Origin of the sequence: Bradyrhizobium sp. R2.2-H (genome assembly GCF_004346455.1) — a bacterium.
GTDB classification, from domain to species: domain Bacteria; phylum Pseudomonadota; class Alphaproteobacteria; order Rhizobiales; family Xanthobacteraceae; genus Bradyrhizobium; species Bradyrhizobium diversitatis.
Genome location: NZ_SMBR01000002.1, coordinates 55,991 through 165,340, shown reverse-complemented (window position 1 = coordinate 165,340; position 109,350 = coordinate 55,991). Strand labels below are relative to the sequence as shown.

119 protein-coding genes and 1 tRNA gene (2 of these 120 only partly in view) are annotated in these 109,350 nt (G+C 64.2%); 27 read left to right on the top strand and 93 right to left on the bottom strand.

Going from position 1 to position 109,350, the window contains the following annotated elements:
* Positions 1–503 carry the final stretch of an ABC transporter substrate-binding protein gene (locus EDE08_RS04940; protein ID WP_131867731.1) on the top strand. Its footprint begins 709 nt before the window's first position, so only the last 503 of its 1,212 coding nucleotides appear in the window; the start codon falls outside the window, past its left edge; it ends in the stop codon at positions 501–503.
* Positions 504–607: 104 nt separating this feature from the next.
* Here EDE08_RS04940 and EDE08_RS04935 read toward each other — a convergent pair whose 3' ends face one another.
* Positions 608–1,450, bottom strand: a complete 843-nt coding sequence (locus EDE08_RS04935) for a hypothetical protein (protein ID WP_131867729.1) — start codon at positions 1,448–1,450, stop codon at positions 608–610.
* A gap of 213 nt (positions 1,451–1,663) precedes the next feature.
* Here EDE08_RS04935 and EDE08_RS04930 point away from each other — a divergent pair, with 213 nt between their 5' ends.
* From EDE08_RS04930 to EDE08_RS04915, 4 genes are read left to right on the top strand one after another with little or no spacing between them, the layout of a single operon-like run.
* Positions 1,664–2,551 (top strand): IclR family transcriptional regulator, encoded by an 888-nt coding sequence (locus tag EDE08_RS04930; protein WP_131867727.1) that lies wholly within the window; start codon positions 1,664–1,666, stop codon positions 2,549–2,551.
* Between the two features lies 1 nt (position 2,552).
* Positions 2,553–3,749, top strand: a complete 1,197-nt coding sequence (locus EDE08_RS04925) for a CaiB/BaiF CoA transferase family protein (RefSeq protein WP_131867725.1) — start codon at positions 2,553–2,555, stop codon at positions 3,747–3,749.
* Between the two features lie 57 nt (positions 3,750–3,806).
* Positions 3,807–4,793, top strand: a complete 987-nt coding sequence (locus EDE08_RS04920) for a Bug family tripartite tricarboxylate transporter substrate binding protein (protein ID WP_131867723.1) — start codon at positions 3,807–3,809, stop codon at positions 4,791–4,793.
* A gap of 20 nt (positions 4,794–4,813) precedes the next feature.
* Positions 4,814–6,037, top strand: coding sequence for an ABC transporter substrate-binding protein (locus EDE08_RS04915; protein WP_131867721.1), 1,224 nt, complete (start codon positions 4,814–4,816; stop codon positions 6,035–6,037).
* Positions 6,038–6,159: 122 nt separating this feature from the next.
* On the opposite strand, the gene EDE08_RS04910 is transcribed toward EDE08_RS04915, so the two are convergent.
* Entirely contained in the window at positions 6,160–6,657 is a 498-nt protein-coding gene (locus EDE08_RS04910) for a ferritin-like domain-containing protein (protein ID WP_131867719.1), read from the bottom strand.
* A 208-nt stretch (positions 6,658–6,865) separates the two neighbouring features.
* Between EDE08_RS04910 and EDE08_RS38810 the strand changes: the two genes are divergently transcribed.
* A complete protein-coding gene (locus EDE08_RS38810; protein WP_197488748.1) occupies positions 6,866–7,183 on the top strand; it encodes a hypothetical protein in 318 nt (105 codons plus the stop codon).
* Positions 7,184–7,415: 232 nt separating this feature from the next.
* Here the strand turns inward: EDE08_RS38810 and EDE08_RS04900 are convergent, their stop codons facing one another.
* The 3 genes from EDE08_RS04900 to EDE08_RS04890 form a co-directional block, all read right to left on the bottom strand.
* Positions 7,416–7,907 carry an SRPBCC family protein gene (locus EDE08_RS04900; protein ID WP_165935763.1) on the bottom strand — a complete coding sequence of 164 codons (492 nt, stop codon included), beginning with the start codon at positions 7,905–7,907 and terminating at the stop codon, positions 7,416–7,418.
* A complete protein-coding gene (locus tag EDE08_RS04895) occupies positions 7,907–8,290 on the bottom strand; it encodes an ArsR/SmtB family transcription factor (RefSeq protein WP_131867713.1) in 384 nt (127 codons plus the stop codon). Before EDE08_RS04895 ends, EDE08_RS04900 begins: the two co-directional genes overlap by 1 nt.
* A gap of 83 nt (positions 8,291–8,373) precedes the next feature.
* A complete protein-coding gene (locus EDE08_RS04890) occupies positions 8,374–9,078 on the bottom strand; it encodes an SDR family oxidoreductase (protein WP_131867711.1) in 705 nt (234 codons plus the stop codon).
* A 115-nt stretch (positions 9,079–9,193) separates the two neighbouring features.
* Here EDE08_RS04890 and EDE08_RS04885 point away from each other — a divergent pair, with 115 nt between their 5' ends.
* Positions 9,194–10,036, top strand: a complete 843-nt coding sequence (locus EDE08_RS04885; protein WP_131867709.1) for a GNAT family N-acetyltransferase — start codon at positions 9,194–9,196, stop codon at positions 10,034–10,036.
* Position 10,037: 1 nt separating this feature from the next.
* Here EDE08_RS04885 and EDE08_RS04880 read toward each other — a convergent pair whose 3' ends face one another.
* Positions 10,038–10,484, bottom strand: coding sequence for a hypothetical protein (locus tag EDE08_RS04880; protein WP_165935764.1), 447 nt, complete (start codon positions 10,482–10,484; stop codon positions 10,038–10,040).
* A gap of 285 nt (positions 10,485–10,769) precedes the next feature.
* On the opposite strand from EDE08_RS04880, the gene EDE08_RS04875 reads away from it, so the two are divergent.
* Both EDE08_RS04875 and EDE08_RS04865 read left to right on the top strand, forming a co-directional pair.
* Entirely contained in the window at positions 10,770–11,051 is a 282-nt protein-coding gene (locus EDE08_RS04875; RefSeq protein ID WP_131867705.1) for a hypothetical protein, read from the top strand.
* Positions 11,052–12,057: 1,006 nt separating this feature from the next.
* Positions 12,058–13,911 carry an alkaline phosphatase family protein gene (locus tag EDE08_RS04865; protein ID WP_131867703.1) on the top strand — a complete coding sequence of 618 codons (1,854 nt, stop codon included), beginning with the start codon at positions 12,058–12,060 and terminating at the stop codon, positions 13,909–13,911.
* Between the two features lie 55 nt (positions 13,912–13,966).
* Here the strand turns inward: EDE08_RS04865 and EDE08_RS04860 are convergent, their stop codons facing one another.
* The gene (locus tag EDE08_RS04860; protein ID WP_131867701.1) at positions 13,967–14,551 is read right to left on the bottom strand and encodes a hypothetical protein; all 585 of its coding nucleotides are present in this window, start codon (positions 14,549–14,551) and stop codon (positions 13,967–13,969) included.
* Positions 14,552–14,944: 393 nt separating this feature from the next.
* On the opposite strand from EDE08_RS04860, the gene EDE08_RS04855 reads away from it, so the two are divergent.
* Positions 14,945–15,604, top strand: coding sequence for a peroxiredoxin (locus EDE08_RS04855; protein ID WP_131867699.1), 660 nt, complete (start codon positions 14,945–14,947; stop codon positions 15,602–15,604).
* 95 nt (positions 15,605–15,699) lie between these two features.
* Here the strand turns inward: EDE08_RS04855 and EDE08_RS04850 are convergent, their stop codons facing one another.
* Positions 15,700–17,424, bottom strand: a complete 1,725-nt coding sequence (locus tag EDE08_RS04850) for a methyl-accepting chemotaxis protein (protein WP_131867697.1) — start codon at positions 17,422–17,424, stop codon at positions 15,700–15,702.
* Positions 17,425–17,593: 169 nt separating this feature from the next.
* Between EDE08_RS04850 and EDE08_RS04845 the strand changes: the two genes are divergently transcribed.
* Positions 17,594–18,985 carry a cryptochrome/photolyase family protein gene (locus EDE08_RS04845; protein WP_245524720.1) on the top strand — a complete coding sequence of 464 codons (1,392 nt, stop codon included), beginning with the start codon at positions 17,594–17,596 and terminating at the stop codon, positions 18,983–18,985.
* A 66-nt stretch (positions 18,986–19,051) separates the two neighbouring features.
* Positions 19,052–19,342, top strand: coding sequence for a histone (locus tag EDE08_RS04840; protein ID WP_131867695.1), 291 nt, complete (start codon positions 19,052–19,054; stop codon positions 19,340–19,342).
* A 111-nt stretch (positions 19,343–19,453) separates the two neighbouring features.
* On the opposite strand, the gene EDE08_RS04835 is transcribed toward EDE08_RS04840, so the two are convergent.
* A complete protein-coding gene (locus EDE08_RS04835) occupies positions 19,454–20,326 on the bottom strand; it encodes a DMT family transporter (RefSeq protein ID WP_131867693.1) in 873 nt (290 codons plus the stop codon).
* Positions 20,327–20,422: 96 nt separating this feature from the next.
* The gene (locus tag EDE08_RS04830; protein WP_061882748.1) at positions 20,423–20,869 is read right to left on the bottom strand and encodes a hypothetical protein; all 447 of its coding nucleotides are present in this window, start codon (positions 20,867–20,869) and stop codon (positions 20,423–20,425) included.
* 301 nt (positions 20,870–21,170) lie between these two features.
* On the opposite strand from EDE08_RS04830, the gene EDE08_RS04825 reads away from it, so the two are divergent.
* Positions 21,171–21,434, top strand: a complete 264-nt coding sequence (locus tag EDE08_RS04825; protein ID WP_061882749.1) for a hypothetical protein — start codon at positions 21,171–21,173, stop codon at positions 21,432–21,434.
* 23 nt (positions 21,435–21,457) lie between these two features.
* Here the strand turns inward: EDE08_RS04825 and EDE08_RS04820 are convergent, their stop codons facing one another.
* Together EDE08_RS04820 and EDE08_RS04815 are read right to left on the bottom strand one after the other, a co-directional pair.
* A complete protein-coding gene (locus EDE08_RS04820) occupies positions 21,458–21,919 on the bottom strand; it encodes a host attachment protein (protein WP_131867691.1) in 462 nt (153 codons plus the stop codon).
* A 39-nt stretch (positions 21,920–21,958) separates the two neighbouring features.
* Positions 21,959–22,411, bottom strand: a complete 453-nt coding sequence (locus EDE08_RS04815) for a DUF3775 domain-containing protein (protein WP_245524700.1) — start codon at positions 22,409–22,411, stop codon at positions 21,959–21,961.
* Between the two features lie 215 nt (positions 22,412–22,626).
* On the opposite strand from EDE08_RS04815, the gene EDE08_RS04810 reads away from it, so the two are divergent.
* Entirely contained in the window at positions 22,627–22,905 is a 279-nt protein-coding gene (locus EDE08_RS04810; RefSeq protein ID WP_131867690.1) for a hypothetical protein, read from the top strand.
* 356 nt (positions 22,906–23,261) lie between these two features.
* Positions 23,262–24,227 carry an AraC family transcriptional regulator gene (locus EDE08_RS04805; RefSeq protein WP_165935765.1) on the top strand — a complete coding sequence of 322 codons (966 nt, stop codon included), beginning with the start codon at positions 23,262–23,264 and terminating at the stop codon, positions 24,225–24,227.
* A 71-nt stretch (positions 24,228–24,298) separates the two neighbouring features.
* On the opposite strand, the gene EDE08_RS04800 is transcribed toward EDE08_RS04805, so the two are convergent.
* The 3 genes from EDE08_RS04800 to EDE08_RS04790 form a co-directional block, all read right to left on the bottom strand.
* A tRNA-Arg gene (locus tag EDE08_RS04800) sits at positions 24,299–24,375 on the bottom strand.
* 150 nt (positions 24,376–24,525) lie between these two features.
* Complete coding sequence (locus EDE08_RS04795; RefSeq protein ID WP_131867688.1) at positions 24,526–25,047, bottom strand: hypothetical protein; 522 nt, start codon at positions 25,045–25,047, stop codon at positions 24,526–24,528.
* A gap of 160 nt (positions 25,048–25,207) precedes the next feature.
* Positions 25,208–25,780 carry a hypothetical protein gene (locus tag EDE08_RS04790; RefSeq protein WP_131867686.1) on the bottom strand — a complete coding sequence of 191 codons (573 nt, stop codon included), beginning with the start codon at positions 25,778–25,780 and terminating at the stop codon, positions 25,208–25,210.
* Between the two features lie 180 nt (positions 25,781–25,960).
* On the opposite strand from EDE08_RS04790, the gene EDE08_RS04785 reads away from it, so the two are divergent.
* Positions 25,961–26,347, top strand: a complete 387-nt coding sequence (locus tag EDE08_RS04785) for a VOC family protein (RefSeq protein ID WP_131867684.1) — start codon at positions 25,961–25,963, stop codon at positions 26,345–26,347.
* 54 nt (positions 26,348–26,401) lie between these two features.
* On the opposite strand, the gene EDE08_RS04780 is transcribed toward EDE08_RS04785, so the two are convergent.
* Positions 26,402–26,899, bottom strand: a complete 498-nt coding sequence (locus tag EDE08_RS04780) for a hypothetical protein (protein WP_131867682.1) — start codon at positions 26,897–26,899, stop codon at positions 26,402–26,404.
* Between the two features lie 254 nt (positions 26,900–27,153).
* On the opposite strand from EDE08_RS04780, the gene EDE08_RS04775 reads away from it, so the two are divergent.
* Positions 27,154–27,507 (top strand): GrlR family regulatory protein, encoded by a 354-nt coding sequence (locus EDE08_RS04775; protein WP_028178611.1) that lies wholly within the window; start codon positions 27,154–27,156, stop codon positions 27,505–27,507.
* Here the strand turns inward: EDE08_RS04775 and EDE08_RS04770 are convergent, their stop codons facing one another.
* From EDE08_RS04770 to EDE08_RS04725, 9 genes are all read right to left on the bottom strand, one after another.
* Positions 27,508–30,195, bottom strand: a complete 2,688-nt coding sequence (locus tag EDE08_RS04770; RefSeq protein ID WP_131867678.1) for a PAS domain S-box protein — start codon at positions 30,193–30,195, stop codon at positions 27,508–27,510.
* A 123-nt stretch (positions 30,196–30,318) separates the two neighbouring features.
* The gene (locus EDE08_RS04765; RefSeq protein ID WP_131867676.1) at positions 30,319–31,233 is read right to left on the bottom strand and encodes a DMT family transporter; all 915 of its coding nucleotides are present in this window, start codon (positions 31,231–31,233) and stop codon (positions 30,319–30,321) included.
* A gap of 76 nt (positions 31,234–31,309) precedes the next feature.
* On the bottom strand, positions 31,310–32,107 hold the full coding sequence (locus tag EDE08_RS04760; RefSeq protein ID WP_131867674.1) for an NUDIX hydrolase: 798 nt from the start codon (positions 32,105–32,107) through the stop codon (positions 31,310–31,312).
* A 4-nt stretch (positions 32,108–32,111) separates the two neighbouring features.
* Positions 32,112–33,065, bottom strand: a complete 954-nt coding sequence (locus tag EDE08_RS04755) for a dihydrodipicolinate synthase family protein (protein ID WP_131867672.1) — start codon at positions 33,063–33,065, stop codon at positions 32,112–32,114.
* A gap of 152 nt (positions 33,066–33,217) precedes the next feature.
* A complete protein-coding gene (locus EDE08_RS04750; protein WP_131867670.1) occupies positions 33,218–34,096 on the bottom strand; it encodes an SDR family oxidoreductase in 879 nt (292 codons plus the stop codon).
* A 194-nt stretch (positions 34,097–34,290) separates the two neighbouring features.
* On the bottom strand, positions 34,291–35,151 hold the full coding sequence (locus tag EDE08_RS04745) for a MaoC family dehydratase (protein WP_165935766.1): 861 nt from the start codon (positions 35,149–35,151) through the stop codon (positions 34,291–34,293).
* 199 nt (positions 35,152–35,350) lie between these two features.
* Entirely contained in the window at positions 35,351–35,740 is a 390-nt protein-coding gene (locus tag EDE08_RS04740) for a Zn-ribbon domain-containing OB-fold protein (RefSeq protein ID WP_131867666.1), read from the bottom strand.
* Entirely contained in the window at positions 35,740–36,897 is a 1,158-nt protein-coding gene (locus tag EDE08_RS04735) for a thiolase family protein (protein ID WP_131867664.1), read from the bottom strand. Before EDE08_RS04735 ends, EDE08_RS04740 begins: the two co-directional genes overlap by 1 nt.
* Positions 36,898–37,839: 942 nt before the next feature.
* Positions 37,840–41,331, bottom strand: a complete 3,492-nt coding sequence (locus EDE08_RS04725) for an indolepyruvate ferredoxin oxidoreductase family protein (RefSeq protein WP_131867660.1) — start codon at positions 41,329–41,331, stop codon at positions 37,840–37,842.
* Positions 41,332–41,622: 291 nt separating this feature from the next.
* On the opposite strand from EDE08_RS04725, the gene EDE08_RS04720 reads away from it, so the two are divergent.
* Complete coding sequence (locus EDE08_RS04720) at positions 41,623–42,843, top strand: c-type cytochrome (RefSeq protein WP_131867658.1); 1,221 nt, start codon at positions 41,623–41,625, stop codon at positions 42,841–42,843.
* Positions 42,844–42,898: 55 nt separating this feature from the next.
* Here EDE08_RS04720 and EDE08_RS04715 read toward each other — a convergent pair whose 3' ends face one another.
* A complete protein-coding gene (locus EDE08_RS04715; protein ID WP_131867657.1) occupies positions 42,899–43,543 on the bottom strand; it encodes a trimeric intracellular cation channel family protein in 645 nt (214 codons plus the stop codon).
* Between the two features lie 167 nt (positions 43,544–43,710).
* Here EDE08_RS04715 and EDE08_RS04710 point away from each other — a divergent pair, with 167 nt between their 5' ends.
* Positions 43,711–44,136 (top strand): hypothetical protein, encoded by a 426-nt coding sequence (locus EDE08_RS04710; RefSeq protein WP_131867655.1) that lies wholly within the window; start codon positions 43,711–43,713, stop codon positions 44,134–44,136.
* Between the two features lie 58 nt (positions 44,137–44,194).
* On the opposite strand, the gene EDE08_RS04705 is transcribed toward EDE08_RS04710, so the two are convergent.
* Genes EDE08_RS04705 through EDE08_RS04695 form a run of 3 tightly spaced genes read right to left on the bottom strand, consistent with a single transcriptional unit; the run spans position 44,195 to position 45,737 of the window.
* Positions 44,195–45,004: an isocitrate lyase/PEP mutase family protein gene (locus EDE08_RS04705; RefSeq protein WP_131867653.1), complete on the bottom strand. Its 810-nt coding sequence runs from the start codon at positions 45,002–45,004 to the stop codon at positions 44,195–44,197.
* Positions 45,005–45,054: 50 nt separating this feature from the next.
* Positions 45,055–45,405 carry an antibiotic biosynthesis monooxygenase family protein gene (locus EDE08_RS04700; RefSeq protein WP_131867651.1) on the bottom strand — a complete coding sequence of 117 codons (351 nt, stop codon included), beginning with the start codon at positions 45,403–45,405 and terminating at the stop codon, positions 45,055–45,057.
* Positions 45,406–45,428: 23 nt separating this feature from the next.
* Positions 45,429–45,737, bottom strand: coding sequence for an NIPSNAP family protein (locus tag EDE08_RS04695; RefSeq protein ID WP_131867649.1), 309 nt, complete (start codon positions 45,735–45,737; stop codon positions 45,429–45,431).
* A 145-nt stretch (positions 45,738–45,882) separates the two neighbouring features.
* Between EDE08_RS04695 and EDE08_RS04690 the strand changes: the two genes are divergently transcribed.
* The 3 genes from EDE08_RS04690 (at position 45,883) to EDE08_RS04680 (ending at position 48,218) form a co-directional block, all read left to right on the top strand.
* Positions 45,883–46,581, top strand: coding sequence for an ArsR family transcriptional regulator (locus EDE08_RS04690; protein WP_165935767.1), 699 nt, complete (start codon positions 45,883–45,885; stop codon positions 46,579–46,581).
* Between the two features lie 186 nt (positions 46,582–46,767).
* Positions 46,768–47,778 (top strand): alpha/beta fold hydrolase, encoded by a 1,011-nt coding sequence (locus EDE08_RS04685; protein WP_165935768.1) that lies wholly within the window; start codon positions 46,768–46,770, stop codon positions 47,776–47,778.
* A 188-nt stretch (positions 47,779–47,966) separates the two neighbouring features.
* Complete coding sequence (locus tag EDE08_RS04680; protein WP_165935769.1) at positions 47,967–48,218, top strand: GCG_CRPN prefix-to-repeats domain-containing protein; 252 nt, start codon at positions 47,967–47,969, stop codon at positions 48,216–48,218.
* A 161-nt stretch (positions 48,219–48,379) separates the two neighbouring features.
* Here EDE08_RS04680 and EDE08_RS04675 read toward each other — a convergent pair whose 3' ends face one another.
* Both EDE08_RS04675 and EDE08_RS04670 read right to left on the bottom strand, forming a co-directional pair.
* Complete coding sequence (locus EDE08_RS04675; RefSeq protein ID WP_131868306.1) at positions 48,380–48,664, bottom strand: twin-arginine translocation signal domain-containing protein; 285 nt, start codon at positions 48,662–48,664, stop codon at positions 48,380–48,382.
* 109 nt (positions 48,665–48,773) lie between these two features.
* Positions 48,774–49,088 (bottom strand): hypothetical protein, encoded by a 315-nt coding sequence (locus EDE08_RS04670; RefSeq protein WP_165935770.1) that lies wholly within the window; start codon positions 49,086–49,088, stop codon positions 48,774–48,776.
* Between the two features lie 124 nt (positions 49,089–49,212).
* Here EDE08_RS04670 and EDE08_RS04665 point away from each other — a divergent pair, with 124 nt between their 5' ends.
* Both EDE08_RS04665 and EDE08_RS38220 read left to right on the top strand, forming a co-directional pair.
* A complete protein-coding gene (locus tag EDE08_RS04665) occupies positions 49,213–49,866 on the top strand; it encodes a glutathione S-transferase family protein (protein ID WP_131867640.1) in 654 nt (217 codons plus the stop codon).
* Positions 49,867–49,941: 75 nt separating this feature from the next.
* Positions 49,942–50,094 (top strand): hypothetical protein, encoded by a 153-nt coding sequence (locus EDE08_RS38220; RefSeq protein WP_165935771.1) that lies wholly within the window; start codon positions 49,942–49,944, stop codon positions 50,092–50,094.
* Between the two features lie 111 nt (positions 50,095–50,205).
* On the opposite strand, the gene EDE08_RS04660 is transcribed toward EDE08_RS38220, so the two are convergent.
* From EDE08_RS04660 to EDE08_RS04645, 4 genes are read right to left on the bottom strand one after another with little or no spacing between them, the layout of a single operon-like run.
* Positions 50,206–50,553, bottom strand: coding sequence for a hypothetical protein (locus tag EDE08_RS04660; protein ID WP_131867638.1), 348 nt, complete (start codon positions 50,551–50,553; stop codon positions 50,206–50,208).
* Between the two features lie 55 nt (positions 50,554–50,608).
* A complete protein-coding gene (locus EDE08_RS04655; protein WP_131867636.1) occupies positions 50,609–51,280 on the bottom strand; it encodes a Fic family protein in 672 nt (223 codons plus the stop codon).
* Positions 51,277–51,489, bottom strand: coding sequence for a hypothetical protein (locus EDE08_RS04650; protein ID WP_131867634.1), 213 nt, complete (start codon positions 51,487–51,489; stop codon positions 51,277–51,279). Before EDE08_RS04650 ends, EDE08_RS04655 begins: the two co-directional genes overlap by 4 nt.
* Positions 51,490–51,516: 27 nt before the next feature.
* Positions 51,517–53,049, bottom strand: a complete 1,533-nt coding sequence (locus EDE08_RS04645; RefSeq protein ID WP_131867632.1) for an acyl-CoA carboxylase subunit beta — start codon at positions 53,047–53,049, stop codon at positions 51,517–51,519.
* 139 nt (positions 53,050–53,188) lie between these two features.
* On the opposite strand from EDE08_RS04645, the gene EDE08_RS04640 reads away from it, so the two are divergent.
* Positions 53,189–53,593, top strand: a complete 405-nt coding sequence (locus tag EDE08_RS04640; protein WP_131867630.1) for a DUF4260 domain-containing protein — start codon at positions 53,189–53,191, stop codon at positions 53,591–53,593.
* Between the two features lie 98 nt (positions 53,594–53,691).
* Here EDE08_RS04640 and EDE08_RS04635 read toward each other — a convergent pair whose 3' ends face one another.
* The 10 genes from EDE08_RS04635 to EDE08_RS04585 all read right to left on the bottom strand — a co-directional run bounded on the left by EDE08_RS04635 (position 53,692) and on the right by EDE08_RS04585 (position 62,366).
* Entirely contained in the window at positions 53,692–54,516 is an 825-nt protein-coding gene (locus EDE08_RS04635) for a penicillin-binding transpeptidase domain-containing protein (protein ID WP_245524719.1), read from the bottom strand.
* Between the two features lie 67 nt (positions 54,517–54,583).
* Positions 54,584–54,847 (bottom strand): EscU/YscU/HrcU family type III secretion system export apparatus switch protein, encoded by a 264-nt coding sequence (locus EDE08_RS04630; RefSeq protein ID WP_131867626.1) that lies wholly within the window; start codon positions 54,845–54,847, stop codon positions 54,584–54,586.
* Entirely contained in the window at positions 54,844–56,406 is a 1,563-nt protein-coding gene (gene fliK, locus EDE08_RS04625) for a flagellar hook-length control protein FliK (protein ID WP_165935772.1), read from the bottom strand. Before fliK ends, EDE08_RS04630 begins: the two co-directional genes overlap by 4 nt.
* A gap of 54 nt (positions 56,407–56,460) precedes the next feature.
* A complete protein-coding gene (locus EDE08_RS04615; protein WP_131867624.1) occupies positions 56,461–57,255 on the bottom strand; it encodes an ATP12 family chaperone protein in 795 nt (264 codons plus the stop codon).
* Positions 57,256–57,407: 152 nt separating this feature from the next.
* Complete coding sequence (locus tag EDE08_RS04610) at positions 57,408–57,704, bottom strand: hypothetical protein (protein ID WP_131867622.1); 297 nt, start codon at positions 57,702–57,704, stop codon at positions 57,408–57,410.
* Between the two features lie 45 nt (positions 57,705–57,749).
* Positions 57,750–58,964, bottom strand: coding sequence for an RluA family pseudouridine synthase (locus tag EDE08_RS04605; protein ID WP_131867620.1), 1,215 nt, complete (start codon positions 58,962–58,964; stop codon positions 57,750–57,752).
* Positions 58,961–59,278, bottom strand: a complete 318-nt coding sequence (locus tag EDE08_RS04600; RefSeq protein ID WP_131867618.1) for a HigA family addiction module antitoxin — start codon at positions 59,276–59,278, stop codon at positions 58,961–58,963. Before EDE08_RS04600 ends, EDE08_RS04605 begins: the two co-directional genes overlap by 4 nt.
* 9 nt (positions 59,279–59,287) lie before the next feature.
* On the bottom strand, positions 59,288–59,572 hold the full coding sequence (locus EDE08_RS04595) for a type II toxin-antitoxin system RelE/ParE family toxin (RefSeq protein WP_131867616.1): 285 nt from the start codon (positions 59,570–59,572) through the stop codon (positions 59,288–59,290).
* A 56-nt stretch (positions 59,573–59,628) separates the two neighbouring features.
* On the bottom strand, positions 59,629–60,963 hold the full coding sequence (locus EDE08_RS04590; protein ID WP_131867614.1) for a replication-associated recombination protein A: 1,335 nt from the start codon (positions 60,961–60,963) through the stop codon (positions 59,629–59,631).
* A complete protein-coding gene (locus tag EDE08_RS04585; protein WP_165935773.1) occupies positions 60,960–62,366 on the bottom strand; it encodes a DegQ family serine endoprotease in 1,407 nt (468 codons plus the stop codon). The genes EDE08_RS04590 and EDE08_RS04585 overlap by 4 nt, the downstream gene beginning before the upstream one ends.
* 314 nt (positions 62,367–62,680) lie before the next feature.
* On the opposite strand from EDE08_RS04585, the gene EDE08_RS04580 reads away from it, so the two are divergent.
* On the top strand, positions 62,681–64,291 hold the full coding sequence (locus tag EDE08_RS04580; protein WP_131867612.1) for an OprO/OprP family phosphate-selective porin: 1,611 nt from the start codon (positions 62,681–62,683) through the stop codon (positions 64,289–64,291).
* A gap of 42 nt (positions 64,292–64,333) precedes the next feature.
* Here the strand turns inward: EDE08_RS04580 and EDE08_RS04575 are convergent, their stop codons facing one another.
* Positions 64,334–64,711, bottom strand: a complete 378-nt coding sequence (locus EDE08_RS04575; RefSeq protein WP_131867610.1) for a winged helix-turn-helix transcriptional regulator — start codon at positions 64,709–64,711, stop codon at positions 64,334–64,336.
* 121 nt (positions 64,712–64,832) lie between these two features.
* Between EDE08_RS04575 and EDE08_RS04570 the strand changes: the two genes are divergently transcribed.
* A complete protein-coding gene (locus tag EDE08_RS04570) occupies positions 64,833–65,846 on the top strand; it encodes a zinc-binding alcohol dehydrogenase family protein (RefSeq protein ID WP_131867608.1) in 1,014 nt (337 codons plus the stop codon).
* An 86-nt stretch (positions 65,847–65,932) separates the two neighbouring features.
* Here the strand turns inward: EDE08_RS04570 and EDE08_RS04565 are convergent, their stop codons facing one another.
* From EDE08_RS04565 to EDE08_RS04330, 47 genes are all read right to left on the bottom strand, one after another.
* Entirely contained in the window at positions 65,933–67,234 is a 1,302-nt protein-coding gene (locus EDE08_RS04565; RefSeq protein ID WP_131867606.1) for a chloride channel protein, read from the bottom strand.
* A 58-nt stretch (positions 67,235–67,292) separates the two neighbouring features.
* Positions 67,293–68,081, bottom strand: a complete 789-nt coding sequence (locus EDE08_RS04560) for an SDR family NAD(P)-dependent oxidoreductase (protein WP_131867604.1) — start codon at positions 68,079–68,081, stop codon at positions 67,293–67,295.
* A 168-nt stretch (positions 68,082–68,249) separates the two neighbouring features.
* On the bottom strand, positions 68,250–68,666 hold the full coding sequence (rplQ, locus tag EDE08_RS04555; RefSeq protein WP_131867602.1) for a 50S ribosomal protein L17: 417 nt from the start codon (positions 68,664–68,666) through the stop codon (positions 68,250–68,252).
* 188 nt (positions 68,667–68,854) lie between these two features.
* Positions 68,855–69,886 (bottom strand): DNA-directed RNA polymerase subunit alpha, encoded by a 1,032-nt coding sequence (locus EDE08_RS04550; protein WP_036011050.1) that lies wholly within the window; start codon positions 69,884–69,886, stop codon positions 68,855–68,857.
* 112 nt (positions 69,887–69,998) lie between these two features.
* A complete protein-coding gene (rpsK, locus tag EDE08_RS04545; protein ID WP_007603045.1) occupies positions 69,999–70,388 on the bottom strand; it encodes a 30S ribosomal protein S11 in 390 nt (129 codons plus the stop codon).
* A 131-nt stretch (positions 70,389–70,519) separates the two neighbouring features.
* A complete protein-coding gene (gene rpsM, locus EDE08_RS04540; protein ID WP_008549231.1) occupies positions 70,520–70,888 on the bottom strand; it encodes a 30S ribosomal protein S13 in 369 nt (122 codons plus the stop codon).
* 185 nt (positions 70,889–71,073) lie between these two features.
* Positions 71,074–71,943 (bottom strand): adenylate kinase, encoded by an 870-nt coding sequence (locus tag EDE08_RS04535; RefSeq protein WP_131867600.1) that lies wholly within the window; start codon positions 71,941–71,943, stop codon positions 71,074–71,076.
* Between the two features lie 276 nt (positions 71,944–72,219).
* A complete protein-coding gene (secY, locus tag EDE08_RS04525) occupies positions 72,220–73,551 on the bottom strand; it encodes a preprotein translocase subunit SecY (RefSeq protein ID WP_131867598.1) in 1,332 nt (443 codons plus the stop codon).
* A 247-nt stretch (positions 73,552–73,798) separates the two neighbouring features.
* A complete protein-coding gene (rplO, locus tag EDE08_RS04520) occupies positions 73,799–74,284 on the bottom strand; it encodes a 50S ribosomal protein L15 (RefSeq protein WP_028177974.1) in 486 nt (161 codons plus the stop codon).
* A gap of 75 nt (positions 74,285–74,359) precedes the next feature.
* Entirely contained in the window at positions 74,360–74,554 is a 195-nt protein-coding gene (gene rpmD, locus EDE08_RS04515; protein WP_027554162.1) for a 50S ribosomal protein L30, read from the bottom strand.
* A 25-nt stretch (positions 74,555–74,579) separates the two neighbouring features.
* Complete coding sequence (rpsE, locus tag EDE08_RS04510; RefSeq protein ID WP_014494507.1) at positions 74,580–75,176, bottom strand: 30S ribosomal protein S5; 597 nt, start codon at positions 75,174–75,176, stop codon at positions 74,580–74,582.
* 47 nt (positions 75,177–75,223) lie between these two features.
* Positions 75,224–75,586 carry a 50S ribosomal protein L18 gene (gene rplR / locus EDE08_RS04505; protein WP_024342458.1) on the bottom strand — a complete coding sequence of 121 codons (363 nt, stop codon included), beginning with the start codon at positions 75,584–75,586 and terminating at the stop codon, positions 75,224–75,226.
* A gap of 11 nt (positions 75,587–75,597) precedes the next feature.
* Positions 75,598–76,131, bottom strand: a complete 534-nt coding sequence (gene rplF, locus EDE08_RS04500) for a 50S ribosomal protein L6 (protein WP_131867596.1) — start codon at positions 76,129–76,131, stop codon at positions 75,598–75,600.
* 16 nt (positions 76,132–76,147) lie between these two features.
* Entirely contained in the window at positions 76,148–76,546 is a 399-nt protein-coding gene (gene rpsH, locus EDE08_RS04495) for a 30S ribosomal protein S8 (RefSeq protein ID WP_131867594.1), read from the bottom strand.
* 14 nt (positions 76,547–76,560) lie between these two features.
* The gene (gene rpsN / locus EDE08_RS04490) at positions 76,561–76,866 is read right to left on the bottom strand and encodes a 30S ribosomal protein S14 (RefSeq protein ID WP_024342455.1); all 306 of its coding nucleotides are present in this window, start codon (positions 76,864–76,866) and stop codon (positions 76,561–76,563) included.
* Positions 76,867–76,912: 46 nt separating this feature from the next.
* Positions 76,913–77,470 carry a 50S ribosomal protein L5 gene (rplE, locus tag EDE08_RS04485; RefSeq protein WP_018647250.1) on the bottom strand — a complete coding sequence of 186 codons (558 nt, stop codon included), beginning with the start codon at positions 77,468–77,470 and terminating at the stop codon, positions 76,913–76,915.
* Positions 77,463–77,777, bottom strand: a complete 315-nt coding sequence (gene rplX / locus EDE08_RS04480) for a 50S ribosomal protein L24 (protein WP_131867591.1) — start codon at positions 77,775–77,777, stop codon at positions 77,463–77,465. The genes rplE and rplX overlap by 8 nt, the downstream gene beginning before the upstream one ends.
* Entirely contained in the window at positions 77,777–78,145 is a 369-nt protein-coding gene (rplN, locus tag EDE08_RS04475; protein ID WP_007603030.1) for a 50S ribosomal protein L14, read from the bottom strand. Before rplN ends, rplX begins: the two co-directional genes overlap by 1 nt.
* An 84-nt stretch (positions 78,146–78,229) precedes the next feature.
* Positions 78,230–78,478 carry a 30S ribosomal protein S17 gene (gene rpsQ, locus EDE08_RS04470; RefSeq protein ID WP_028177969.1) on the bottom strand — a complete coding sequence of 83 codons (249 nt, stop codon included), beginning with the start codon at positions 78,476–78,478 and terminating at the stop codon, positions 78,230–78,232.
* A 13-nt stretch (positions 78,479–78,491) separates the two neighbouring features.
* Positions 78,492–78,698: a 50S ribosomal protein L29 gene (gene rpmC, locus EDE08_RS04465; RefSeq protein ID WP_011088144.1), complete on the bottom strand. Its 207-nt coding sequence runs from the start codon at positions 78,696–78,698 to the stop codon at positions 78,492–78,494.
* 5 nt (positions 78,699–78,703) lie between these two features.
* Positions 78,704–79,117 carry a 50S ribosomal protein L16 gene (gene rplP / locus EDE08_RS04460; protein ID WP_008136349.1) on the bottom strand — a complete coding sequence of 138 codons (414 nt, stop codon included), beginning with the start codon at positions 79,115–79,117 and terminating at the stop codon, positions 78,704–78,706.
* 30 nt (positions 79,118–79,147) lie between these two features.
* Positions 79,148–79,873, bottom strand: coding sequence for a 30S ribosomal protein S3 (gene rpsC / locus EDE08_RS04455; protein WP_061876881.1), 726 nt, complete (start codon positions 79,871–79,873; stop codon positions 79,148–79,150).
* 17 nt (positions 79,874–79,890) lie between these two features.
* Positions 79,891–80,274, bottom strand: a complete 384-nt coding sequence (gene rplV / locus EDE08_RS04450) for a 50S ribosomal protein L22 (RefSeq protein WP_131867589.1) — start codon at positions 80,272–80,274, stop codon at positions 79,891–79,893.
* A 10-nt stretch (positions 80,275–80,284) separates the two neighbouring features.
* The gene (gene rpsS / locus EDE08_RS04445) at positions 80,285–80,563 is read right to left on the bottom strand and encodes a 30S ribosomal protein S19 (protein ID WP_008136357.1); all 279 of its coding nucleotides are present in this window, start codon (positions 80,561–80,563) and stop codon (positions 80,285–80,287) included.
* Between the two features lie 12 nt (positions 80,564–80,575).
* Positions 80,576–81,409 carry a 50S ribosomal protein L2 gene (gene rplB / locus EDE08_RS04440; protein ID WP_091957434.1) on the bottom strand — a complete coding sequence of 278 codons (834 nt, stop codon included), beginning with the start codon at positions 81,407–81,409 and terminating at the stop codon, positions 80,576–80,578.
* Positions 81,410–81,421: 12 nt separating this feature from the next.
* Positions 81,422–81,724 carry a 50S ribosomal protein L23 gene (locus EDE08_RS04435; RefSeq protein WP_131867586.1) on the bottom strand — a complete coding sequence of 101 codons (303 nt, stop codon included), beginning with the start codon at positions 81,722–81,724 and terminating at the stop codon, positions 81,422–81,424.
* Positions 81,721–82,341 carry a 50S ribosomal protein L4 gene (gene rplD / locus EDE08_RS04430; RefSeq protein WP_018647243.1) on the bottom strand — a complete coding sequence of 207 codons (621 nt, stop codon included), beginning with the start codon at positions 82,339–82,341 and terminating at the stop codon, positions 81,721–81,723. Before rplD ends, EDE08_RS04435 begins: the two co-directional genes overlap by 4 nt.
* A 1-nt stretch (position 82,342) precedes the next feature.
* Positions 82,343–83,056: a 50S ribosomal protein L3 gene (rplC, locus tag EDE08_RS04425; RefSeq protein WP_025036993.1), complete on the bottom strand. Its 714-nt coding sequence runs from the start codon at positions 83,054–83,056 to the stop codon at positions 82,343–82,345.
* 98 nt (positions 83,057–83,154) lie between these two features.
* Entirely contained in the window at positions 83,155–83,463 is a 309-nt protein-coding gene (gene rpsJ / locus EDE08_RS04420) for a 30S ribosomal protein S10 (RefSeq protein WP_002712302.1), read from the bottom strand.
* Positions 83,464–83,546: 83 nt separating this feature from the next.
* Positions 83,547–84,737: an elongation factor Tu gene (tuf, locus tag EDE08_RS04415; protein ID WP_028177965.1), complete on the bottom strand. Its 1,191-nt coding sequence runs from the start codon at positions 84,735–84,737 to the stop codon at positions 83,547–83,549.
* Between the two features lie 40 nt (positions 84,738–84,777).
* On the bottom strand, positions 84,778–86,850 hold the full coding sequence (gene fusA / locus EDE08_RS04410) for an elongation factor G (RefSeq protein WP_131867584.1): 2,073 nt from the start codon (positions 86,848–86,850) through the stop codon (positions 84,778–84,780).
* Positions 86,851–86,883: 33 nt separating this feature from the next.
* The gene (gene rpsG, locus EDE08_RS04405) at positions 86,884–87,354 is read right to left on the bottom strand and encodes a 30S ribosomal protein S7 (protein ID WP_018647239.1); all 471 of its coding nucleotides are present in this window, start codon (positions 87,352–87,354) and stop codon (positions 86,884–86,886) included.
* Positions 87,355–87,369: 15 nt separating this feature from the next.
* Positions 87,370–87,741, bottom strand: coding sequence for a 30S ribosomal protein S12 (rpsL, locus tag EDE08_RS04400; protein ID WP_007603006.1), 372 nt, complete (start codon positions 87,739–87,741; stop codon positions 87,370–87,372).
* Between the two features lie 848 nt (positions 87,742–88,589).
* On the bottom strand, positions 88,590–90,587 hold the full coding sequence (locus EDE08_RS04395; RefSeq protein ID WP_131867582.1) for an ABC transporter ATP-binding protein: 1,998 nt from the start codon (positions 90,585–90,587) through the stop codon (positions 88,590–88,592).
* A 131-nt stretch (positions 90,588–90,718) separates the two neighbouring features.
* Positions 90,719–92,773, bottom strand: coding sequence for an FAD-dependent oxidoreductase (locus EDE08_RS04390; protein WP_131867580.1), 2,055 nt, complete (start codon positions 92,771–92,773; stop codon positions 90,719–90,721).
* Between the two features lie 191 nt (positions 92,774–92,964).
* A complete protein-coding gene (rpoC, locus tag EDE08_RS04385; protein ID WP_131867577.1) occupies positions 92,965–97,161 on the bottom strand; it encodes a DNA-directed RNA polymerase subunit beta' in 4,197 nt (1,398 codons plus the stop codon).
* A 128-nt stretch (positions 97,162–97,289) separates the two neighbouring features.
* On the bottom strand, positions 97,290–101,414 hold the full coding sequence (gene rpoB / locus EDE08_RS04380; RefSeq protein ID WP_131867575.1) for a DNA-directed RNA polymerase subunit beta: 4,125 nt from the start codon (positions 101,412–101,414) through the stop codon (positions 97,290–97,292).
* A gap of 516 nt (positions 101,415–101,930) precedes the next feature.
* Positions 101,931–102,308: a 50S ribosomal protein L7/L12 gene (gene rplL, locus EDE08_RS04375; protein WP_061876888.1), complete on the bottom strand. Its 378-nt coding sequence runs from the start codon at positions 102,306–102,308 to the stop codon at positions 101,931–101,933.
* 54 nt (positions 102,309–102,362) lie between these two features.
* Entirely contained in the window at positions 102,363–102,881 is a 519-nt protein-coding gene (rplJ, locus tag EDE08_RS04370; protein WP_036041495.1) for a 50S ribosomal protein L10, read from the bottom strand.
* A gap of 589 nt (positions 102,882–103,470) precedes the next feature.
* The gene (locus EDE08_RS04365; protein WP_131867573.1) at positions 103,471–104,424 is read right to left on the bottom strand and encodes a 2-hydroxyacid dehydrogenase; all 954 of its coding nucleotides are present in this window, start codon (positions 104,422–104,424) and stop codon (positions 103,471–103,473) included.
* Between the two features lie 90 nt (positions 104,425–104,514).
* Positions 104,515–105,207: a 50S ribosomal protein L1 gene (rplA, locus tag EDE08_RS04360; protein ID WP_018647230.1), complete on the bottom strand. Its 693-nt coding sequence runs from the start codon at positions 105,205–105,207 to the stop codon at positions 104,515–104,517.
* 6 nt (positions 105,208–105,213) lie between these two features.
* A complete protein-coding gene (gene rplK, locus EDE08_RS04355; protein ID WP_008136439.1) occupies positions 105,214–105,642 on the bottom strand; it encodes a 50S ribosomal protein L11 in 429 nt (142 codons plus the stop codon).
* Positions 105,643–105,776: 134 nt separating this feature from the next.
* A complete protein-coding gene (gene nusG / locus EDE08_RS04350) occupies positions 105,777–106,331 on the bottom strand; it encodes a transcription termination/antitermination protein NusG (protein ID WP_028146088.1) in 555 nt (184 codons plus the stop codon).
* A complete protein-coding gene (gene secE, locus EDE08_RS04345) occupies positions 106,331–106,522 on the bottom strand; it encodes a preprotein translocase subunit SecE (protein WP_007611620.1) in 192 nt (63 codons plus the stop codon). The genes nusG and secE overlap by 1 nt, the downstream gene beginning before the upstream one ends.
* Before the next feature lie 326 nt (positions 106,523–106,848).
* Positions 106,849–108,117 carry a class I SAM-dependent methyltransferase gene (locus tag EDE08_RS04340; RefSeq protein ID WP_131867571.1) on the bottom strand — a complete coding sequence of 423 codons (1,269 nt, stop codon included), beginning with the start codon at positions 108,115–108,117 and terminating at the stop codon, positions 106,849–106,851.
* A gap of 82 nt (positions 108,118–108,199) precedes the next feature.
* On the bottom strand, positions 108,200–109,222 hold the full coding sequence (locus EDE08_RS04335; protein ID WP_131867569.1) for a lysylphosphatidylglycerol synthase transmembrane domain-containing protein: 1,023 nt from the start codon (positions 109,220–109,222) through the stop codon (positions 108,200–108,202).
* A 12-nt stretch (positions 109,223–109,234) separates the two neighbouring features.
* Positions 109,235–109,350 carry the end of an SIS domain-containing protein gene (locus EDE08_RS04330; protein ID WP_245524698.1) on the bottom strand. Its footprint extends 472 nt past the window's final position, so the window shows 116 of its 588 coding nt (coding positions 473–588); its start codon lies off the right edge, out of view; it ends in the stop codon at positions 109,235–109,237.

Below are 109,350 nucleotides of genomic sequence, written 5' to 3'. Positions count from 1 at the left end.
TCAAGCAGGCCGAGGAATTCGGGCTCGCTGATCAGGGCATGAAGATCGTGCCGATGTCGTTCCAGAATGTCGACATCGAGTCCGTGGGCTTGAAGGCGACGCGCGGTGATCTCATCGTCACCTCGTTCTTCGAGGACGTCTCGCCCGCCGCCCGAAAATTCTCGGATGCATTCTATGGGCGGCGCAAGGCGATGCCGTCGCAGATCCAGGCCGGCGTCTACTCCGCCGTACGCCACTATCTGCAAGCGATCAAGGACACCGATTCCGACGACAGCACGGCCGTGATGGCGAAGATGAAGGCAACCCCGGTGTCGGATGCCTACACGCCCAACGGCCGCATTCGCGAGGACCAGCGCATGGTGCACGATCTCTATCTGGTTCAGGTCAAGACGCCGGAAGAATCGAAAGGCCCGTGGGATTTCGTCAAGCTGGTCGCGACGATTCCGCCCGACCAGGCCTTTCGTCCGCTCGACCGCAGCAAATGCGGCCTGGTCGGCAAGTAATCGCTAAAGCGCGATGCGATTAGGATGAATCGCCATCGCGCTTTAGGTTATTGTTCGAGCATGATCTTTTCGGAAGACCGCTGCACACTTTTCCGGATCATGCTCTAGGCCAGATAGCGCGTGATGTAGCCTTCCATGGCGTAGAGCGCACAGAGCGCGAGGCTCGACCATACCGCGGCGCTGAAATACAGGAACATCCAGGTCAGCTCGCCCTTCCAATGCGCGATGTCGTGGGTCACGACCCAGCGCGTCGAGACGTCATGCAGGCCTTCGAGAAAGCCGAGGAACCTGTTGCCCTCGGCGTGCCCTGCCCGCCAGCGGCTGAGATACATCGGCACGTCGACGGTGACGAGGAAGGCGAGGAAGCAGGCGATTCCGACGACGCCTGACATCAGCGCCCAGCGTACCACGCCCTGGAATTCCGGCATCAGGCGGCACAGCGCGATGCCGGCGAGGAAGAAGGTCACTGCCCACAGCGAGTTCTCGATCGCGTTGTAGAGATAGTTGGTGGTCACCACCGCGTACCAGGAGAAGCACTCGGCGATGATGATCACCGGGACGATCGCCCAGGCGATGTTCACCGCCGTCTCGGCGCCGGTCATGGTCCCGAGCTGATGCAGGATGATGGCCCATTGCGCCGCGAAGCAGACCTCGGCGACGGTCGCGACCGAGCGTCCCACGAAGACGCTCGATAGCCAGGTGTCGAACAGGCAGATGCGCTGCACGTCGGCGCGCGGCAGCACCGAGCGGAAAGCACAGCCGAACACATAGCCGGCGCACAGCAGGAACATCAGCCCGATATCCGAGCCGCCACTGATGCTGCCCGCCACCGTTGGATAAAACTCGCGATAGAGCATGAACCAGACGAGAATATTGGCGCTGCTCACAAGCGTAAGGGATCCCCACCACCACGCGAGGGGATTTGACCGCGCCTGCCACTGCAACATGAGCCGCTCCGCAAAATTATCGAACTGACATGACGTCGTAATAATCCTGTCACAGGACGGCATGCAATCGCGACAAAAATCTGTCTGCTCGGCCGTTTGAGAGCGGCCTCTCAAGGAAGTGTCCCAAGCAGGTTCGCGTCCACATATCGGACAATTTCTACGCAGTTGGCAAATCTATTGGACATCTGAGCTGCGCCTGTCTGATAATTAGGAATGGCCCCGACGAGCTCATCCAAGCCACGACATCCGCCCTCCTCCGCCGCAGCAGTGCTGGCGGACAGCGCCGACGACGCCGCTTTCGCCACGACGCTGGCAAAAGGGCTCGTCGTGCTGGAGGCGTTCAAGGCCGGGAGCACGCTGCTCGGCAACATGGAGCTGTCGACATTGACGGGCATCCCGCGGCCGACGGTGGCGAGGCTGACCCATACGCTGGCCGAGCTCGGCTACCTCCGTTACGACGCCGAGCGCTCGAAGTACCGCGTCGGTGCGCGGGCGCTGCGGATGGCGCATCCCCTGCTCGCCGGAATGCAATTCCGCCAGGTGGCGCGGCCGATGATGCAGGAGCTGGCGCACAGCGTCCGCGGCACGGTCTCGATCGGCCTGCTCGACGCCACCTCGATGATCTATGTGGAGACCGCGCGCTCCGGCGACGTCGGCCCGCACGTGCCCGACATCGGCATGCCGATTCCCGTCGTGATGACCGCCATGGGCCGCGCCGCGGCGTCGACCTTGCCGCCAGCCGATGCAGACCGGCTGGAACGGAATATCGCCGCCGAAGACGCCGGGCTGTGGTCGACGTTCCGGGACAAATACCGCGCCGGGATCGCGCAATGCAAAAACCGCGGCTTCTGCACCTGCTGGGGCGAGTACATGGCCTCGATCCATGCCGTCGCCGCGCCGCTGTTTCATGCGAGCGAATCGAAGCAGTCGTTCTCGATCAATTGCGGCATCCCCGCCTTCCGGCTCCAGCCGGGTCAGCTCGAGGGCGAGATCGGTCCGCGCATCGCGGCGCTCGCCGACAGCATCCGCGCCATCGTCGGGCAGGCCGAACTCACGATGCCGCCGCGCAAAACCAAGAAGATCACAAGCGGCGGGACATGACATGGCTGGGCCGCTCGAAGGATTGAAGGTTCTCGACATCGCGACGATCATCGCCGCGCCGTTCGCCGCAACGCTGCTCGCCGACTACGGCGCGGACGTGCTCAAGATCGAGATGCCCGGGCATGGCGACGGCGTGCGGTCATTTCCGCCGTTCAAGGACGGCAAGCCGCTGTGGTGGAAGGCCGCCAACCGCAACAAGAAGTTCGCGACGCTCGATCTGCGCACTCCGGAAGGACTCGCGCTGTTCAAGCAGCTGCTTCCGCGCTTCGACGTGCTGATCGAGAATTTTCGTCCGGGAACGCTGGATCGCTGGGGCCTTCCCAAGGAGGTGCTGTGGTCGATCCAGCCGCGCCTCGTGATTCTGCGCGCCACCGCCTTCGGGCAGGACGGCCCCTATCGCGAACGCCCCGGCTTCGCCCGCATCTTCGAGGCCATGGGCGGCCTCACCTACATCACCGGCGAGCGCGAGGGCGAGCCGACCCATCCCGGCTACCCGATCGGGGATTCGATCGGCGGCCTGTTCGGCGCCGTCGGCGTGCTCGCGGCGCTGTGGAAGCGGGCGCGCGATCCGCATGCGCCGGGCGAGGAGATCGATCTCGCGCTGACCGAAGCGGTGTTTCGCCTGCTCGACGTCCTCGCCATCGAGCACGACCAGCTCGGCGCCGTTCGAGAGCGGATCGGCAACGCCAACGGCTATTCGGCGCCGGCCGCCGTGTTTCGCACCGGCGACGACCACTGGGTGACGCTCGCAGGTTCGACCAACGCGCTTTTCGCCGCGAATTGCCGGGCGATCGGCCGTCCCGACCTCGTCGACGATCCGCGCTTTGCCACCAACGGCCAGCGCGTCAAGCACGCCGCCGAGCTCAACGACATCTTCGCGGCCTGGTGCGCCGCGCATCCCCTCGACGAGGTCCTCGCCAGATTCAATGCCGCGCAGGGAACCCTCGCCCCGATCTATTCGATCGATCAGATCGCCGCCGACCCGCAAGTGCAGGCGCGCGAGGTGATCACCCGCGTTGCCGACCGGGATTTCGGCACCGTCGCCATGACCAATGCCGTTCCTCGCTTCACCGTCGATCCCGCGCGGTTGCGCCACGCCGCGGGCGACGTCGGCCAGGACAATGACGAGGTGTTCCGGGACTGGCTCGGCCTGTCGGACCACGAGATCGAACGGCTCACCCAACGAAAGGTGATCTGACGTCGCAAGAAGACCAACAACACAAGAACACCAACAACAAGAGGGAGGACGACAACGGTGGCATCATTCAAGGTCACACGCCGAACCCTGCTCGGCACGATCGCAGGCGGCCTCGCAGCGGGATCAGGCTTGACGGCGCATGCGGAGGACGCCTGGCCCTCGCGCATGGTGCGGCTGATCTCGCCCTACGGGCCCGGCGGCTCGAACGACATCTCGCTGCGCCTGCTGGCCGAGGAGTTCGGCCGCAGCCTGCGTCAGCAGTTCATCGTCGAGAACAAGCCGGGTGCCGGCACGCGCATCGCCAACGATATGGTCGCCCATGCGCCGGGCGACGGCTACACGATCCTGTACGTCGCGGCGCCCTACGCGACCGCCGAGGCGCTGTTCGGCAAGCTGACCTATGACCGCAAGGATCTGCAGCCGGTCGCGATGGCCGTGATCGCGCCGTTGTTCCTCATCATCAGTGCCGACGCGCCGTTCAAGACGCTGCCCGAGTTGATCGCCTACGGCAAATCGAAACCGGATGGGCTGACCTTCGCCTCTCCCGGCGCGGGCTCCCAGCCGCACCTTGCCGGAGAGCTCCTGTTCCGCGATGCCGGCGTCAAGGGGTTGAACATCCCGTTCCGCGGCGATGCGGCCTCCTACACCGAGCTGCTCGCCGGCCGTGTCGATGCCACGCTGACGGCGCTGCCGACCGCCCTGCCCTACATCCAGAGCGGCAAGTTCACCGTGCTCGGCGTCGCGTCGCCCGAGCGCAGCGCGCTCTACCCGAAAGCGCCGACCCTGCGCGAGCAGGGCTTTCCCAACGTGGCCGCCGCCGGGTGGTACGGCTTCATGGTGCCGTCCACGACGCCGCGCCCGATCGTCGACAAGCTCCAGGCCGAGGTTCTGCGCACGCTCGCCGAACCCGCGATCAAGGACAAGCTGACCGCCCAGGGCCTCGAAGTGCGCGCCGGCACTGCGGCCGAGTTCGGCCGGTTCATCGACAACGAGACGCAGAAGTGGACCAGGCTGATCCGCGACGCCGGCCTCAAGGGCGAATAGCAAGCGGGAGGGACAAGCACATGACAAGCACTCTTCTCAAGCGCATCGCAGCTTCCGCGCTGCTTCTGGCGCTCTCGATCACGGCAGCGCAGGCGCAGAAGAAATACGACCCCGGCGCGTCGGATACCGCGATCAAGGTCGGCCAGACCGTGCCGCTCAGCGGCCCGGCCTCGGCCTACGCCGTGATCGGCAAGACCCAGGCCGCCTATATGAGGATGATCAACGACCAGGGCGGCGTCAACGGCCGCAAGATCGAGCTGATCCAGTATGACGACGCCTATTCGCCGCCGAAATCGGTGGAGCAGACCCGCAGGCTGGTCGAAAGCGACGAGGTGCTGCTGACGTTCCAGATCATCGGCACGGCGCCGAACGTCGCGGTCCAGAAATATCTCAACGCCAAGAAGATCCCGCAGCTCTTCGCCGCCACCGGCGCCGCCCGCTTCACCGACCCGAAGAACTTCCCGTGGACCATGGGCTTCAACCCATCCTACCTCGTCGAGGGCCGCATCTACGCGCAGTACCTGCTAAAGAACCACCCGAACGCGAAGATCGGCGTGCTCTACCAGAACGACGACCTCGGCAAGGACTATCTCGCCGGCCTCAAGGCCGGCCTCGGCGACAAGGCCGCGAAGATGGTCGTTGCCGAGACCTCCTACGAGATCACCGAGCCGACGATCGACTCGCAGATCCTGCGGCTGAGGGACGCGGGCGCCGACGTGCTGTTCAGCGCGACGACCCCGAAGCAGGCGGCCCAGGCGATCAAGAAGGTCGCCGAGATCGGCTGGAAGCCGCTGCACATCATCGACATCAACGCCTCCTCGGTCAGCGCCGTGCTGAAGCCCGCGGGGCTCGAAAACTCGAAGGGCGTCGTCAGCGTCGGTTACGTCAAGGACGCCGCCGATCCCGAATGGAAGGACGATGCCGGCATGAAGCGATACCTCGCCTTCATGGCCAAGTACTATCCTGACGGCGACAAGGATTCGAACCTGAACGTCTACGGCTACATCACCGCGCAGCTGCTGGTGCAGGTGCTGAAGCAGTGCGGCGACGATCTCACCCGCGACAACGTCATGCGACAGGCGGCCAACCTCAAGAACGTCGAACTCGACCTGACGCTCCCGGGGATCTCGGTCACGACCACGCCGACCGACTATCGGGTCAACAAGCAGTTCCAGATGGTGCAGTTCGACGGCCTGCGCTGGCAGAAGCTCGGCGACATCGTGACGGATGAGGCCAGGGAGTGAGACGGCGGGAGGCCGTTTGGCCGTGATCGTTCCTGCCGGTCAACGCACGCAAAGCGAAGGCACGAAAGAGCCACCGGCGGCCCTGGCGCGCCGGTGGTTCGATATCGGCGGGGATCTCCGAGCTACGCGGCGTGGCGCTGATGCGTCAGGTACTCCATCGTCACCTTCTCGACATTGGAGTCGATCCAGGCCGCCATGCGCTGCTCTTCCTGCAACGACGTCTCGAGCGGCGCCTTGGCCTCCGGCATGCCGGCGGCGGCGCAGAGCGCGAGCAGCGACTTGTAGGCGGCGATCTCGAAATTCTCGAACGCATTGTTCGCGAAGGTGTTCTTGAGAATCTCGTCGCCCGCAGCCGAATGCGCCATGGCCGTCATGTTGGCCATCACCGACTGCGCCGTGTCCTTCAGTGTCGACGTGCTCTCGCCACAGGCTTCCAGGCATTTCTCCAGCCGGCGCAATTGCTCGTTGGTCTCCTGAAGGTGAGCGGTGACCTTCGCCTTGACCTCGGGATAGTCGTCGAGCCGCTCTGACTGGCGCTCCATCAATTCTCGCGCCTGTACTTCCATCGCATGCGCATTGCGTAGTCCCACCACGAACGTATCGCGGGCTGCATTGGCCATCTTCCTGTCCTCCGTTTTGACTGGCTTCGTTCGCGCAAACCGGGAAGCACGGGCGATTGTTCCTAGGAGGACCGGGCTGATTGCCGCAGGAGACCCGACTTTCTCACGCGCGTTCCGGCCAAAGATCGCTTTGCCTTCTCATCGACGAGCATAGGAACGGTCGCCGCCGCGTACGATTGGTTCGCCGTAGACATCAAGGAGAAACAACATGCGTAAGACTGTTCTGACGATCTTCACAGCTGCGATGCTGGCCGGCGCTTCGGTCGGCGCAGCGTTCGCACAAGGCGCCGGCGGTGGCGGCGGTGCTGGCGGAGCCGGCGGCGGCGCAGGTGGTGCAGGCGCCGGTGCTGGCGCGGGTGCCGGTGGCGGCGCTGGAGCCGGAGCAGGCTCGGGCAGCGGCGGTGCGGGTAGCGCCGGCGGCGGCGGTGGCGTCACGCATGTCGAGCGTGGCGGACAAGGCGCTTCCAGCCCTCCGGGCATGCGCAATGAAACCACTCCACGATCCGACGGTACAACGCGGCGCTAAAGCGTGATCCGGAAAAGTGCGCAGCGGTTTTCCGAAAAGCTCATGCTTGAACAACAAGCCAAAGCGCGATGGCGATTCATGCTGATCGCAGCGCGCTTCAGGAGACCGGCGGCACAACTGCAGTGAAGCAGATGCAGGAGCCCCCCGGTCACCAACGCGCTCACGTGACCCTGCGCAGGGCAAGCCGTCGGCTGCGACGACGGCTTGCCCTGCAGACTGCCGCCTACCCTTGTCACCGGTTCATAGCGGCGACATACGCCGCGAGCTTGTCGAGCGTCTGGTAGCCGTATTCGACCGCGCCGAAGCCGATCATGCCATCGCGCTGCTCGGTGCTCGAGGCCAACTGGCGCATCATCAGCACGGTCTTGCCGTTGCTCTGTTCGGCAAAGGTGACAGTGAAGCGGAACATGCCGGGATCATCGTCCTGGTCGAGGCCGTGATCCATCTCCATCAGAGACGGCCGCTCGATGCGGCGGAACCGCATGCGGTTCGGGTAGACGGTGCCGTCGGGTCCGATCATGTTGAAGCGCCAGACGCCGCCCACCCGCACGTCGATCTCGAAAGTCTCGACCTTGAATCCCTTCGGCCCGAACCATTGCGGCAGATGCTTCGGGTTGGACCATGCCTCGAACACCAGATCGCGCGGCGCGTCGATCACGCGCGACATCACGATCTCGCGGTCGAGCGACCATTGCGACAGGGCGGGATTGGCAGAATTGGTCATCACTCGGAACCTTTCCGTTTGGTTGTTCGGGACGGCCGCCTGGCGCCCGCCCTCTCCTTCTTGAGCTTCATCACGTAGGCCTCGAACCGGTCGAGCCGCGCCTCCCACACCGCGCGCTGCTGCTGGAACCAATCCTCCGCGCCGAGAAGCGCATCCGGACTGAGACGGCAGGTGCGCACGCGGCCGGTCTTCTCCGACAGAACGAGCCCGCTCGTCTCCAGCACATGGATGTGTTTCATGAAGCTCGGCAGTGCCATGTCGAAGGGGTCGGCAAGCTCGCCGACCGACGCCTCGCCCGCGCAGAGCCGCATCACGATCGCCCGCCGCGTGGGATCGGCGAGCGCTGCGAAAACATGGTCGAGGCGGGACGATTGGTTAGCCATGAAGCTAACTATAGCGCCGCGGCCCTGCACCGTCAATAATTGTTAGCTCACAAGCTAAGTAATCTGGCGGCGCAGTCGCCGCCTCACACCGAGCGCGTCAGGCCGCCGTCGACGCGGATGTTCTGGCCGGTGATGTAGGCCGCCCCGTCGGAGGCCAGGAACGAAATCGTTGCCGCGATCTCTTCGACCTTGCCGTAGCGCTTCAGCGGCACGCTGTCGCGTCGCGCGTCCTGCTGCGGCAGGCTGTCGATCCAGCCCGGCAGGACGTTATTCATGCGAATGTTGTCCGCCGCATGGGTGTCGGTGAAGATCTTGGTGAAGGCGGCAAGGCCGGCGCGGAACACCGCCGAGGTCGGGAACATCGCGCTCGGCTCGAACGCCCAGGCCGTCGAGATGTTGATGATGGCGCCGCCCTTCTGCGCCTGCATCACCGGCGTCACCAGCCGCGTCGGACGGATCACGTTCAGCAGATAGGTGTCGAGGCCGGCGTGCCACTGCTCGTCGGTGATCTCGGTGATGGGCGCACGCGGCCCGTGCCCGGCGCTGTTGACGAGCACGTCGATCCGCCCCCATTTTGCCATCGCGGCGTCGACGAGGCGCTTCAGATCGTCGTTCGACTGGTTCGAGCCTGTGACGCCGCAACCGCCGAGCTCGGCCGCCAGCGCCTCGCCCTTGCCGGAGGACGACAGGATCGCGACGCGAAACCCGTCCGCTGCCAGCCGGCGCGCAGCCCCTGCCCCCATGCCGCTGCCGCCGGCGGTAACGAGCGCAACCTTCTCTGCTGCCATGACCGATCATCCCTTCAGTTGAGGTGAGCCGCAGGCTCGGCCTATCATGGGGCCTTGTACAGCCAGACCTCGCGGCAGGTCCATGGTCGAAGGCATCCATCATGAGCGACTCGAGATGAGTGATCTGCAGATCCGCAATCTGCGCCCCGACGAAATCGCCCTCGCCGTCGACTGGGCCGCGGCCGAGGGATGGAATCCGGGCCTGGCCGATGCCGCCTGCTTCGCCGTACCCGATGCGCAAGGCTTCTTCGTCGGCGAGATCGACGGTGAGCCGGTCGCGACCGTCTCCTGCGTCAACTATGATGACCGCTTCGCCTTCCTCGGCTTCTACATCGTGCGCCAGCGCTTTCGCGGCGCCGGCCATGGCCTGCGCATCTGGAACGCAGCGATCGCGCATGCGGACGGGCGCGTGATCGGGCTCGACGGCGTCGTGGCGCAGCAGGACAATTACATGAGGTCCGGCTTCCAGCTCGCTTACGCCAATATCCGCTATGGCGGCGTCGTGCCGGCGCCACCGAGTTCACCTGCCGGCGTCGTCACCCTCGACAAGATCCCATTTGCAATCGTTGAAGCTGATGATGCCACCGTGTTCCCTGCCGCGCGCAGCGCCTTCCTGCGCGCCTGGATCGACACACCAGGTCACGTTGGCCGCGCATTGTTGCGCGAGGGCAAGCTCGCGGCATGGGGCGTGATCCGTCCGTGCCGGACGGGCCACAAGATCGGCCCGCTCGTCGCCGACGATCGCGCGGCGGCGGAAACCGTCATGCAGGCATTGCTGGTAAGCACGCGCGGCGGCAACATTTTCCTCGACGTTCCCGCCGTCAACCGCGAAGCGATTGCGCTCGCGGAGTCGCTCGGCCTGATGCCGGTGTTCGAGACGGCGCGGATGTACACCGGGTCGATCCCGCCGCTGCGCATCGACCGCGTCTTCGGCGTCACCAGCTTCGAGCTGGGTTAGCTCAGTAGCAGCGCATGATGTTGACGGTGTGCTCGCTCCCGCCGCGGCCGGGCACTGTCACCTGCTCCGTCGGGCAGCTCGGCACATAGGGCCGGTTGGATGGCACGACGTTCGGCGGATAGCGATGCGTCCAGTCCCAGGGAACATCATAGGTGTAGGTATAACGCACGTCGCTGGAGAGTGGCTGGGCGGCATCAACAAAGGGTGGGCTGTAGCCAGCGCCATCATACAAGAAGCCGCCGCCGCCCGGCCAATAGACCCACGGAGCGCTGCGGCGATGGAACCGGGCGCCCGGCGCGATCGGCGGACGTGCTCCAACCGGCGGCGCGGTGGCAACGACGCCGGGCGCCGCGGCGACAGCGGGTCCGGCAGAGCCGTCACTTGCAGTCAGGAGCAGCGCGGCTGCGCTGAGCGAGGCGAACAATGCCCCATGTGATCTGGCAATCATGATACGCACCACACTCGTTTGGCTTCGCGATAGCGGCTCCCCGCAAGAGGCTAGGCCCGGCTGCCGCCCACCCGCAAACATATCTTTAACTATTGGTTAAGGCACGCGATTAGGGGGGAACATGGTGCGGCAGAACGCCCGGGATTCTCATCTCGTTTCAGCCACTTCGTTCCGCGGCGGGCGCATCATAACCAGTTGATCGGAGTTGACCGCTCCTGGCCCATGCGTCCGGAACGCTCCCGCATTGCAACCGTTGGCCCCCGACACAAGCAAGGAGCATCTCCAATGCAGAACAAGTCAAAACTCCTCTGCCTGGTCACGGCATCACTGGTCGCGGGCACCACGGCCGCCTCGGCGCAGGGCTACGACTGGAACGGCCGGTCCGTGGGCTGGGACCGCACGGCGCCAGCCTATGAACCAGTTCAGCCGCGCGCATACTATCCGGACGTGGCCGGGCCGTATAGCGTACTCAACGGCACCAACCATCCAACTCCGAGTTCGACGCAGGGTGATGTCGGCCCTGGCGGCAACAACAACGGCACGCTGACCGGCAGATATCGCTGGTAACATCGCCATCGCCTGATGCGAGGCCCACTGTCCGTAGCGGGCGGTGGGCCTTCCTGCGTCAGCGGCCCTGCCGCCCGCGCAGCCGACCGCACCGGATCGCGTCTCCTGGCACAATCCCTTGCGTTGCCCGTCGGGCAAAACACCCAAACCGTCGGTCAAGACGCCCCGCCGAAAATATTCGGCTTTACCAAAATTCGGAAACGGCGTATGTGTCGCCGCAACCCGGCCCATGGAAGAAGGGGCGTATCGCGATCGTCACGAACGCGGACCGGGCGGCGGTGGACGCAGATGGCGTTGGCGCGAACGGGCTTGCAGGGCGGGCAACCGTGAGCAAGGTCGTCGCGCATACGACCGGTGCCATCAGCGTACGGCAAAATCGTGTGGTCCTGGCGCCCGGGGTCTGTGCGCCAAGTCTTGCGGTGACGTTGCGGCCCGACCGGGCTCGCAGCGTCAGTCATCCGCAAGGCGACGGGGGCAATAGTGCATCGCTCCCCGGGGAGATCACGACATAAGCCGTAAAACCACTGCGCAGGGAAGGCCGGGATGTCCTGGCTACACCTGTATGCCGCTGTGCAGCTTCTTGTTACGCAGATTCCGCACAGTGGACCTCGGGTGCCAGCGGGCTCCCGGCCTTCCCTGCGCCCTCTTTCATTTGAGGGTGAGACGACAAGCAAAGCTCGGGCGAAGTGCGCCGCGAGGATGCGAGGGCGTGTCTGCATGAAGGTGAGTACGTTGCAAACCCTATGCATCACCGTCACCCTGAGGTGCGCGCGCTGCGGCGCGATAGCGTCGCAGAGCAAGCCTCGAAGGGCGACGGCCCCCCTGCATCAGCTCGGCCGCAGCGTAAGAACGCTGCAGCGCGTCCGGGACACGAGAGAGTGACGGCATCCCTCCCCGACCCTCTTGCATCGGCGGCAGGCCTTGTAACACAACCGTCATGCAGCAAAACTAAACGAAGCCAGGGCCGCGGTCGCGGCCACGCCGCCTTCACCGCGAGGAGATCCTGATGCGCCGTTCACTGGTGTTGCTATCCGCCGGACTGACCGTGCTGTCCACCGGACTGGCCTCCGCCCAGAACAGCACGCCCCGCAACCTGATCCTGTTCATTCCCGACGGTCTGCGCGCGCTGAAGGTCACACCGGAAACCGCGCCGGCGATGGCTGAAGTCCGCGACAAGGGCGTCAACTTCAAGAATCCGCATTCGCTATTCCCGACCTTCACCATGGCCAACGGCTCGGCGATGTCGACCGGCCATTATCTCGGCGACACCGGCGTGTTCTCCAACACGATCTGGACCAACTACACCTCCGCACCTGCGGGTAACACCGTCGTCCCCTTCATCGAGAACGACGCCGTGCTCGGCGACATCGACGAGCATTTTAGGGGCGACTACCTCAACGAAGAGACCATCCTGAAGATGGCCCGCGACAAGGGGCTGAGCACCGCGGCGATCGGCAAGGTCGGGCCGACCTACCAATTCGACCACACCGACAAGCCTGAAAAGCCCGGCCAGCATTCGATCGTGTTCGACGATTCCACCGGCGGCAAGAACGGTGTCGCATTGTCCGACGAGGTGAAGGACGCCTTGACCAAGGCCGGCCTGCCCCTCGCCACGCCGCCGCGCGGCGACAACTCCAAGGCGGGCGATGCCAGGACGCCGGGCACCACGGTCGCCAACGTCGCGCAGCAGGCCTATTTCGCCGACGTCGCCACCAAGGTGGTGCTGCCGATGTTCAAGGCGCGCAACAAGCCGTTCGTGCTCGTTTTCTGGTCGCGCGATCCTGACGGCAGCCAGCACAATACCGGCGACAGCCTCAACCAGATCATGCCCGGGATCAACGGGCCGACCTCGATGGCCGGCATCAAGAACGCCGACACCAACCTCGCCCAGCTCCGGAAGGCGCTCGACGAGCTCGGGCTCACGGCCTCGACCAACATCATCGTCTCCGCAGATCACGGCTTCTCGACCATCTCCAAGGAGAGCAAGTCCAGCGCGTCGGCGAAGGTCGGCTATGACGACACGCCGAAGGATTTCCTGCCGATGGGATTCCTGGCGCTCGACCTCGCGAAGGCGCTCGATCTGCCCCTGTTCGATCCCAACGACAAGAACGCGAAGATCGAAGGCAACAAGCATCCCAGGGCGGGCAACGGCGTGCTCGGCAAGGATCCGGAGAAGCCCGATCTCGTCGTCGCCACCAATGGCGGCTCCGACCTGATCTATCTGCCGAACAAGGACAAGAAGCTGGCGGCGAAGACGATCAAGGCACTGCTCGAACAGGATTACGTGTCCGGTCTGTTCGTCGAGGACTCGCTCGGCCGCTTCCCCGGCACGCTGCCGCTGTCGAGCATCAACCTGCGCGGCAAGGCCGCGACGCCGACGCCCTCGATCGTCGTCAACTTCCGTTCCTATGCCAGCGATTGCGGCGAGGCGCCGACCAACTGCTCGGTGCAGGTTGCCGATACCGTGCTGCGCCAGGGCCAGGGCATGCATGGCAGCTTCAGCCGCGGCGACACCATGAATTTCATGGCCGCGATCGGTCCGGACTTCAAGGCGGGCTATGTCGACGAGATTCCGGTCAGCAATGCCGACGTCGGCATGACGGCCGCCCGGCTGATGGGCCTGCGCGGCTCGCAAAACGGCGGCCTGATCGGCCGCGTGATGTCGGAAGCCATGCCCAACGGCATCGTGCCGAAGGCTTTGGTCGGCACGCTGAAGTCGAAGCCCGCCGAGGGCGGCCTGATGACGGTGCTGAACTTCCAGCGCGTCGGCAGCCAGCGCTATTTCGATGCCGCAGGCTTCCCCGGCCGCACGCTCGGGCTCGAGCCTGATGCCGTCAAACAAAAAACGGCGGGGAAATGACCCCGCCGTTCTCTCGCGTCCTCGAGTGACGCACAAATCTTACATGCCCGGTTTGTTACATCCCGATGTCGAACACGTTCGGCAACTGACCCGCCAGAGGCAGCGCAGTGGCGCCGACGAAGGTCGCCACCATTGCCATCAGGCGACGGTTGTTATGGCGCTTGCCGCGCATCTGGCCGGCGATCCACTCCAGCATCTCGCTGTTCACCTTAGAGGCATAGGACGGCGCCCAGCTCTCGATCTCGGTGTCGGCCGACAGCGCCACGCTGCGCGGCGGCACCTTCAGGCCCGAGGCGCTCGCGGCATAATGGGCAACGGCCTTGGCGAGCAGGTCGTCGAAGCGACCACCATCGGTGCGCTCGGTCGCGGCTTCGTTGATCTCGAACAGGCGTTCGGCTTCAGCGCGGCTGACCGGCTGGTCGTTGACGGCGGTGGCTGTCAGGATGCGCATGCACCAGGCGGTGTCATCGGCATCCAGCGAACGGGAGAAATGCACCCTTCCCTTGGTCGTGGGGCCTTCGCCCGTGATCACGCCGTCGCGCACGATGCTCAGCGCATGGGCCGCGGTATCGCGGCAGGACGGTTCGAGGGACGACGACTCAACAGACTTCTCAGCGGACTTAGGCGCAGCGGCAGACATAGTTCACTTCCAGACTTCTTCTGATCGGCCAGCATTTCCATGCCGGCGTAAAGGGGTGGTTAACGATTCGATACGGGGATCGCGACTTCTCGAGATGGTTGCCAATTGGTCGCTGTCAGGACCATTTTGGTTCCAGGACGCGCCGGGCGAGCGTGATGGAAGTCATAAAAGGAATTATCGGGGCGAGCGAGACCGTGTGACCCCGGATGGGGATGTTTCGCCGCAGGTGCCGCTGTAACAATAAGTTGCTAGGAAATCGGCCCTTCAAGCAAAGAATTCACATTTTACTTGAGCCGGTTCAGTTGGCGTTCACTTGGCCTGGTAAGGGCCCTATACTGAGGATGACGGCCAGAGACGAATCTTCCTGTAAATTCAATGTGATGAGGTAAAATCATGACACTTCCGATCGGCGCCCCCGCACCCGACTTCGAAGCCGACACCACCGAAGGGAAGATCAAGTTTCACGACTGGATCGGCAACAGCTGGGCGCTCTTGTTTTCGCACCCGAAGGACTTCACGCCGGTGTGCACCACCGAGCTCGGCGCGCTCGCCAGGCTGAAGCCGGAATTCGACAAGCGCGGCGTCAAGCTGATGGGGCTCTCGGTCGATCCCGTCGACAACCACGCCAAATGGTCGGAAGACATCAAGGAGACCCAGGGCGCCGCGCCGAATTACCCGATGATCGGCGACACCGATTACAACGTCTCGAAGCTCTACGGCATGCTGCCGGCCGCGATCTCGGGCGATCCCCTCAAGCGTACCGCCGCCGACAACCAGACCGTCCGCAACGTCTTCATCATCGGGCCGGACAAGAAGATCAAGCTGGTGCTGGTCTACCCGATGACCACGGGGCGGAACTTCCAGGAGATCCTGCGCGTCATCGACTCGCTCCAGCTCACCGCCAAGCATCGCGTTGCCACGCCGGCCGACTGGACCCAGGGCGATGACGTCATCATCGCGGGCTCGGTCTCCAACGACGAGGCGAAGACGATCTACCCGCAGGGCTGGAAGGAGCCAAAGCCCTACCTGCGCATCGTGCCGCAGCCGAAATAGTCGACAGTCATTCCGGGGCGGTCCGAAGGACCGAGCCCGGAATCTTGAGATCCCGGGTTCGGTGCTTCGCACCGCCCCGGGATGACAACGCTGAATTACGCCGTCCGCACGCGGTCGAGGAAACCGTCGACCTCGGCCTTCAGATGCAGGCTCTCGCCGGACAGCGCCTGGGCCGAGGCAAACATCCGGCTCGAGGTCTCGCCCGTCTCGCCGGCACCCTTGGCGGCGTGCCGGACGTTGACGGCGACCTCGGCCGTGCCTGAGACCGCCGCGCGAACGCTCGCCACGATGTTGTGGGTTGCGCTTTTCTGCTGCTCGACCGCAGCCGAGATCGAGCCGGCAATGCCGCTGATGCGCTCGATGGTCTCGCTGATCGCCTTGATGGCAGCGACCGATTCCTCGGTCGCAAGCTGCATGCTCTCGATCTGGTTCGATATCTCGTCGGTCGCTTTCGCGGTCTGGCCGGCGAGCGTCTTGACCTCCTGGGCCACCACCGCAAAGCCGCGGCCGGCATCGCCGGCGCGTGCGGCCTCGATGGTGGCGTTCAGCGCCAGCAGGTTGGTCTGCTCGGCGATCGAGGTGATCAGCTTGACGACGTCGCCGATGCGCGTGCCGGCCTCCGAGAGCTGCGCAATCCGCTGGTCGGTCGCCTCGGCCTGCCGCACCGCGTCAGCGGAAATCTGGTTCGATTCCTGCACCCGGCGGGTGATCTCGGAGATGGATTGAGACAGCTCCTCGGAAGCCGACGCCGCCGAACGCACATGCTCGGAGGCGGTTTCGGACGCTCCGGCCGATTGCGCCGACAGATCGGCCGTGGCGCGCGCGGCGTCGGTGAGTTGTCGCGCGGCGCGCTCGAACTCGCCGGACGATGCGAGCACCTTGTCGAGAATGCCGCCGACGCTGCCGCGGAACTCCTCGACGAAGCTGCGCAGCTCGGCCTTGCGCTGCTCGGCCGCGGCAGCGGTTGCCGCCGCCTGTTCGCTGCGCAGGCGCGCCCGCTCCTGCGAATTGCTCCTGAACACCGCAACCGTGCGGGCGATCTCGCCGATCTCGTCGGCCCGGTCTTCGCATTCGATCGCGACGTCGCTCCGGCCCTCGGCAAGCGCGGTGAGTGAGCGCGTGACCGAGGTGAGCGGCCGGGTGATCCGGCGGACGACCAGCAGGGTCAGAGCCAGCACCAGAAGCGCGGCAAGCCCGGCGGCCACCGCCATGCTCTCGATGGCCTGGGCCAGCATATTCTCGTACTGGATCATCGGGATGCCGACATAGAGAATGCCGGCGACCTTGCCGGTCGAGTCCAATATCGGGAAATAGGCGGTCATGAACGTCTTGCCGAACAGCGTGGCCGGCCCTTTATAGGCCTCGCCACGGCGCAGCGCGGCCTGCCCCGGATGATCGGCGGCAAGCTGGGTGCCGACGGCGCGGTCGCCGTTTTCCTTCTTCACATTCGTGGAGCGGCGGACGAATTGCCCGCTCGCCGCGTCGAACACGAACAGGGTCGCATTGCCGCCGACATAGGACACCGCGCGATCGACGATCGCATGGTCCTTGAAGTCGGGCATCTTGGGGATCTCCGCGCGCACGACCGCGCCGTCCTGGATCGTGATCTTGGCCTCCGGAACGGTCTCCGCGAACGCCAGCGCCAGCGTGCGCAGGCTGACGTCGATGTCGCGGAGGGCGCGATCATTGAAGGCGGCGGTCAGCGACCAATAGCCGGCGCCGACCACGAGCCCCGTATTCATGGCGATCAGCAGCACGGCGCACAGGACGGCCTTGGTGCCCAGCTTGAACTGCGGCAGGAACTTCGAAGCTTTGAACATGGATGGAATGGCCCCAGTAATTCCTGCATATTGGTGCAATAGGCTTACGGCGGCATTAACGACCATGATACCGCTGCAGGCGGAACGCCTTTCCAAATCGTAAACGAGGACACCCCTGACCGCGCCAAACGTGCCGCCCGTCATCGTCTGGTTTCGCGACGATCTCCGCCTGTCCGACCACCCCGCCCTGCACGCCGCCGCGAAGACCGGAGCGCCGGTGGTCTGCCTCTATGTGCTCGATGAGACGACCGGGCGGGCGCCGGGTGGCGCGGCGCGCTGGTGGCTGGCGCAGTCGCTGCGGGCGCTCGGGGCCGAGATCGCCGAGCGCGGCGGGTCGCTGTTCCTGCGCAGGGGACCGGCCGCCAGGGTCATCCCCGAGGTGGTGCGCGCGAGCGGCGCCCGCGCCGTCTACTGGAACGGGATCGCCCAGGCGCCACATCAGTCGGTTGAGCGAGCGCTCGAAGCGGCGCTGGCAAAGCTCGGAGCAGACTCGCAAAATTGTCCTGGCGATTTGCTCGTCCCACCCTCGGCGATCCGCAACAAGGACGGCCGGGGCCTGCGCGTGTTCACACCATTCTGGCGGCGCGTGCTTTCGCTCGGCGATCCGCCAAAGCCGCTGCCCGCACCGAAGGCGCTGCACCCTGCACCAAGGATCGCCGGAGATCGTCTGGAGAGCTGGAAACTCGAGCCCGCCAAGCCCGATTGGGCGGGTGGCCTGCGCGAGGCATGGAGTCCCGGCGAAGCGGCGGCACGAAGCCGCCTCCGCGACTTCCTCAAGCACACCGCACGCGTCTATGCCGGCGACCGCGACCGTCCGGACCGGGAGGGCACCTCGCGGCTCTCGCCGCATTTGAGGTTCGGCGAGCTCAGCCCTCGCCAAGTCTGGCACGCCGCGCGGTTCGCCGCGGCCGAAGATCCGGCGCTCGGGCCGGGCATCGAAAAATTCCTGAGCGAGCTCGGCTGGCGCGAATTCTGCCGCCACCTCCTCCACGACCATCCCGACCTCGCCACTGAAAACCTGCAGACCAACTTCGATGGCTTCCCCTGGACGCGCGATGACAAGGCGCTCGCTGCCTGGCAGCGCGGGCGCACCGGCTATCCGATCGTCGATGCCGGTCTGCGGGAACTCTGGCACACCGGGGTGATGCACAACCGGGTCCGGATGGTGGTTGCCTCCTTCCTGGTCAAGCACCTGCTGATCGACTGGCGCGAGGGCGAAGCCTGGTTCTGGGACACGCTGGTCGATGCGGACCCCGCCAGCAATCCCGCCAACTGGCAGTGGGTCGCCGGTTGCGGTGCAGACGCTGCCCCCTATTTCCGCGTGTTCAATCCGGTGCTGCAGGGCGACAAGTTCGATCCGGATGGCGCCTACGTTCGGCGCTGGGTGCCGGAACTGAAGAACCTGCCGGCCAAGATGATCCACCAGCCCTGGCAGGCAACGCCGATCGAGCTTGCGAGCGCGGGCATCACGCCCGGCAAGACCTATCCGCAGCCGATCATCGATCATGCCAGGGGGCGCGAGCGTGCGCTCGCCGCCTACGCAAAGATCCGCAGAGGTTGAGCGCCGCTTTGACACAATTTCGAAACCCGCTATCGTCATCGCCTCAATCAAACCGCGGGGGACGATATGGACGACGAAAAGCCGATCACCGAACAGGCGATGGACACGATCACCAGCGCCGTCGATGCAACCAAGGACGCGGCGGTCGCCGCCGTCAAGCAAGTCAGGAAAGCCGCCAAGAAGGTCGCGAAGAAAGTAGGCCCGAAGAAGACGTCCAAGAAGAAGGCCAAGAAGAAGGCGAAGGCGTCCTCAAAGAAAGCGGCCAAGAAGACCGCGAAGAAGGCCGGCAAGACATCTGCGAAAAAGGGCGTCAAGAAAGCCGGCAAGAAGAAGAAGGCCAAGAAGGCGAAGCGCTGATCACGACGCTCAGAACAGGTCTCCGGGAGTGGACATCCGCCTGGAGACCTGCCCCAGGATACCCGACCCTTGCCGCGCGGCGGCCGGCTGCGCACTTTTCCGGATCATGCTTCAGAAGCGCCGGTTGACGACGAACACCGCCGCCGCGCACATCGCCATGCCGGCAATCGCCAGCGCATCGAGTCTCTCCCCGAACAGCAGATAGGCCATCAGCGCGGTGACGGCGGGCACCAGGTAGAACAAGCTCGCGACCGAGGTTGCTGCAGCGTGGCGGATGAGCCAGTACAACAGCCCGATCGAACCGATCGAGAGCGCCACGGCGAGCCAGGCGAGCGCGAGCACGAACTCCTGTGTCCAATGCACCACCCGGTCTTCGAACAGGAATGCCCCGATCGCGAAGAAGATGGTGACGGCAACGTATTGCACGAGATTGCCGGTTCGCCAGTCGATCTGGTTGCAGTAGCGGCGCTGATAGAGCGTACCGAGCGTGATGCTGATCAGCGAGACCACCGAGGCAAGCCAGCCGAACCCGGCTTCGCCGGTCATGGGACGGTTGTGCAGGATCAGCACGACGCCGCCGAGGCCGAGGACGAGGCCGGCCCATTGCACCGGCGTCACCTTCTCGCCGAGCCAGCGATTGGCGATGGTCGAGGTCAGGATCGGCTGCAGTCCCGGAATCAGCGCAGAGAGCCCGGCGGGAATCGAATGCGCAATCGCGATCGCCGTGCCGCCGAGATAGAAACCGTGGACGAGGATGCCGGCGACCGCGCTGTGCGCGATACCGATCCGGTCGGGCCATTTCGGCCGCGCGATGCCTGCGATGATCGCCATCAGCCCGACCACGATGGCCATGCGGATGGCGAGATACGTCAAGGGATCAGCATTGTTGACCACGTATTTGGTGCCGATGAATCCCGTGCTCCAGAGCAGGACGAACAGGATCGGCGCGGCGCGGGCGGTCAGGTTTTCTTGATTATGGTTCATTGCCGCCTCATTGCCTCAGCGAAGGCTAAGCGGCAATGCGAATTTCGTCCGGACGATGCTGCGCTGCGGCGGATGACAGCGGTCTAGCTCAGCTCATCACCATTCTTCCGGGCAGGGATCGATGATCTTCCAGAGCTCGACGCCGTTCTTGATCTTCTTCATGTCGGTGGTGAGTCCACCATTGCGACGAATCCAGTCCTTTACCTTGTCGGGGTAGTAGGACATGAGATCGGAGGTGCCTTCGGCGCTGGTGACCTTGATGCCGAAGGTGAACGCCTTGTCGTAATAGGCCTGGTGGAAACCGAGGCTCGCGCGCGGCGTCACGCAGATCTTGTTCATCGGCACGATGCCGAGCACGAGCGTGCAGGCCGAATTGCAGATGCCGTCGATGATGACGCGCTCGCCTTTCTCGCGCACGCGCTTGTACTTGGCCTTGTACTCCTCGACATAGCCGCCATGGTCGCGGGTAATGTGCAGCTCGGCGCGCGCCGGCGTACCGGCAGCGACGGAGAGCAACAGCAGGCTCAGAAGCGTGATGCGCATGGCGAGGTAACGGCGATGGCCTTCAGGAATGCACCGACCTTGAAGGACCCGCAAGTGATCCCGTGGGGACGGCGGCAGGATTCTTGAGCAAATACTCTTTGGTCATACTTGTGTGGGGAATTCGTTAAGCATCCGGAAAAGGCCAAAAATGGGCAGCTTTCGACCGCATGTCCGGCAATTCTGTCACACCCACCCGGAAATCTGCAGGACTGGCCATGATTTCGGGCCTCCGCAGCGATGCCTAACCGGCCAAAATTGCTATAGATGGCTGATCTGTTCGAGCGGGTTCCGGAGAATCGAGATGAGCAAGTTGACGCTTGTAGCCGCGGTTGCGGCCCTGACGGCTGCAATCCTGGCCCCTGGCCTTGCGGAGGCGAATGGATATCACCGGCACCACCGCTCCTATGCCAACCCGCTACCCTACCCGATCAGCTATCTGCACAATTACGGACCCGGCATCACCCCCGGCACCTTCGCCTATTACGACGGTCCGTCGACCAACTACTGCTACCGCAGCGCGGCCGCTTACATCGGCCAGGACGGCCGGCGGCACCCCTGCTACTGAGGCGCCGCGCCCTGTGCGGGTGCCTATTTCGCGGCACCCGACAGCAGCAATTGCTTCTCGATCTCGTAGACCGGCAGCTTGACGAGGTCCTTGCTGACCTCCCCCTGAAGCGCCTTGCGCACGGCGTCCGAATAATCGGCGCGGATCATGCCGAGCGCGCGCGGTGAGGCCACCATGGTCAGGGCCTTGGTCTCGCCGGAGTTGATGGCAGCGTCGAGCCGGCCCGCCAGTCCCCGCAAGAAGGCGCGCTCGGCCTCATCGTGCCAATCGGTCTGCTCGACTGAGCTGCGCGCCCCGCCGACCGCCGGGTGCAACCGGCCCGGCGCGTCGCTGCCTTGCGCGGTAGTCGAGGGGTTGGACTGCTCATGCACTTCCCTGGTGTGGAGATTCGGAAACTTGTCGTCGCCGAGGTTCTCCAGAATCAGCGCCTTGCGCCCGTCGCACACGACCAGCCAGTCGCCCTTGGCCATTCTCATCTTGTCCATCACACCTTCTCCTTGATACTCGCAGATGCCGCTTCGGCATCAGAGCTGCTCTTCGAATTCCTCGAAGGACTTGCCGAATTGCGCCATCGCTTCTTCCAGATGATCGGCGAGCATGGGCGTGCCGATCAGGTAGGATGCCGTGCGCTGGTTGTGCGCCTGCGCGGCCTGAGCGCGCAGTTCGCGCCAATCGGAGAGATCGCCGTCGCCGCGACCGAGCCAGGTCAGCGCCACGAGATCGATCTGCTCGTCGACATTGAGATCGCCGATGAAGCCCGCAAGCTCGGCACGATCGGTGGTTTCGCCGCGTCCACCGCGGCCGAAGCTCATGTCGTCGTCACCGGACTCCAGGATGACACCGTTCCCGACCGCTTCGCTGTCGGACCGGCGCGCCTTCGAGATGACGAAGAAGACCTTCTCCGGCGAGATCGACAGATTTGGAATGACTCGCATCCAGCTCACCTTGTCCGGCAGCACGCACAACGCCGCTGCCATGTCGTCGACACTAAAAGCCAAGGCAAACTTGCGAATTGCGCAGGATCAAGGTCCAAGTCACGGGCATGCCCTCGTGGCCCAAGCCAGCTGGCCTGCTGGGGTCGGGGCCGGGCCAGCTCGCTGAAGATTTATTCATCAGCATTACATTTCGGGTCCGCCACAATTTGATCCGAACAACTTCGATATCCTGCATCGCGTAAGCGGAGGAAGACATCATGAACCTCAAGACTGGCCTCGTCGCCACGTCCCTGTTCGGCGCCCTCGCGGCGGCGTCGGCGGCATCCGCCATGCCCATCGCTCCCGCACCGGCGACACCGCAGATCTCCGGCGTCGAGCAGGTCCGCATGGTCTGCAACGCCTGGGGGCGGTGCTGGTGGCGCCCGAACTACTACGGGTATTACGGGCCGCGGCCATATTACGGCCCACGGTACTATGGGCCGCCGCGCTATTACGGCCCGCGCTATTATGGTTACCGCGGCTATCGCCGCTGGTGACGTTTGAAGGGGTCCTCAGGGCCCCTTCGCTTTTGCAGAATCATTTCTTGCGCGGCCGTCCCCGCCCGGATCTGATCCAGATCAAAGATGAAATCAGCCGATACCGTCATTCTACATGGTGACGTAGCGACGGGGTTTCGTCCTTCGCCAGTGACGCCTGCATGCAGCATTTCATCGATCTCGCCTCCGGCGAATCGATGAGTCGAAACGTGGCGGTGACATCGATCCGGTGGATCCGATGGCATGATGTCCGCAATACTACGGTCCGGAATCCGGTTTACTGAAACGCGATGTTTCGCCATTGATGGCGATGCATCGACATTCATTTGATTTTCTCATTTCAGCCGGCCAGAACCATGTTGTTCGACGACCTCGCTCCGTCCTCCGCGCTTCAACTGATCGGGTTTTCCGATATAGATGCGTTTCGGCCGATCGAGACGATGGAAGATGCGAGAAGCATTCCATTGGACATTCCGAACTTCGCGGCGGCCCGTGCCGTCGTCTCCCTGCCGGCGTGCCGCATCATCATGATGAGATCGTTCGCACGCATCCTCGATACCGCCTATCGCATGCCGGGTGGGATGGTGATCCTGTCCATGACCGACGACCTCCAGGTCAACTTCAAGGGAATGGATCTCGACGCCCGCTTCTTCGTTGCGCTCCGCGGCAACGATGAGTGCCATTTCGTCGAGCCGCGGACCAATCATCATGCCATGATCATCTTCTCCCCTGCGCTGAGAGACCGGGGCTGGTTCGACCACGTCGACGATTTGCGGGCGCATGTCGCGAACCGGCCCGCCCTCCTGCACACGCGACAACTCTTGCTCGACATCCTGCGCACCGCGTCGGTGCAGCCGGGCCTGTTCGAAACCACCGAGGTTGCCGCCCATCTCCAGGAAGGCCTACTGCTCGCTCTCGACGACCTGTTCCGAATAGATTCGATCCCGGATCGGAGTACCTCGGTCCAGGGCGAGCGAGCGATCAAGCTCGTGCAGCGCATCGACGACTACGTCGCGACCTATCCGACCACGCCGATCTATACCGCCGATCTCGCCCGCGCGTTTGGCGTCTCGATCCGGACGCTCGGCGGTGCCGTCAGCATGGTGCGCGGCATGAGCCTGCACCAGTACATTCGCCTTAAAAGGCTGTGGGCGACCCGCTCACGCCTCCTCAAGGGCGGCGGCGTCACCGTTGCCACCTGCGCACGCGCCCACGGCTTCCACCATCTCGGTGAATTTGCCGCAGCCTACCGCGCGATATTCCACGAGGCGCCCTCCGACACGCTGTCACGCGGCCGGCGAAGCGGTGTGTCGGCAGGCTGATTGACGCCGCGGGCACCGCGACCGTGACCGGCATTAGCGCCGTTTCGGAACATATCTAGAACACCAGGGGATGGCGCGCTCGGAAGGATTCGAACCTCCGACCCTCGGAATCGAAATCCGATGCTCTATCCAGCTGAGCTACGAGCGCCCTGGCCCGGGCAGCGGGCCACCGAGATTCGCCAGACCGCGCTGGTGACGAACCAGCACACCGGACGGCGTTCGGATTGCTTCGAATTAGCAGAGAGCCCGGCCAATAAAAAGCCCTTCCGACCTCGATCGAGGCGGGTCGAAGGCGCTGTCACCAGGTCGTGTTGAAGAGACCGAAATGCGGCTGCTGAGCGATCTGCATCGGCCGGCCGGGCTGCGGCGCCGGATGCGTCCTGACGATCTTGCGCTTGGGTTGAGGAGCCGGCACAGGAGAAGCTTGAGCCTGGGCAATCTGAGATTGAGTGGCCCCTACCTTCTTGGCGGCGGCGGTATTGGTCCTCGGCTCCGGCGTGAACTGGGCGAAGGTCTCGCGTACCCGCGTCTTAGCCGAGATCTCAGCTAATGCCGGCGAGACGCCGTCCTGTACCGGCGGCTGGGGAGCCGCAACAGCGGCAGTCTGCACCGCAGGTGCAGCAATCGTCGGCTGGCTGGTGTCGAGCACAACACGCTCGGGCAGATGCCGATTGGACCGGATTCGGATCATTGGCTGGTCGTTGCCCGCGGTCGTCGCGACGGCTTGTGCTACGGGCGCCGCCGGGAAGACGAAATCCGCCGCGAACAACAGTGCGAGCAAGGCTCCACCGACAAAAATGAAATACCTAAAGATGGGCATCGGCCGCGCTCCGCCCCCCGCATCCCCGCGTGGGCTCTCCGCCTCAACAGGCGATCTCTCAATTGGTTCCTGACCCAGCCATTTGGTTCAAATGGCAATGCATAGTTTCTTGGCCAAGGTGCGCGTAGAGTAACTTTTCCGCTACTGGAACGTACCGCCTTTAGGCGCGGCGCGCTGCGACCAGCGAACATCTCGCCTGATCGGCATTCACGTTAACGAAGCCGACGGGGATACGCGCAAAGGTCTTGCGGCTCTTCATGCTGACTGCATCCGCCAGCACCCGGCTGCGGTTGGTCAGATGACTGCCGTCGCGCCGCGTAAACGCGCAGACGATCTCGACATCCTTTACGGCATAGTCATTGTCGTTTCGCAGCGTTAACGTCACCAGGGCTTTGGAGCCGAGGCCGCCGCGGCGCCAGGTCTGCGACGAAATCCTGAGCCGACTGAGTTCCGCCGTCGCAGGTGCCGGAGCTTCGGACGCCGATGACACCACCGCGGACGCATCGCCCGAAGGAGCCGACTCAACAGCCGCCAGCTCCGGCCTCGCCGCCTCAGCACTATTGCCTTTGGAAAGGGGCAGCAGCATCCAGATGCCGCAGCCAACGATGATTGCCGCCAGCAGCCACAGAAGACCACGGCCAAACGAGACGCTCGCGATCGTCACGGCCCGCGCCGATCGTTCGCCGGTTCCGGCGAAGCGCCCCAATGCGATCTGGTCGAGCCTGGCACTCATGGTTGCAGCACCGATCGCAGCCGAGCACCATGAACGTTGGACTGGGCCACTGCTACCTTAATCCGGGCGAGGAACTAAGGTTCCCGCACGTGAGGCGAGTCGGCAAGGACGGTGGCGACCACCGGCCGAGGCCGCTAACATGCGCCGCAAGATCGGAAGACCCCGTTGGGAGAATATGAAATGCCAATCGCCGTCACTTGGGATCACGTCCATCTGCGCAGCCCCGATCCGGAGGCCACCGCGGCCTGGCTGCGCGACATCCTTGGTGGCGAGATCGTGCGCGTCCCCGGACGGATCGACGTGAACCTCGGCGGAGCCAGGATCTTCATCGCACCACTCGAGGGCGACGGCGCCGTCAACCCGCCGCCCCCGCATCCGCATCAGGGTCTCGACCATTTTGGCCTGACGGTGAAGGACATCGACGCCGTCGCCGCCGAGATCAAGGCCAAGGGCGTCACCTTCACGCGCGAGCCGACGACCATTCGGCCCGGCGTCCGCATCTGCTTCATCCGCGGCCCCGAAGGCATCTCCATCGAGTTGCTCGAGCGCGACAAGAAATACACCTGACGCGACGCCGGCCGCCTTAGGCATACCACCGGAACGCCGTGAGCCCGCGCGGCGCTAAGTCATGCTACCGGGCATAAAGCAGCGGATGGTGACGCCCATGTAGCCGTAGATCGGCCAGACCATGGTGCGCCCCACCCGATTCGGCTCCGAGATCACGGCCTCCTCGGGCACATCGACCCAGACGAGTTCCTGCTGCTGTCCGTCGAGCGCGTAGCCGTAGCGTGGGACGCGGACGCGATAATGCCCGTCCTTGCTGTCCCAGTCGGAGTCCGAGAGCGCCGAACCGTCGGCATCGGAGCAGCAAGGCCCCTTGCCGCTGCGCAGACTGTCGAACCAGGCCTTCAATTCGGGATTGGTATTGGCGAACTGCCCGCGGTCGCGCGCGTGCCCTGAAGAGGCTGCGAGCGCGATCAAAGCCAAGGCGGGCGCCAGCCGCGTCAGGTTTCGCCGGTGTATCGCGTCGCCAATCCGCCGTTGTTCGCTTTTGCAATTCGTGGGACGCACGCTGTACAGACGCAGCTCATTGCCGCCGGAATCGATCCAGTTGGTCACGTTCGTCTTGCTCCAGCACCCCGCGGCCAGTGCAACAATGGTTATGCATTTCGCGGGCCAACTCTGATTCGCAACGTCGGGCCTCGCCTCTCCATCAGAGCGTCATGATGGTGTCACTGACAATCCGGGACAACTACGGCTCGCAGGTCGGCGCGCCGACCGGCAAACTGCCGCGTTGCGCGAGGAGATGGGCTTTGGCATAAAAGCCGGACCGGTTACGCCATTGGGCGATGGCGGCCGGCCTACGGGACGTTATGAAGAACGGCCTCTATTCAATTCACGTCACCCTGCTCGATGGTCGAGTCGGCAAGGGCAGCGGCGTGATTCTTTTCCGCGACGGCAAGATTCTCGGCGGAGACGCCTACCTCTATTACACCGGCAGCTACACGGTGAAGAACAACAACACCTTCAAAGGCGAGGTGCTGGTGCAACGGCACACTTCGCCTCGGGGCGACGACAATCCGCTGTTCGGCGGCCCTGCCCCGGTCGGCATCGGCGTCAGCGGCACCTACACGGACACGCGCGCGGAGATGACGGGCACAGCGCTGGTCGGCAAGGCCAGCCTGATTTTCGGCGCCACCCTGCACAAGCTCGCAGAGGTCGATTAGCTATTCCGCAGCCTGCTCGAGCGGCGCCACGCGCGGCAGGATGATCTGGATACACGTGCCGCCGCCCGGTTCGGAATCGAGATCGAGCCGTCCGCCGAGCCGGTTCGTAACGATGCTGTAGACGATGTGCAGCCCGAGGCCGGTGCCGCCCTGGTCGCGCCGTGTCGTGAAGAACGGATCGAAGGCACGGCGGCGGACATCGAGCGACATGCCGCAGCCGTTGTCAGAGAAGATGATCTCGACATTGTCCTTGCCGGACTCGCGCACCTGGATCTCGATGGTCCCCGGCCGGCCGTCCGGGAAGGCATGCGCCACCGAATTGAGAAACAGGTTGGTCAGCACCTGGCCGTACGGGCCGGGATAGCTGTTCATGGTCAGGTCCGGCTGGCACTCGACGTTGAGCGTCAGATTGTGCTTGCGCAGGCCCGGCCGCAGGCTCATCACCACCTGCTCGGTGAGGTCGCCGAGATCGAAAGTCCGCTGGTCCGAATAGTTGCGGTCCGCTGCGACCTGCTTGAACGATTGGATCAGCTCGGCGGCACGGTTGAGATTGGAGACGAGCTGCGAGGACGCGTCGCGGCTGGTGTTGAGGAACTCGTTGAGCGTGGAGCGGCGCAGCTCGCCGCGCTCGACATCGGCGGTGAACATCGCGGTCTTGCGCTCGAGCGCGGAGGCGACGGTAAGGCTGATGCCGACGGGATTGTTGACCTCGTGGGCGACACCGGCGACCAGGCGCCCGAGCGCGGCGAGCTTCTCCGCCTCGATCAACGAGGCCTGGGTTTCTCGCAGATTGCGCAGCGCGGTTTCGGCGGCTTCCTTGGCCTTGCGCATTTCCTGCTCGCCGCGCTTGCGCTCGCCGATGTCGAGCGCGACGGTCACGATCCGCTCGATCTCGCCCTCGGCATCGAGCAGCGGCAGCTTGTTGACCAGCCATTGCCGCATGTTGCCTGCCGCGTCCTTGTACTCCTCCTCGTAGAAGCCGAGCCCCTTGCGGAGCTTGATCACCCTCTTGTCGTTCTCGTCGGACTTGGCCGCGCCATAGCGCGACATCAGATCGGCCGTGGTGCGGCCGAGCGCATCGCCGGGCTCGATGCCGAAGATGCCCGCCATGTAGCGGTTCATCAGCACGTAGCGCAGCTCGCGGTCCTTGACGTTGATCACCGCGGGCACGGTGTCGATGACCTGCTGGAGCAGGCGCCGGCCTTCGGCGATGGCGTCCTCCGCGCGCTTCTGGTCGGTGATGTCGCGCAGCGTACCCTCGTAGCGGACGATGTTGCCCTGCTCATCCCGCACGCCCGTGGCGCTGTCGGAGAGCCAGAGGATGTTGCCGTTGCGTTGGCGCACCTGGTACTCGAATTCGCGCACCATGCCGTCGCGCGCCATCAACCGCTGGTATTCGGCACGCGCCTCGGGATGGACGTAGATCGTATGGGCGATGTCGTTGATGCTGTCGATCAGCTGCTGCGGGCTGTCATAGCCCATCATCCGCGCCAGCGCCGGATTGGCATTGAGGAGGTCGCCGGCCGGCGTCGTCACATAGATGCCGTCGACCGAGCCCTCGAACAGTTTCCGGTAGCTTTCTTCGGCGAGGCGCTGCTCGGTGAGCGCGTGTACCGCCGCCTCGCGCGCCGTGTCGGCCTCCTCCAGCGCGCGGCGGAACACTTCGGCCGCCCGCGCGATGTCGCCGATCTCGTTGTCGAGCTCGGCCGACGGAATCGAGGTGTCCTTCCGGCCGGCCGCAAGCGCGCGGATGGATCGCGCGATCTGGGCGAGCGGACGCACCGTCCTGCGTACGACGAACAACGCAGCGGCGATGCCGATCAGCACGCCGATCGTACCGAGCACGATGCTCTGCCACCGCGCCTCGGTCAGGGTGCGGGCAAAGTCGCGCGACAGCACGTGGCCGCGCCTTGCGCTAACCTCGCGCAGCAATTCGGTGACGCGGCCGATCAATCGGCCCTCGGTGCCCAGCACCTCGCGATCGATGTCGGCGATCTGCCGTTCGCGGACGGCGACGGCCATGATGGCCTCGGCATAGTCGTTCACCGCCGACTTCAGCTTGGCATCGCCAATATCAAGCGCCCGCATCCCCTGCGCGGCTTGCTCGGCCGCGGACGGGTTGCGCGCGAGCAGCCCGACCGCGATCCGGCTCTGCGCCTCGGACAGGCGGGATGCCAGCTCGCGGTCCGCAGTGCCTGCGATGGCTGCATCGAACCGTTCGCGCAGCGGCGGCAGGCCGGCGAGCAGCTGGGCGCGGCGGTCGATCAGGGTCGAGATCCGCTCCAGACCGTTGCGATAGGTCGCAAGCCGCTCGGTGACCCCGTCGATCATATCCTGCTGTTCGGGCGCGAGCTCGATGCGGGTCTTCTTCAGGATGTCGCTCAGGGTCGAGGCCGCCTCGCCCACCTGCTGGAACTGGATGCCGGCGCCGGGATCCGTGACGAAGTCTCGCGCGGCGACGCGCAGCTCGTTCATGCGGCGATCGATGTCCTCGGCGAGATCTCCGACGCTCTGGAGCCGCTGCAGCTCGGCGAATGTCGTGTCGATATGCCGGATCGCGATCACGCTCGCGGTCGAGGTGACGATGATCACCGCCAGCATCAACAGAAAACTGCCGAAGGTGAGCTGGCCGATGGAGAGCGAAAATGTTCGCCTTTTCTCAGGGGGCGGCGTCAATTCGGCGGACATTGCTGGTTTGAGGACCGGGCTGCTGGAGACCCAATATACGACGTATTGCCGCCCGGGGGGAACATGCCTCGGGGCGCGGAGTATCGTTAATATTGGGACCTGCCGCCCTCTCCAACCTCGGCCCTACGACAGTTTGACGCTCGCTGCCCTGCGGGCCGGGATGGTCATGGCGGCAACGCCGAGGACGACGCAGGCAAGGCCGATCCAGGCGGTCCGGCTCAAGGTCTCGCCGAGGAAGGCGACGCTGATGGCGACCCCGATGGGAACGCGGAGATAGGCCTGCGCGGTGGTGCCGACCGATCCGAGAGTCTGGATCAGGCGGAAATAGATGGCGAACGCTGCCGCGGTCGAGAACACCGCGAGCGCCGACAGTGCCAGCATGGAGCTCAGCGAAGGTGACAGCGTCCAGGGCTGCTCGAGCGCCAGCGAGGCCGGGATCAAGACCGCGGCGCCTGCCAGCAGCGAGCCGGCAGCAGGCGCCATGGGATCGAGGCCCTTGAAGCTGCGGCCGAAGATCGCGGCGCAGGCGTAGCAGATGGTGGCGGCGACGATGGCGGCCTCGGCGACGAGGCCGCTGCCGATGTCATGAAAGGCATCGGCCCCGACGATCAGTAGGATGCCGGCCATTCCCGCCACGACCCCGAACAGCTTCCGCGGTGTCGTCGTCTCGTGGCGGGTGACGGCCGCCGTGAGCAGGAAGGTGAAGATCGGCCCAGCCGAGTTGAGGATGGTGGCGAGCGCGGCATCGACATGGCGCTCGCCCCAGGCGATCAGCGTCCATGGGATAACGCTGTTGAGCACGGCCTGGAACGCGAAGCGCTGCCAGGTCGCCCTATCCCTCGGCATCCTGATGCCACGTATCCACATGACGGCCAGCAGTAACAGCCCGGCAATCGCGGTGCGCGCCGCGATCAGCGTGATCGGCGGGATGGTGGCAACGCCGAGCTTGATGAAGGTGTAGGAGCCGCCCCAGAGGGTTGCGAGCGCAACCAGCAGGGCCAGCTCGACGGCAATATTGGTGTCCTGACGGTCGTCCATGGCGCGCATTCCTTGCTTTCGCGGTGGAACCTAGCGCCAGTGCGGTCGTCAATACTTCGTCGAGCGTCGAAGTGTTCTAGCCGACAGCCCCCACCTCGAACACCTCTCCGTCATAGCCGGCTTCGCGGGGGATGCGGAGCTGGCGGCCGGCTTCAGTCTTGGTCATCACCGGCATGACCGTGACGATGGACAGGCCGCGGGCGTGCTCCAGCGCCGCGCTCACATTTGGCTGCTTCGCAAGCCGGATCAGATTGCGCGTGGTCGGAAACGGCAGCTTGAAGCGGCCGCTCTCACCGCCCTCCACCGCCTCGCGCGGCGAGACCCAGATCGAATCCGTGGACTCACGGCCATCATGGGCGCCGAGCTGATCGGGCGGAGCTGCCGCGAGGAAGAACCACGTGTCGAACCGCTTTGGCATGCCCTCCGGCGTGATCCAGTGTGCGTAGGGCACGAGCGTGTCCAGCGCGAGCCGGAGGCCATTGTCGGCGAGAATGTCGAGAAAGCTGATCTTGTGCTCGTTGAGCGCGATCCGATGCGCGTCGGCGATCTCGCCGGCACGCTTGGCGTCGACCGGCGCGCCGATATCCTTCGATCGCGCCAGCAGGATGCCGCTCTCTTCAAATGTCTCGCGGATCGCGGCGATACGAAAGCCGCGGTCCGCTTCGCTGAGGCCCTCCCCGCCGGAATACAGGTCCGAGCGCGCGACGATCTCCTTGTCGCCGGCATCGACGCTGCCGCCGGGAAACACCAGCGCGCCCGAGTTGAACTCGATCTGATGATGGCGGACCATCATGAAGACCTCGATGTCCTGTGCGGCACCGTCGCGCAGCAGGAGGATCGTCGACGCGGGGCGCGATGCTGATGTCTCGGCCATTCGACTAACCTGCGGCGCTGGATTGCGGGCCGAGATTGGCGCGCTTGTCGACGCGGGCCACGCGCGACAGCAGGTACTCGACCTCGGCCTTCGCCGTCGCCGTGATGGTAGCGCCGGGCTTGCGCTGGGCGCTGGAAGCGATGACGCCGCGCTTCTGCAGCACGTATTTGCGCACGGCAAGTCCGGCGCCGGGCTGCTGCTCGTAGCGGATCAGCGGCAGATGCGCGTCGAACAGATCGTGCGCGGCGTCGCGCTTGCCTTGCTTCGACAGGCGCACGACATCGATCAGAAGCTCGGGGAAGGCATAGCCGGTCATGGCGCCATCGGCGCCGCGCTCCATCTCGAAATCCAGGAAGAGCCCACCATTGCCGCAGAGGATCGAGAGTGGCCGGAGCGAACCGTCCTTCTGGAAGCTGCGCAGCGCCGAGATCTTCTCCAGGCCCGGCCAGTCCTCGTGCTTGAGCATCACGCAGTTCGGATTGTCCATGACGATCTTGCGGATCACCGCGGGCGTGAACACCACCGACAACGTCAGCGGATAATCCTGAAGCACCCAGGGCACGTCGGGGCCGATCGCTTCCGCCGCCTGCTTGAAATAGCCGATAATCTGATCGTCGGTGCGCAAGCTGGGCGGCGGCGCGATCATCACGCCGGCCGCGCCCGCATCCATCGACGCCTTTGCCAGCGAGCGCATGGTGGCGAAGCCCGGCGCGGAGACGCCGACGATCACCTGCATCTTCTTGGCGCGCTTGACGAAGCGCACCGCCACCTGCTCGGCCTCGGCCGCGTCGAGCTTCGGGGCTTCGCCCATGATGCCGAGCACCGTCACGCCGTCGCAGCCGACCTCCTCGTAGAAATCGGTCAGGCGGTCGATCGAGCGCTCGTCGATCCGGCCGTCGTCGTGGAACGGCGTCGGCGCGATTGCGAAGGTGCCCTTGGCGTCGGCGGTTAGTTTCATCGTCTTTCCTTGTCTCTCTCTATTCGTCATTCCGGGATGGCCCGAAGGGACAGGCCCGGAATCCATAACCACAAGCCGGGGTTATGGATTCTCAGATACGCAATTGCGTATCATAGCTCGCGACTTCGTCGCGCCCCGGAATGACAGCGTAGCTAAAACCGCCGCGCCCCCATCCTGATCTGCTCCTCGGAGAAGAAGATCTCCTTGGCATGATCGGCGATGTCCTGGGCTTTCCAGCCCGTGTGCGGCGGTTTCCAGCCTTCCATTTCCATCATCCGCATTTCGCGCACGCCGCGGGGCCCGGACACGCCCAGCACCTTGCCGGTCTGGTCGCCCGACAAATCGCTGACCATGTATAGCACGGCCGGCGCGATGCCGTCCGGCCCCAGCGCCGCGCCGGGGTTCTCCTTATAGCGGGGCAGGTCTGCGGTCATGCGGGTCAGGGCCCCCGGCGCCAGCGTCCAGACCCGGATGTTGTACTTGCGGCCCTCGATCGCCAGCACGTTGGACAAGCCCCAGATGCCGCCCTTGGCCGCACCGTAGTTGCTTTGGCCGAAATTGCCGATCAGGCCCGAGGTCGAGGAGGTGTTGACGATGACGCCGCCGCCGTTTTCCCGCATCCAGCGAAACACCGGCAGGGTGCAACAAAAGGTGCCCTTCAGGTGGACCTTGATGACCTTGTCCCAGTCGGCCTCGGAGGCCTTGGCGAAGGTCTGGTCGCGCAAAATGCCCGCGTTGTTGACGAGGATGTCGGCACGGCCGAAATGCTTGATGGCGTCGTCGAACACCGACTGGCCGCCCTCCATGGTGGAGATGTCGGCGCCGTTGGCGACCGCCTTGCCGCCCTCGGCCTTGATCGCGTCCACCACAAGCTGCGCCATTGACTTGTCGGCGCCGGAGCCGTCGCGAGGCCCGCCGAGATCGTTGACGACGACCGAGGCCCCTTCCCGCGCGAACAGTCTTGCGTAGGCCTCACCGAGCCCCCCGCCCGCGCCCGTGATCAGCGCAACCTTGCCAGCGAGCAATCCCATGGTGGCTTCTCCCTGTTTGTTCTTCTTCCTTCGCCTCTCCCCGCTTGCGGGGAGAGGCCTGAAATCAAGCGCAGCTTGATTTCAGGGTGAGGGGGAGCCTCCGCGTACTCGCCTGTCACCGTCCCCGGGGAGACTCCCCCTCACCCCACCCTCTCCCCGCAAGCGGGGCGAGGGAACGCGCCGCCGGTGTCCGCCTAACCCAGCACCGTCTTGCCGTTCTTGATCACGGTGACGCCGCGCGACTTCACCTTGGCTTCGAACGAGATCACGTTGCCGTCCTTCCAGAGGTCCATGGTCACGGTCTCGCCGGGATAGACCGGGGAGGAGAACCGCGCGACGTGCTGGCGGAAGGCGCTCGCGTCGTAATCGGCATAGGTCTGGAGCACGCCGCGGCAGGTGATGCCGTAGGTGCACATGCCGTGCAGGATCGGGCGCGGGAAGCCGGCCTTCTTCGCGAACTCCGGATCGGAGTGCAGCGGATTGCGGTCGCCGCAGAGGCGATAGACCAGCGCCTGGTCCGGACGCGTCGTGATGTCGATGGTCTTGTCGGGGCTGCGCGATGGGATCTTGTGCGGATCGGGCTGGGTCAGGTTCGGCCCGCCGAACCCGCCGTCCCCGCGCGCAAAGCGCGAGGCAACCAGCGTCGCCAGCTTCTCGCCCTTTTCGTTCTTCAGCACGGTCTGGTGAACGATGACGACGCCCTTGTCCTTGCCCTTGTCGTAGACTTCGAGCACGGAGGAATCGGCAGTGATGTTGGCGGCGACCGGCAACGGCTGATGAAAGGTGATGTCGCGCTCGCCGTCGACCACCATCACGCGGTTGAGATTCATCTCGCCCGGCCCCGAACCCCAGGCTGCGACGGAGGCGAAGGTCGGCACCACCTTCAGCGGCCGCGGCGTCAGCGTGCCCTCGTTGACGAAGGCGAGCTCCTTCTCGTCCATGGGATCGGCGCCGAGGCCAATGCCGTAGGCGTAGAGCATCACCTCGCGGTCGGTGTAGGCGTATTTCTGGCCGATGTTCTTGAGGGCTTTGAGCTCTTCGTATCTGGCGGACATTTTGTTTGTTTCCTCCCGGATTCTTATGCGCCGCTGCCAGTCGAAGTGCCCTCTCCCCTTGTGGGAGAGGGCCGCGAGAGCCGTGCGGCAAACTCGTTTGGGTGAGGGGTTTGCTCCGCAGTGAATGTCTCTCTGTGGAGAGAAACCCCTCATCCGGCGCTTCGCGCCACCTTCTCCCACAAGGGGGAAGGGAAGATGGCTAGGCTGGCGTGAAGAACGGCAGCGGGGCGCCGTCGGTCGGCTTGAACACCACCTTCACCTTCTGGCCGATCTTCAGCTTCTCGAGATCGCAGTCGACGAAATTGGTCTGCACCGACGGCCCCTCCTTCAGCGTGACATAGCCGATCGCGTAAGGCCCGGTCGGCGATTTCCGCATCAGGCTCCAGGAGTAGATCGTGCCCTCCCCCGACGCCTCCTCCCACACCGTCTTGTCGGAGTAGCAGAACGGGCAGATCGAGCGCGGGAAGTAATGCGCTTCGCCGCAAGCGGTGCAGCGCTTGATCATGAACTTGCCCTCTTTCGCCGCGTCCCAGAACGCCGCGGTTTCCGGGTTCGTCACCGGAGCCGGATATTTCTTCGCTTCACTCATCACACGCGCTCCAGAATGGCCGTCGAGGCGGCGTGGCGGACGCCCAGGAGGCCACCGGTGCCGTGGGCGATGGCGAGATCGCAATTCTTGACCTGCACCTTCGGATGCGCCTCGCCGCGCAGCTGGCGCACGGCCTCGAGGATCTTGGTCATGCCGCCGCGATTGACCGGATGGTTGCTGCAGAGGCCGCCGCCGTCGGTGTTGAACGGCAGCTTGCCGACGCCCGAGATAAGGTTGCCGTCGGCGACGAACTTGCCGCCCTCGCCCTTCTTGCAGAAGCCGAGGTCTTCCAGCTGCATCAAGACCGTGATGGTGAAGCTGTCATAGATCGAAGCGTACTTGATGTCCTTCGGCGTGATGCCGGCTTCCTCGAACGCGCGGGGGCCGGACCAGACGCCGGCGGAGTAAGTGAGATCGAGATCCTTGCCGCCGCGCGGGCCCTTCATCGCCTCGCCATGGCCGATCAGGCGCACCAGAGGCTTCTTCAGGCTCTTGGCAATCTCGGGCGTCGTCACGATCATTGCGCCGCCGCCATCGGAGACGACACAGCAATCCATGCGATGCAGCGGATCGGAGATCATCGGCGAGTTCAGGACGTCCTCGACGGTGACGACGTCCTTGAGCATCGCATGCGGATTGTATTGCGCGTGGTGCGATGCCGCGACCTTGATCCAGGCGAGTTGCTCGGAGGTGGTGCCATAGTCGTGCATATGGCGCATGGCACACATGCCATAGGCATTGTGGGTGGTCGCACCGTAAGCGGATTCGAAATCGACCTCGGCGCCCGCCGCGCGCGGCGGCATCGCGCCGGTGCGCGGCTTGCCGGCGAGCGTAACGAGCGCGATCGAGCATTTGCCCGCGGCGATCGCCTCGGCGGCATGGCCGAGATGGATGATGTAGGAGCAGCCGCCGGTCTCGGTGGAATCAATGTGACGAAGTTTCTTGGTGTTCAGGCCGAGATAATCGACCATCGGCCAGGCGCCGCCCGGCGCGTCGCCCGCGCAGAAATAGCCGTCGATATCGTCCTTGCTGATCCCGGCATCCTCGATCGCGCCCTTGGCGACCTCGGCGTGGAGCTGGGCGGTGGATTTGTCCGGCGCGTGCCGGGTCGGGTGTTCGTAGATCCCGGCAATGTAGGCCTTGCCCTTGATGGTCAAACTTCAGGTCTCCGCTTGCGCTTCTTCTTGCTCGGGTTTTTCTGAACCGCGATGGCCTGATTGGCAAGCGCGGAAATATTCCGTCGCGCGAGAGGGCAGCGGGTCGGCGCAAGTGGGGGCAATGTCTCGTGGCCCGGACGCGCAGCAACGCCCTGGCGTTGCTGCGCAGAGCCGGGACCCATGGGGTCGCGCACCGTCGTTGCAACGTGGGCCCCGGCTTTCCAGCGCACTGCCAAGAGCGCTGCGCTGCGTCCGGGGCACGAGAGATTGCTTTGCAGACACACTTCCGCATCCTCGCGGCATATTTCGCCCGAGTCTTGCGTCCGTCTTGCTCCCTCGGAAAACAGAGGGCGCAGGGAAGACCGGGTGCCGGCTGGGCACCCACGGTCCGCTGTGCGCGAATTGCGCGAAGAACAGATGCACAGCGGCATACAGGTGCGGCCAAACATCCGGCCTTCCCTGCGCAGTGGCTTTACGGCTTATGTCGCGCTCTCCTCGGGGAGCGTTGCACTATTGCCCCCGTCGCCTTGCGAGCGATCGCAAGTCTTGACGCACAGACCCCGGGCGTCAGGACCACACGATTTTGCCGTACGCGAGACCGCGCCCGTCGTGCACGAGAGACAATCGCTCGCGCGACGCAGCCCGCGTCCACCGCCACTCACCCCGCGTTTCGTGACGATCGCGATACGCCCCTCTGAGAGGGATGAGGTGACGGACGAATACGACGATTCCGAATTTCGGTAAAGCGGAATGTTTTTGCGTGCCCGGCTTGACCATGGCATGGGTGTTTTGCCCGACGGGTAGCGCTAGGGATGGTGCTGTAGGATGGGTAAGCCGAAGGCGTAACCCACCGCTTTGTTCTCAGCGGAGGCAGAAGCGGTGGGTTACGCCTCGCGAACGCGCTTTGCGCATTCACAAGGCTAACCCACCCTACAGAACGGGCTACTCCGCCGCGATCTGCCTCGGCGCAGGGGGCGGATTGGCCAAGTCCGCGGCGAGCTGGGCGTAGCGCACCTTGGCGTCCTGAACCGCCTTCTCCTTCACCGGGCCGTAGCCGCGGATGCGGTCGGGCAGCGAGAGCAATTCGACCGCGATGTCGATCGTGACGGGGGACAGCAGGCCGAGCACCGTGGCGACGTCCTTCTCGTAGCCGGTGATCAGGTCGCGCTCGAGCTTGCGATCGGTACTGCGGCCGAAAATGTCGAACGGCGTGCCGCGCAGGAATTTGAACTTTGCCAGCACGCGGAAGACGCTCAGCATCCACGGGCCGAACGCGCGCTTCTTCGGACGTCCCAGCGCATCGACGCCGCGGCTGAGGATCGGCGGCGCCAGATTGAAGTTGAACTTGAAGTCACCTTCGAACTGGTCGCGGAGCTGCTGCTCGAAGGCTCCGTTGGTGTAGAGGCGCGCAACTTCGTACTCGTCCTTGTAGGCGAGGAGCTTGGCATAGTTCACCGCGACCGCCCGCGGCAGGGCATCGTCATAGCCGCCCTGCTTGGCAGCATCGCGAACCTGGTCGACCAGCTTGCGATAACGTCTAGCCAGCCGGCCGTTCTGATAGGCGGTCAGGTGCTTGACGCGATGCTCGATCACCTCGTCGAGCGTCATCGCATCCAGCGTCTTCGGCGCGAGCGCCTCGTCCGTTCCCTTCAGCATGTCGGCGAGACGCTTCGGATCAGCGACCGCGAGGCGGCCGAGGCGGAAGGCTTCCTTGTTCATCTTGATCGAGACGCCGTTGACCTCGATGGCCTGCTCGATCGATTCCGCCGACAGCGGGAACAGCCCTTTCTGGTAGGCGTAGCCCATCATCATCATGTTGGTGGCGATGGCATCGCCGAGCAGCTGCTCGGCCGGCCTGCTGAAATCGAAGAAGACGGAGTCCTTGTGCAGCGCTGTCTCCAGCAATCCGTTCAGCTTGCGGGTCTGGAAGTTGAAGTCGCGGTTGAGGACGAAGTCGGCGGTCGGGATCACGTGGCTGTTGATGATGCCGCGGGTGCGGCTGGTGTCGCAGAGCGAGATCGTGTCCTTGGCGACGGCGACCACCTCGTCAGCCGCGAGCACGAGATCGGCCGTGCCGGTGACGATGCGCGAGCAGGTCACCTCTGCCGGATGATCCGACAGGCGGACATGGCTGAGCACCGCCCCGCCCTTCTGCGCAAGGCCCGACATGTCGAGGATCATCGAGGCCTTGCCCTCGATATGGGCGGCCATGCCGAGCAGCGCGCCGATGGTCAGCACGCCGGTGCCGCCGACGCCGCCGACCGCGATGTTGTAGGGCTTGTCGAGAGTCGGCCGCGAGGCCGGCTCGGGCAGCTCGCCGATCTCGCTGAGCTCGGCCGGCGCACGGTGACGCGGCTTGCCGCCGTCGACGGTGACGAAGGACGGGCAGAAGCCCTTGAGACACGAATAGTCCTTGTTGCAGGAGGACTGGTTGATGGCGCGCTTGCGGCCGAACTCGGTCTCCAGCGGCTCCACCGAGATGCAATTCGACTGCACCGAGCAGTCGCCGCAGCCTTCGCAAACAGCCGGGTTGATCATGACGCGGCGCGCCGGATCCTCCATCAGGCCGCGCTTGCGACGGCGGCGCTTCTCGGCGGCGCAGGTCTGCACGAAGACGATCGCCGAGGTGCCCTTGTACTCGCGGCACATCTTCATGACGCTGTCGAGCTCGTCGCGGTGATACTTCTTCACGCCGGGCGCGATGGTGTCGGCCGGATAGGCCTCGGGCGCCTCCGAGACCAGATAGATCTCGCGGATGCCTTCGGCGTGGAGCTGGAAGGTGATCTGCTGCGGCGAGAGATCGCCGTCATGGCGCTGGCCGCCGGTCATGGCGACGGCGTCGTTGTAGAGGATCTTGTAGGTGATGTTGGTCTTGGAGGCGACCGCCTGGCGAATGGCGAGCAAGCCGGAGTGGAAATAGGTGCCGTCGCCGAGATTGGCGAAGATGTGGTTCTCGTTGGTGAAGGGCGCGATGCCGACCCAGGGCACGCCCTCGCCGCCCATGTGCGTAAAGGTCTCGGTCGAGCGGTCCATCCACAGCGCCATGAAGTGACAGCCGATGCCGGCGAGCGCGCGGCTGCCTTCGGGGACTTTTGTCGAAGTGTTGTGGGGACAGCCGGAGCAGAAGTAGGGAGTGCGGGAGACAGGGACGACCGCCTGCATCTGGGTCGCCTGACGGCCGTTGAACCAATCGGCCTTGACGCGGAGCATCTCCGCGATCTCAGGGTTGAGATTAAGTCGAAGCAGGCGTTCCGTGAGCGAGGTCGCGAGCGAGGCGACGCTGAGCTCTGCGGCGAAGGTCAAAAAGCGCTTGTCGTGCTCGTCCATCTTGCCGACGATGCGCGGGCGAACGTCGTCACGCCAGTTGAACAGCTCCTGCTTGACCTGGTTCTCGACGATCTCGCGGCGCTCCTCGACAATGAAGATCTCTTCGAGCCCGACCGCAAACTGCCGTACGCCTTCCGGCTCCAGCGGCCAGGGCATGCCGATCTTGTAGAGGCGAAGGCCGATCTTGGCGGCGACCTCCTCGGTGATCCCCAACTCGCGCAACGCCTGGCGCACGTCCTCATAGCTCTTGCCCGACGCCATGATGCCGAAGCGGGCGTTCGGCGAATCCATGGTGACGCGGTTGACCTTGTTGGCACGCGCGAAGGCGATGGCGGCAAAGCCCTTGTAGTCCTGCAGGCGCCGGTCCTGCTCGAAGCGGTCGTCGGGCCAGCGCAGGTTGAGACCGCCGGGCGGCAGCTCGAAATCGGTGGGAATGATGAAAGGCTTCATCTCGTCGGTGAGGTCGATCTCGGCCGTGGTCTCCACCGTCTCGGTGATCACCTTCATGCCGACCCAGCAGCCGGAATAGCGCGACATCGCGATGCCGAGCAGGCCCATCTCGATCATCTCGTGGATGCTGGAGGGATAGAGATAGGGCATCAGCGCCGAGATGAAGGCGTGGTCGGACTGATGCGGAACGGTGGAGGATTTTGCGCCGTGGTCGTCGCCGGCAAGGCACAGCACGCCGCCGTTCTTGGCCGAGCCGGCGGCATTGCCGTGGCGGAACACGTCGCCGCAGCGGTCGACGCCCGGGCCCTTGCCGTACCAGATGCCGACCACGCCGTCGTATTTGGCGCCGGGCGAGAGGTTGAGCTGCTGCGAGCCCCAGACGGCGGTGGCCGCGAGGTCCTCGTTCACGCCGGGCTGGAACTTGATGTTGTACTGTTCCAGATGCTTGCGGGCCGCAAAAAGCTGCTGGTCGTAGCCGCCCAGCGGCGAGCCGCGATAGCCGGAGATGAAGCCCGCGGTATTGAGGCCGTTGGCGCGGTCGCGCCGGATCTGGGCCATCGGCAGGCGGACCAGGGCCTGGATGCCCGTGGTGAAGACGTGACCGGTTTCCTGGGTGTATTTTTGATCGAGACTGATCGGACCCTGGTTGATGCCCATGCTGTCCTCGTTTGGCCCTGCTCAGGCCTTTGTTACTTAAGCTCGCTTAAGCCGTTGCCTTCCCGTCGTTTTTAGCTAGGGCGCGCCGACCATCACCGCCACTCTATGTCGGATATTTCATGATCCGCACCACAAATCTGGATGAAAGGGCGCGCCGGGTGAAAATCGCAATTTCGTGGCCGCAAACACGCCGGGCATTTTCAATTTGTGTCACCATACCCCCGCCGTCGCGAAATGAATGGCCGCCCCCGTGGCGCCGATGACGGCGATTGGTCGCAGGAGAGGCCGAGCATGCGGACGATTCTGGCTGTGATCGCGTTGTGCAGTGCAGTTGCTGGCGCGGCCCTTGCCGCCGAGCCATCACCGGAATTGATCGCCTATGGCAAGGCGCTGGTCGAGGCCGGCGACTGCGCGGGCTGTCACACCGCGGATCCGGCCAAACCGTTCGCGGGCGGCAAGCGCATCGACACGCCCTTCGGTGCGATCTATGCGCCAAACCTGACGCCGGACCGCGACACCGGCATCGGCGCCTGGGGGGATGCCGATTTCACCCGTGCGCTGCGCTACGGCATCGCGCCCGACGGCTCGAACTATTACCCGGCCTTCCCTTATCCCTACTTCACCAAAATGACGAAGGACGACACGGTGGCGATCCGCGCCTATCTCGCCACGCTGGCGCCCGTGGCGAGCCGCAACAAGCCGCCGGAACTGCGCTGGCCGTTCGGCTATCGCGGCCTGATGCGGCTGTGGAACGCCATGTATTTCAAGCCCGGCCTGTTCGAGCCGGACCAGAGCGAGAGCGCGGCCTGGAACAGAGGCGGCTATCTCGTCACCGGGCTCGGTCATTGCGGCGCCTGCCACACGCCGAAAAACTATTTCGGCGCCGACAGGGACACGCAGGCGCTATCCGGCAACGGGGTCGGAGGCTGGTTTGCCCCCCGCCTCGATGGCGCCGTCCGCACCGGGCTGAAATCGTGGAGCGAGGAGGACATCGCGGAGTATCTGCAAAGCGGGCGCAACGCCAAAAGCCATGCCGGCGGGCCGATGGCGGAGGTCGTCGTCAACTCGACCGCGAAAATGAGCGATGCCGATGTGCGCGCAATCGCCATTTACCTGAAGAGCCTGCCGTCGACGCGACGCGAGACGATCGTGACGCCGCCTGACGATGCCGAGATGAAGGCCGGCCAGGCCGTCTACGCAAAACTCTGCATCGCCTGCCACGAGGCCGACGGCTCCGGAGCTCCGCGGATCTATCCGCCGCTGCCGGGCAATGCGCTGCTGCAATCCAACAACCCATCCTCCACCTTGCGCATCATCCTCGACGGCGCCCACACCGTGACCACGCCGCGCGCGCCCAACACCGGGGAGATGCCGGGTTATGCCAAACAACTGTCCGACGACGAGATCGCGGCGGTGACGAATTACATCCGCAATTCCTGGGGCAATGCGGGCCTGCTGGTGACGCCGGCCCAGGTGGCGAGGGCGAGGAAGCGAGAGGCGAATGGGGAATAGTGAGTAGCGAATGGCCCAGAACCATTCGCTATTCGCCATTCGCGCTCGACGGCGCTCACCTCTCCTCATCCCCAGTGAACACGAATTTCGGCATCTCCCATCTGTAGTGCACCGCGAGCAGGCGGAAGCTGAGGCCGAGCACGAAGGTCAAGATCGTCCAGAGCTCGGCATGGAGATTGAAGCCGAACGCCGTGGCGTAGAACAAACCCGTGACGACCGAGACGCTGGCATAGAGCTCGGATCGGAACAGCAGCGGCACGTCGTTGCAGAGCACATCGCGCAACACACCGCCGGCGCAGCCCGTCACCATGCCCGAGACGATCACGATCGGCAGCGAGGCATCCATCTGCCAGCCGACGTTGCAGCCGATCATCGTGAAGACGACGAGGCCGATCGCATCGAGCACGATGAAGGCGAGGTGCAGCCGATGCACGAGGCGCGCGATCAGGATCGTCAGCAGCGCCGCCCCGCCCGGCAGTGCAAGGTAGATCGGGTGGGCCACCCATACCAGCGGATAGTGACCGAGGAACAGATCGCGCAGCGTGCCGCCGCCAAGCGCGGTGATGCAGGCGAGAAGACAGACGCCGACATAATCCATGTTGCGCCGCCCCGCGGCCAGCGCGGCCGTCATGCCCTCCGCCGTGATGGCGACGAGGGCCAGAAAGTGCAGCACGCTATCGGTCGGCGGCAGACTCCACATCGGCTTCGTTCCCTCGTCGCGGCCATGGAACTCGCGTCCAGTTCCCGAGCGAACAGGTTCCCGATTCCCGACGTGAGAGCAACATGCGACGAAAGCATTGGGTGGCGCGGAACGGAATCTCGCACCTGAGGGTTGTCTCGACGTCATAACCCGAGGAGATCCAATCGATGGCTGACGACCGTTTTCCCAACGATCCGTACCGCCCGAACCTCGCCGACGATGAGTTTGCTCGCGCGGCGCGCCAGGATGCCGACCTTCAGGCCGATCCCGAACTCAGGGAAGGCCCTGCCTCCAGCGGCAGGATCGCGCTGTTTGCGGTAGCGATCGCCCTGGTGCTGGGCGCCGTGTTCTACGGCTTGAACAATACCACCACGACCAACGAGGCCAGCAACACACCGGCCTCGCAGACTGCGCAGACGCAGCCGACCAATCCGGCGGCGCCTCCCGGCATGCGCGACGTGACCCCGCGCAACAACACCGAGCCGGGCGTGACCACGGGTGCCGCGCCGAGCAGGCCTGCTGCCCCGGCTCCCGATACGCCTGCTGCAAAGCCGGCGCCGGATGCACAGACGCCGGCCAGTGGCGCGAAGTAACGGTTCACAATGAGACGTGAGAGCGGCGGGATGCAACATCCCGCCGCTTTTCGTTTGCCTAGCTGAACATCTTGTTGAGCTCGCCGCCGGAATAGCCGCCGGCAAGCTCTGTGAACGTTCCCTTCTCCGCCATCTCCTTTGCTGCGCGCATGAAGCCGCCCCAGGCGGCGCGGGCGAGCGAGCCCCCCACACTGATGCGGCGCACGCCGAGATCCCGGGCTTCCTGCAGCGACAGGCCGGACGCGCCGATCAGGAGATTGAACGGCTTTGGATGCACCGCCTTCACCACCGCGGCGATGTCCTCGCGGCTCTTCAGGCCCGGCGCGTAGAGACAGTCGGCGCCGGCATCGGCATAAGCGGTCAACCGATCGATGACGAGCTTGAAGTCGGTGACGCCCCACAAGTACGCCTCGCAGCGGCCGACCAGCAGCGTGCCGCTGTCGCCGATCGCCTTGCGCGAGGCCTTGATGCGCTCGACCGCAAGCGCGCTTTCGTAGAGCGGCTTGTCCTTGTCGCCGGTGGAATCCTCGATCGAGAGGCCCGCGACGCCGGTACGCACACAGCGCTCGACATTGTCGGCGACCCTGTCCGGCTCGATCGCAAAGCCGCCCTCGAAGTCGGCGTTCACGGGGATGTCGACGGCCGAGCTCAATGCTGCCAGATGCTGACAGACGTCCTCGACGGTGACGTGATTGTCGGCCTTGCCGATGGTCCAGGCAAAGCCCGCGCTCGAGGACGCGATCGCCTTGAAACCGAGATGCTGCAACGCCTTCGCGCTGCCGACATCGACCGGATTGGGCAGGATGAAGCAGCCGCTCTCGTGCATCTTCCTGAATGTCGCGCGCTTGTCCGCGGTCGTCACGTGCATGTTTCTCTCCCTCGTTGCTGCGCAGAGATAGGCGCGCGTCTTCAAGTGCGCTAGTGGGCGTCGTGCACCGCGCGACTGTCCTTCGGAGCCTGCTCGCGGTCGGTCATGCTGTAATCCCGGATCACGCTGGCGATGCGCAGATGATAGTCCGCGAAGATCTTTGCGCGGCCCTTCGCCTGCGTGTGGCGATGCTCCATCGTGTTGCGCCAGGCCTGCACGGCAGCCTCATCCCGCCAGAACGACACCGACAGGATCTTGCCCTTCTCGGTCAGGCTCTCGAAGCGCTCGACCGAGATGAAGCCGTCGATGGTCTGCAGCAATGGCTTCAGGTCGGCCGCGAGGTCGAAATAGTCCTGGCGGTGTTCCGGCTTGGGCCAGACCTCGAAGATCACGGCGATCATGGGCATCTCCTTGCATTGATGGCCTACAATACCACCTTGCGCAGGAACGTGCGCTCTTCCGCGAGGATGAATTTCTCGGCCTCCGCGAAGTTGAAATTCGCCGTGCCGTCGAGATCGGCGCGCAGCCGTTTGCGATAGGATTCGTACGCTGCAAGGCTCTCAAACGAAATCAAGGCGAACGCGATGTTGTTGGTGCCCTCGTGCGGCATGAAGTAGCCGATCAACTCGCCGCCACATCTCGGGATGATGGTGAGCCAGCGCTTCGAATATTCCTCGAACTGCGCGCGCTTGAACGGATCGAGCTGGTAGCGGATGAAGACGGTGACGGGCATGATGAATCCTGATTTTCTCGTCGAGAACGCAAAGCGACGCCGTCGCCGCTGAAGCACTGGATTGCTTCGCTCTGCTCGCAATGACGTGTTTGCAGATTCACGTTACGCGCTTGCCCGCCCGCGATGCTTCGGCTACCATCGAAGCATGAAATCCGGACCCGACATCGCCATGGTCGCTTCGCTGGTCGGCGACCCCGCCCGCGCCAACATGCTGACCGCGCTGATGAACGGCCGCGCGCTCACCGCGAGCGAGCTGGCGCAGGAGGCCGGCATCACGCCGCAGACCGCAAGCTCGCATCTGTCGAAGCTCGAGGCCGGCGGCCTCGTCGAGCCGGAGAAGCAGGGCCGCCACCGCTATTACCGCCTCACCGATGACGACGTCGCCGGCGTGCTCGAGGGCCTCGCGGGCCTCGCCGCGCGGACAGGCCACATGCGCGTGCGCACCGGACCGAAGGATCCGGCGCTGCGGCGGGCGCGGATCTGTTACGACCATCTCGCCGGCGATCTCGGCGTGCAGATGCTCGACACCATGCGCGAGCGAAACCTGGTCAGGCAGAAGAAGCAGGACATCGAGCTGACGGCCGAGGGCGAGCGCTTCCTCGCCAAGCATCTGCAGATCTCGCCCGAGATGCTGGCTCATCCGCGCCGTCCGGTGTGCAAGGCCTGCCTCGACTGGAGCGAGCGGCGGCACCATCTCGCCGGCACGCTGGGCGCGGCCTTGATGCAGCGTTTCGCCGAGCTGAAATGGGCCTCGCGCGATGCCACGCCCGGCAGCCGCGTGGTGAATTTCACCCGCACCGGCGAGAAGCAGTTCGCCGCGCTGTTCGGCAGCGTGCAGGACTGATCCCGCGGCGCGCGAGGGTTCGCACGTTTGCGTGTGAATGCGCGCTCCTGTCGTGGCCGGGCTTGACCCGGCCATTCATGCGTTTATGGCCACGTCATTCCTCGCAGAGCCGAACCTGGAATCTCGAAGTTCCGGGTTCGATGCTTCGCATCGCCCCGGAACGACATGGCCAACCACGAGACCCCCATGATCCGCATCCTCTCCGCCGCACTCGCGGCCGCCCTCCTCGCTTTCCCCTTCATGCCCACGCGCGCCGCTGACACGCCGCCCCGCGAGCCCTATGGCATCGCGCTCGAAGGCTTTGCCTATCCCTACCCGGTGCATCTCCTGCCTGTTATCAACGACGGCGAGCAGCTCAGCATGGCCTACATGGACGTGTCGCCCGCGCAGCCGAACGGCCGCACCGTCGTGCTGCTGCACGGGCGCAATTTCCCGTCGAGCTATTGGGCCCCCGTGATCAAGATGCTGAGCGAGGCCGGCTTCCGCGTCGTGGTGCCGGACCAGATCGGCTTCGGCAAATCCTCCAAGCCGCAGGGCGAACTGCATTTCGACAATCTGGCGCGCAACACCATCGCGCTGCTCGATCACCTCAAGATCGACAAGGCCGAGATCGTGGCCCACTCGCTCGGCGGCATGCTGGCCGTGCGCATCGCGCGCGCCTATCCCGACCGCGTCGCCCATCTGGTGCTGACCGCGCCGATCGGGCTCGAGGATTACCGCCTCTACGTGCCGCCAACACCGACCGCGAAGATGATCGAGACCGAGGACAAGCTCACGGCCGAAGGCTACCGCAAGCAGCTCCAGACCAATTACGCGATCAAGCTGCCGGCCGAGGCGATCACGCCGTTCATCGATGCCCGATTCAACATCAAGGGCAGCCCCGACTATCCGCGCTGGCTGCGCGCCTTCGTCAGTTCCGGCCAGATGATCTACCGAGAGCCGGTGGCACACGAGATTCCGCTCATCGCGCTGCCCACGCTGTTCATCATGGGGGCCGACGACCACAACGCGCCGGGCCGGCCACTCGCGCCCGAGGCGCTGCGGGCCAAGATGGGGCAGAACGCCGAACTGGCGAAGGCGCTTGCCACCAAGATGCCGAATGCGCGGGCCGAAGTGATCCCGAACACCGGGCATCTCGTCTTCCTGGAGGCGCCCGAGAAGTACAAGGAGCTGGTGCTTGGCTTTCTCGGCCGCTAGCGACACTTGCGTGTCGTCTGAGGCAGGATGTGCAGACCGTTCATGCCGCATTCAGGTCATGATTGGCAGGTTTGGATCGCAACGTGTCGGCACGCCCCAGATTTAACGTGTCGAATCGTGTCTCTTGATTCATTGTGCGCCGCAAGCGCCATTCCCCTAGCCTGCCTAAGGACGAGAAGGAAGATCCAATGAAATACTTGTTTGCCGCCGTCATGCTCGCCAGTGCGGTCGTCGGTTTCAGCGAGGTGGCCAGCGCCGCCGGCGGTTGCGGCCCGGGTTGGTATCGCGGCTCCTATGGCGGCTGCCGTCCGATGCGCGGCCCCGTCGTCGTTCGCCGCGCCCCGGTCGTGGTCGCCCCGGCGCCGGTCGTCGTTGTGCCTCGCGCACGCGTGTGCCCCTACGGCTTCCGCTGGTACGCCGGCCGCTGCCGCCCGTTCTGAGCTCGTCCATTTGCGTTACTGAATGGCCGCGCGGCGGAAGCCTGCGCGGCCATTTTTTTGAGTTGCTGCCAACGCTTCGTCGCCATGGACTTGGGGCGCCTCCAGAATCGAAACGGGGACCGCCTGCGGCGATCCCCGTCCAACCCACGAACGTCGCGAGCTTACCAGTGATGACGGCGGTGCCAGCGGCGGCGATGCCGGCGCCAATGACGGCGGCGCCAGCCCCAGTGGCGGTGATGGCCGTAGTGAACCTGCTCCGGCGCCAGCTTGGCGGCTTCCTCGCTGGTGGTGACCGCGGGATGAGCGTCGGAATTGCCCTGAGGCGTACGGGCGGGATCACCGACCGGCTGCGGTGACAGCGGCGCGGCCTGCGCGGCCGTTGCGGCGAAGGCCGCGGCGCCCGCTGTCACCCCCAATGCAAGTTTCAAAAAGTTCCGGCGCTCCATCATTTCTTCCTTTGGTCATCGTGACTGTGATGCAGAGGAAGTGTCGCGTTCACGACATGAACCGAAGCTGAATCGCGCGTTCAGATTTGTTGAGCCGCGGATGTCCCGCTTATTTCGCAAACTCCTGCGCCAGCACCAGCGTTTCGCGCGCGCGCTTCACGTCGGGCCAGTCGCGATTGAAGTCGGCGACGAGCTTTTGTAGCGCGTCACCTTTCAGCATCGCATTCAGCTTGGCCTCGTCATCGAACTGATACATCGCCTGGTGCAGCGAAGGATCGTCCAGGCTCCAGAACCGCCAGGCCTTGCTCACGCCGAACGCCTTCACCGCATCGGGCAGGTGTTCCGTCTCGTACCATCGGTCGAAGGCGGCGCGCTTGCTGGCGTCGGTGACGGTGGCGCGGACGACGAAGAAGGCAGCGGGCATCGGGTTTCCTCCTGTTGCTTGAGGCAAGCTTAGCCGGTTGAGCCGACGACGACAAAAAATGCCGGCCCCGATGTCGGAACGGGCGCCCTTCGCTCGTCCTTTGCTTCGAACACGGAGACAGCAAATGACCGACCTCACCCTGACCACCTTCAATTGGGTTCCCGAAGCACCGCGAGGCTTTGTGCGCGACCTTCGTGTGCGCTGGGCCCTCGAAGAGGCGGCGCTGCCCTATCGCGTCGCAAGCGCCCCGTTCGACGATCGCGGGCCTGCGCATTTCGCGCACCAGCCGTTCGGCCAGGTGCCGTGGCTGACCGACGGCGACATCTCGATCTTCGAGACCGGTGCGATCCTGCTGCATCTCGGTGGGCTCAGCGAGAAGCTGATGCCATCCGATCCGCGCGGCCGCGCCAAGACAACGGAATGGGTGTTCGCGGCGCTCAATTCAGTGGAGATGGCGAGCCTGCCCTGGGGAATGTCGCAGTTCATGGGACATCCGACCGACACGGCAGCGTGGAAATTCGTGGACGACTTCCTCAAGCTTCGGCTGAAGCATCTCGAGCCGGTGCTGGCCGGCCGCGAATGGCTGGCGGGCTCGTTCTCGGTCGCCGACATCCTGATGGCGGACGTGCTGCGCGTCGTCGATGGCTTCGGCGGCCTGGCGGACAGTCCCGCCTGCCGCGCCTACGTCGCGCGTGCCATCGGCCGCCCGGCGTTCGCCAAGGCGCACGCCGACCAGATGGCGCATTTCGCCGCGGCGGATAAGGTGCGGGGAACGTGATGTGTCTCACACAATTGATTTAGGGCCCGGCTTACAGTCGTCGCCAACGGAAGGACGCCATTCGACAGGTGATACATGACCCGCATCGAATATCTCAAGCAACAGATCGCCCGCGCCGAGCGGCTGGCAAAAGCCATCCTGGACCGCCAGACCTCCGATCGGCTTCAAGCTTTCGCCGCCGAATGCCGCGCGGAATTGTCGGAGATGACAGTCAAGCAGGCCGCGTGAGAGGTGCCGGGGAGATACGTAGGGCGGATTAGCGCTAGCGTAATCCGCCGCTTTTCCATCCCGGTGATGCATACCTTGGTGGATTACGCTGTCGCTAATCCGCCCTACGCGTCACACCAACTTCAGCGGCGCATCGGCGACGACCCGCAGATCGATGCGCCCGATCAACGCCGCACGCCGCGCCTCCGCAACACTGATGGCCTCGTCCGTCTGCCGCAGCGTCGAGACGTTCGAGCCGAGGGAGACGATCCCGCCCAGCACCAGGGCAATTGATCCCAGGGCCGCGGTCTGACCGAAGCCGAACAGACCGAGGATCGTAACCAACAGCAGCGCGGCACCAACACCGATGGCAATCTTGGAAGCCAGGATGTACTTCCGGCACCGCTCGGCGATCTCGGCGAGTTGCTCGATGCGATCTTCGATGTCGGAGATTTCGTCGGTCGGATCGTCTTCGGTCATAGGGCTTCGGATCTGGGAGCTTGCTTACGAATAAGGCCAGCGCCAAGGGTTGTTCTTAGCTGGGTAGTTTCCCGCCAACCGATCTATAGAATTCCGCGAGTTGGTTCGCCAACAATGAGGCCAGCAAATCTTCCATTTTCGAGACATCGATCCGGCCACCATCGCGAAAAGCCAAATCGGCCGCATCCAAGGCATCAAAATAGGGCCGCCGGTTGTCGACTATTTGATCTGGAATCGTCGGGGTGCCCGGCAAAAGAGTGCCAGCCCGAATTGAGAGCACAACGTACGAGACAATTCGGGAAGTGCGCCCATTCCCATCCGCGAACGGATGAATCCAATTTAGCCGCCACATGACATAAGCAGCTAGATGAATCGGCGTGCTGAGTTCCCAGTGATCATTGACGTAGTCGCACATATCCTCAATGAGCTCTGGGACCAGATGTGCGCCGACAGGCTCATGCTTGCTTCCCTCGATGGCAACGCCACCAGGGCGATAGTTGCCGGCGTAAGAGCTGATACCCGCCAAGGCTTCCCGTTGCAGACCGAGGATGAGCGAGGGACGAAGTTTGAATGAGCCCCGTTCAAGGGCAGTCTGGATCACGCCAATAGCCGCGTCGTACTGACGGAACCCATTCCGGGCTTCCGCCGCAGCCTTCGCTTGCGGATCTGTAATCAACTCAGGTTCGAGCGCCCGGCTATCACGCCGTTCGCGCTCGTCGCTTGTCACTTCTTTTCCTTGGCCAATTTCTCGGCCTCACGATCCACCATTTCTCGCGTTATGAGCGCATTTTCGAAATGGGTATTGCCATATACGAAGCTGCGCCGCTGCTCCTCCCGGTGTTCCGGGGATGGATTCGCGGTTTTTGCAGCCTCGATGAGTTTCTTGAGAGCGTCGGTCATGCCGTCAATATAGTCGAATCGGCTCGACCGCACCACGCCATTTTTCCAGCGGGCCGACTCCCCTCACAACGGCAAATTGTCGTGCTTCTTCGCCGGCGCTTCCACCTTCTTGTCCTTCAGCATCGCCAGCGCCCGCGCGATCCGCTTCCGCGTCGAGTGCGGCATGATGACGTCGTCGATGTAGCCGCGCTCGGCGGCGATGAAGGGCGAGAGGAAGCGGTCTTCGTACTCCTTGGTGCGCGCCGCGATCTTGTCGGGGTCGCCGATGTCGGAGCGGAAGATGATCTCGACCGCGCCCTTGGCGCCCATCACCGCGATCTGGGCGGTCGGCCAGGCGTAGTTCATGTCGGCGCCGATCTCCTTGGAGGCCATGACGTCGAAGGCGCCGCCATAGGCCTTGCGGGTGATGATGGTGACGAGCGGCACGGTGCACTGCGAGTACGCAAACAAGAGCTTGGCGCCGTGCTTGATCAGGCCGCCATATTCCTGCGCGGTGCCCGGCAGAAAGCCCGGCACGTCGACGAAGGTGACGATCGGGATGTTGAAGGCGTCGCAGAAGCGGACGAAGCGGGCCGCTTTCCGCGAGGCGTCGCTGTCGAGCACGCCGGCGAGCACCATCGGCTGGTTGGCGACGAAGCCGACGGTGCGGCCGGCGATGCGGCCGAAGCCGGTGACGATGTTCTTGGCGAAGGCTTCCGCGATCTCGAAGAAGTCGCCCTCGTCCACGACCTTCAGGATCAGCTCCTTCATGTCGTAGGGCTTGTTCGGATTGTCGGGGATCAGCGTGTCCAGCGACATGTCGACTCGCCCGATATCGTCGAAGCTCGGCCATTCCGGCACGCCGTCCGTGTTGTTGGACGGGAGGAAGTCGATCAGACGCCGCATCTGCAGGAGCGTCTCGACGTCGTTCTCGAAGGCGCCGTCGGCGATCGAAGAGCGCGTGGCGTGCACCGAGGCGCCGCCGAGCTCTTCGGCGGTGACGACCTCGTTGGTGACGGTCTTCACGACGTCCGGGCCGGTGACGAACATGTAGCTGGTGTTCTTCACCATGAAGATGAAGTCGGTCATCGCAGGTGAATAGACGTCGCCGCCGGCGCAGGGCCCCATGATGACGGAGATCTGCGGAATCACGCCCGAGGCCAGCACGTTGCGGCGGAAGACGTAGGAGTAGCCGGCGAGCGCGGCAACGCCCTCCTGGATGCGGGCGCCGCCGGCGTCGTAGAGGCCGATGATGGGCGCCCTCGCCTTCATGGCCATGTCCTGGAGTTTTGTGATTTTCAGCGCGTGCGTTTCCGAGAGAGAACCGCCGAACACGGTGAAATCCTTAGCGAAGACAAACGTCTTGCGGCCGTTGACGGTGCCCCAGCCGGTGACGACGCCGTCGCCGGGCACCTTGGTCTTCTCCATCCCGAACTCGGTGGAGCGGTGCTCGACGAACATGTCGAACTCTTCGAACGACCCCTTGTCGAGCAGCAGTTCGATGCGCTCGCGCGCCGTCAGCTTGCCGCGGGCGTGCTGCGCCTCGATGCGCTTCTCCCCGCCGCCGAGTTTTGCGGCGGCGCGACGGTCTTCGAGGGCGTCCAGGATGTGTTTCATTTGCTCCCGCCAGTTCTTAAGTGATGCGGGGTTCTAACACGGCATTTTGCGGGCCGGGAAGCGGCTTTCGGCGTCGCAGGGCTGCCCTGCCGCAGCGTGAAAGGGCAAGGAATTACAGAGCTTTGCCTAGGAGACGAACATGAGTGAAGGGATGGCCGAGACGGGCGCGGCGACGGGCAGCGTCAACATCCTGTTGCGGCTGGAGGGCCTGACCCTGTTCGCAGGGATGGTGACGCTCTACGCCGCCTGGGACGGGTCCTGGCTGGTTTTTGCCTTGCTCTTCTTCGTGCCCGATCTGAGCTTCCTGGCATACCTGTCCGACGCCAGGTTCGGCGCGATGGTCTACAACGCCGCTCACAGCTACATGGCGCCGGTGGCGCTGCTGACGCTGGGCTTCGGCCTCGCCTCGCCCCTCACTTTGTCAATTGCCTTGATCTGGCTTGCCCATATCGGCATCGACCGGGCGCTCGGCTACGGCCTGAAATATTCCGCCGGGTTCGGCTTCACCCATCTCGGCCGGATCGGCCGGCAGAAGGACGCCTGACCGGTGGCGCCCCCTCGCAATGGCGTTGGCGAGAGAGCTGCGCTCGCAATGACGAGGACTTCTTTGCGGTCCGCAATAAGGCGCGATCACCGCGTCTGTTAGACCGCGCCGATCTCGGCAAGGCAAGCCTGTGTCAGCGGCATGCGCTCGCCGACGAGACGCGGCTCCTTACAATCCATGTTGAGCGCGAACACGGTGTGCGCCTCGCCCTTCTCGGCCCAGCCGACCATCCAGCCGAGCGACGGCTCGCCGCGCTCGGCCCCGAGCAGGCCCGACTTGGCGCGGATGATGCTGTCGCCGACCTTGGTCACCGGCAGGATGTCAGCGACGAGATCCTGGCTGCGCTTTGAGATCGGCAGCACGCGGCGGCGCAGCCGGTCGACGAAATCGACCTGCTCGACCGGATCGATGCGCAGGGCGCCGGTCAGCCAGAACTGGTCGATGCCGCCGCCGATGTCGCGATTGCCGTAGTCGAACTCGTCGACATATTTCTGCATGCGTTCCTGGCCAATGCGCCGTGCAATCTCCTGAAAGACCGGCACCGCGCTCACCGCGATGGCGCTGCGCAACGTGTGATCCTTGTTCCAGACTTCGATCGGGCGCTTGACGCCATCCCAGGGAAACACGTCCTTGTCGGGGTCCGCGACCACGCCGGTCTCCAGCGCAATCAGCGCGTTCGGAATCTTGAAGGTCGAGGCCGGCAGCTTGCCCTCGCCCGAGCGCTCCTTGTCGCTGGCGACGATCAGATAATCCTCGACCTTGTAGCCGACGAAGGTGCCGGAAGTGCCGAGATCGGTGAAGCGTTTTGCAAGACTCTCACGGATTTCATTACGCGGCGGCGCGACGTGGGCGCGCGCGCGGGATGGCAGCACCGCGGCTGCGGCGAGAAGACCGAGGGTGGAACGACGGGACAGCAAAGCGATATCCGTGAACTGTGAGAAGCCGCGCGACCATGCAGCCGCTACGTGGTGAAACGATGACAGGTTATGCTTACCGCCCCCGACCCGACAGCCGCAGCACGAACACCAGCACCTCGGCGACGGCCTTGTAGAGATCCGGCGGGATCTCGTCGCCGAGCTCGACCCTGGACAGCGCGCCGGCCAGAATCTCGTTCTCCTCGATCGGGATGTCGTGGGCCTTGGCGATCTCGACGATCTTTTCACCGATCGTGCCCTTGCCCTTGGCGACGACGACAGGCGCGTTGGTGCCCTTCTCGTAATGGAGCGCGATCGCAAGCTTGGATGGATCGCTCATGTCGCGCGATCCAGGAAGTGCCCGGCGCGGGCCGGCGCCGGCTGCGGCGGCGTGCCGTCGCGGACCACGATGTCGCCGGGCTTGAGCTCGGCTCTCGTCAATGCCTGGCTGAGCTCACCGACGCCGGCACGGAGCTGCTGCGCCGTCGCCGGCCGCTCCGCCCACATCCGCACGAATGTCTTGTCGCCGTTCAGCGTGATCAACGCATGCACGGGTCCGGCCGGCTCCACATTGAGGGAGAAGCGCGCGCGCCAGGTGCGCTGGGCGGGATCGCCGGACTCATTGCCGCCGTCGCGCGAGATCTCGAACTGCGCCATCGCAGTGCCCTGCTGGGTCGCGAACGGAATCTCGAAATTCCACTGCGGCACGGCCGGATCGATGCGGTGCCCGCTGGCATCGATGCGATCGGGGAGCGAAGCGATTTGCAGCAGCGTCTGCCGCGCGAGCGCCGCATCGGTGTCCTCGAGCAGGCGATGCACGGTCGCAGCGAGCGGCGTATCCGGCGCGAGCGATGGCGCGGCGATGGTCTGCGGCGCCGGCAGCGCACCGCGGAACGGCGGCGGCGTCGCGTGTGCGGCAGCCTCGAAGACGTGGCCATCCGGTACGGCCTTGTTGGAGCCCGGCAAGTTGCCGGTCAGGCGCGGCAGGTTCTGCGTGACCTCTTGCAGCAGGCTCGCGGCAAGGCCGGCGGACATGATCCGCGACGTCGCCGCCTGCGAAGCCCCGTCGGCGAGCACGGCAGCGGCGGGATTGGCGCGGCCCGGCGTTTGCGGCTGTTGCGCGATTTCGGCTGATGGAGATCCGGCCTGCGCCGCCCCACCTGCTGCCGGAGCCGGCGAGGCGCCTTGTGTCGGTGGCACGGCCCTCTCAATCGTGGCCAGCGCCTGGCGCAGCACCAGCAGCGCCGCCTTCAGATCGGGCATTGTGCCTGACGACGGCGTCGCGCCTGCCGCGAGCGAAGCCTCGAGGAACAGCCCCGACTTCCGGAATGCGGATTCGATATCGCCGCCGGCAAGCCCGGTATCGAGCGGCGTCTGCTGAGACAGCACGGCCAGCACCGCCTGCTTCAAGCCCGCGGGCAGATCGCTGCCGGTGACGACGGCGGCCAGATTGGCAAACAGCGGCGCCTGGCTGCCCTGCCTGGTGACGGCATCGGTCGAAGCCACCGTGACGGCGACTTGCTCCGGAGGTGTCAGCGTGTTGCGCGTGGCGCCCGCCGACGGCGCAAGCGGCGGGCTCTCCACCAGCGAGGCCGCACGCGGCGTCAGCGTGACCACGTCGGCGGCCGCCTCGCCTGCCCCGCCCATGACGGCAAGACGGACGGTGCCGTCGTTCCGCGACACCGCCAGCTGGAGATTTTGCCCGGGCGACAGCGCGACTTCCGACATCACGTCGAGCGATAGATTTGCGATCGCGATCCGCACCAGATTGTCGGCGAGGACGCTGACGACTCTCGCATCGACGACACTGCCGGCCTGAAGCACAAGATCGGGCGTCGCCGCATCAGCCGAGGGGCTGGCGGCGCTGACGGGAGCAATGGAAGTGACCGGCGTCGGCATCTCAGCGGCCTCAGGGAGCGCCGGCTACCGTAACGCTGCGCCGTAAACCTCCCGTTAAGGACCTGTGGTCCCGGCCGGGCTTGCTGCCGCCAGCACGGCCACGGCGGCCTCGAAATCCCTGAGGCGGGTGGCCCGGCGGCTGGCTGCCTCCTCGTCCACGCCCCATTGCTCGGCGTTCCAGTCCTCGTCGACATGGGCGGCGGTCCAGACCTGGTCAGCGTCCCGCGCGCCATGGGCCAGCGCCAGCGCCAGCAACGCCGAGCCGGTCAGGGTCGTCACCACATGGAGAGCGCCGACCGACCAGGCATCCTGCGGTAGCGCGGCGCGAGCCGCCCGAAGCGCCTGGTCCGGCTGCTTCACATGCATGATGCCCTCGGACAGGATGAAATGCGCACCCAGCGTCTCCGCCGCCCAGAACAGCACGGGATCCCAATGTGCGGCCTCGCGGGCGACCAGTCCCTCGGGGTGACCGGCACGGTAGAACAGCAAATCGGACTCGAAGTATCTGGCGAGGTCGTCGCTGACGAGCTCGATGCGATCGACGACACCCTCCACCACGCTGTTGGCCATCCGCGTCAACGGCATGGTCACGGGGTCGATCGTCTCGTCCTGGGCCGCCCATTCCGCGGCCACCGCTTCGGCAAGGTCGCGCGAAGGGATGATCACCTGCCGACCGGACGGCGTACGGATCGGCTTGCCGTCGAGCACGACGGCATACCCGCCATCGGCCTCGCTCACGCCCGCCTCCTTGTAGAAGCGCTTGCGCTGCGGTAGACGCGCCGACTGGCGTGCCGCCTCGCGCGGATCGGGCGGGGTTTGCCCCGCAGCTTCATCGAACAATTCGCGCATCTCGGTTTTTCAGTCTCTGCCGCTGATTGCCAGGCTTTTAGGATAAAACCGGCAGCCGATAAAGCGAGCGGCGGGCATGAGGGAACTTGGCCGGCGTTGCGACCCTGTTGGCCGGGGCGTTGGCCGCTAGCGGACAGGAGATCCAATCGACCCTAGTTCGCGCATCTGAGCGCATAGGTGCCGCGGTGAGCGGGACCCAGCCCCGCGCCAGCGGCGTCCTCGAGGCACTTCGAAAAGCGATCACCGAACGAATTACGCGGGAGCGGCCGGTAGTTGTAGCTCGGCTGCGCATCGATCCGCGGCATCTTCGGCACCTCGAGCTTCGGCGGCGGTGGCGGCGAAGGCGGCGGAACGACCTGCGTGGGGCCCGGCAGCAAAAGCTGTGCCTGAGCCGCCTGCCCCAAGAGCAGTGCGGTCAAAACCATGAGACAGAGCGAGAACTGTTTCATGGTCGATATGTTGTACTCCGGCCGCCCCCGTTCAACCTGACTTAACTATTCTTCAGGCGCGTTCTCGATCGGATCAAATCTGGCTGCATCCAGGCCGAGCAAGTTCCACGACTGCTGCATATGTGGCGGCAACGGCGCGGTGGCGTCGATCACGCCGCCGCGCGGATGCGGGATGACGATGCGGCGTGCCAACAGATGCAGCCGGTTCTGCAAGCCGCCCGGCAGCTGCCAGTTCTCGATGTTGAAATATTTGGGATCGCCAACGATGGGATGGCCGATATGGGCCATGTGGGCGCGCAGCTGGTGGGTGCGGCCCGTCACCGGCTTCAGCGAGACCCAGGTCAGCTTGTTGCCCGCGGTCTCGACCACCGCATAGTACGTCACCGCGTGGCTCGCGCCCTCGTCGCCATGCTGAGCGATGCGCATGATGGTGTCGTCCTCGCTCTCCTCTTTCGCCAGGAAGGTCGAGATGCGGCCCTGCTTGGGCTTCGGCAAGCCCGGTACCAGAGCCCAATACACCTTTCGCGCCGACCGCGAGCGGAATGCACCGGTCAGGTGCGAGGCGGCAAAGCGCGTCTTGGCGATCAGGAGACAGCCCGACGTCTCCCTGTCGATGCGGTGCACGAGCCGCGGCTTCTGGCCCTTGGCGTCGCGCATCACCTCCAGCATCTGGTCGATGTGCCGCGTCATGCCCGACCCACCCTGCACGGCAAGGCCGGCCGGCTTGTTCAGGACGAGGACGTCGTCGTCCTCGTAGATCGTCATCTCCTTCAGCGCCTTGAGCGTTTTTTGCGCAGCGTCCGAGAGCTCCCCGACGACCTTCGGTGCGTCGAGCTTCAGCGGCGGAATGCGGACGCTCTGGCCCTCCTCGAGGCGATCCTTGCTGTCGACGCGCTTGCCATCGACGCGCAGTTCGCCTTTGCGGACGACACGCTGGATGTGGGAGAACGACAGGCCGGGAAAGCGCGCCTCGAGGAAGCGGTCGACACGCATATTGTTCTCGTCCGCCGTCACGGTGACGGTCTGGACCTTGGTGGGCAGCAGCGCTTCGACCGGCTTTGCCGGAACGGCCTTTTCCAGCACGGCTTTGGGCGCGCGCCGCTCGGCCCGCTCGCCCGCAAAGCGCGGCGGCTTGCTGCCGGGCTTGCCGCCCGGCCGCGGCCCGGCCCTCTTCGCGCTCCGCGCCTGATGCGGGCGCGAGTCGTCGCGCTCGTCACGCGAGCGCGGCTTTGGGTTCATTCTCTTGATGCGGCGGCTCATGCGGTCTTTCCAAGCTTTCGTATCGACTGCGCATCGGCGCGGCGGGGCAGCGACGCAACCTGCGCGCCCACCTCCTTCTCCGCCAGCCGCAGCTCATATTGCTGTTGCAGGTTCATCCAGAATTGCGGGCTGGTACCGAACCAGTGACCAAGGCGCAGCGCCGTATCGGCAGTGATGCCGCGCTGTCCGTTGATGATGCCGGTGATGCGATTGACCGGCACATCGATCTGACGCGACAGTTCTGCAGCTGTGACGCCGAGTTCACGCAACTCTTCGGCGAGCTGTTCGCCGGGATGGATGGGCGTACGGGGCATAAGCTTCCTTCAGTGATAGTCGACGATCTCTACATCAACTGGACCAGGCGATCCTTCCGGCCAATTGAAGCATATCCGCCATTGGTCGTTGATCCGGATCGAGAACTGTCCTGCACGATCGCCCTTAAGGGCTTCCAGTCGATTGCCGGGCAATGCCGCCAAGTCGGTTAAGTTCGTTGCCGCGTCCAATCGATCGAGGCGGATCTCAGCCTGGCGGGCAAACCCCGAGAAATCCTTGACATGCTGACCAGCGGCAAATCGCTCCGTGCGCTTGTCGCGGTAGCTGACAATCATTCCCAGCCAGTAACAGGATTTACGAGTTACGTAAATAGTAAAATCGCCTGGAGATCCTACGTCCCGCCCCGCTCCTTCCGAAGCTTGGCCCAGTAATCCAGCCGCTTCCTGATCTCCCGCTCGAAGCCGCGCTCGGGCGGGTCGTAGAAGGTCTGGCGACCGAGAGCCTCCGGAAAGTAGTCCTGGCCCGAGAAAGCGTCGGGGGCGTCGTGGTCGTATTCGTACGCTGCACCGTAGCCTTCCGACTTCATCAGCTTGGTCGGGGAATTGAGGATGTGCTTCGGCGGCAGCAGCGAGCCGGCCTGCTTGGCCACCTGCATCGCCGTGCCGAAGGCGGTGTAGACCGCGTTCGATTTCGGCGCGGTGGCGAGATAGACGACGGCCTGCGCTATTGCGAGCTCGCCTTCGGGATGGCCGAGAAAGTCGAAAGCATCCTTGGCCGCATTGGCGATGACGAGCGCCTGCGGATCGGCAAGCCCGATGTCCTCGACCGCCATGCGCACGACACGGCGGGCCAGGAACAGCGGATCCTCGCCGGCATCGAGCATGCGGGCGAGGTAATACAGCGCGGCATCGGGGTCGGAACCGCGCACCGACTTATGCAACGCGGAGATCAGGTTGTAATGGCCGTCGGCCGACTTGTCGTAGATCGGCGCGCGGCGTTGCAGGATGTCCTGCAACTGCGCGGCATTGAAAATCTCGTCCGCCCGCGCCGAACGCCATACCTCTTCGGCAAGCGTCAGCGATGCGCGGCCGTCGCCGTCGGCCATGCGCACCAGCACCGCGCGCGCCTCCGCATCGAGCGGCAGCTTCCTGCCCTCGACCGCCTCGGCATGTGCGAACAGCTTTTCGATCGCGGCGGCATCGAGCGAACGAAACACCAGCACGCGCGCGCGGGACAGGAGCGCCGCGTTGAGCTCGAAGGACGGGTTCTCGGTGGTGGCGCCGACCATGACCACCGTGCCGTCTTCCATCACGGGCAGAAAGGAATCCTGCTGGGCGCGGTTGAAGCGATGCACCTCGTCCACGAAGAGCAGCGTGCCCTTACCCATCTCGCGGCGGGCGCGCGCGGCATCGAAAGCCTTCTTGAGATCGGCGACGCCGGAGAATACCGCGGAGATCTGTTCGAAATGCAGATCGGTGGCATCCGCCAGCAGCCGTGCCACCGTGGTCTTGCCGGTGCCCGGCGGGCCCCAGAACACCAGCGAGCCGAGCGTGCGCGTCTCCAGCATGCGCGTCAGCGCGCCGTCGGGGCCGAGGATGTGGTCCTGGCCGACAACCTCCGACAGCGCGCGCGGACGCAGCCGGTCCGGCAGCGGATGCGGCGCCTCGTGGTCGAGCCCCGCCGCGGCAAAGAGAGTCGGCGTCTGCTGTGGTCGCTTCGGACTCATCCGCCCAACGTGACGTTGATCTGCTGGCCGCCGCGCACCAGCGTGATGCGCCAGATCCGAGGCCGCTCGCCTGCGGCCTTCTCGAGATCGCCGGTCTTGCTGATCTTCTGGTTGTTGACGGCCAGGATGATGTCGCCTTTCTGGAAGCCGACATTGGCCGCCGCGGTATCGCCGCCGATATCGGTGATCACGACGCCTTCGGTGTCGGCGTCCAGACGCAGCTCGTCAGCGACCGCGGGGGTGATGGTCGAGACCTTCGCGCCCTGGAACGGCGAGCGAGCGGTGACGACGAGCTCGCTGCGTCCGGTATCGGGCGCAGTCTCCAGCGCCACGGTCAGCTTGACCGGCTTGCTGCCGCGCTGCACGTCGACCTGCGCGGTGCCGCCGAGCGGACGGGTTGCGAAACGGTAGTCGAAGGCGTTGGGATCATCGACGGTCTGGCCGTCGATGCCGGTGATGAGGTCGGAGGATTTCAGACCGGCCTTCGCTGCGGGGCCATTGGGCACCACGCTTGCGACCAACGCACCGGTCGGCGAGCGCAGGCCGAGGCTTTCCGCGATCTCCGGAGTCACCGCCTGCAATTTTGCCCCGAGCCACGGCCGCTTCACTGCCTTGCCGCCGCTCTTGGCTGATGCGACGACGACGCGCACCATGTTGGCGGGAATCGCAAAGCCGATGCCCTGCGAGCCGCCGGAGCGCGAATAGATCGCCGTGTTGATGCCGGCGAGCTTGCCGCTCATGTCGACCAGCGCGCCGCCGGAATTGCCGGGATTGATCGGCGCATCGGTCTGGATGAAGAACTGGTAGTCGGTGATGCCGACTTGCGTGCGTGCCAGCGCCGAGATGATGCCGTGGGTCACGGTCTGGCCGACACCGAAGGGATTGCCGATCGCCAGCACGACGTCGCCGACCAACAATTCATCGGAATTCGTGAAATCGAGGGTCGGAAATTTTTCCTTGGCGTCCTTCAGGCGCAGCACGGCGAGATCGGTACGCGAATCCTTCAGCAGGATCTCGGCCTCGAACTCGCGCTTGTCCGACAGCGATACTTTCACCTGGTCCGCGCCTTCGATGACGTGGACGTTGGTGACGACGAGACCGGAGGCATCGACGATGACGCCCGAGCCGAGCGAGCGCTGCATCTGCTCGGGCTGCTGGCCCGGCACGCCGAAGAAGCGGCGGAAAATCGGGTCGTCCAGCAGCGGATTGCGGTTCTGCACCACCTTGGCGGCATAGACGTTGACGACCGCGGGCTGCACCCGTTGCACGATCGGCGCATAGGATAGCCGCAGCTCGGCCGGCGACGACGGGACGCGGCGGTCCTGCGCTGAGGCCGGATTGAAATGGGCCGAAAAGGCTATGCACAAGGCCGTGACGACGGCGGTCCAGGTCGATCGAAACATTCCTACCTCTCGGAAAAGACGCCGGAATATAGGCGCGTTCGCCCCTCAATAGAAGGGCGCGGGGCGGCAATAATCGGCCCTTCGCCGCCGTGTCCGGCATGCAAGGGTGCCGTGCGAATCGGCAATTTGCCCGGGGCGGCGGATTGGCATGATGTGCGTGCATCTTGCATGGTGGTGTGAAGCGGATTCGGTTGCGGCGAATTTGCATCAGTGGGAACCCACGCAACCGATCGCAGCGTCGCGGGGCAGTCATCGATCACACTTAGGCTCTCCGTTCGCAACTTGGGGAAGATAGTCAGATGATGGAGGCGTACGTGAGCACAACACGAATTGCGGCTGCAGCGATTGGTCTCGCCGGTGCGCTGGCGGCCTCGCAAGCCCAGGCCCAATCGGCAAGCAGCAGCGAGCAGGAGATCGCACTGCTGAAGCAGCAGTTGAAGATGCTGGAGCAGAAGCTCGACAGGCTCCAGAGTCAAACCGCGGCGAACACGGCGGCCGCGGCGAAAGCCAGGGCCGAAGCGAAGGCTGAAGCGAAGGCCGAGGCGCGTTCGGAGGCAAAGGCCGTCGTTGCCAACGCCAATGCGGCGATTCCGGTCAAGGGGCCGCCGCCGGCATCCGGCGTCGTCGTCACGATGCCGAACAACCGGCCGACGATCTGCACCGCCGACCAGGCCAATTGCGTCGCCATCACCGGTCGCCTGCACTACGATGTCGGCGGCTATGACTATCGCCCCAACACCGCGGCCACCGTGCCGCAGAAGCTCGACAGCGGCCAGAACGTCCGTCGCGCGCGCATCGGCGTCGCCGGCAAGTTCTTCAACGACTGGAACTTCGCGCTGATCTACGATTTCGGCGGCTCCTCCGACGGATTTGGCGGCGCCGCGCCGGGATCGCTGCCGGGCGGCGGCCTCTCCGGCGTCGAGAACGCGTATATCAGCTACACCGGCCTGAAGCCGTTCGGCGGCAAGATGGCGATCGAGGCCGGCATCATGGATCTGCCTTACACGCTCGACGAGGCGACGAGCTCAAACGACATCATGTTCATGGAACGCGCCTCACCCGGTATTATCGCGACCAACATCGCCGCCGGCGACTTCCGCTCCGCGGCCGGTGCGCGCTGGTTCAACGACCAGCTCTGGATCGGCGGCTATGTCACGGGACCGTCGACCGGCGCGATCCATTCCGCCTCGAGCGCTTCGCCGCCGGGCACCAGCGAGCAGTACGGCGCGGTGGCGCGCGTCGCCGGCAATCCCATCAGCGGCAAGGACTATTCGGTGCACATCGGCGCCGACGCGCAATGGCTGATCCAGCCGCCGCGCAACCTGATCGCCAACACGCAGACGGTCACGCTCAGCGATCGTCCGGAATTGCGTCTCGACCCGACCACGCTGGTCTCCACCGGCGCCATCGCCAATGTCTCGGGGGCGCAGGTCTACAGCATCGAAGCGGCCGCGACCTACGGGCCGCTCATCGTCCAGGGCGAGTACTTCTGGTACAACGTCGATCGCACCGCCAACACCGGCGTGCCGCTGGTCGGCGCACCGAGCCTGAAATTCCAGGGCGGCTATGCGCAGGCCGGCTACGTGCTGACCGGTGAGGGGCGCAACTATAACGCGGCGAGCGCGGCCTATAGCGGCGTCAAGCCGGCGCATCCGTTCTCGCTCGACGGCGGCTGGGGGGCGTGGGAGATCGCGGGGCGCTTCTCGACGATCGACCTCAATGACCAGCTCGCGACCGCGACCGGCGTCGCCGGCGGCCGGCAGACGGTCTACACCCTCGCGCTCAACTGGTACGTCAACGGCAATGTCCGATTCATGCTGGACTATCTGCACGGCACCGTGTCGCGACAGGCTTCGCCGGTCTCGACTGCCGATGTCGGCTCGAAGTTCGACGCGGTCGCGATGCGCACGCAGTTCGCGTTCTGACGCTCACCTTATCCGGGAGCGGTACGATCCGCTCCCGGAGGCTCACGCCGCGTGCTTCGGCTTTCTCACCACCACCGGCGGCGGCGCGCAGGACAGCCGTTCCTGATGACTCTCGCCCCAGGCCTTCAGAATGTCGATGACAGGCCTGAGGCTCTCGCCGAGCTCGGACAGGCAATATTCCACGCGCGGCGGCACCTCGGCATAGACCTTGCGGAGGACGAGCTTGTCCTCCTCGAGCGCGCGGAGCTGCTTCGTGAGCATGCGCTGGGTGATGCCGGGCATCCGGCGGCGCAATTCGCCGAAGCGCTGGGTGCCGCTCTGGAGGTGGTAGAGGATCACGCCCTTCCACTTGCCGTCGATCAGGTCCAGCGTCGCCTCGACCGAGCAGCCGGGACGACGGGCAAAATTGCGCCGCTTCATGCGTGTTTTCCCAATAGTATCCAAACAGGGACTATATCCCCGAATTTACAGTACTTGCCAATTTGAAGCCAGGACGACAGTTAGAGCTGCAGGCGAACAGCCCATCTGATGGAGACAAGCCATGAAGGCCGTCGGCTACAAAAAATCGCTTCCGATCGAGGATGCGGATTCACTGATCGATTTCGAGACCGCCAAGCCCGAGCCCGGGGCGCGCGACATCCGCGTCGCCGTGAAGGCGATCTCGGCCAATCCGGTCGATTACAAGGTGCGCAAGCGCGCAGCTCCGCCCGAGGGCGAGACGAAGATCCTCGGCTATGACGCGGCCGGTGTGGTCGATGCCGTCGGCCCCGACGTGACACTCTTCAAGCCGGGCGACGAAGTGTTATACGCCGGTTCGATCCTGCGCCAGGGCACCAACGCCGAATTCCACCTGGTCGACGAGCGCATCGTCGGCAACAAGCCGAAGAGCCTGTCGTTCGCGCAAGCCGCCGCCCTTCCGCTCACCTCCATCACCGCCTGGGAATTGCTGTTTGACCGGCTCGGCGCGATACCTGGCAAGAGCGTCGATCCGCGCACGCTTCTGATCACGGGCGGCGCCGGCGGCGTCGGCTCGATCCTGATCCAACTTGCCCGCCGGCTCACCGGGCTGACCGTACTTGCCACCGCGACGCGGCCGGAGTCGCAGAAATGGTGCCTCGATCTCGGCGCTCATGCGGTGATCGACCACGGCAAGCCGATGAAGGAACAGATCGAGAATCTGAAGCTGCCCCCAGTCGCGCTGGTGGCGAGCCTGACCTTCACCGACCAGCACTACAAGGCGATTGCGGACTTCATGGCCCCGCAGGGAAGGTTCGGCCTGATCGACGATCCCCCGGAATTCACCATGAGCACCTTCAAGGGCAAGGCGATCTCGGTGCACTGGGAATCGATGTTCACGCGCTCCTCGTTCCAGACGCCAGACATGATCGCGCAGCATCATCTGCTCAATGATGTCGCCGACCTCATCGACAAGGGCGTGCTGCGCACCACGCTCGACCAGACCTTCGGCACGATCAACGCCGCCAACCTCAAGCGAGCCCATGCGCTCTTGGAGAGCGGCAAGTCGCGCGGCAAGATCGTGCTGGAGGGGTGGTAAAGGCTTCGTCGGGTGGGTTAGCCGAAGGCGAAACCCACCCGCCTTTGAAACCGCGACACGGATAAACCTACCCGACACCTTCGCTGCTACGTCTTCGCCATACCCCGCTCGATGAAGCCCTTGGCGAGCGCGTGATAGATCCCCTCCTCGCAGACCAGTCGCGAGACGAGATGCGCGATCAGGGCGGCCGCCATCAACGGCACGACCATGCCGTGATTGTCCGTCATCTCCGTGACGATGACGAAGGCGGTGATCGGCGCCTGCACCACCCCGGCGAAATAGGCGACCATGCCCAGCAGCATGATTGCACCGAGCGGCGCCTCGTGGAAGAAAGAGGCGACATTGCATCCGATCCCGGCACCGACGGCGAGCGAGGGCGCGAAGATGCCGCCAGGAATGCCGCTGATCGCGGCGAACGTCGTCGCCATCATCTTGAGGATACCGAAATCCTGCGGCAGCGGCGCGCCCTGCTCCAGCGCCGTCTTCACCTGCTCATAGCCGGTGCCGTAAACGGTGTCGCCGGAGGCGAGGCCGCAGAGCGCGACGGCGAGACCGCAGGCAAAGGCGAACCAGAGCGGATGGCCCTTCATCGCGCGCCCGACCGGCCCTTTGAATCCCCGCGCCGTGGCGATGACGATGCGGCTGAACAATCCGCCTGCGAGGCCCCCGATCACGCCACAGACGGGCACGGCCAGCCAGTCGATGCCGCGCGCCAGCGACATCGCGCTACTGCCGAAATAGGCGTAATTGCCGGCCAGCGCGAGCGACGTCAGGCCGGCCGCGATGACCGCAGCAATGATGAGGCTGGATGTGCGGGTCTCGAAAGCGCGGCTCATCTCCTCGATACCGAACACGATCCCCGCCAGCGGCGTGTTGAAGGCGGCGGCAACGCCGGCGGCCGCTCCGGCCAGGATCAGGCCAGGCTGGCGGCGCGGCGACACGCGGCCAAGCGCGAACATGATGGACGCGCCGACCTGGACGGTCGGCCCTTCCCGGCCGACCGAGCCGCCACAGAGCAGGCCGAACAACGTGAGGATCACCTTCCCAACCGCGATCCGCATCGAGACCAGACTTTCGCGCGCGGACTGGTCGGTCAGATGCCGGGCGGCGATCGCCTGCGGGATGCCGCTGCCCTGCGCATTCGGAAACAGGCGGATGGTCAGATAGGCCGACAGCATGAATCCGAGCGGCGTGATCGCCAGCACGATATAGCGCGACTTCGCCAGCAAGAACGCGAAGGCCTGCTGGGCCAGATCGGCGGCCTGCGCCAGCGCGACGGCCGCTGCGCCGACGGCCATGCCGCCGAGGAGGAAAATCGCCCGCTGGCGCCAGCGTGCATAGGTCAGGCGGACGCGCCGCTTGTCGCGAGTGGAGAAGGTCCGGAGCATGGAAGCTTAATCTAGCCGATCATGCCCCAAACAAAAAGCCAGACAGCTGACGTGCGGGTCAGGCAATGGTGTTGACGATGCCGCCTTCCGCCCGCAGCGCCGCACCGTTGGTGGCGGATGCCTCCTTCGAGGCGACGTAGACCACCATGTTCGCGATCTCGTCGACACTCGCAAAACGCTGGATCAGCGAGCTCGGGCGGTGCTGCATGACGAAATTGGCGGCGGCCTCGTCCACGGACTGACCGTTCTGCCTGGCGAGATCCTTCACGAAGGTCTCGACGCCCTCCGACATGGTCGGGCCCGGCAGCACGGAATTGACGGTGACGCCGGTGCCGCGGGTGAGCTGGGCGAGACCGCGCGCGATCGAGAGCTGGGCCGTCTTGCTCATGCCGTAGTGGATCATCTCGACGGGGATGTTGAGCCCGGACTCCGATGAGATGAAGACGATGCGCCCCCAATTGCGCTCGAGCATGCCCTTCATGTACGCGCGCGATAGCCTCACGCCGCTCATGACGTTGACCTCGAAGAAGCGGGTCCAGTCCTCGTCCGGAATCTCGAAGAAGTCCTTGGGTTCGAAGATGCCGGCATTGTTGATGAGGATGTCGACCTCGGGCAGAGCAGCCACCAGCGCCTTGCAGCCCGCAGCGGTCGAGACGTCGGCGGCGATGCCCCGGACCTTGCTGCCCGTCCCTTCCAGCTTGCGCACGGCGGCATCGACCTTGTCCTGGCCGCGGCCGTTGATCACCACGCTGGCGCCGGAGGCTGCCAGGCCCTTGGCGATGGCGTGGCCGATGCCGGCGGTCGAGCCGGTGACGAGGGCGGTCTTTCCGGACAGGTCGATGTGCATGTGCTGCCTCCAAGGCTGATGACGGAGATATCGGGAGCGACCTGTGATGCCGCAATCGGGCTCACCGACGCGTAAGGAAGCGCCTGTACACTGGCGAATCCACCCAACGCATCCAAAAAAAACGGCGCCCGGATAGGCGCCGCTGTCAATTCATAGCCGCTGACTGGCTTAGGCCGCCTCGGCTTCCTTTTCCTGCACCGGACCGGAATCCTGGCCCTTGGCGTCGACGTCGCGATCGACGAACTCGATCACGGCCATCGCGGCGTTGTCGCCGTAGCGGAAGCCGGCCTTGATGATGCGGGTGTAGCCGCCCTGCCGGTCCTTGTAGCGGGTCGCCAGCGTGTCGAACAGCTTCTTGACCATGTCGACGTCGCGCAGCTCGGAGATGGCCTGACGGCGCAGCGACAGGCCGCCCTTCTTGCCAAGGGTGACGAGCTTCTCGACGATCGGGCGAAGCTCCTTGGCCTTGGGCAGCGTGGTGACGATCTGCTCGTGCTTGATCAGCGAGGCCGCCATGTTGGCGAACATCGCCTTGCGATGCTCGGCCGTGCGGTTGAGTTTCCGATGAACCTTGCCGTGACGCATGTGTGTAGTCCTTCTTCGCTTGTGTCGCGGTGGTTCAGCGACTGGTTTTCAGGTGGGCTTCCTGCGTTCGCCCGGTCGTCATTCCGGGGCGGCTCGCAGAGCCGAACCCGGAATCTCGAGGTTCCGGGTTCGATGCTCCAGGGCCACGCTTCGCGTGGTCCTTCGCATCGCCCCGGAACGACGAATACTCAGTAATGATCCTCGAAGCGCTTGGCGAGCTCGTCGATGTTCTCCGGCGGCCAGCCCGGCACTTCCATGCCGAGATGCAGACCCATCTGGGCCAGAACTTCCTTGATCTCGTTCAGCGACTTGCGGCCGAAGTTCGGGGTGCGGAGCATTTCCGCTTCGCTCTTCTGCACGAGGTCGCCGATGTAGACGATGTTGTCGTTCTTCAGGCAGTTGGCCGAACGCACCGACAGCTCGAGCTCGTCCACCTTCTTGAGGAAGGCCGGGTTGAAGGCGAGGTCCGGGATGATCTCCTGGGCGACTTCCTTGCGCGGCTCTTCGAAGTTGACGAACACGTTGAGCTGATCCTGCAGGATGCGGGCGGCATAGGCCACCGAGTCATCCGGCGTGATCGCGCCGTTGGTCTCGATCGTCATGGTCAGCTTGTCGTAGTCGAGGATCTGGCCCTCGCGGGTGTTCTCGACCTTGTAGGAGACCTTGCGGACCGGCGAGTACAGGCTGTCGACCGGGATCAGGCCGATCGGCGCGTCCTCGGGACGGTTGCGTTCGGCGGGCACGTAACCCTTGCCGGTGGAAACCGTGAACTCCATGCGGATCTCGGCGCCCTCGTCGAGCGTGCAGATCTGCAGATCGGGGTTCAGCACGACCACGTCGCCGACGGTCTGGATGTCGCCGGCGGTGACGACACCCGGGCCCTGCTTCTTCACGACCATGCGCTTGGGGCCTTCGCCCTGCATCTTGATCGAGATATCCTTGATGTTGAGCACGATGTCGGTCACATCCTCACGGACGCCCGCGATCGAGGAGAACTCGTGCAGCACGCCGTCGATGTGCACCGACTGCACCGCCGCGCCCTGGAGCGAGGAGAGCAGGATGCGGCGCAGCGCGTTGCCGAGGGTCTGGCCGAAGCCGCGCTCGAGCGGCTCGGCGACGATGGTCGCGAAACGCGAGGAATCGCTGCCGGGCGTGACCTGGAGCTTGTTCGGCCGAATCAGTTCTTGCCAATTTTTCTGGATCGTCACTGTTTCACCCATACAGGCCAGTCAATTTGAGAGTTCAAATACTGGCGTTGGAGAAAGGCCGCAGATCATTCCCGCGGCTTCTTACAAAAGTCATCGCGGGCGCCGATGCGCCCGCAACTTGGTATCAAACGCGCCGACGCTTACGGGGACGGCAACCGTTGTGCGGAATCGTGGTCACGTCACGGATCGAGGTGACGGTGAAGCCCGCGGCCTGGAGCGCGCGGAGCGCCGACTCACGGCCCGAACCGGGGCCGGCGACTTCGACTTCCAGCGTGCGCATGCCGTGCTCCTGCGCCTTCTTGGAGACGTCTTCGGCGGCGACCTGCGCGGCGTACGGGGTCGACTTGCGCGAGCCCTTGAAACCCATCGTGCCGGCCGAGGACCAGGCAATCGTGTTGCCCTGCGCGTCGGTGATGGTGATGGTCGTGTTGTTGAACGACGAGTTCACGTGCGCGACGCCGGAGGCGATGTTCTTGCGCTCACGACGACGAACGCGGGTGGCTTCCTTGCCCATTGAGTCCCTTTCCTGAAGATCTCAAACGCCGCCGTAATGCCAGCGGCTACACCTGTGGAAGCAAATAGTGAGTAGCGAATGGCGAATAGGGATGCTCCCTACTCGCCATTCGCAATTCCCTATTCGCGAGTTTACTTCTTCTTGCCGGCGATGGCTTTGGCCGGACCCTTGCGCGTGCGCGCATTGGTGTGGGTGCGCTGGCCGCGCACCGGCAGACCGCGACGATGACGCAGGCCGCGATAGCAGCCGAGGTCCATCAGACGCTTGATGTTGATACCGACCTCGCGACGCAGATCGCCCTCGACGAGATAGTCGCGGTCGATGACTTCGCGGATCTGGAGCACTTCGGCGTCGCTGAGCTGATTGACGCGACGATCCACGGGGATCTTCACCTTCTCCAGGATCTCACCGGCGATCTTCTGACCGATGCCATGGATGTACTGGAGCGCGATCAGCACGCGCTTGTTGGTGGGAATGTTCACGCCGGCAATACGGGCCACGGCCTTCTCTCCTGTCGCCGATCCTCGTCAGGATCGGGCTTTAAGTGCTTGTGTTCTCGGGCAGGTGTTCACAAACGCGAACACGACGCCCACCCCCGGTCTTCCTGGGGCCCGGCATCGTCTGAAACTATCCGACTTGGATGCGGGGCTTATTAGGGGATTCCAGGGGCTTTCGTCAACCGCTGCTAGCGCTTGGCTCGCTTTTTCGTGACCTTTTTTGCGGTCTTTTTGGCACCCTTTTTGACTGTCCTCTTGGTGATCTTCCTGGCTGCTTTCTTGACGGTCTTCTTGGTGGCTTTCTTGGCCGCCTTCTTGGGACCTTTCACCACCGATTTGGCGGCCTTTTTGGCCGATTTTGCGGCCTTTTTGGCCGTTTTCGTCGGCTTTGCGGCCGCCCTCTTCCCCGCCTTGGCCTTTTTGGCCGGCGCCGCCTTGGCGGCGCTCCGGGCATGCGTCTTGGGCTCGACCGCCCCCAGCGCCAGAAGCTGGCGGTGGATGGCGCGGGTGACCTCGTCGATGGCCATCATGCCGTCGATGGTCGAGAGCTTCCGACGCTCGGAATAGTAGTGAATCAGCGGTTCCGTCTGGCTACGGTAGCTGGCAAGCCGCTTGGTCAGAACCTCCGGGGTGTCGTCGAGCCGAACCTCCTCGCCCCGCTCCCGCATCTGGGCGACGCGGGTCTCGACGCGGCTCAGGAGTGCACTCTCGTTGACGCGGAGCTCGATCACGGCGTCGAGCTTGAGATGCTTCTGCTTGAGCAGCTCGTCCAGCGCCTCGGCCTGCGGCACGGTGCGCGGGAAACCATCGAGGATGAAACCGTTCTTGGCGTCCGGCTGGTCGATGCGGTCGGAGATGATTCCCACCACGACGTCATCGGGCACGAGGCCGCCGCTGGCCATGATCTCCTTGGCCTTCAGCCCGACCGGGGTGCCGGCCGCAACCGCAGCACGCAGCATCTCGCCGGTCGAGAGCTGGACGATGCCATAGCGCTGCACCAAGAGTTGCGCCTGGGTCCCCTTGCCCGACCCCGGCGGTCCCAGAAGTATAATTCTCATCGGCGTACGCCCCCCGGATTGGTGAGCGATACGTCGCGCACCTGCGTTTGAAGATCAAGAACAGTGCAAACCATAATCGGCGCCGCACCGCTACCCATATCATAGGGGAGCGAATGCCCGGACGCCAAGAAGGCCTTTGAAATCAGTGATTGCATCGACGTGGGAGCGTCTCTGCTCATGCGACCGAGCCGCTGACTGATCGCCTCTGCAGCGCCGCGCGTTGCTCGTGCGGCGAATCGGCGGCGCAGTCGCGCCGCCTCTCGAGCGACTCCGTACTTAGCGGCGGCGGCCGCGCAGCTTGGACTTCCGGATCAGGCCTTCATACTGATGGGCCAGAAGATAGCCTTGGACCTGCGCCACCGTATCCATGGTGACACTGACGACGATCAGCAGCGAGGTGCCGCCGAAATAGAACGGCACCGACGCGTAGGAGATCAGGATCTCGGGAATCAGGCAGACGATCGCCAGATAAATCGCGCCGAGCACGGTAATGCGCGACAGCACGTAGTCGATATATTCGGCGGTGCGCTCGCCAGGACGGATGCCCGGAATGAAGCCGCCGTGCTTCTTCAGGTTGTCCGCGGTCTCGGTCGGGTTGAACACGATCGCGGTGTAGAAGAAGGCGAAGAACACGATCAGCGCCAGATACAAGATCAGGAACAGCGGGCGGCCATGGCCGAGCTGGGTGTTGATCCACTGGAACCATTCCGGCCCGCTGCCTGCATTGAAGTTCGCCACCGTGGTCGGCAGCAAGAGCAGCGAGGACGCGAAGATCGGCGGAATCACGCCCGAGGTGTTGAGCTTGAGCGGCAGATGCGAGGACTGGCCCTCGAACATCTTGTTGCCGACCTGGCGCTTCGGATACTGGATCAGGAGGCGGCGCTGCGCACGCTCCATGAACACGATGAAGGCGATCACGGCGACGGCCATGATGATGACGACCAGGATCAGGCCGGTCGACATCGCACCCTGCCGGCCGAGCTCGAGCATGCTGGCGAGCGCCGCGGGCAACTCGGCGACGATGCCGGCGAGAATGATCAGCGAGATGCCGTTGCCGATGCCACGCGAGGTGATCTGCTCGCCCAGCCACATCAGGAACATGGTGCCGCCGGTCAGCGTGATCGCCGTGGACAGGCGGAAGAACATTCCGGGATCGCTGACGACGTTGCCGGCGCCCTCGAGGCCGACCGCGATCCCGTAGGACTGGAATGCGGCCAGGATGACCGTCAGATAGCGGGTGTACTGATTCAGCGTCTTGCGGCCCGCCTCGCCTTCCTTCTTCAGCGCCTCGAGCTGCGGCGAGACGGTGGTGAGGAGCTGGATGATGATCGAGGCCGAGATGTACGGCATGATGTTCAGCGCAAAGATCGCCATGCGGTGGATGCCGCCACCGGCGAACATGTTGAACATGCCGAGGATGCCGCCCGCCTGCGATCGGAACACCTGTTCCCAGATGTTCGGATCGATGCCGGGCAGCGGGATGTAGGTCCCGAGCCGATAAACGAGCAGCGCACCCAGGGTGAACCAGATGCGCTTCTTCAGTTCGTCGGCCTTGGCGAACGCGCCGAAATTGAGATTGGCTGCCAGTTGTTCCGCTGCAGAGACCATCTTGGACTTTCTCCCGCCGCCTGTTGCGCCGTCATGCCCGCGGCCGGGCTACTAAAGCGCGATGAAACCAGGATGCCTCATCATTGCGCTCTAGGTTGTCATTTAAGCATGATCTTCTCGGAAAACCGCTTCACACTTTTCCGGATCATGCTTGAGCGGACGCCGGACATTATCTGGGGCTCGGCTTCGATAAGTCCACGTCCCGCATGCGTAAAGGCCCGCGAGCCGCGGGCCAATGACGCAGTTGTTACGCCGCCTCGCCTTCTTCCTTGGCAGGGGCGAGGATCTTCACCGAGCCGCCGGCCTTCTCGACCGCCGCGATTGCGGTCTTGGTGGCGCCATGCACTTCGATGTTGAGCTTGGACTTGAGCTCGCCGCGACCGAGCAGCCGCAGGCCGCCCTTGGCGCGGCGCAGTACGCCGCCCTTCACCAGGGCCTCGACGTTCACGACGCTGCCGGCGTCGATCTTCTTGGCATCGACCGCTTCCTGGAGCCGGTCGAGATTGATCTCGGCGAACTCGATGCGGAAGATGTTATTGAAGCCGCGCTTGGGCAGACGGCGATGCATCGGCATCTGGCCGCCTTCGAAACCCTTGATGCGCACGCCCGAACGCGCGGTCTGGCCCTTGCCGCCGCGGCCGGACTGCTTGCCCTTGCCGGAACCGATGCCGCGGCCGACGCGCATACGCTTCTTGCGCGAGCCGGCGTTGTCGGCGATATCGCTGAGCTTCATCGCCCTTCTCCTTGTGTCTTGCGCACGATCTTCACCGAAAACCGCTTCCCGCTCTTCGGGATCGTGCGCCTTTGCTTACTTCTCGTCGACGATGCGGACGAGATGGTGAACCTTCTCGATCATGCCGCGGACCGCCGGGGTGTCCGGCAGTTCGCTGATACGGCCGATCTTGTTGAGCTTGAGCCCGATCAGCGTCGAACGTTGCGAGTGATGGCGGCGGATCGCGCTGCCGGTCTGCTCAAGCTTGATCGTCTTTGCGGCCTTGGCCATCGTGGTCTACTCCGAAAAGCTTCCGTTAGTCGGCAGCCGCCTCTGCGTCGCCACCGATACGGCGGGACTGGAGGGTGGACACCTTGATGTTGCGGCGGGCAGCGACCGAGCGCGGCGAATCCTGATGCTTCAGCGCGTCAAAGGTCGCGCGCACCATGTTGTACGGGTTCGACGAGCCGATCGACTTCGCCACAACGTCCTGGACGCCGAGCGTTTCGAACACCGCGCGCATCGGACCGCCGGCGATGATGCCGGTACCGGCCGGAGCTGCACGCAGGTAGACACGGCCCGCGCCATGACGGCCGGCAATGTCGTGATGGAGCGTGCGGCCCTCGCGCAGCGACACGCGCGTCAGGTTGCGCTTGGCGGACTCGGTCGCCTTGCGGATCGCCTCGGGCACTTCGCGCGCCTTGCCGTGACCGAAGCCGGCACGACCCTTCTGGTCGCCGATCACGACCAGCGCTGCGAACCCGAAGCGCTTGCCGCCCTTGACGACCTTGGCCACGCGGTTGATGTGGACGAGCTTGTCGACGAACTCGCTGTCGCGCTCCTCGCGCTCCCTGCGTTCACGTCCGCCGCCGCGTTGATCGCGTCCACCACGTTGTTCGCGTTCAGCTGCCATGGTTTTTCCAATCCTTCAGAGGCTTGCGCCCCAATCCTCAAATTCTGTTAGAAGCTCAGCCCACTCTCACGCGCTGCATCGGCCAAAGCCTTGACGCGCCCGTGATAGAGATAGCTGCCGCGATCGAACACGACTTCCTTGACGCCCTTCTCGGCGGCGCGCTCGGCCAGCAACTTGCCGACCGCCTTCGCCGCATCGATGTCGGCGCCGGTCTTGCCACCGTCGCGCATCGACTTCTCGAGCGAGGAGGCGGAGGCCAGCGTCTCGCCCTTCAGGTCGTCGATGACCTGGGCGTAGATGTGCTTGGACGAGCGGAACACTGACAGGCGCGGACGGCCGCCGGCGGAACGGCGCAGCTTCAGCCGCACACTCCGCTTGCGCCGGGCATTCGTAACCTTGGCTTTCGACATGACCGGCTCCGTTACTTCTTCTTGCCTTCCTTGCGGAAGATGAATTCGCCCACATACTTTACGCCCTTGCCCTTGTAGGGCTCCGGCGGACGGTAGGAGCGAATCTCGGCGGCGACCTGGCCGACGCGCTGGACGTCGCTACCCGCCACCGTGATCTCGGTCGGCTTCGGCACCGTGATCGTGATCCCCTCGGGGATCGGATAGATCACGTCATGGCTGTAGCCGAGCGCGAGCTGCAGGTTCTTGCCCTGCATCGCGGCGCGATAGCCGACGCCGGTGATCTCGAGCTTCTTCTCGAAGCCCTTGGTGACGCCTTCGACCAGATTCGCGACCTGGGCGCGAGCGGTACCGTACAGCGCCCGCGCGCGGTTGGTCTCGGTCCGCGGCTTCACCTTGACCTGGCCGTTCTCGAGCTTCACCTCGACGTCGTCATGGACGATGAACTGAAGCTGGCCCTTCGGCCCCTTCATCTTGACGGTCTGGCCGTCGACGGTCGCGGTAACGCCCGACGGCACCGGGACAGGCTTTTTGCCAACACGTGACATGGATCGAAAATCCTTCTCAGAACACCGTGAAGAGGACTTCACCGCCCACATTCGCGTCGCGCGCGCTGTGGTCGGCCATGATCCCCTTCGGCGTCGACAACACCGAAATGCCGAGTCCGTTGTTCACCCGCGGCAGGTTCTTCACCGAGGCGTAGACTCTGCGCCCGGGCTTGGAAACGCGCTCAATCTCGCGGATGACGGGCTCGCCGTCGAAATACTTCAGCTCGATCTCGATCTCGCTGCGTCCCGAGGAATGCTCGAGCGTGGCGTAACCGCGGATGTAGCCCTCGGCCTTCAGAACCTCGAGCACGTTCTCGCGCATCTTCGAGCCTGGCGTGGAGACCTTGGACTTCGAACGCATCTGCGCGTTGCGGATACGGGTGATCAGATCGCTGATTGGATCGTGCGTTGACATCTAAACGACCCTCCTTACCAGCTGGACTTCACGAGGCCCGGGACCATGCCCTTGGAGCCAAGGTCGCGCAGCGCGATACGGGACAGCTTGTTCTTGCGGTAGTTCGAGCGCGGGCGGCCCGACAGCTCGCAGCGCAGGCGGATGCGGGTCGCCGACGAATTGCGCGGCATTTCCGCCAGCTTCAGGGTCGCGGCGAACCGCTCCTCCATCGGCAGCGTCTTGTCGGCGATGATCGCCTTCAACCGCTCGCGCTTGGCGGCGGCGTTCTTCACCATCCGCTTGCGCCTGTTGTTCTTCTCGACTGAACTCTTCTTTGCCATGCTTGGCTCCTGGGTATCCGCGTTTGAGAGGCTCTAGGTCAGCGTCTCACTGCCGGAACGGGAAATTGAAAGCGGTCAACAAGGCCCTCGCCTCTTCGTCGGTCTTGGCCGTGGTGCAGACAGTGATGTCCATACCGCGGGCTTCCGTGACCTTGTCGAAGTCGATCTCGGGGAAAATGATGTGTTCCTTGATGCCGAGCGAGTAGTTGCCGCGGCCGTCGAAGCTCTTCGGGTTCAGGCCGCGGAAGTCGCGGACGCGCGGCAGCGCGACCGTCACCAGGCGATCGATGAACTCGTACATGCGAGCCTTGCGCAGCGTGACCTTGCAGCCGATCGGCTGGTTCTCACGCAGCTTGAAGGTCGCGATCGCGATACGCGAATAGGTCACGATCGCCTTCTGGCCAGCGATCTGGGTCAGCTCGGCAGCGGCGGTCTCGGCCTTCTTGCGGTCGTTGACGGAATCGCCAACGCCCATGTTCAGCACGACCTTGTCCAGGCGCGGGACCTGCATCACGTTCTCATAACCGAACTTCTCGGTCAGAGCCGTGCGGATCTTCGCATCATATTCCGCGCGCAGGCGCGGGGTGTAAGCGGCCTCAGCCATCGATCTCAGCTCCCGAGCTCTTGGCGATGCGGACCTTCTTGCCGTCCGCCAGAATCTTGAATCCGATGCGGGTCGGCTTTCCATCCTTGCCGACATACGCGATGTTGGACAGTTGGATCGGCGCCTCTTTCGAGACGATGCCGCCCTCCTGGGCCTGCGTCTGCTTCTGGTGACGCTTGACCACGTTGATGCCGCGCACGAGCGCGGTACCGGCGTCGGGGCGCACCTCGAACACTTCGCCGGTGCGGCCCTTGTCACGGCCGGTCAGCACGACGACCTTGTCGCCCTTGCGGATCTTCGCAGCCATCACAGCACCTCCGGCGCGAGCGAGATGATCTTCATGTGGTTCTTGGCGCGCAGCTCGCGCGGCACGGGCCCGAAGATACGGGTGCCGACCGGCTCGGACTGGTTGTTGATCAGCACGGCGGCGTTGCGGTCGAAGCGGATGACCGAACCGTCGGCGCGGCGGATGTCCTTGCGGACGCGCACCACGACGGCCTTCATCACGTCGCCCTTCTTCACCTTGCCACGCGGAATCGCTTCCTTGATCGACACGACGATTATGTCGCCGATCGTGGCGTAGCGCCGCTTGGAGCCCCCAAGCACCTTGATACACATGACACGGCGTGCGCCAGAATTGTCGGCCACGTCGAGGTTGGTCTGCATCTGAATCATTGATGCACCTCGTCCTCTTTCTCTTTGCGCCAGCCCAGCCGGCGCTCAACATTTCCCTGAAGTCAGTCGGCTAGAGCCAACAGATCAGGCGCTTTTCTTGTGTTCGCCCCGGATCACGACCCAGCGCTTCAACTTCGAAATCGGCTTCGTTTCCTCGATCCACACCATGTCGCCCGGCTTGAACTCGTTGCTCTCGTCGTGCGCATGGTAGTTCTTCGACCGGCGGATGGTCTTCTTGTAGATCGGATGCGTGAAGCGGCGATCGACACGCACCACAATGGTCTTGGCTTGCTTGTCGCTGACGACCACGCCCTGCAAAGTACGTTTCGGCATCTTCGTAAGCCTCTTACTTCTTCTTGGCGCGCGTCTGCGCGGCGACGGTCTTGATCCGGGCGATGTCACGGCGGGCCTCGCGCAGGCGCGAGGTGTTCTCGAGCTGCCCGGTAGCGCGCTGGAAGCGCAGATTGAAGCGCTCCTTCTTCAGGTTCAGGATGGCGTCATCCTGCTGGTCGGGGCTCATCGCGCGGATGTCTTCGATCTTCATCTGGGCCATGGCCATTACTCCGCAATGCGCTCGACGAAGCGCGTCTTGATCGGCAGCTTGGCTGCCGCCAGGGTCAGCGCTTCACGCGCGGTCTGGGTGTTGACGCCGTCGATCTCGAACAGCACCCGGCCCGGCTTGACGCGCGCGACCCACAATTCCGGCGAACCCTTGCCGGAACCCATGCGGACTTCGGCGGGCTTCTTGGACACCGGAACGTCGGGGAACACGCGGATCCAGACGCGGCCGGCGCGCTTCATGTGACGGGTCAGCGCCCGACGGGCGGCTTCGATCTGGCGCGCGGTGACGCGCTCAGGCTCGGTCGCCTTCAGGCCGAACTGGCCGAACGCCAACGTCGCGCCCGAAGACGCAACGCCGTGGATGCGGCCCTTATGCGCTTTCCGGAACTTCGTTTTCTTAGGTTGCATCATGGCTTTGAGCCCTCAAATTCCTGTCTGGCCTTAGGCAGCGGCCGTCTCGCGGCGCTGACGGCCACCGCGATCGCCACTGCCGCCGGTCTCGCCTTCGGCCATTCTCTTGTCCTGGGCCATCGGATCGTGCTCGAGGATCTCGCCCTTGAAGATCCAGACCTTGACGCCGCAGGTGCCGAAGGTCGTGAACGCGGTCGCAACGCCGTAGTCGATGTCGGCGCGCAGCGTGTGCAGCGGCACGCGACCTTCGCGATACCACTCCATGCGCGCGATTTCCGCGCCGCCCAGACGTCCCGAGCAGTTGATGCGGATGCCTTCCGCGCCGAGACGCATCGCCGACTGCACGGCGCGCTTCATGGCGCGGCGGAACGCCACGCGGCGCTCCAGCTGCTGCGCGATCGACTCGGCCACCAGCGTCGCGTCGAGTTCCGGTTTGCGGATCTCGACGATGTTGATGACGACGTCGGACGACGTGATGTCCGCGACCTTCTTGCGCAGCTTGTCGATGTCAGCGCCCTTCTTGCCGATCACCACGCCCGGACGGGCCGAGTGGATGGTGACGCGGCACTTCTTGTGCGGACGCTCGATCACGATGCGGGCGACGGCCGCCTGCTTGAGCTCCTTGTGCAGGATCTCGCGGATCTTGACGTCCTCGTGCAACAGCTTGCCGTATTCCTGCTTGCCGGCGAACCAGCGGGAATCCCAGGTCCGGTTGATGCCGAGACGCAGACCGATCGGATTGATCTTTTGACCCATCGTGTTCTCCTGCGCCCTTAAGCGGCTTCAGCTTCGACCTGACGAACGATGATCGTCAGCTGCGAAAACGGTTTGTAGACACGGCCCGAGCGGCCACGGCCGCGGGCGGCGAAGCGCTTCATCACGAGGCCGTTGCCGACAAAGGCCTGCGCCACGACGAGATCGTCGACGTCGAGGTCGTGGTTGTTCTCGGCATTGGCGATCGCCGATTCCAGGCACTTCTTGACGTCGACCGCGATCCGCTTGCGCGAAAACTGCAGGTCGGCGAGCGCGGCAGACGCCTTCCGGCCGCGAATGAGCTGGGCGACCAGGTTGAGCTTCTGCGGGCTCACCCGCAGCATCCGGGCGACCGCCTTGGCCTCGTTCTCGGCGAGGCTCCGTTCGCGCTTAGGTTTGCTCATCGTTTAATCCTCAAGCCTTCTTGGCTTTCTTGTCGCCGGAGTGGCCATGGAAGGTCCGGGTCGGCGAGAACTCGCCGAACTTGTGACCGACCATTTCCTCGTTGACGGCCACCGGCACGTGCTTCTGACCGTTGTAGACGCCGAAGGTCAGGCCGACGAACTGCGGCAGGATCGTCGAGCGACGGCTCCAGATCTTGATGACGTCGTGACGGCCGGACGCGCGCGCGGCATCTGCCTTCTTGAGCAGAGAACCCTCGACGAACGGGCCTTTCCAGACTGAACGAACCATGTCCGGCGTTCCTTACTTCTTCCGCTTGTGGCGGCTTAGGAGAATGAATTTGTTGGTCGACTTGTTGGTGCGGGTCTTCTTGCCCTTGGTCGGCTTGCCCCACGGCGTGACCGGGTGACGGCCGCCCGAGGTACGACCTTCACCACCGCCGTGCGGATGGTCGATCGGGTTCATCGAAACACCACGGTTATGCGGCTTGCGGCCCAGCCAACGGTTGCGACCGGCCTTGCCGATCGAGGTGTTCATGTGATCCGGGTTCGACACCGCGCCGATCGTGCCGCGGCAGCGGCCGTGAACCAGGCGCTGCTCGCCCGAATTCAGGCGGATGATGACGTAGTCCTGGTCGCGGCCGACGAGCTGGGCGTAGGTGCCGGCGGACCGGGCGAGCTGGCCGCCCTTCCCGATCTTGAGCTCGATGTTGTGGATGATCGTGCCGACCGGCATGTTGCCGAGCGGCATGACGTTGCCCGGCTTCACGTCGACGTAGTTGCCGGCGATGATGGTGTCACCCACGGCGAGGCGCTGCGGCGCCAGGATGTAGGCCTGCTCGCCATCCTGATACTTGATCAGCGCGATGAAGCCGCTGCGGTTCGGATCGTATTCCAGCCGCTCGACGGTCGCGGGAACGTCGATCTTCTCACGCTTGAAATCGACGGTGCGCAGCGTCCGCTTGTGACCGCCGCCACGGAAGCGCACGGTGATGCGACCGGTACTGTTGCGACCGCCCGAGGAGTGCTTGCCTTCGGTGAGCGCCTTGACCGGCTTGCCCTTGTACAGGGCCGAACGATCGACCATGACCAGCTGGCGCTGGCCGGGCGTCGTGGGATTGAATGTCTTCAGTGCCATCGTCGTACGACCTTACAGACCGGTGGTCACGTCGATCCGATGACCCTCTTCGAGGGTCACGATCGCGCGCTTGGAGTTCGACTGCGAGCCGAGATTGCCGCGGAAGATCTTGGTCTTGCCCTTGCGGACCAGCGTGTTGACGCTCTTGACCTTGACGTCGAACAGCTTCTCGACCGCTTCCTTGATCTGCGGCTTGGTCGCCTTCGCGGCCACCTTGAACAGCACCTTGTTGTGCTCCGAGGCAATCGTCGCCTTTTCAGTCACGACCGGCGAGAGGATCACGTCGTAGTGGCGAGGCTCGATGTTCTTCGTCATTTGAAGCGCGCCTCCAGCGCATCGATGGCGGCCTTGGTCAGAACGAGCTTCTGACGGCGCAGGATGTCATAGACGTTGATGCCCTGGATCGGCAGCACGTCCATGTTCGGGATGTTGCGGGCCGCAGCGGCGAAGCCGTTGTTGAGCTCGGCGCCGTCGATGATCAGCGCGTTGGTCAAGCCCAGACCCGAGAAGTGACCGAGCAGCGCCTTGGTCTTGGCGGCTTCCAGCGCGGCCTTCTCGATCACGACGAGATCGCCGTCCTTGGCCTTGGCCGAGAGCGCATGCTTGAGGGCGAGCGCGCGGACCTTCTTCGGCAGGTCGGTGGCGTGCGAACGCACCACCGGACCGAAGGCACGGCCGCCGCCACGGAACTGCGGCACGCGGGCCGAGCCGTGACGAGCACCGCCGGTGCCCTTCTGCTTGTACATCTTCTTACCGGTGCGCCAGATTTCGGCGCGACCCTTGGCCTTGTGCGTGCCGGCCTGACGCTTGTTGAGCTGCCACTGCACGCAGCGCGCGATGATGTCCTCGCGCGGCTCGAGGCCAAAAATGGCGTCGGAGAGCTGGACGGAGCCCGCTTCCTTACCTTCGAGGGTGGTGACCTTCAATTCCATCTCACGCCTCCTGAGCAGCCGGAGCGGCTTCCGCATCGCCAGCAACCTTGAACTTGCCGGGCTTCGGAGCTTCCTTCGGCAGCGGCTTCTTGACGGCGTCGCGCACGCGGATCCAGCCGCCCTTGGAGCCGGGAACGGCGCCTTCGACGAGGATCAGGCCGCGCTCGACATCGGTCTGGACGACGCGAAGGTTGAGCGTGGTGATGCGGTCGACACCCATGTGGCCGGGCATCTTTTTGTTCTTCCAGGTCTTGCCGGGGTCCTGACGGCCACCGGTCGAACCGATCGAGCGGTGCGAGATCGACACACCGTGCGTGGCGCGCAGACCGCCGAAGTTCCAGCGCTTCATGCCGCCGGCGAAGCCCTTACCGACCGAGGTGCCGGTGACATCGACGAACTGGCCGACGACGAAGTGGTCGGCCTGGATCTCGGCGCCGACCGGGATCATGGCGTCCGCGGTGACGCGGAATTCCTCGACCCGGCGCTTCGGCTCGACCTTGGCGACCGCGAACTGGCCGCGCTCGGCCTTCGGCATGTAAACGGTCTTGCGGCTGCCCGAACCGAGCTGGAGCGCGACGTAACCGTTCTTCTCTTCGGTGCGGTGGCCTACGACCTGGCAATTGCCGAGCTTCAGCACGGTCACGGGGATATGTTCGCCGGCCTCCGTGAAGACCCGCGTCATCCCGACCTTTTGTGCGATCACTCCGGAGCGCATCGGCTTGCTTCCTGTTCTTTCTGTCCTTGCGGACTAGCTAATCTTCGTAGTGAGCAAGTCCCGGTCCGAGAACCGGTGCCCACTCCTCGGGGTCTTGCTCAGAGCTTGATCTCGACGTCGACACCGGCGGCCAGGTCGAGCTTCATCAAAGCATCGACGGTCTGCGGGGTCGGATCGACGATGTCGAGCAGGCGCTTGTGGGTGCGCATCTCGAACTGTTCGCGGCTCTTCTTGTCCACGTGGGGCGAACGGTTGACGGTGAACTTCTCAATGCGGGTGGGCAGCGGAATGGGTCCGCGGACCTGCGCGCCGGTGCGCTTCGCCGTGTTCACGATCTCACGGGTCGACGTATCGAGGATACGATGGTCGAACGCCTTGAGACGGATACGAATGTTTTGGCCGTTCATTGCCGTGCTTTCTCTAGTGAGTGGCGAGTAGCGAGTAGCGAATAGAATCCCCTATTCGCCACTCACCATTCCCTATTCGCTTGTTACTCGATGATCGAGGCGACGACGCCGGCGCCGACGGTGCGGCCACCTTCGCGGATCGCGAAGCGGAGCTTCTCTTCCATCGCGATCGGCACGATCAGGTGCACTTCCATCGCAATGTTGTCGCCCGGCATCACCATCTCAGTGCCTTCCGGCAGGTGCACGACACCGGTCACGTCGGTGGTGCGGAAGTAGAACTGCGGACGGTAGTTGGTGAAGAACGGAGTGTGGCGGCCGCCCTCTTCCTTGGTGAGGATGTAGGCCTCAGCCTTGAACTTGGTGTGCGGCTTGACCGAACCGGGCTTGGCCAGAACCTGGCCGCGCTCGACGTCCTCGCGCTTGGTGCCGCGGAGCAGCGCGCCGATGTTGTCGCCGGCCTGGCCCTGATCGAGCAGCTTGCGGAACATTTCAACGCCGGTGACGGTGGTCTTCTGGGTGGCGCGGAGACCGACGATCTCGATTTCCTCGCCGACCTTGACGACGCCGCGCTCGACACGGCCGGTCACCACGGTACCGCGGCCCGAGATCGAGAACACATCTTCAACCGGCATCAGGAACGGCTGGTCGATCGGACGCTCCGGCTGCGGGATGTACTCGTCGACGTTGCGCATCAGCTCGAGGATGGCGTCGTGGCCGAGCTTCTTGTCGGAGTCTTCGAGAGCGGCGAGCGCCGAACCCTTGATGATCGGGATCTTGTCGCCCGGGAATTCGTACTTCGAGAGCAGTTCGCGGACCTCGAGCTCGACGAGCTCGAGCAGCTCGGGATCGTCGACCATGTCGCACTTGTTGAGGAACACGACGAGCGCGGGGACGCCGACCTGGCGGGCGAGCAGGATGTGCTCGCGGGTCTGCGGCATCGGGCCGTCAGCGGCCGACACGACCAGGATCGCACCGTCCATCTGGGCGGCGCCGGTGATCATGTTCTTGACGTAGTCGGCGTGGCCGGGGCAGTCGACGTGGGCGTAGTGGCGGTTCTGCGTCTCGTACTCGACGTGCGCGGTCGAGATGGTGATGCCGCGAGCCTTCTCTTCCGGCGCCTTGTCGATCTGGTCGTACGCGGTGAACGTCGCACCGCCGGTCTCGGCGAGGATCTTGGTGATCGCCGCGGTCAGCGACGTCTTGCCATGGTCGACGTGACCGATGGTGCCGATGTTGCAGTGCGGCTTGTTACGTTCAAACTTTGCTTTGGCCATTTGACTCTCCGTTCAATCGTCAGCTTGAGACCGACGACAATCAGGCAAACTTCTTCTGGACTTCTGCCGACACGTTGGCCGGCGCTTCTGCGTAGTGGTCGAACTGCATGGTGAAGGTCGCGCGACCCTGGCTCATCGAGCGCAGGTTGTTCACGTAACCGAACATGTTCATGAGCGGCACCATCGCATTGATGACGTTGGCGTTGCCGCGCATGTCCTGACCCTGGATCTGACCGCGCCGCGAATTCAGGTCGCCGATGACCGAGCCGGTGTAGTCTTCCGGCGTCACCACTTCGACCTTCATGATCGGCTCGAGCAGGACGGACTTGCCCATCTGCAGCGCTTCGCGGAAGCAGGCGCGCGAGGCGATTTCGAAGGCGAGCGCCGACGAGTCGACGTCGTGATACTTGCCGTCGACGAGCTGCACCTTGACGTCGACCACGGGGAAGCCCGCGACCACGCCGGACGACAGCACGCTCTCCAGGCCCTTCTCGACGCCGGGAATGTATTCCTTCGGCACCGCGCCGCCGACGATCTTCGACTCGAACTCGTAGCCCTTGCCGGGCTCGTTCGGCTCGACGATGAACGACACGGCCGCGAACTGGCCGGTACCGCCGGTCTGCTTCTTGTGGGTGTAGCTGTGCTCCACCCGCTTGGTGACGCGCTCACGGAAGGCCACCTGCGGCGCGCCGATGTTGGCGTCGACCTTGTAGGTACGCTTGAGGATGTCGACCTTGATGTCGAGATGGAGTTCGCCCATGCCCTTGAGGATGGTCTGGCCGGACTCGTGGTCGGTCGACACGCGGAACGACGGATCCTCCGCGGCCAGCTTGGCCAGCGCCACGCCCAGCTTCTCCTGGTCGGCCTTGGACTTCGGCTCGATCGCGATCTCGATGACCGGCTCGGGGAATTCCATCTTCTCCAGGATCACCTGCTTGTCGGGATCGCACAGCGTATCACCGGTGCGCGCTTCCTTCAGGCCCGCCAGCGCGACGATGTCGCCCGCATAGGCCTCCTTAATGTCCTCGCGGTTGTTCGCATGCATCAGGAGCATGCGCCCGATGCGCTCCTTCTTCTCGCGGGTCGAGTTCACGACGCCGGTGCCGCTCTGCAGAATGCCGGAATAGATGCGGCAGAAAGTGATGGTGCCGACGAACGGGTCGTCCATGATCTTGAACGCGAGCAGCGCCAGCGGTTCCTTGTCGTCCGCCTTGCGCACGACTTCGTTGCCCTTGTCGTCGGTGCCCTTGATCGCAGGCACGTCGAGCGGCGACGGCAGATAATCGACGACGGCGTCGAGCAGCGGCTGCACGCCCTTGTTCTTGAAGGCCGAGCCACACAGCACGGGATAGAACGCGCCAGTCAACACCGCCTTGCGGATCAGCCGCTTCAGCGTCGCCTCGTCCGGCTCCTTGCCGTCGAGATAGGCGGCCATGGCGTCGTCGTCGAGCTCGACCGCCGCTTCCACCATCTTCTCGCGATATTCCTTGGCCTGATCGACGAGGTCTTCCGGAATGTCGACGTAGTCGAACTTGGCGCCGAGCGATTCATCGTTCCAGACGACGCCCTTCATCTTCACGAGATCGACGAGACCCTTGAAGTTGTTCTCGGCACCGATCGGAAGCTGGATCGCGACGGGCTTGGCGCCCAGACGGTCGACGATGTCCGCCAGACACTTGAAGAAGTCCGCACCGATCTTGTCCATCTTGTTGGCGAAGACGATGCGCGGAACCTTGTACTTGTCGCCCTGGCGCCAGACGGTCTCGGTCTGGGGCTCGACGCCCTGGTTTGAGTCGAGCACGCAGACGGCGCCGTCGAGCACGCGCAAGCTGCGCTCGACCTCGATGGTGAAGTCGACGTGGCCAGGCGTATCGATGATGTTCAGGCGCTTGCCGTTCCAGAACGCGGTTGTGGCAGCCGAAGTGATCGTGATGCCACGCTCCTGCTCCTGCTCCATCCAGTCCATCGTCGCGGCACCTTCGTGCACTTCGCCGATCTTGTGGCTCTTGCCGGTGTAATAGAGGATGCGCTCGGTCGTCGTGGTCTTGCCGGCGTCGATATGCGCCATGATACCGAAGTTACGGTAATCCTCGATGGCATGTTGGCGTGGCATGGGTCGTTCCTTGCGAGTCCGAGTGTGGCGCCGTTACCAGCGATAATGCGAGAAGGCGCGGTTGGCTTCCGCCATACGGTGCACGTCTTCGCGCTTCTTGACGGCGTTCCCGCGATTGTTCGATGCGTCCAAGAGCTCCGCCGAGAGCCGTTCGGTCATCGTCTTCTCGTTGCGCTCGCGCGCGGCCGCGATCAGCCAGCGAATGCCGAGGGCCTGGCGGCGGGTCGAGCGAACCTCGACCGGAACCTGGTAGGTCGCGCCGCCGACGCGGCGGGAGCGGACCTCGATGGTCGGCATGACGTTCTCGAGCGCCTGCTCGAACACGCCGAGCGGGTTCTGCTTGGTCTTGCTTTCGATGATGCCGAACGCGCCGTAGACGATACCTTCGGCGACCGACTTCTTGCCGGCGTACATCACCGAGTTCATGAACTTCGTGACGATGATATTCCCGAACTTCGGATCGGGAAGGACTTCACGCTTTTCAGCAGAATGGCGACGAGACATGGACCTGGTTCCCGCTTACTTCGGACGCTTGGCGCCGTACTTCGAACGACGCTGCTTACGGTTCTTGACGCCCTGGGTATCCAGAACGCCGCGGAGGATGTGGTAGCGCACGCCCGGCAAGTCCTTGACGCGGCCGCCGCGGATCATGACCACCGAGTGTTCCTGAAGGTTATGGCCCTCGCCGGGGATGTAGCCGATCACCTCGAAGCCGTTGGTCAGACGCACCTTGGCGACCTTACGAAGCGCCGAGTTCGGCTTCTTCGGGGTCGTGGTGTAGACGCGGGTGCAAACACCACGCTTCTGCGGCGACTGCTGCAGCGCCGGCACCTTCTTGCGCGACTTCTGCACTTCACGCGGTTGAGCGATCAGCTGGTTGATCGTCGGCATCCTGGCCTTACCCTTTGTTCTGCCGCGGCCCCTTCCGGGTCCGCTGTCTTGCCGCGGCCCGTTGCCGGAACCGCAAATTCTTTCGAGCCACCCGCCCGACGAGGCCGCCGCATGCGAACAATCCGCACAAAGCGAAATTGCGCCAACCACTCCATCACCGAGCGGAAAGCGCTTCGACGCCACAGAGGACCGCAGTGATAAGGCCATTCGGCGTAAAGCCGCGGCCCGCGCACTGAGGTCATGCATCCGAATTCGATCTCAAGAGAACTTGCTCAAGAGAACTAAAGTCGCACTGGCATTGCCTAGCTATGATCGACAGCGTTTGAGCGGCATTCGTCGAGGTTGGTGCCCGCCTTGCACGATCCCTCGTGGACTTGGTCCTTTGGGATCAACGGGTGGCCCGTTCCGACGCTGGCGATGCTCACCGCCTGTCGTTAAGTGAGGCGCTTTCTATAGGCGAGAATCGGTCTAGTCAAGGCGAAACGACAGTCAGAAAGCGCTTCATGCGCCTGCAGAACAAGCCTCTTCGGCGCCCTCACCGCGCCAGCCCGATCGGGGAACGAAGGACCGCGCAGTCAGCTCCGGCGACATTATACCCGGATTAAATATACTTTTATTACCAAAACGAAGCTCTTGTCCCGGCTTATGAACAAATCCGCCTTCTGCGGCGGAGATCCAGGGCAATCGCCTGCCCTGACACCCGGTCGCGCAGCGATCTCCCGGCAGCGTGGATCAATCGGCGGGAGTTGCTGCGGCCAACCTAAGAAACCAAGAATCAGCGGCCCCGCTCCGGCCGAACGATTTGCGTCCGGGAATCACCGAGCCGGAGCTGCAGTCTCCGGCCACGATCACTCCTCTTCGTCATCGTCATCGTCGTCGCTTCTGTCGCCGTCGTGAACCGGCGCGCCATGCGGCTGATGGATCTGGTCGCTCCACAGCTTGCGATAGGTGCCGTTCTTGGCGAGCAATTCGGCGTGGGAGCCGCGCTCGATCGCCCTGCCCCCTGAAATCACGATGATCTCGTCCATCTCGACCACCGAGGTCAGGCGGTGAGTCGACCAGATCATGGTGCGGCCCTTGGCGATCTTGAGCAGCGTCCGGTTGATCGCGGCTTCCGTGGTCTGGTCGAGTGCCGACGTGGCCTCGTCCAGGAGCAATACCGACGGGTTGCGGATGATTGCGCGTGCGATTGCGACGCGCTGGCGCTGGCCGCCAGACAGCGTGTCCCCGCGCTCGCCGACTGGCGTGTCGTATCGCTGCGGCAGGCTCATGATGTAGCGGTGGATCTCGGCCTTCTTGGCGGCGTCCTCCACCTCCGCGTCGGTCGCCCCCTCCTTGCCGAGCCGGATGTTCTCACGGATCGACATGTTGAACAGCATGTTCTCCTGGAACACCACCGCCATGCTCCGGCGCAGCGAATCCAGCGTCACCTTGCGAACGTCGACGCCGTCGATGGTGACGCGGCCTTCGTCTGGCAGGTAGAGCCGCAGGATCAGGTTGAGCAGCGTGCTCTTGCCGGAGCCGCTCGGACCGACGATCGCGATGCGCTTGCCGGCATTGAGCTTGAGGCTGAGATTGTCCAGCACCGGCGTCTGACTGCCCTCATACCGAAAGGTGACGTGATCGAAAGTGATGTCGTTGGTGATACGCGGCAGATCGGGCGCGCCGGGACGATCGGCGCTCCGGGTCGGCTCGTCGAGCAGTTCCTGCATGTGGCGGATCGCGGCGGCCGAGGAGATCGACACCGGGATGAAATGCATCACGTGAGCGATGTTGTAGGAAACCTCCCAGAACGCGCTCTCGAAGGTGACGAAGGTGCCGATGGTGATCTGGCCCTTGGTCGCGAGATACGCGCCGATCGCGAGCACCACGAGGTGCAGGAGGAGCACCGAGATGGTGACCGTCCGCTCCACCATGGTCGAGAGGAACGCGGCCGAGGCGATCTTGTTGCGGGTCTCGTCGTTGCGCAAGGTGAAGAAGCCGAACATCTTGCGTTGCAGGCTGAACGCCTTGATCACGGCCTGGGCGGCCACGTTCTCCTGCACCATGCCGAGCAGCGCCGACTCGTTGAGCTTCTGCTCGTAGTTGGCCTGCACCGCCTTGGACGTCAGGATCCGCGGGCCGATCAGCGTGATCGGAAACACCAGCAGCGCGACGACGGCGAGCTGCCAGTTCAGGAACAGCATCAGGATGATGCCGGCAACCAGTTCCAGGAACGGCAGCGCGGCACTGTTGGCAAAGGTCTTGACCGAGCCTTCAAAGGCCGAGAGGTCGACCGAGAAGCGCGACAGGATCTCGCCGCGCCTGGTGCGGCCGAAATAAGCCGCCGGCAGGTCTTGGACGTGCTCGAACAGGCGCTTGCGAACGTCGGAGATGATGCAGGCGGCGAGCCGCGCATCCCAGCGCTCGTACCAGACGGCAACGATCGAGGTGAAGATGCCGGCGACCGCAAGCACGCCGAGGATCTTGTACAGCGCCTGGAAATCCTCCTCGCCGAGCGCTTCGTCGATCAGGAACTTGAGACTTAGCGGCATGATGACGTTGAACAGCGTCTCCACGAAGACGCCGAACGCCACGAATGACAGCATCCGCTTGTAGTTCGTCAGATAGGGCCTGACGAACCCGACGATGGTCGCGAGCGCGCCGGCGGCTTCGCTCGCGGTAAAGACGACGAGATCCTCGTCCTCATCGTCCTCGTCGCGCTCCAGCTCGTCGTCCCCCTCGTCTTCGCTGTCCTCGTCGTCTTCGAGGTCCGGCTTGGCAGCGGAGGCGAGCTTGTCGTCGAGCTCGGCCGCCTCTTCCGCGGCGAGCCTCTGTTTGTCGGGCGAAGGAGGCTTAGACGCCATGAGACCAACCGATGCTGACGGCCGGCATGACCGCAGAGAATGCAGGAATAGCGGCAACCGCTATTGCACCGATTCTATGCGATCAAGATGAATTCGGCAAAACAATTGGCCAATCAATCCGCGCCCCGCGGCTAGTCCTCGTCCTCGACCTTATCGAAGAAGGAATAGCGCAAACTGTCGGCGTCGGCGTACCACTGCCCCGGCCCCTTGTTGGCGGCGAGTGTCGCCTCCCAGAGCGCATCGGTGCAATCCTTGCGGTGCATCGACAGGTCGAAGCCGTTGCCGAAGAACAGTTCGGACCACTCCCACCAAGTGCCGAGCTTCTTGACTCCGCGCAGCAGGTCGTAGCGGTCGATCAGCGCCGGCGCCATGTCCGAGGTGATCGAGCCGAACACGAGGCCGGTCTTAACCACGCGGTTGAGCTCGCGGATCGCACGGGTCACCTGCTTCGGGGAAACGTGGCAGAGGCTGGTCTCGAACACGAAGTCGAACGTGCCGTCCTTGAACGGCATGTCGGTGATCGAGCCGAGCTTGTTGTACTTCTTCAGCGCTTTCGGCGTCTTGGCGTGGATGGCGCGGTTGTTCTCGATTCCCCACGCATCGATGCCGCGATCGCGCAGCGCGCCGACCAGTTCGCCGCTGGCGGACCCCGCGACCAGCAGCTTGGCGCCCGTTACCTTGCCCCAGACGATCCCGATCAGCCTGCTGAGGTAATCGGGGTCGGTGAAGTGCCGCCACGCCTCGTGGTAGGGACCGAGGCCGCGATAATTCTCGAAATAATCGCGGTCGATCTTGTCCGACAGCGGCTTGTCGTCTTGTGCGCGCTCGCGGCGCAGGCGCATCATCTCGGTCAGGATGATGTCGGTCGCCGCATCCGAAGAATCGAGCAGGCCGTTCAGCGTCGAGTCGAACAGATAATCGCCGACCACCACGATGCCGGGATGCTCCTTCGGCTCGGGCCGGTGGTTGGTCATCACGTCGCGCACGGGCAGACCGCCGGGAATCGCGTTCACCGACGAGAGCCAGCGGTGGATCTTGCCTTCCATGAAATGCGAACGCGGATCGCCGAGAGAAGCCGGCAGCGATTTCAGGGCGACATCGATCAGTTCCTGGTCCGACAGATTGGCGAAAGCCAGCGCGTCGGAGCCCGGAATGAGCCAGTTCAGAACGCCATGCTTGCCGACGTCGTGGCGCGCGCCCTCGTTGTAGACGCAGCAGCCGCCGAAAGCCTCCGACATGAACCAGGCGCCCGGAATCTTCTCGCCCCAGAACGGCTCGTCGAACAGGATCGAGACGCGCAGATAGTGCGCGGGGCGATCGAAATAGGCGACGTGCTTGACCATCGACTTGCGCAGCTGCTCGCCCTCCCAGCTGAGGGTGGCGAGCCAGGAATGCGGCAGGCAGACCAGGACGAGATCGAAGTCGCGAGTCTCCGGTCCCTTGCCGTTCATCATCTTGAGCTGATAGCGGCCGGTCGGCGCCTTGCCGACGGTGAGCACGCGGTGATTGAGCTGGATGTCGGCGTTGACCTCCGACTGCAGGCACTCGATCAGCTGCTCGTTGCCGTTCTGGATGGAATACAGGCCGATATAGCCGTCGACATCCATCAAATAGTTCTTGAGCGCGTTGAGACCGTTGGTGTTGTGGCTCTCGGTCGCGATGTCAGAGCGGGCCATGACCTTGAAGAAACGCTTTGCCGTCTCGTCCTCGACCTCCTCGTCGAGCACCTGCTCGGCGGTCTTGTAAGCCCAGGGATTCTCGTTGTCGTGCGCGCCGACGCCCTCGTAATATTCAATCGGCGACATCATCTCGGTGCAGCGCTCGCGAAATGCCTCGATCGCGGCCGCGGTCTTGGCGCCGTATTTGCGGCGCATGCCGGGCACGTCATTGAGGAGCTCGCCGCCGAAATGGATCTGCTCGGCGTCCATCGGAATGGTCTGGAGGCCGAAATGCTGGATCAGCTCGCGCAGCGGGTCCGGGCCCGTCATCGAGTAGTCGTAGATCTCGGCAACGCCGGCCTCGTACATCGCGGGCGCCGAATCGAATTTGCGCGTGACGATCTTGCCGCCAAGCCGGTCGGAGGCCTCGTAGATGGTGACGCGGCAGAGATCGCCGAGCTTACGCTTCAGATACCAGGCGCTCATCAGCCCGCCGGGGCCGCCGCCTACGATTGCGAGATCAAGCATGTGAGTTCCGTGGTCCTCCGGCGCTCCCCCATCACGGGACCACCGGTCTAAGCTCTCCTAGCAGAAGCGCTTTTACGGCTGAAGGAAAGATGAACAAAGGCTGATCTGCATCGCAGCAAGCAAAGAAAGCAGCAAAAAGGCCGGCAAAAGCCGGCCTTTTCATTGTCCTCGGTATTCCTACGGATGAACCATCATTCCGCAGGCGGCAGCGCAGGAAGCTCGGCTTCCGGTGCCGGCGACACGACGGCCGCCTGCTTCTCGCGCTCGTCCAGGATCAGCTTGTCGCGCTTCATGGCGACTTCGCGGATCTTGGCCATGGAGGCGCCGGTGCCCGCCGGGATCAGCCGGCCGACGATGACGTTCTCCTTGAGGCCCTCGAGCGGATCGATCTTGCCGTTGACCGCCGCCTCGGTGAGGACGCGTGTGGTCTCCTGGAACGATGCCGCCGAGAAGAAGGACCGGGTCTGGAGGCTCGCCTTGGTGATGCCGAGCAGAACCGGCGTTCCCGTGGCGGGCTTCTTGCCCTCTTCCTTGGCCTTCTCGTTCAGCGCGTCGAACTCGATCTTGTCGACCTGCTCGCCGGAGATCATGTCCGTATCGCCCTGGTCGGTGACTTCCACCTTCTGGAGCATCTGACGGACAATCACCTCGATGTGCTTGTCGTTGATGAGCACGCCCTGCAGCCGGTAGACCTCCTGGATCTCGTTGACCAGATAGGCCGCGAGTTCCTCGATGCCCTTCACCGCAAGGATGTCGTGCGGTGCCGGATTGCCCTCCACGATGAAGTCGCCCTTTTCGACGACGTCGCCGTCCTGAAGGTGGATGTGCTTGCCCTTCGGGATCAGGTACTCGCGCGGCTCGTCGGTCTTGTCCATCGGCTCGATCGAGATGCGACGCTTGTTCTTGTAGTCGCGCCCGAACCGGATGGTGCCCGCGATTTCGGCGATGATCGCCGCATCCTTCGGACGCCGAGCCTCGAACAGTTCCGCCACCCGCGGCAGACCGCCGGTGATGTCACGCGTCTTGGCGCTTTCGGTCGAGACACGGGCGAGGATGTCGCCCGGCTGTACCTTGGCTCCGATGTCGACCGAGAGAATGGCATCGACCGACAGCATGTATCGGGCATCGCCGCCACGGGCGAGTTTGAGCACCTTGCCGTCCTTGCCCTTCACCACGATGGCGGGACGCAGGTCCGCGCCGCCGCGCGTCGAGCGCCAGTCGATGACCACGCGCTTGGCGATACCGGTGGCTTCGTCGAGCGTTTCCGAGATCGACTGCCCCTCGACCAGATCCTCGAAGCCGATGGTGCCTTCGACTTCGGTGAGCAGCGGACGGGTGTAGGGATCCCACTCGACGATGCGCTGGCCGCGCTTGACCATGTCGCCTTCGTCGACGTGCAGGCGCGAACCGTACTGGATACGGTGCGTCGCACGCTCGGTGCCGTCGGCATCGACGATCGCGACAACCATGTTGCGCACCATTGCGATCAGGTGACCTTCGCTGTTGCGGGCGATGGCCTTGTTCCGGATCACGATCTTGCCGTCGAAATTGGCTTCGACGAACGACTGCTCGTTGAGCTGCGCCGCACCACCGATGTGGAAGGTGCGCATGGTGAGCTGGGTGCCCGGCTCGCCGATCGACTGCGCCGCGATGACGCCGACCGCTTCGCCGTGGTTGACCGGCGTGCCGCGGGCGAGGTCGCGGCCGTAGCACTTGCCGCAGATCCCGTTGACGAGCTCGCAGGTCAGCGCCGAGCGGATCTTCACCTCCTGCACGCCACCCTGCTGAATGGCCTCCAGATGGCTCTCTTCCATCAGCGTATCGCGCTTGATGATCACCTTGCCCGAGCTGTCACGCACGTCTTCGCAGGCCGTGCGTCCGAGGATGCGCGAGCCGAGCGAAGCGACCACGGTGCCGGCATCGACGATGGCACGCATCTTGATGCCGAGCTTGGTGCCGCAGTCGCTCTGCGTGATGATGCAGTCCTGCGCCACGTCGACGAGACGACGCGTCAGGTAGCCGGAGTTCGCGGTCTTCAACGCGGTGTCCGCGAGGCCCTTGCGGGCGCCGTGGGTCGAGTTGAAGTACTCGAGCACTGAGAGGCCTTCCTTGAAGTTCGAGATGATCGGCGTCTCGATGATCTCGCCCGACGGCTTGGCCATCAGGCCGCGCATGCCGGCGAGCTGGCGCATCTGGGCCGGCGAACCGCGGGCACCGGAGTGAGCCATCATGTAGATCGAGTTGATGTCGGCGTCGGCTCCGCTCGCCGTCTTCTTGGTGGCGGAGATCTCCTTCATCATCGCCTTGGCGATTTCTTCGGTGGCCTTCGACCAGGCGTCGACGACCTTGTTGTACTTCTCGCCATGCGTGATCAGACCGTCATTGTACTGCTGCTCGAAATCCTTCGCCAGCGTACGGGTGGTGTCGACGATCTTCCACTTGCCGTGCGGCACGACCATATCGTCCTTGCCGAACGAGATGCCGGCCTTGAACGCGTTGTAGAAGCCGAGCGCCATGATGCGGTCGCAGAAGATCACCGTCTCCTTCTGTCCGCAGTGACGGTAGACCTGGTCGATGACGCCGGAGATCTCGCGCTTGGTCATCAGCTTGTTGATGATCTCGTACGAGATCCGCGGGTTCTTCGGCAGCAAATTGCCGAGCATGACGCGGCCGGCGGTGGTCTCGATCCAGCGCCTGGAGACCTTGCCGGTCTCGTCCATGCCTTCCCACCGGTACTTGATCTTGGTGTGGAGGTGGATGACCTTCGCGTGCAGCGCGTGCTCGAGCTCGGCCATGTCGCCGAACACCTTGCCCTCGCCGGGCAGGCCTTCGCGCATGATCGAGACGTAGTACAGACCGAGCACGATGTCCTGCGACGGCACGATGATCGGCTGGCCGTTCGCCGGATGCAGGATGTTGTTGGTCGACATCATCAGGACGCGCGCTTCCAGCTGCGCTTCGAGCGACAGCGGAACGTGCACGGCCATCTGGTCGCCGTCGAAGTCGGCGTTGAACGCGGAGCAGACCAGCGGGTGGAGCTGGATCGCCTTGCCCTCGATCAGCACGGGCTCGAACGCCTGGATGCCGAGGCGATGCAGCGTCGGTGCGCGGTTGAGCAGCACCGGATGCTCGCGGATCACTTCGTCCAGGATGTCCCAGACCTCGGGCCGCTCCTTCTCGACCAGCTTCTTCGCCTGCTTCACCGTGGTGGACAGGCCCTTGGCGTCAAGCCGCGAGTAGATGAACGGCTTGAACAGCTCGAGCGCCATCTTCTTCGGCAGGCCGCACTGATGCAGGCGCAGCTCGGGACCGACCACGATCACCGAACGACCCGAATAGTCGACGCGCTTGCCGAGCAGGTTCTGACGGAAGCGGCCCTGCTTGCCCTTGAGCATGTCGGCGAGCGACTTCAGCGGGCGCTTGTTGGCACCCGTGATGACGCGGCCGCGGCGGCCGTTGTCGAACAGCGCGTCGACCGCTTCCTGAAGCATGCGCTTCTCGTTGCGGATGATGATGTCGGGCGCGCGCAGCTCCATCAGCCGCTTCAAGCGATTGTTGCGGTTGATGACGCGGCGGTAGAGGTCGTTGAGGTCCGAGGTCGCGAAGCGGCCGCCGTCGAGCGGCACCAGCGGACGCAGGTCCGGGGGGATCACCGGCACCACGGTCATGATCATCCATTCCGGCTTATTGCCGGAGTGGCGGAACGCTTCCACGATCTTCAGGCGCTTGGCGAGCTTCTTGTGCTTGATGTCGGAGTCGGTCTCCTGCATCTCGACACGCAGGGACGCCTCGAGCTTCTCGAGGTCCATGCCCTTGAGCAGCTCGCGGATCGCTTCGGCGCCGATCATGGCGGTGAAGGAATCCTGGCCGTACTCGTCCTGCGCTTTCAGATACTCGTCTTCCGACAGCAGCTGACGGTCCTTGAGCGCGGTGAGGCCCGGCTCCAGCACGACGTAATATTCGAAGTAGAGGATCCGCTCGAGATCCTTCAGCGTCATGTCGAGCAGGAGGCCGATGCGCGAGGGCAGCGACTTCAGGAACCAGATGTGGGCGACGGGAGCTGCGAGTTCGATATGGCCCATGCGCTCGCGCCGGACGCGCGAAAGCGTGACCTCGACCGAGCACTTCTCGCAGATGATGCCCTTGTACTTCATGCGCTTGTACTTGCCGCACAAGCACTCGTAGTCCTTGATCGGCCCGAAGATGCGGGCGCAGAACAGGCCGTCGCGCTCGGGCTTGAAGGTGCGGTAGTTGATGGTCTCCGGCTTCTTGATCTCGCCGTAGGACCAGGACAGAATCTTCTCTGGGGACGCGATCGAGATCCGGATCTGGTCGAAGACCTGAGCCGGCGTCGTCGGATTGAAGAGATTCATAATTTCTTGGTTCATCGTCTTCTCCTCGCGTGCCGGTCGCCTCCGGCCGCAAATTCGAAAATCATTCAACGAGGCGCCCTGCCCTCAAGGCCTCGGGAAGGGCGCCGATGCCCGGCCGCGAAGGCCGGGCATAAAAGGTCGAATTACTCGGCCGCCTCCGACGTCGGCGCCGGTCCCATCTTGGAGTTGTGCAGGTCGACGTTGAGGCCGAGCGAGCGCATTTCCTTGACCAGCACGTTGAACGATTCCGGAATACCGGCCTCGAACGTGTCGTCGCCGCGCACGATCGCCTCGTACACCTTGGTACGGCCGGCGACGTCGTCCGACTTCACCGTCAGCATCTCCTGGAGCGTGTACGCCGCGCCGTAAGCCTCGAGCGCCCACACCTCCATTTCGCCGAAGCGCTGGCCGCCGAACTGCGCCTTGCCGCCCAGCGGCTGCTGGGTGACGAGCGAATACGGACCGATCGAACGCGCATGGATCTTGTCGTCGACCAGATGGTGCAGCTTGAGCATGTAGATGTAGCCCACCGTCACCTTGCGATCGAACGGATCGCCGGTGCGGCCGTCATAGACGGTCGACTGACCCGACGCGTCGAGACCGGCAAGCTTCAGCATCTCCTCGATGTCGGTCTCCTTGGCACCGTCGAACACCGGCGTCGCGATCGGCACGCCGCGGCTGAGGTTATGGCCGAGTTCGAGCAGCTCGTTGTCGTTGAGCGACTTGATCGTCTCGTCCTCGCCGTAGACCTTCTTCAAGGTTTCCTTCAGCGGCTTGATGTCCTGCTTCGACAGGTACGCATCGACCGTCTGGCCGATACGCTTGCCGAGACCGGCACAGGCCCAGCCGAGATGGGTCTCGAGGATCTGTCCGACGTTCATGCGCGAGGGCACGCCGAGCGGATTGAGCACGATGTCGGCATGCGTGCCGTCTTCGAGGAACGGCATGTCCTCGATCGGCACGATCTTCGACACCACGCCCTTGTTGCCGTGGCGGCCGGCCATCTTGTCGCCGGGCTGGATCTTGCGCTTCACCGCGACGAAGACCTTGACCATCTTCATCACGCCGGGCGGCAATTCGTCACCACGCTGAAGCTTCTCGACCTTGTCGAGGAAGCGCTGTTCCAGCCCCTTCTTCGACTCGTCGTACTGCTTCCGCATGGCCTCGATTTCGGCCATCAGCTTGTCGTTGGGCGAAGCGAACAGCCACCACTGCGACTTCGGGTACTCCTCGAGCACCGCACGGGTGATCTTGGTGTCCTTCTTGAAGCCCTTCGGACCCGCAATGCCCTGCCGCCCCTCGAGGAGCTCGGCAAGACGGTTGTAGACGTTGCGGTCCAGGATCGCCTGCTCGTCGTCGCGGTCCTTGGCCAGGCGCTCGATCTCTTCCCGCTCGATCGCCAGCGCACGCTCGTCCTTGTCGACGCCGTGACGGTTGAACACGCGCACTTCGACGATCGTGCCTTGCACGCCCGGGGGGACGCGCAGCGAGGTGTCGCGGACGTCGGAGGCCTTCTCGCCGAAGATGGCGCGCAGGAGCTTCTCTTCCGGCGTCATCGGGCTTTCGCCCTTCGGCGTGATCTTGCCGACCAGGATGTCACCGGCCCGCACTTCCGCGCCGATGTAGACGATACCGGCTTCGTCGAGGTTCTTCAGCGCTTCTTCCGAGACGTTCGGAATGTCGCGGGTGATTTCCTCAGGTCCGAGCTTGGTGTCGCGGGCCATCACCTCGAACTCCTCGATATGGATCGAGGTGAAGACGTCTTCCTTCACGATCCGCTCCGACAGCAGGATCGAGTCTTCGAAGTTGTAGCCGTTCCACGGCATGAACGCGACCAGCACGTTGCGGCCGAGCGCGAGTTCGCCGAGATCGGTCGACGGACCGTCAGCGATGATGTCGCCCTTCTTGACGATGTCGCCGACCTTCACCAGCGGACGCTGGTTGATGCAGGTCGACTGGTTGGAGCGCTGGTACTTCATGAGGCGATAGATATCGACGCCCGACTTGGTGGGATCGAGATCTTCCGTGGCGCGGATGACGACGCGGGTGGCGTCGATCTGGTCGATCACGCCCGAGCGGCGTGCCGCGATCGCGGCACCCGAGTCACGGGCAACCACGCCCTCCATGCCGGTGCCGACGAACGGCGCCTCGGCGCGAACCAGCGGCACCGCCTGGCGCTGCATGTTCGAACCCATCAGCGCGCGGTTGGCGTCGTCGTTCTCGAGGAACGGGATCAGCGCCGCGGCGACCGAAACGAGCTGCTTCGGCGACACGTCCATGTAGTCGACCTTGTCGGGCGTCATCGGCACGACGTCGCGGGTCCCGCTCGAGCGGCAGACCACGAGGTCTTCGGTGAAGCGGCCCTTGGCGTCGACCGGCACGTTGGCCTGGGCCACCGAATAGCGCCCTTCTTCCATCGCCGACAGGTACACCACCTCGTCGGTGACGCGGCCGTCCTTGACCTTGCGGTACGGCGTCTCGACGAAGCCGTACTTGTTCACGCGCGCGAAGGTCGCGAGCGAGTTGATCAGGCCGATGTTCGGACCTTCCGGCGTCTCGATCGGGCAGATGCGGCCATAATGTGTCGGATGCACGTCGCGCACCTCGAAGCCGGCGCGCTCGCGGGTCAGACCGCCCGGTCCGAGCGCCGACAGGCGGCGCTTGTGGGTGATCTCCGACAGCGGGTTGGTCTGGTCCATGAACTGCGAGAGCTGCGAGGAGCCGAAGAACTCGCGCACGGCGGCGGCCGCCGGCTTGGCGTTGATCAGGTCCTGCGGCATGACCGTGTCGATGTCGACCGAGGACATGCGCTCCTTGATCGCGCGCTCCATGCGCAGGAGGCCGATGCGGTACTGGTTCTCCATGAGCTCGCCGACCGAACGCACACGGCGGTTGCCGAGATGGTCGATGTCGTCGATCTCGCCCTTGCCGTCGCGCAGATCCACCAGCGTCTTGATGACGGAGAGAATGTCTTCCTTGCGCAGCGTACGCTGGGTGTCCGGCGCATCGAGGTCGAGGCGCATGTTCATCTTGACGCGGCCGACCGCGGACAGGTCGTAGCGCTCGGCGTCGAAGAACAGCGACTGGAACATGGCCTGCGCCGATTCCAGCGTCGGCGGCTCGCCCGGACGCATCACGCGGTAGATGTCGAACAGCGCATCCTCGCGCGTCATGTTCTTGTCGGCCGACAGCGTGTTGCGGATGTAGGGGCCGACATTGACGTGGTCGATGTCGAGCAGCGGCAGCTCCTTGTAGCCCTGCTCGTTGAGCGACTTCATCAGCTTGTCGGTGATTTCCTCACCGGCCTCGGCGTGGATCTCACCGGTCTTCGGGTTGACGAGATCCTCGGCGACGTAGTTGCCGACCAGCTCCTCGTCGGCCATGCGCAGCGCCTTCAGCCCCTTTTCCTGGAGCTGGCGGGCGGCGCGGACGGTGAGCTTCTTGCCGGCCTCAAGCACGACCTTACCGGTATCGGCGTCGATCAGGTCGTTGACGGTCGAGTAGCCGCGGAAACGATTGGCGTCGAACGGAACGCGCCAGCCTTCCTTGGTCCGCTTATAGAGAATCTTCTTGTAGAATGTGGACAGGATCGCCTCGCCGTCGAGGCCGAGGGCGAACATCAGCGACGTCACCGGAATCTTGCGGCGACGGTCGATACGCGCATAGACGATGTCCTTGGCGTCGAACTCGATGTCGAGCCAGGAGCCGCGATACGGGATGACGCGGGCGGCGAACAGCAGCTTGCCCGAGGAATGGGTCTTGCCCTTGTCGTGGTCGAAGAACACGCCGGGCGAACGGTGCATCTGCGAGACGATGACGCGCTCGGTGCCGTTGACGATGAAGGTGCCGTTCATCGTCATGAGCGGGATGTCGCCCATGTAGACGTCCTGCTCCTTGATGTCCTTCACCGACTTCGCGCCGGTTTCCTCGTCGATATCGAACACGATGAGGCGCAGCGTCACCTTGAGGGGCGCAGCGAAGGTCATGCCGCGCTGGCGGCACTCGTCGACATCGTATTTGGGCTGCTCGAACTCGTAGCGGACGAATTCCAGCATCGATGTGCCCGAAAAGTCGGAGATCGGAAACACCGAGCGGAACACCGCCTGCAGACCCTCGTCGAGACGGCCGCCCGGGGGTTCGTCGACCATCAGGAACTGGTCATAGGACGCCTTCTGAACCTCGATGAGGTTCGGCATCTCGGCGACTTCCTTGATGTGTCCGAAGAACTTGCGAACACGTTTGCGACCGGTGAATGTCTGCTGCGCCATCGTGGCCTCTCATTTTCGTCGCCCGCTCTGGGCGCGCCGTCCGGAACGCGGCTGCCACCGCTCTCCGGGTTGAATTTTCGAACCCGCTTTGGGGCCAGAGACGCAGCTTCAGGCTTAAATGTCCTGAATCTGTTCTTCAGACCTTCAAAACGCAAAACGACGCGCGGGGCGCAAGAGCGCACCCGCCCGTCACAACGATCGTCTTCACGGACTGCAAAAGCCCGAAATAGCCTGCTCTCCCAACGGCTTACAGGGAAATCCGGTATCCCTGTCCACCGCGCTTTCGTGCTGCCGACCCGATATGGGGCGACAATAGTGTAGATTCGAGGGGTAAACCCTCAAATCCCCACACTTTTTCGTGTTCGGCCTGCGCCGGGACGTTCCGTCGCACGCCTTTTGCATCTGACGCCGGTCCTTCCGATCGTCATGGCCGGGCTTGACCCGACCATCCACGATCTTGGGACGAGATCCCGGGCCCCGCTTCGCGAGCCCGGGAATTCGCTGAAGTAACTTGCGTTACTTCAGCTCAACCTTGGCACCAGCCTTCTCGAGCTGGGCCTTGATCTTGTCGGCTTCGTCCTTGTTCACGCCTTCCTTGACAGGCTTCGGCGCGCCCTCGACGAGGTCCTTTGCTTCCTTCAGGCCGAGACCGGTGATGGCGCGGACTTCCTTGATGACCTCGATCTTCTTGTCGCCGGCGCTGGCGAGAACGACCGTGAACTCGGTCTTCTCTTCCGCCGGAGCGGCAGCGGCGCCACCAGCAGCCGGGCCGGCCACGGCGACGGCCGCGGCGGCCGAAACGCCCCACTTCTCTTCGAGGAGCTTCGCCAGTTCGGCAGCTTCGAGCACGGTGAGGCTCGAGAGGTCGTCAACGATCTTCTGCAAGTCAGCCATTGTTCAGTTTCCTTGAGTGTAAGTCTGGTTCGGGTTTGAGTTTTGCGAAGGGCGTCAGGCCGCTTCGCCCTTTGAGGCATGAGCCTGGATGACGCGCGCGAGCTTGCCCGCGGGCGCGTTGGCGAGCTGGGCCAGCTTGGTCGCCGGGGCCACGATGAGGCCGACGATCTTGCCACGCAGTTCGTCAAGCGACGGCAGCGAGGCAAGCGCCTTCACGCCGTCGACATTCAGGACGGTCTTGCCCATCGACCCGCCAACGATGACGAACTTTTCGTTCGCCTTGGCAAATTCGATGGCGACCTTTGGCGCCGCTACCGGATCGTTGGAAGTTGCGATCACGGTCGGCCCCTTCAGCATGGGGCCGATGGCAACGACGTCAGTGCCTTCAAGAGCAATTTTGGCGAGACGGTTCTTCGAGACCTTCACCGACGCACCCGCCTGCTTCATCTGCTGGCGCAGCTTCTGCATTTGGGCGACGGTGAGGCCGGAATATTGAGCAACGATCGCGACGCTCGTGGTCTTGAAGACCTCGTTGAGCTGTTCGACCGCCTCTTTTTTTGCCGCTCGTTCCACAGCAAGCTCTCTCCGGTTGGCGGTCATCGCGAGAAGCGGGACCGCCGGGTTGCACCCATCGTCCCACCCGAACCTGAACCTCCGGGCCAAAAACCCATCGGACACGCCGGGCAAGACGACAATTCAAAGCCTGCCCTCCGGGAGCCCCCCTTTGGAGGCCCACGGCGTGTCGAGGTCCGAACCAGACCCGTTTCGCGAACCCAACCGTTAAAGCTGGGCGCGAAGTGAAATCCGGTCTTCACCCGTCTATGCAGGCCATGCGATTAAGCCGTTGAGAAATCGAAATTTCCCGCAGGCGCCTGCAGTCTTGGACAGGACGAGGCCAGCCGGCGAACCGCCCGACCTCTGCCCGCACCCCAGCCAACCGACGGGTTTTCCTTCCTTTTCGGGCAAATCCTTGCGGACGTCCTGAAAAGGAATGATCTCCTGTCATGCCGGTTTTTCGGAATGCGTGCACGAACGCGCCAGCCGAGGCCGGTACGTTCGGAGGCGGTTCTTTAACCGCTCCGGGCCTGCTTGCCAAGAGCAAAATTCACACCAGTTCCAATCGATTGCCGGCCAGGCTTGATCTCGGTTGACAAGGCCCGATTCAGGACGATTTGACCGCGTAAGGGAGCGGTTTGCCCTCGAAGAACGCGGTCAGGTTGGCCAGGACGCAATTCTGCATGGCAACGTGCGATTCTAGGGTGTGGCCGCCGATATGCGGGGCGAAAACCACGTTCGGCAGCGCCGTCAGCGCATCGGGGACGTGCGGTTCCTGCTCAAAGACGTCGAGGCCGGCGCCGGCGATGGTCTTGTCGGCGAGCGCCGCGACCAGAGCTTTCTCGTCGATGACGGAGCCGCGGGAAATGTTGACGACATAGCCGTCCGCGCCGAGTCGCCGAAGGATATCGGCATTGACGACGTGCTGGGTGTCGGCCCCTGCCCGGACCGCGATCATCAGGACGCTGCACCAGTCGGCCAGGGCCTCCAGAGAGGAAAAATATCGATAGGGCAGATCATATCTGGTGCGGCTGAAATAGCCGACCTCGCTCTCGAAAGCCGCGCAGCGCACGGCGATCTTGCGGCCGATCTCGCCCATGCCGTAGACGCCGATGCGACGGCCGGGCATGCCGGCCTGAGGCCGCATCATTGGCGACTGTTTTGACGCGGCCCAGTCGCCACTGCGGACATATTGGTCGGCGACCAGGAGCCGCCGCGTCGCCGCCAGCATCAAGGTCATCGCGATATCGGCGACCGAAGCCGCATTGGCGCCCGGGCTGTGGCCGACGGCGATGTTGCGCGCGGCGGCCGCCTTCAGATCGACGCCGTCATAACCGGTACCGTAGCAGATGATGGCGCCGAGCTTTGGAAACAGGTCCATCGCCTCCGCGCCGAGCGGGGTCCCGCCCGCGGTCAGCATCGCGCGGATACCCCTGAGTTCGTCCGCCGGAAAAACCTCGTGCGCGGGCTTGCCAGCGGTGTCGAGCAGTTCGAACCGCTCGGCGAAACGCGCCATCATCGTCTTGGGAAAGCGCGAGTAAATCAGGACCTTGTCAGCCATTGTTTTTGTTTCCAGTGAGCGCCGCCACAAACGACGAGGGGCGGAATCGGTTGCCCAATTCCGCCCCTCGCCTCATGCAATTTCCAAACCTTAGCCGAGAATGGTGCCCGGCTCGACCTTCACGCCCGGGCCCATGGTCGAGGACACCGCAACGCGCTGGATGTAGGTACCCTTGGAACCAGCCGGCTTCGCCTTGGAGACGGCATCGGCCAAGGCCTTGATGTTCTCGACCAGCTTCTCCTCGGAGAACGAGGCCTTGCCGACGCCGGCCTGCAGGATGCCGGCCTTCTCGACGCGGAACTCGACCGAGCCGCCCTTGGCACCCTTCACCGCGCCGGTGACGTCCATGGTCACGGTGCCGATCTTCGGGTTCGGCATCAGGCCGCGGGGGCCGAGCACCTTACCCAACCGGCCGACCAGCGGCATCATGTCGGGGGTGGCGATGCAGCGGTCGAAATCGATCGAGCCGTTCTGCACCTTCTCGACCAGGTCCTCTGCGCCGACGACGTCAGCACCGGCCGCCTTGGCTTCGTCGGCCTTGGCGCCCCGGGCGAACACGCCGACGCGGAGCGTACGGCCGGTGCCGTTCGGCAGGGTCACGACGCCGCGAACCATCTGGTCGGCGTGACGCGGATCGACACCGAGATTGATCGCGACCTCGATGGTCTCGTCGAACTTCGCCTTGGCGCGCTCCTTGACCATCTTGATGGCGTCCGCGAGCGGGTAAAGCTTTTCGCGATCAATGCCTTCGCGGGCTTTGTTCAAACGCTTTCCGATTGCCATGACCGCTTACCCCGCAACTTCCAGACCCATCGAACGGGCAGAGCCCTCGACCATCTTCATGGCCGATTCGATGGTGTCGCAATTCAAATCCTTCATCTTCTTCTCGGCGATCTCGCGCACCTGCGCCTTGGTCACCTTGCCGGCCTTGTCGCGGCCCGGCGCCTTCGAGCCGGACTGGATCTTGGCAGCCTGCTTGAGGAAGAAGGACATCGGGGGGGTCTTCATCTCGAACGTGAATGAACGATCGGCGTAGATCGTGATCACGACGGGAATCGGGGTGTTCTTCTCTTCCTTCTGGGTCTGGGCGTTGAATGCCTTGCAGAACTCCATGATGTTGAGACCGCGCTGACCAAGCGCGGGACCGATCGGGGGCGAAGGATTCGCCGCACCGGCCGGGACCTGAAGCTTCAGGTATCCGGTCACTTTCTTTGCCATGTATCACTCCTGTTGTGCCGGCATGTCGCCGGCGGTTTCAGGTTCGTGGTCGGGATCGATGTGCGGCTGGCAACCGCCCTCGTCCTCCCACGGCCTCTTGTCGCGCAAGGCCTGAAGCCTCACGCCTCGTCCGGTCAGACCTTCTCGACCTGACCGAATTCCAGCTCGACCGGCGTTGCGCGGCCGAAGATCGACACCGCGACCTTCACGCGCGAGCGCGCCTCGTCGATTTCCTCGACGACACCCGAGAACGAGGCGAACGGGCCGTCGGCCACGCGCACGTTCTCGCCGATCTCGAACGAGACCGACGCCTTCGGCCGTTCCACACCCTCCTGCACCTGGTGCAGGATGCGCATGGCCTCGGCCTCAGAGATCGGCATCGGCTTGTTTTCCGCGCCGAGGAAGCCCGTTACCTTCGGCGTGTTCTTGATCAGATGGAACGCCTCGTCGGTCAGCTTCATCTTCACCAGCACATAGCCTGGGAAGAACTTGCGCTCGGCATCAATCTTGCGGCCGCGGCGCACTTCCGTGACCTTCTCGGTCGGAACCAGCACCAGCTCGAACAGATCCTCGAGGCCGCGCTGCTTGGCCTGCTCGCGGATCGATTCGGCGACCTTCTTCTCGAAGTTCGAATAGGCGTGAACGATGTACCAGCGCTTGTCGGACACTTGAGCGGTTGCCGTTGCCATCAGTGAATGCCCAGGAGGAAGGTGATGAGGTAGCGGATGATCTGGTCGGCGGCGAAGAAGAAGATCGAGGCGACGGCGACCATGACAAACACCATGATGGTGGTGATCGTGGTCTCACGACGGGTCGGCCAAGTGACCTTGGCGGTCTCCGAGCGCACTTCCTGCAAGAACTTGAACGGGCTGACTGCCATCGTTTGATGTCCAACGTCCGTCGACAGACGCGAATGAATTTCGGGGATCCGAACAGCCGCCGTTAGCCCAGCCCTCTGTCTCGAAGGATGAGCCGGAAACCGGGCTCGATTGTTCGGGGATTTCAAGGCCGCGCCGGAAATCCGCGTCTAACGGGCCGGCTGCGAGTGCGGGGTATCTACTGCGGATGGGGCCAAAGGTCAAGGTAAAGAGACTTCGCGCGGCAATCCGCCCTCCCCCGCCCCCTGGGTGCGGAAGCCATGCGGATCAAGGGGTTATCCACCGCCCGCAACGTTCGATCCCTCAAAGGAGCATCAGCCGGGAACGGTCAGTCGGCCCGGTCGATCATGGAAATACCCGGCAGCGGCACCACGAACTTCCCGCCTTCGGCGAAATAGCGGGCGTGCTTGGCTCGAATCGGGTCGACGTAGCGCCAGGCGAACACGACGACGAACGCCGGTTTGCGCTCGTACAGGGCAGCCGGCGGCAGAATTGGAATGTCGTATCCCGGGCCGGCCATCACGTTGCCCTTGTTGGGATCGTCGTCCACCAGGAAGTCGATCTTGTTCTCCAGGCCGAACTGCGGCAGCAGGGTCGTGGTGCCGACCGAGACGCCGTAGCCCGCGACCTGTTGGCCCCGCGCATGGGCGGCATCGGCCATCGCGACCAATTCGTCGCGGATGGCGGCGATCCTCTTCACATAGGGCGCGTAGTAGGCCGGCTGGTCCACGCCGAGCCGGTCTTCCTCGGCGATGAACCGCGCAACCTCGGCCGACGGCTTCCGCGCCCCGCCCGCCCGCTGGACCGTCACGCGAATGGAGCCGCCCTTGGTCCAGATGTGCTGGACGTCGATCACTTCCATGCCGAGCCGGGCGAAGAAGCGCGTCAGCGGCTTGATGTTAAAATACGACAGATGCTCGTGATAGACGGTGTCGAGCAGGTTCTTCTCGGTGACGTCGACGCCGTATTGCGTTTCAAAGACGAACAATCCGTCCGGCGCGAGCACGTCGCGCACTCCGATCACCAGCGGATCGAGATTGTCGACATTGGCGATCATGTTGTTCGCGATCACGACGCTCGCCGCACCATGGCTCTGAAGGATGCGGCGCCCGATGGCGTCGGTGAAGAAATCGCCGATGGTCTCGATACCCGCCTCCGTCGCGCGCCGCGCGATATCGACGGCGGGGTCGACCCCCAGCACCCGCATGCCGCGCTCTTTGAAGAAGCCAAGTAGCGAGCCGTCGTTGCTGCCGAGTTCCAGGATCAGCGAGCCAGGCGCCACCTCGAAGCGGCTGACGACGTCGTTGGCATAGCCGGCGAAGTGTTCGCGCAAGCCGAGCGACAGCGAGGTGGTATAGACGTAGTTGCGGTACTGGATCTCCGGATTGCCGACATGGAGAATCTGGAGGTGGCCGCAGTCCCTGCACAAATAGAGCGCCATCGGCACGGCGGCGCGAAAGACGGGGTCGTCAGCACTGGCGTTGGGCACCTGGAAGTTCGGCGTGCCGATGGGCATACCGGCCATCGGGACGACCAGCTCTTGCTTGTCCGAATGACAGAGGCGGCAGGTATTGCGGACGTAGAACAGGTTTTTCATCGTGGAACCGAGATGTGAGATACGCGAGCGAATGAGATAATCCCATCCTGTGAAGACCAGATCGGCAATGGGCTTACGCAGGTCATGAGTGGCTCGAGACTTCCGTGCCCTGCCCCAGCGCGAAACCGGGCGCTTCCTCCGCCGCCCTGGCGGCCTTGTCAGCGGAATACGACCCGCGCTCCGGACTCGCCAGCCAGATCACGCCGCCGACGAGGCCAACGATCACGCTGATGGCACCCAAGAGGAGTGAAACCGACAGCGCTTCCTCGGACGGCACACCCGCAAGACCGAGGCAGGCGACCATCGCCCCTTCGCGAACGCCCCAACCGCTGATCGAGATCGGAACGGCCGTCAACAGCACGACCGGCGGGATCAGGATGCCTGCGTCCAGCACGGAAAGCTGCGCTCCGACTCCGCGCGCCAGGGTGTAGCAGGCCGCCGCCGTCACGAGATGGATGAGAAGCGCGGATCCGAACAGCAGACCACGGCGCTCGGATTGCAGCAGAAGAAACCTGACGAGCGTTCCGAACCGGACGAAGCTTGCGATCGCGGGAAGCGCAATGAGGCGTTTCGGCAGACGGTCGAGCGTCAGCAGGACCACGGTGCCGGCGACGCCCGCCAGCGTCAGTCCGCCGATGGCGAGGATCGCGGCCGGATTGGACACGCGTGACAGCAGAAACGGCAATCCGGCCACCATCAGCACGATCAGCCCGATCAACGCCGTGAAGCGGTCTGCCGCAACGCCCTTGACCGCCTCCGACCACTGCACGCCACGTTGGCGGAGCAGCCACATCCGCACCGCGTCCCCGCCGACCGACGACGGCAACACCTGATTGAACCAGAGGCTGATCATGAGGATCCGCCAGCCCGCGAGCCAGTTCAGCGGCACGCCGAGCGCACGCATGATCAGCTCCCACCGGCCGTTGAGCACGAAGGTCTGGAAGAAGATCAGCGCAAACGCGACGACGAACAGGACAGGATCGACCGAGACGAGATGAGTTCGCAATTGGCGCAGGTCGAGGCCGCGCGCGATATAGACCAGCACCGCGACCGACAGCAGCAGCTTCACCGAAAACAGGGCCGCATGCTTGAATCGCGACTGCATCGGATGCCCGCCTCAGGACGCCGGATATTCCGCACGACCGATGACGAGGTCGATTGCGGCCATCATCCAGAACTGGTGCGTGGTCTCGACAATGTTGTAGCTGCGGCTGTCGACCCAGAAATTGACGT

Excerpts from the sequence above, each read along its gene's own strand:
- EDE08_RS04630 (WP_131867626.1), bottom strand. The coding sequence starts at position 54,847 with ATGAGCGATCCATCCAAGCTTGCGATCGCGCTCCATTACGAGAAGGGC.
- EDE08_RS04790 (WP_131867686.1), bottom strand. The coding sequence starts at position 25,780 with ATGAGTGCCAGGCTCGACCAGATCGCATTGGGGCGCTTCGCCGGAACC.
- EDE08_RS04795 (WP_131867688.1), bottom strand. The coding sequence starts at position 25,047 with ATGCCCATCTTTAGGTATTTCATTTTTGTCGGTGGAGCCTTGCTCGCA.
- EDE08_RS04750 (WP_131867670.1), bottom strand. The coding sequence starts at position 34,096 with ATGGGATTGCTCGCTGGCAAGGTTGCGCTGATCACGGGCGCGGGCGGG.
- EDE08_RS04775 (WP_028178611.1), top strand. The coding sequence starts at position 27,154 with ATGAAGAACGGCCTCTATTCAATTCACGTCACCCTGCTCGATGGTCGA.
- EDE08_RS04725 (WP_131867660.1), bottom strand. The coding sequence starts at position 41,331 with ATGGGCATCAACCAGGGTCCGATCAGTCTCGATCAAAAATACACCCAG.
- tuf (WP_028177965.1), bottom strand. The coding sequence starts at position 84,737 with ATGGCCAAAGCAAAGTTTGAACGTAACAAGCCGCACTGCAACATCGGC.
- rplN (WP_007603030.1), bottom strand. The coding sequence starts at position 78,145 with ATGATTCAGATGCAGACCAACCTCGACGTGGCCGACAATTCTGGCGCA.
- EDE08_RS04880 (WP_165935764.1), bottom strand. The coding sequence starts at position 10,484 with ATGATTGCCAGATCACATGGGGCATTGTTCGCCTCGCTCAGCGCAGCC.
- rpsQ (WP_028177969.1), bottom strand. The coding sequence starts at position 78,478 with ATGCCGAAACGTACTTTGCAGGGCGTGGTCGTCAGCGACAAGCAAGCC.
- EDE08_RS04660 (WP_131867638.1), bottom strand. The coding sequence starts at position 50,553 with ATGACCGAAGACGATCCGACCGACGAAATCTCCGACATCGAAGATCGC.
- EDE08_RS04670 (WP_165935770.1), bottom strand. The coding sequence starts at position 49,088 with ATGCCCGCTGCCTTCTTCGTCGTCCGCGCCACCGTCACCGACGCCAGC.
- EDE08_RS04695 (WP_131867649.1), bottom strand. The coding sequence starts at position 45,737 with ATGCCCGTCACCGTCTTCATCCGCTACCAGCTCGATCCGTTCAAGCGC.
- fliK (WP_165935772.1), bottom strand. The coding sequence starts at position 56,406 with ATGCCGACGCCGGTCACTTCCATTGCTCCCGTCAGCGCCGCCAGCCCC.
- rplQ (WP_131867602.1), bottom strand. The coding sequence starts at position 68,666 with ATGCGTCACGGCAAGGTTCATCGGAAACTCAACCGCACGGCCGAGCAT.
- EDE08_RS04665 (WP_131867640.1), top strand. The coding sequence starts at position 49,213 with ATGACCGACCTCACCCTGACCACCTTCAATTGGGTTCCCGAAGCACCG.
- EDE08_RS04675 (WP_131868306.1), bottom strand. The coding sequence starts at position 48,664 with ATGGAGCGCCGGAACTTTTTGAAACTTGCATTGGGGGTGACAGCGGGC.
- EDE08_RS04575 (WP_131867610.1), bottom strand. The coding sequence starts at position 64,711 with ATGAAGCGGCGCAATTTTGCCCGTCGTCCCGGCTGCTCGGTCGAGGCG.
- rplX (WP_131867591.1), bottom strand. The coding sequence starts at position 77,777 with ATGGCTGCGAAGATCCGCAAGGGCGACAAGGTCGTCGTGCTGACCGGC.
- EDE08_RS04820 (WP_131867691.1), bottom strand. The coding sequence starts at position 21,919 with ATGGACAAGATGAGAATGGCCAAGGGCGACTGGCTGGTCGTGTGCGAC.
- EDE08_RS04565 (WP_131867606.1), bottom strand. The coding sequence starts at position 67,234 with ATGCTCCGGACCTTCTCCACTCGCGACAAGCGGCGCGTCCGCCTGACC.
- EDE08_RS04835 (WP_131867693.1), bottom strand. The coding sequence starts at position 20,326 with ATGAACCATAATCAAGAAAACCTGACCGCCCGCGCCGCGCCGATCCTG.
- EDE08_RS04810 (WP_131867690.1), top strand. The coding sequence starts at position 22,627 with ATGAACCTCAAGACTGGCCTCGTCGCCACGTCCCTGTTCGGCGCCCTC.
- EDE08_RS04785 (WP_131867684.1), top strand. The coding sequence starts at position 25,961 with ATGCCAATCGCCGTCACTTGGGATCACGTCCATCTGCGCAGCCCCGAT.
- EDE08_RS04590 (WP_131867614.1), bottom strand. The coding sequence starts at position 60,963 with ATGAGTCCGAAGCGACCACAGCAGACGCCGACTCTCTTTGCCGCGGCG.
- EDE08_RS04740 (WP_131867666.1), bottom strand. The coding sequence starts at position 35,740 with ATGAGTGAAGCGAAGAAATATCCGGCTCCGGTGACGAACCCGGAAACC.
- EDE08_RS04925 (WP_131867725.1), top strand. The coding sequence starts at position 2,553 with ATGGCTGGGCCGCTCGAAGGATTGAAGGTTCTCGACATCGCGACGATC.
- EDE08_RS04890 (WP_131867711.1), bottom strand. The coding sequence starts at position 9,078 with ATGGCAGCAGAGAAGGTTGCGCTCGTTACCGCCGGCGGCAGCGGCATG.
- EDE08_RS04600 (WP_131867618.1), bottom strand. The coding sequence starts at position 59,278 with ATGCCCCGTACGCCCATCCATCCCGGCGAACAGCTCGCCGAAGAGTTG.
- rplE (WP_018647250.1), bottom strand. The coding sequence starts at position 77,470 with ATGGCTGAGGCCGCTTACACCCCGCGCCTGCGCGCGGAATATGATGCG.
- fusA (WP_131867584.1), bottom strand. The coding sequence starts at position 86,850 with ATGCCACGCCAACATGCCATCGAGGATTACCGTAACTTCGGTATCATG.
- EDE08_RS04535 (WP_131867600.1), bottom strand. The coding sequence starts at position 71,943 with ATGAGAATTATACTTCTGGGACCGCCGGGGTCGGGCAAGGGGACCCAG.
- rplA (WP_018647230.1), bottom strand. The coding sequence starts at position 105,207 with ATGGCAATCGGAAAGCGTTTGAACAAAGCCCGCGAAGGCATTGATCGC.
- rplP (WP_008136349.1), bottom strand. The coding sequence starts at position 79,117 with ATGATGCAACCTAAGAAAACGAAGTTCCGGAAAGCGCATAAGGGCCGC.
- rpsE (WP_014494507.1), bottom strand. The coding sequence starts at position 75,176 with ATGGCAGCTGAACGCGAACAACGTGGTGGACGCGATCAACGCGGCGGC.
- EDE08_RS04760 (WP_131867674.1), bottom strand. The coding sequence starts at position 32,107 with ATGGCCGAGACATCAGCATCGCGCCCCGCGTCGACGATCCTCCTGCTG.
- rplD (WP_018647243.1), bottom strand. The coding sequence starts at position 82,341 with ATGGAATTGAAGGTCACCACCCTCGAAGGTAAGGAAGCGGGCTCCGTC.
- rpsJ (WP_002712302.1), bottom strand. The coding sequence starts at position 83,463 with ATGAACGGCCAAAACATTCGTATCCGTCTCAAGGCGTTCGACCATCGT.
- rplO (WP_028177974.1), bottom strand. The coding sequence starts at position 74,284 with ATGAAGCTCAGCGATATCGCCGACAACGCCGGCTCGCGCAAGAAGCGT.
- EDE08_RS04850 (WP_131867697.1), bottom strand. The coding sequence starts at position 17,424 with ATGTTCAAAGCTTCGAAGTTCCTGCCGCAGTTCAAGCTGGGCACCAAG.
- EDE08_RS04560 (WP_131867604.1), bottom strand. The coding sequence starts at position 68,081 with ATGCACATCGACCTGTCCGGAAAGACCGCCCTCGTCACCGGCTCGACC.
- EDE08_RS04640 (WP_131867630.1), top strand. The coding sequence starts at position 53,189 with ATGAGTGAAGGGATGGCCGAGACGGGCGCGGCGACGGGCAGCGTCAAC.
- EDE08_RS04395 (WP_131867582.1), bottom strand. The coding sequence starts at position 90,587 with ATGGCGTCTAAGCCTCCTTCGCCCGACAAACAGAGGCTCGCCGCGGAA.
- rplB (WP_091957434.1), bottom strand. The coding sequence starts at position 81,409 with ATGGCACTGAAGACATTCAATCCCACGACGCCCGGCCAGCGCCAGCTG.
- EDE08_RS04910 (WP_131867719.1), bottom strand. The coding sequence starts at position 6,657 with ATGGCCAATGCAGCCCGCGATACGTTCGTGGTGGGACTACGCAATGCG.
- EDE08_RS04340 (WP_131867571.1), bottom strand. The coding sequence starts at position 108,117 with ATGAAAAACCTGTTCTACGTCCGCAATACCTGCCGCCTCTGTCATTCG.
- rpsK (WP_007603045.1), bottom strand. The coding sequence starts at position 70,388 with ATGGGCAAGGAAGCCACCCGCGTTCGTCGTCGTGAGCGCAAGAACATC.
- EDE08_RS04805 (WP_165935765.1), top strand. The coding sequence starts at position 23,262 with ATGTTGTTCGACGACCTCGCTCCGTCCTCCGCGCTTCAACTGATCGGG.
- EDE08_RS04710 (WP_131867655.1), top strand. The coding sequence starts at position 43,711 with ATGGCTGACGACCGTTTTCCCAACGATCCGTACCGCCCGAACCTCGCC.
- EDE08_RS04935 (WP_131867729.1), bottom strand. The coding sequence starts at position 1,450 with ATGTTGCAGTGGCAGGCGCGGTCAAATCCCCTCGCGTGGTGGTGGGGA.
- nusG (WP_028146088.1), bottom strand. The coding sequence starts at position 106,331 with ATGGCAACGGCAACCGCTCAAGTGTCCGACAAGCGCTGGTACATCGTT.
- rpoC (WP_131867577.1), bottom strand. The coding sequence starts at position 97,161 with ATGAACCAAGAAATTATGAATCTCTTCAATCCGACGACGCCGGCTCAG.
- EDE08_RS04815 (WP_245524700.1), bottom strand. The coding sequence starts at position 22,411 with ATGGCAGCGGCGTTGTGCGTGCTGCCGGACAAGGTGAGCTGGATGCGA.
- rpsN (WP_024342455.1), bottom strand. The coding sequence starts at position 76,866 with ATGGCAAAGAAGAGTTCAGTCGAGAAGAACAACAGGCGCAAGCGGATG.
- rpoB (WP_131867575.1), bottom strand. The coding sequence starts at position 101,414 with ATGGCGCAGCAGACATTCACCGGTCGCAAACGTGTTCGCAAGTTCTTC.
- EDE08_RS04720 (WP_131867658.1), top strand. The coding sequence starts at position 41,623 with ATGCGGACGATTCTGGCTGTGATCGCGTTGTGCAGTGCAGTTGCTGGC.
- EDE08_RS04645 (WP_131867632.1), bottom strand. The coding sequence starts at position 53,049 with ATGAAACACATCCTGGACGCCCTCGAAGACCGTCGCGCCGCCGCAAAA.
- EDE08_RS04365 (WP_131867573.1), bottom strand. The coding sequence starts at position 104,424 with ATGGCTGACAAGGTCCTGATTTACTCGCGCTTTCCCAAGACGATGATG.
- EDE08_RS04885 (WP_131867709.1), top strand. The coding sequence starts at position 9,194 with ATGAGTGATCTGCAGATCCGCAATCTGCGCCCCGACGAAATCGCCCTC.
- EDE08_RS04840 (WP_131867695.1), top strand. The coding sequence starts at position 19,052 with ATGGACGACGAAAAGCCGATCACCGAACAGGCGATGGACACGATCACC.
- EDE08_RS04930 (WP_131867727.1), top strand. The coding sequence starts at position 1,664 with ATGGCCCCGACGAGCTCATCCAAGCCACGACATCCGCCCTCCTCCGCC.
- rplR (WP_024342458.1), bottom strand. The coding sequence starts at position 75,586 with ATGTCGAAAGCCAAGGTTACGAATGCCCGGCGCAAGCGGAGTGTGCGG.
- EDE08_RS38220 (WP_165935771.1), top strand. The coding sequence starts at position 49,942 with ATGACCCGCATCGAATATCTCAAGCAACAGATCGCCCGCGCCGAGCGG.
- EDE08_RS04900 (WP_165935763.1), bottom strand. The coding sequence starts at position 7,907 with ATGACCAATTCTGCCAATCCCGCCCTGTCGCAATGGTCGCTCGACCGC.
- rplV (WP_131867589.1), bottom strand. The coding sequence starts at position 80,274 with ATGAGCAAACCTAAGCGCGAACGGAGCCTCGCCGAGAACGAGGCCAAG.
- EDE08_RS04755 (WP_131867672.1), bottom strand. The coding sequence starts at position 33,065 with ATGAAACTAACCGCCGACGCCAAGGGCACCTTCGCAATCGCGCCGACG.
- EDE08_RS04770 (WP_131867678.1), bottom strand. The coding sequence starts at position 30,195 with ATGTCCGCCGAATTGACGCCGCCCCCTGAGAAAAGGCGAACATTTTCG.
- rpsL (WP_007603006.1), bottom strand. The coding sequence starts at position 87,741 with ATGCCGACGATCAACCAGCTGATCGCTCAACCGCGTGAAGTGCAGAAG.
- rplF (WP_131867596.1), bottom strand. The coding sequence starts at position 76,131 with ATGTCACGTGTTGGCAAAAAGCCTGTCCCGGTGCCGTCGGGCGTTACC.
- rpsS (WP_008136357.1), bottom strand. The coding sequence starts at position 80,563 with ATGGTTCGTTCAGTCTGGAAAGGCCCGTTCGTCGAGGGTTCTCTGCTC.
- secE (WP_007611620.1), bottom strand. The coding sequence starts at position 106,522 with ATGGCAGTCAGCCCGTTCAAGTTCTTGCAGGAAGTGCGCTCGGAGACC.
- EDE08_RS04605 (WP_131867620.1), bottom strand. The coding sequence starts at position 58,964 with ATGAGCCGCCGCATCAAGAGAATGAACCCAAAGCCGCGCTCGCGTGAC.
- EDE08_RS04745 (WP_165935766.1), bottom strand. The coding sequence starts at position 35,151 with ATGTCCGCCAGATACGAAGAGCTCAAAGCCCTCAAGAACATCGGCCAG.
- EDE08_RS04585 (WP_165935773.1), bottom strand. The coding sequence starts at position 62,366 with ATGTTTCGATCGACCTGGACCGCCGTCGTCACGGCCTTGTGCATAGCC.
- rplL (WP_061876888.1), bottom strand. The coding sequence starts at position 102,308 with ATGGCTGACTTGCAGAAGATCGTTGACGACCTCTCGAGCCTCACCGTG.
- EDE08_RS04700 (WP_131867651.1), bottom strand. The coding sequence starts at position 45,405 with ATGATCGCCGTGATCTTCGAGGTCTGGCCCAAGCCGGAACACCGCCAG.
- EDE08_RS04875 (WP_131867705.1), top strand. The coding sequence starts at position 10,770 with ATGCAGAACAAGTCAAAACTCCTCTGCCTGGTCACGGCATCACTGGTC.
- EDE08_RS04705 (WP_131867653.1), bottom strand. The coding sequence starts at position 45,004 with ATGCACGTGACGACCGCGGACAAGCGCGCGACATTCAGGAAGATGCAC.
- EDE08_RS04685 (WP_165935768.1), top strand. The coding sequence starts at position 46,768 with ATGATCCGCATCCTCTCCGCCGCACTCGCGGCCGCCCTCCTCGCTTTC.
- EDE08_RS04825 (WP_061882749.1), top strand. The coding sequence starts at position 21,171 with ATGAGCAAGTTGACGCTTGTAGCCGCGGTTGCGGCCCTGACGGCTGCA.
- EDE08_RS04680 (WP_165935769.1), top strand. The coding sequence starts at position 47,967 with ATGAAATACTTGTTTGCCGCCGTCATGCTCGCCAGTGCGGTCGTCGGT.
- EDE08_RS04690 (WP_165935767.1), top strand. The coding sequence starts at position 45,883 with ATGAAATCCGGACCCGACATCGCCATGGTCGCTTCGCTGGTCGGCGAC.
- EDE08_RS04595 (WP_131867616.1), bottom strand. The coding sequence starts at position 59,572 with ATGATTGTCAGCTACCGCGACAAGCGCACGGAGCGATTTGCCGCTGGT.
- rpsG (WP_018647239.1), bottom strand. The coding sequence starts at position 87,354 with ATGTCTCGTCGCCATTCTGCTGAAAAGCGTGAAGTCCTTCCCGATCCG.
- rpsH (WP_131867594.1), bottom strand. The coding sequence starts at position 76,546 with ATGTCAACGCACGATCCAATCAGCGATCTGATCACCCGTATCCGCAAC.
- rpmD (WP_027554162.1), bottom strand. The coding sequence starts at position 74,554 with ATGGCCAAGGCCGCAAAGACGATCAAGCTTGAGCAGACCGGCAGCGCG.
- EDE08_RS04865 (WP_131867703.1), top strand. The coding sequence starts at position 12,058 with ATGCGCCGTTCACTGGTGTTGCTATCCGCCGGACTGACCGTGCTGTCC.
- EDE08_RS04715 (WP_131867657.1), bottom strand. The coding sequence starts at position 43,543 with ATGTGGAGTCTGCCGCCGACCGATAGCGTGCTGCACTTTCTGGCCCTC.
- EDE08_RS38810 (WP_197488748.1), top strand. The coding sequence starts at position 6,866 with ATGCGTAAGACTGTTCTGACGATCTTCACAGCTGCGATGCTGGCCGGC.
- EDE08_RS04765 (WP_131867676.1), bottom strand. The coding sequence starts at position 31,233 with ATGGACGACCGTCAGGACACCAATATTGCCGTCGAGCTGGCCCTGCTG.
- EDE08_RS04435 (WP_131867586.1), bottom strand. The coding sequence starts at position 81,724 with ATGACGAAGAACATCGAGCCTCGCCACTACGACGTGATCCTCTCGCCG.
- rpmC (WP_011088144.1), bottom strand. The coding sequence starts at position 78,698 with ATGGCCCAGATGAAGATCGAAGACATCCGCGCGATGAGCCCCGACCAG.
- EDE08_RS04895 (WP_131867713.1), bottom strand. The coding sequence starts at position 8,290 with ATGGCTAACCAATCGTCCCGCCTCGACCATGTTTTCGCAGCGCTCGCC.
- EDE08_RS04855 (WP_131867699.1), top strand. The coding sequence starts at position 14,945 with ATGACACTTCCGATCGGCGCCCCCGCACCCGACTTCGAAGCCGACACC.
- EDE08_RS04390 (WP_131867580.1), bottom strand. The coding sequence starts at position 92,773 with ATGCTTGATCTCGCAATCGTAGGCGGCGGCCCCGGCGGGCTGATGAGC.
- EDE08_RS04860 (WP_131867701.1), bottom strand. The coding sequence starts at position 14,551 with ATGTCTGCCGCTGCGCCTAAGTCCGCTGAGAAGTCTGTTGAGTCGTCG.
- EDE08_RS04830 (WP_061882748.1), bottom strand. The coding sequence starts at position 20,869 with ATGCGCATCACGCTTCTGAGCCTGCTGTTGCTCTCCGTCGCTGCCGGT.
- EDE08_RS04550 (WP_036011050.1), bottom strand. The coding sequence starts at position 69,886 with ATGGGTGAAACAGTGACGATCCAGAAAAATTGGCAAGAACTGATTCGG.
- EDE08_RS04335 (WP_131867569.1), bottom strand. The coding sequence starts at position 109,222 with ATGCAGTCGCGATTCAAGCATGCGGCCCTGTTTTCGGTGAAGCTGCTG.
- EDE08_RS04570 (WP_131867608.1), top strand. The coding sequence starts at position 64,833 with ATGAAGGCCGTCGGCTACAAAAAATCGCTTCCGATCGAGGATGCGGAT.
- EDE08_RS04915 (WP_131867721.1), top strand. The coding sequence starts at position 4,814 with ATGACAAGCACTCTTCTCAAGCGCATCGCAGCTTCCGCGCTGCTTCTG.
- EDE08_RS04610 (WP_131867622.1), bottom strand. The coding sequence starts at position 57,704 with ATGAAACAGTTCTCGCTCTGTCTCATGGTTTTGACCGCACTGCTCTTG.
- rplC (WP_025036993.1), bottom strand. The coding sequence starts at position 83,056 with ATGCGCTCCGGAGTGATCGCACAAAAGGTCGGGATGACGCGGGTCTTC.
- rpsC (WP_061876881.1), bottom strand. The coding sequence starts at position 79,873 with ATGGGTCAAAAGATCAATCCGATCGGTCTGCGTCTCGGCATCAACCGG.
- secY (WP_131867598.1), bottom strand. The coding sequence starts at position 73,551 with ATGGTCTCTGCAGCGGAACAACTGGCAGCCAATCTCAATTTCGGCGCG.
- EDE08_RS04615 (WP_131867624.1), bottom strand. The coding sequence starts at position 57,255 with ATGCGCGAATTGTTCGATGAAGCTGCGGGGCAAACCCCGCCCGATCCG.
- rplK (WP_008136439.1), bottom strand. The coding sequence starts at position 105,642 with ATGGCAAAGAAAGTGACCGGATACCTGAAGCTTCAGGTCCCGGCCGGT.